Source organism: Streptomyces sp. NPDC090442 (assembly GCF_044769405.1).
Classification (GTDB): Bacteria; Actinomycetota; Actinomycetes; order Streptomycetales; family Streptomycetaceae; genus Streptomyces.
In genome coordinates, this window is the sequence record NZ_JBIVXW010000032.1 from 1 (window position 1) to 110,490 (window position 110,490).

General features: G+C 71.6%; 104 protein-coding genes, 1 tRNA gene and 4 pseudogenes. 60 read left to right on the top strand and 49 right to left on the bottom strand.

The annotated features are described in order from the left end of the window. Window positions 1-253: 253 nt before the first annotated feature. Window positions 254-763 (top strand): hypothetical protein, encoded by a 510-nt coding sequence (locus tag ACIQU6_RS22545; protein ID WP_403483452.1) that lies wholly within the window; start codon window positions 254-256, stop codon window positions 761-763. Between the two features lie 216 nt (window positions 764-979). After that, the gene (locus ACIQU6_RS22550) at window positions 980-1,606 is read left to right on the top strand and encodes a class I SAM-dependent methyltransferase (protein WP_403483453.1); all 627 of its coding nucleotides are present in this window, start codon (window positions 980-982) and stop codon (window positions 1,604-1,606) included. A gap of 302 nt (window positions 1,607-1,908) precedes the next feature. Here ACIQU6_RS22550 and ACIQU6_RS22555 read toward each other — a convergent pair. Next, window positions 1,909-1,982: transfer RNA gene (locus ACIQU6_RS22555), tRNA-Met, on the bottom strand. Window positions 1,983-2,385: 403 nt separating this feature from the next. Between ACIQU6_RS22555 and ACIQU6_RS22560 the strand changes: the two genes are divergently transcribed. Both ACIQU6_RS22560 and ACIQU6_RS22565 read left to right on the top strand, forming a co-directional pair. Next, window positions 2,386-3,834, top strand: coding sequence for a hypothetical protein (locus ACIQU6_RS22560; RefSeq protein WP_403483454.1), 1,449 nt, complete (start codon window positions 2,386-2,388; stop codon window positions 3,832-3,834). Window positions 3,835-3,959: 125 nt separating this feature from the next. Further along, complete coding sequence (locus ACIQU6_RS22565) at window positions 3,960-4,115, top strand: hypothetical protein (protein WP_403483455.1); 156 nt, start codon at window positions 3,960-3,962, stop codon at window positions 4,113-4,115. A 306-nt stretch (window positions 4,116-4,421) separates the two neighbouring features. Here ACIQU6_RS22565 and ACIQU6_RS22570 read toward each other — a convergent pair whose 3' ends face one another. Genes ACIQU6_RS22570 through ACIQU6_RS22580 form a run of 3 tightly spaced genes read right to left on the bottom strand, consistent with a single transcriptional unit; the run spans window position 4,422 to window position 5,786 of the window. Next, window positions 4,422-5,351 carry an NADP-dependent oxidoreductase gene (locus tag ACIQU6_RS22570; protein WP_403483456.1) on the bottom strand — a complete coding sequence of 310 codons (930 nt, stop codon included), beginning with the start codon at window positions 5,349-5,351 and terminating at the stop codon, window positions 4,422-4,424. 25 nt (window positions 5,352-5,376) lie between these two features. Next, window positions 5,377-5,550, bottom strand: a complete 174-nt coding sequence (locus tag ACIQU6_RS22575; RefSeq protein WP_403483457.1) for a hypothetical protein — start codon at window positions 5,548-5,550, stop codon at window positions 5,377-5,379. Next, complete coding sequence (locus ACIQU6_RS22580; protein WP_403483458.1) at window positions 5,547-5,786, bottom strand: hypothetical protein; 240 nt, start codon at window positions 5,784-5,786, stop codon at window positions 5,547-5,549. Before ACIQU6_RS22580 ends, ACIQU6_RS22575 begins: the two co-directional genes overlap by 4 nt. An 82-nt stretch (window positions 5,787-5,868) precedes the next feature. Between ACIQU6_RS22580 and ACIQU6_RS22585 the strand changes: the two genes are divergently transcribed. Together ACIQU6_RS22585 and ACIQU6_RS22590 are read left to right on the top strand one after the other, a co-directional pair. Further along, complete coding sequence (locus ACIQU6_RS22585; RefSeq protein WP_403483459.1) at window positions 5,869-6,501, top strand: TetR/AcrR family transcriptional regulator; 633 nt, start codon at window positions 5,869-5,871, stop codon at window positions 6,499-6,501. A 167-nt stretch (window positions 6,502-6,668) separates the two neighbouring features. Then, complete coding sequence (locus tag ACIQU6_RS22590) at window positions 6,669-7,064, top strand: RidA family protein (RefSeq protein ID WP_403483460.1); 396 nt, start codon at window positions 6,669-6,671, stop codon at window positions 7,062-7,064. 171 nt (window positions 7,065-7,235) lie between these two features. Here ACIQU6_RS22590 and ACIQU6_RS22595 read toward each other — a convergent pair whose 3' ends face one another. Then, window positions 7,236-7,871 carry an aminoglycoside phosphotransferase family protein gene (locus ACIQU6_RS22595; protein WP_403483461.1) on the bottom strand — a complete coding sequence of 212 codons (636 nt, stop codon included), beginning with the start codon at window positions 7,869-7,871 and terminating at the stop codon, window positions 7,236-7,238. A gap of 132 nt (window positions 7,872-8,003) precedes the next feature. On the opposite strand from ACIQU6_RS22595, the gene ACIQU6_RS22600 reads away from it, so the two are divergent. The 3 genes from ACIQU6_RS22600 to ACIQU6_RS22610 all read left to right on the top strand — a co-directional run bounded on the left by ACIQU6_RS22600 (window position 8,004) and on the right by ACIQU6_RS22610 (window position 10,960). Further along, window positions 8,004-8,924 (top strand): LysR family transcriptional regulator, encoded by a 921-nt coding sequence (locus ACIQU6_RS22600; protein ID WP_403483462.1) that lies wholly within the window; start codon window positions 8,004-8,006, stop codon window positions 8,922-8,924. Between the two features lie 160 nt (window positions 8,925-9,084). Further along, window positions 9,085-10,146: a tartrate dehydrogenase gene (locus ACIQU6_RS22605; RefSeq protein ID WP_403483463.1), complete on the top strand. Its 1,062-nt coding sequence runs from the start codon at window positions 9,085-9,087 to the stop codon at window positions 10,144-10,146. A 121-nt stretch (window positions 10,147-10,267) separates the two neighbouring features. After that, complete coding sequence (locus tag ACIQU6_RS22610; protein WP_403483464.1) at window positions 10,268-10,960, top strand: type II CAAX prenyl endopeptidase Rce1 family protein; 693 nt, start codon at window positions 10,268-10,270, stop codon at window positions 10,958-10,960. 160 nt (window positions 10,961-11,120) lie between these two features. On the opposite strand, the gene ACIQU6_RS22615 is transcribed toward ACIQU6_RS22610, so the two are convergent. From ACIQU6_RS22615 to ACIQU6_RS22630, 4 genes are all read right to left on the bottom strand, one after another. Then, window positions 11,121-11,396, bottom strand: a complete 276-nt coding sequence (locus ACIQU6_RS22615) for a hypothetical protein (RefSeq protein WP_403483465.1) — start codon at window positions 11,394-11,396, stop codon at window positions 11,121-11,123. Then, window positions 11,372-11,557: a hypothetical protein gene (locus ACIQU6_RS22620; RefSeq protein WP_403483466.1), complete on the bottom strand. Its 186-nt coding sequence runs from the start codon at window positions 11,555-11,557 to the stop codon at window positions 11,372-11,374. Before ACIQU6_RS22620 ends, ACIQU6_RS22615 begins: the two co-directional genes overlap by 25 nt. Window positions 11,558-11,592: 35 nt before the next feature. Continuing rightward, window positions 11,593-12,228: a response regulator gene (locus ACIQU6_RS22625; RefSeq protein ID WP_403483467.1), complete on the bottom strand. Its 636-nt coding sequence runs from the start codon at window positions 12,226-12,228 to the stop codon at window positions 11,593-11,595. 76 nt (window positions 12,229-12,304) lie between these two features. Then, a complete protein-coding gene (locus tag ACIQU6_RS22630; protein ID WP_403483468.1) occupies window positions 12,305-13,465 on the bottom strand; it encodes a sensor histidine kinase in 1,161 nt (386 codons plus the stop codon). A 182-nt stretch (window positions 13,466-13,647) separates the two neighbouring features. Here ACIQU6_RS22630 and ACIQU6_RS22635 point away from each other — a divergent pair, with 182 nt between their 5' ends. Then, a complete protein-coding gene (locus ACIQU6_RS22635; protein ID WP_403483469.1) occupies window positions 13,648-14,109 on the top strand; it encodes a hypothetical protein in 462 nt (153 codons plus the stop codon). A 35-nt stretch (window positions 14,110-14,144) separates the two neighbouring features. Here ACIQU6_RS22635 and ACIQU6_RS22640 read toward each other — a convergent pair whose 3' ends face one another. Next, window positions 14,145-15,629 (bottom strand): carboxylesterase/lipase family protein, encoded by a 1,485-nt coding sequence (locus ACIQU6_RS22640; RefSeq protein ID WP_403483470.1) that lies wholly within the window; start codon window positions 15,627-15,629, stop codon window positions 14,145-14,147. A gap of 154 nt (window positions 15,630-15,783) precedes the next feature. Then, window positions 15,784-16,722 (bottom strand): LysR substrate-binding domain-containing protein, encoded by a 939-nt coding sequence (locus tag ACIQU6_RS22645; RefSeq protein WP_403483471.1) that lies wholly within the window; start codon window positions 16,720-16,722, stop codon window positions 15,784-15,786. A gap of 176 nt (window positions 16,723-16,898) precedes the next feature. Here ACIQU6_RS22645 and ACIQU6_RS22650 point away from each other — a divergent pair, with 176 nt between their 5' ends. From ACIQU6_RS22650 to ACIQU6_RS22695, 10 genes are all read left to right on the top strand, one after another. Next, window positions 16,899-18,356 carry a 2-hydroxymuconic semialdehyde dehydrogenase gene (locus ACIQU6_RS22650; protein ID WP_403483472.1) on the top strand — a complete coding sequence of 486 codons (1,458 nt, stop codon included), beginning with the start codon at window positions 16,899-16,901 and terminating at the stop codon, window positions 18,354-18,356. Between the two features lie 5 nt (window positions 18,357-18,361). Further along, entirely contained in the window at window positions 18,362-19,207 is an 846-nt protein-coding gene (locus ACIQU6_RS22655) for a 2-keto-4-pentenoate hydratase (RefSeq protein WP_403483473.1), read from the top strand. After that, on the top strand, window positions 19,204-19,959 hold the full coding sequence (locus tag ACIQU6_RS22660) for a 2-keto-4-pentenoate hydratase (protein WP_403483474.1): 756 nt from the start codon (window positions 19,204-19,206) through the stop codon (window positions 19,957-19,959). Before ACIQU6_RS22655 ends, ACIQU6_RS22660 begins: the two co-directional genes overlap by 4 nt. Then, window positions 19,956-20,387, top strand: coding sequence for a RidA family protein (locus tag ACIQU6_RS22665; protein ID WP_403483475.1), 432 nt, complete (start codon window positions 19,956-19,958; stop codon window positions 20,385-20,387). The genes ACIQU6_RS22660 and ACIQU6_RS22665 overlap by 4 nt, the downstream gene beginning before the upstream one ends. A 52-nt stretch (window positions 20,388-20,439) precedes the next feature. After that, complete coding sequence (locus tag ACIQU6_RS22670) at window positions 20,440-21,018, top strand: 3-hydroxyanthranilate 3,4-dioxygenase (protein ID WP_403483476.1); 579 nt, start codon at window positions 20,440-20,442, stop codon at window positions 21,016-21,018. 107 nt (window positions 21,019-21,125) lie between these two features. Further along, complete coding sequence (locus ACIQU6_RS22675; protein ID WP_403483477.1) at window positions 21,126-22,178, top strand: amidohydrolase family protein; 1,053 nt, start codon at window positions 21,126-21,128, stop codon at window positions 22,176-22,178. Continuing rightward, entirely contained in the window at window positions 22,175-23,101 is a 927-nt protein-coding gene (locus ACIQU6_RS22680) for an acetaldehyde dehydrogenase (acetylating) (RefSeq protein WP_403483478.1), read from the top strand. The genes ACIQU6_RS22675 and ACIQU6_RS22680 overlap by 4 nt, the downstream gene beginning before the upstream one ends. Continuing rightward, complete coding sequence (gene dmpG / locus ACIQU6_RS22685; protein WP_403483479.1) at window positions 23,098-24,150, top strand: 4-hydroxy-2-oxovalerate aldolase; 1,053 nt, start codon at window positions 23,098-23,100, stop codon at window positions 24,148-24,150. The genes ACIQU6_RS22680 and dmpG overlap by 4 nt, the downstream gene beginning before the upstream one ends. Window positions 24,151-24,268: 118 nt before the next feature. Beyond that, window positions 24,269-24,640, top strand: coding sequence for an ATP-binding protein (locus ACIQU6_RS22690; protein WP_403483480.1), 372 nt, complete (start codon window positions 24,269-24,271; stop codon window positions 24,638-24,640). A 188-nt stretch (window positions 24,641-24,828) separates the two neighbouring features. Then, entirely contained in the window at window positions 24,829-25,725 is an 897-nt protein-coding gene (locus ACIQU6_RS22695) for a SigB/SigF/SigG family RNA polymerase sigma factor (RefSeq protein WP_403483481.1), read from the top strand. Between the two features lie 79 nt (window positions 25,726-25,804). Here the strand turns inward: ACIQU6_RS22695 and ACIQU6_RS22700 are convergent, their stop codons facing one another. Then, window positions 25,805-26,131 carry a nucleotide disphospho-sugar-binding domain-containing protein gene (locus ACIQU6_RS22700; RefSeq protein WP_403483550.1) on the bottom strand — a complete coding sequence of 109 codons (327 nt, stop codon included), beginning with the start codon at window positions 26,129-26,131 and terminating at the stop codon, window positions 25,805-25,807. Between the two features lie 172 nt (window positions 26,132-26,303). Beyond that, window positions 26,304-27,194, bottom strand: a pseudogene (locus tag ACIQU6_RS22705) (transposase); the annotation flags it as partial. A gap of 55 nt (window positions 27,195-27,249) precedes the next feature. On the opposite strand from ACIQU6_RS22705, the pseudogene tnpA reads away from it, so the two are divergent. Further along, window positions 27,250-27,598 (top strand): annotated as a pseudogene (gene tnpA, locus ACIQU6_RS22710) (IS200/IS605 family transposase); the annotation flags it as partial. Here the strand turns inward: tnpA and ACIQU6_RS22715 are convergent. From ACIQU6_RS22715 to ACIQU6_RS22735, 5 genes are all read right to left on the bottom strand, one after another. Then, window positions 27,568-27,795 carry a hypothetical protein gene (locus ACIQU6_RS22715; RefSeq protein WP_403483482.1) on the bottom strand — a complete coding sequence of 76 codons (228 nt, stop codon included), beginning with the start codon at window positions 27,793-27,795 and terminating at the stop codon, window positions 27,568-27,570. The pseudogene tnpA and the gene ACIQU6_RS22715 overlap by 31 nt on opposite strands. Before the next feature lie 93 nt (window positions 27,796-27,888). After that, window positions 27,889-29,310 carry a lanthionine synthetase LanC family protein gene (locus ACIQU6_RS22720; protein WP_403483483.1) on the bottom strand — a complete coding sequence of 474 codons (1,422 nt, stop codon included), beginning with the start codon at window positions 29,308-29,310 and terminating at the stop codon, window positions 27,889-27,891. A 136-nt stretch (window positions 29,311-29,446) separates the two neighbouring features. Beyond that, the gene (locus ACIQU6_RS22725; RefSeq protein ID WP_403483484.1) at window positions 29,447-29,617 is read right to left on the bottom strand and encodes a hypothetical protein; all 171 of its coding nucleotides are present in this window, start codon (window positions 29,615-29,617) and stop codon (window positions 29,447-29,449) included. Continuing rightward, the gene (locus ACIQU6_RS22730) at window positions 29,596-32,541 is read right to left on the bottom strand and encodes a lantibiotic dehydratase (protein WP_403483485.1); all 2,946 of its coding nucleotides are present in this window, start codon (window positions 32,539-32,541) and stop codon (window positions 29,596-29,598) included. The genes ACIQU6_RS22725 and ACIQU6_RS22730 overlap by 22 nt, the downstream gene beginning before the upstream one ends. After that, a complete protein-coding gene (locus ACIQU6_RS22735; RefSeq protein WP_403483486.1) occupies window positions 32,538-33,524 on the bottom strand; it encodes a thiopeptide-type bacteriocin biosynthesis protein in 987 nt (328 codons plus the stop codon). The genes ACIQU6_RS22730 and ACIQU6_RS22735 overlap by 4 nt, the downstream gene beginning before the upstream one ends. Window positions 33,525-33,947: 423 nt before the next feature. Between ACIQU6_RS22735 and ACIQU6_RS22740 the strand changes: the two genes are divergently transcribed. After that, window positions 33,948-34,331 carry an SH3 domain-containing protein gene (locus tag ACIQU6_RS22740; RefSeq protein WP_403483487.1) on the top strand — a complete coding sequence of 128 codons (384 nt, stop codon included), beginning with the start codon at window positions 33,948-33,950 and terminating at the stop codon, window positions 34,329-34,331. A gap of 150 nt (window positions 34,332-34,481) precedes the next feature. On the opposite strand, the gene ACIQU6_RS22745 is transcribed toward ACIQU6_RS22740, so the two are convergent. After that, window positions 34,482-35,315 carry a class I SAM-dependent methyltransferase gene (locus ACIQU6_RS22745; protein ID WP_403483488.1) on the bottom strand — a complete coding sequence of 278 codons (834 nt, stop codon included), beginning with the start codon at window positions 35,313-35,315 and terminating at the stop codon, window positions 34,482-34,484. Window positions 35,316-35,495: 180 nt separating this feature from the next. Between ACIQU6_RS22745 and ACIQU6_RS22750 the strand changes: the two genes are divergently transcribed. Further along, window positions 35,496-36,083 (top strand): TetR/AcrR family transcriptional regulator, encoded by a 588-nt coding sequence (locus ACIQU6_RS22750; RefSeq protein ID WP_403483489.1) that lies wholly within the window; start codon window positions 35,496-35,498, stop codon window positions 36,081-36,083. Window positions 36,084-36,151: 68 nt separating this feature from the next. Here ACIQU6_RS22750 and ACIQU6_RS22755 read toward each other — a convergent pair whose 3' ends face one another. Both ACIQU6_RS22755 and ACIQU6_RS22760 read right to left on the bottom strand, forming a co-directional pair. Next, window positions 36,152-36,868, bottom strand: coding sequence for a GNAT family N-acetyltransferase (locus tag ACIQU6_RS22755; RefSeq protein WP_403483490.1), 717 nt, complete (start codon window positions 36,866-36,868; stop codon window positions 36,152-36,154). Next, window positions 36,865-37,113: a hypothetical protein gene (locus tag ACIQU6_RS22760; protein WP_403483491.1), complete on the bottom strand. Its 249-nt coding sequence runs from the start codon at window positions 37,111-37,113 to the stop codon at window positions 36,865-36,867. The genes ACIQU6_RS22755 and ACIQU6_RS22760 overlap by 4 nt, the downstream gene beginning before the upstream one ends. A 266-nt stretch (window positions 37,114-37,379) precedes the next feature. Between ACIQU6_RS22760 and ACIQU6_RS22765 the strand changes: the two genes are divergently transcribed. Then, complete coding sequence (locus ACIQU6_RS22765) at window positions 37,380-37,736, top strand: cold-shock protein (RefSeq protein ID WP_403483492.1); 357 nt, start codon at window positions 37,380-37,382, stop codon at window positions 37,734-37,736. A 104-nt stretch (window positions 37,737-37,840) separates the two neighbouring features. Here ACIQU6_RS22765 and ACIQU6_RS22770 read toward each other — a convergent pair. From ACIQU6_RS22770 to ACIQU6_RS22780, 3 genes and pseudogenes are all read right to left on the bottom strand, one after another. Continuing rightward, a pseudogene (locus tag ACIQU6_RS22770) lies at window positions 37,841-39,439 on the bottom strand (Tn3 family transposase); the annotation flags it as partial. Between the two features lie 353 nt (window positions 39,440-39,792). Further along, window positions 39,793-40,197 (bottom strand): VOC family protein, encoded by a 405-nt coding sequence (locus tag ACIQU6_RS22775; protein WP_403483493.1) that lies wholly within the window; start codon window positions 40,195-40,197, stop codon window positions 39,793-39,795. Between the two features lie 168 nt (window positions 40,198-40,365). Further along, window positions 40,366-41,825, bottom strand: a pseudogene (locus ACIQU6_RS22780) (DUF4158 domain-containing protein); the annotation flags it as partial. A 165-nt stretch (window positions 41,826-41,990) separates the two neighbouring features. Between ACIQU6_RS22780 and ACIQU6_RS22785 the strand changes: the two are divergent. Then, complete coding sequence (locus ACIQU6_RS22785) at window positions 41,991-43,190, top strand: permease (RefSeq protein WP_403483494.1); 1,200 nt, start codon at window positions 41,991-41,993, stop codon at window positions 43,188-43,190. Between the two features lie 20 nt (window positions 43,191-43,210). Here the strand turns inward: ACIQU6_RS22785 and ACIQU6_RS22790 are convergent, their stop codons facing one another. Continuing rightward, the gene (locus ACIQU6_RS22790; protein ID WP_403483495.1) at window positions 43,211-43,615 is read right to left on the bottom strand and encodes a cupin domain-containing protein; all 405 of its coding nucleotides are present in this window, start codon (window positions 43,613-43,615) and stop codon (window positions 43,211-43,213) included. 286 nt (window positions 43,616-43,901) lie between these two features. On the opposite strand from ACIQU6_RS22790, the gene nsrR reads away from it, so the two are divergent. The 3 genes from nsrR (at window position 43,902) to aac(6') (ending at window position 46,426) form a co-directional block, all read left to right on the top strand. Next, complete coding sequence (gene nsrR / locus ACIQU6_RS22795) at window positions 43,902-44,354, top strand: nitric oxide-sensing transcriptional repressor NsrR (RefSeq protein WP_403483496.1); 453 nt, start codon at window positions 43,902-43,904, stop codon at window positions 44,352-44,354. A gap of 137 nt (window positions 44,355-44,491) precedes the next feature. Next, window positions 44,492-45,709, top strand: coding sequence for a globin domain-containing protein (locus tag ACIQU6_RS22800; protein WP_403483497.1), 1,218 nt, complete (start codon window positions 44,492-44,494; stop codon window positions 45,707-45,709). A gap of 243 nt (window positions 45,710-45,952) precedes the next feature. After that, window positions 45,953-46,426, top strand: coding sequence for an aminoglycoside 6'-N-acetyltransferase (gene aac(6'), locus ACIQU6_RS22805; RefSeq protein ID WP_403483498.1), 474 nt, complete (start codon window positions 45,953-45,955; stop codon window positions 46,424-46,426). Between the two features lie 429 nt (window positions 46,427-46,855). Here aac(6') and ACIQU6_RS22810 read toward each other — a convergent pair whose 3' ends face one another. The 3 genes from ACIQU6_RS22810 to ctaD all read right to left on the bottom strand — a co-directional run bounded on the left by ACIQU6_RS22810 (window position 46,856) and on the right by ctaD (window position 49,897). Next, window positions 46,856-47,239 carry a hypothetical protein gene (locus tag ACIQU6_RS22810; RefSeq protein WP_403483499.1) on the bottom strand — a complete coding sequence of 128 codons (384 nt, stop codon included), beginning with the start codon at window positions 47,237-47,239 and terminating at the stop codon, window positions 46,856-46,858. Window positions 47,240-47,727: 488 nt separating this feature from the next. Then, entirely contained in the window at window positions 47,728-48,171 is a 444-nt protein-coding gene (locus tag ACIQU6_RS22815; protein ID WP_403483500.1) for a hypothetical protein, read from the bottom strand. 13 nt (window positions 48,172-48,184) lie between these two features. Next, window positions 48,185-49,897 (bottom strand): cytochrome c oxidase subunit I, encoded by a 1,713-nt coding sequence (ctaD, locus tag ACIQU6_RS22820; RefSeq protein WP_403483501.1) that lies wholly within the window; start codon window positions 49,895-49,897, stop codon window positions 48,185-48,187. Between the two features lie 384 nt (window positions 49,898-50,281). Between ctaD and ACIQU6_RS22825 the strand changes: the two genes are divergently transcribed. Both ACIQU6_RS22825 and ACIQU6_RS22830 read left to right on the top strand, forming a co-directional pair. Continuing rightward, window positions 50,282-51,964: a GAF domain-containing protein gene (locus ACIQU6_RS22825; RefSeq protein WP_403483551.1), complete on the top strand. Its 1,683-nt coding sequence runs from the start codon at window positions 50,282-50,284 to the stop codon at window positions 51,962-51,964. Between the two features lie 390 nt (window positions 51,965-52,354). Continuing rightward, window positions 52,355-52,537, top strand: a complete 183-nt coding sequence (locus ACIQU6_RS22830) for a hypothetical protein (protein WP_403483502.1) — start codon at window positions 52,355-52,357, stop codon at window positions 52,535-52,537. Between the two features lie 151 nt (window positions 52,538-52,688). On the opposite strand, the gene ACIQU6_RS22835 is transcribed toward ACIQU6_RS22830, so the two are convergent. After that, window positions 52,689-53,411, bottom strand: coding sequence for a response regulator (locus ACIQU6_RS22835; RefSeq protein ID WP_403483503.1), 723 nt, complete (start codon window positions 53,409-53,411; stop codon window positions 52,689-52,691). A gap of 169 nt (window positions 53,412-53,580) precedes the next feature. Here ACIQU6_RS22835 and ACIQU6_RS22840 point away from each other — a divergent pair, with 169 nt between their 5' ends. The 5 genes from ACIQU6_RS22840 to ACIQU6_RS22860 all read left to right on the top strand — a co-directional run bounded on the left by ACIQU6_RS22840 (window position 53,581) and on the right by ACIQU6_RS22860 (window position 58,781). After that, window positions 53,581-54,984 (top strand): globin domain-containing protein, encoded by a 1,404-nt coding sequence (locus tag ACIQU6_RS22840; protein WP_403483504.1) that lies wholly within the window; start codon window positions 53,581-53,583, stop codon window positions 54,982-54,984. A 203-nt stretch (window positions 54,985-55,187) separates the two neighbouring features. Continuing rightward, window positions 55,188-55,628: a pyridoxamine 5'-phosphate oxidase family protein gene (locus tag ACIQU6_RS22845; RefSeq protein WP_403483552.1), complete on the top strand. Its 441-nt coding sequence runs from the start codon at window positions 55,188-55,190 to the stop codon at window positions 55,626-55,628. 467 nt (window positions 55,629-56,095) lie between these two features. Beyond that, window positions 56,096-56,896, top strand: coding sequence for a GNAT family N-acetyltransferase (locus ACIQU6_RS22850; RefSeq protein ID WP_403483505.1), 801 nt, complete (start codon window positions 56,096-56,098; stop codon window positions 56,894-56,896). A gap of 44 nt (window positions 56,897-56,940) precedes the next feature. After that, a complete protein-coding gene (locus tag ACIQU6_RS22855) occupies window positions 56,941-57,900 on the top strand; it encodes a threonine/serine dehydratase (RefSeq protein WP_403483506.1) in 960 nt (319 codons plus the stop codon). Between the two features lie 14 nt (window positions 57,901-57,914). After that, complete coding sequence (locus ACIQU6_RS22860) at window positions 57,915-58,781, top strand: TauD/TfdA dioxygenase family protein (protein ID WP_403483507.1); 867 nt, start codon at window positions 57,915-57,917, stop codon at window positions 58,779-58,781. Window positions 58,782-58,976: 195 nt separating this feature from the next. On the opposite strand, the gene ACIQU6_RS22865 is transcribed toward ACIQU6_RS22860, so the two are convergent. Both ACIQU6_RS22865 and ACIQU6_RS22870 read right to left on the bottom strand, forming a co-directional pair. Continuing rightward, a complete protein-coding gene (locus ACIQU6_RS22865) occupies window positions 58,977-60,158 on the bottom strand; it encodes a helix-turn-helix domain-containing protein (RefSeq protein WP_403483508.1) in 1,182 nt (393 codons plus the stop codon). A gap of 594 nt (window positions 60,159-60,752) precedes the next feature. After that, window positions 60,753-61,334, bottom strand: a complete 582-nt coding sequence (locus ACIQU6_RS22870; protein ID WP_403483509.1) for a TetR/AcrR family transcriptional regulator — start codon at window positions 61,332-61,334, stop codon at window positions 60,753-60,755. A gap of 422 nt (window positions 61,335-61,756) precedes the next feature. On the opposite strand from ACIQU6_RS22870, the gene ACIQU6_RS22875 reads away from it, so the two are divergent. The 3 genes from ACIQU6_RS22875 to ACIQU6_RS22885 are packed head-to-tail and all read left to right on the top strand — an operon-like array spanning window position 61,757 to window position 65,471. Beyond that, complete coding sequence (locus tag ACIQU6_RS22875) at window positions 61,757-62,332, top strand: (2Fe-2S)-binding protein (protein WP_403483510.1); 576 nt, start codon at window positions 61,757-61,759, stop codon at window positions 62,330-62,332. Further along, entirely contained in the window at window positions 62,329-63,339 is a 1,011-nt protein-coding gene (locus tag ACIQU6_RS22880) for an FAD binding domain-containing protein (RefSeq protein ID WP_403483511.1), read from the top strand. Before ACIQU6_RS22875 ends, ACIQU6_RS22880 begins: the two co-directional genes overlap by 4 nt. Then, window positions 63,336-65,471 carry a xanthine dehydrogenase family protein molybdopterin-binding subunit gene (locus ACIQU6_RS22885; protein ID WP_403483512.1) on the top strand — a complete coding sequence of 712 codons (2,136 nt, stop codon included), beginning with the start codon at window positions 63,336-63,338 and terminating at the stop codon, window positions 65,469-65,471. Before ACIQU6_RS22880 ends, ACIQU6_RS22885 begins: the two co-directional genes overlap by 4 nt. 118 nt (window positions 65,472-65,589) lie before the next feature. On the opposite strand, the gene ACIQU6_RS22890 is transcribed toward ACIQU6_RS22885, so the two are convergent. Further along, the gene (locus ACIQU6_RS22890) at window positions 65,590-66,027 is read right to left on the bottom strand and encodes a hypothetical protein (RefSeq protein WP_403483513.1); all 438 of its coding nucleotides are present in this window, start codon (window positions 66,025-66,027) and stop codon (window positions 65,590-65,592) included. Window positions 66,028-66,231: 204 nt separating this feature from the next. Here ACIQU6_RS22890 and ACIQU6_RS22895 point away from each other — a divergent pair, with 204 nt between their 5' ends. Together ACIQU6_RS22895 and ACIQU6_RS22900 are read left to right on the top strand one after the other, a co-directional pair. Next, entirely contained in the window at window positions 66,232-67,458 is a 1,227-nt protein-coding gene (locus ACIQU6_RS22895; RefSeq protein ID WP_403483514.1) for a serine hydrolase domain-containing protein, read from the top strand. A 77-nt stretch (window positions 67,459-67,535) separates the two neighbouring features. Next, window positions 67,536-68,768, top strand: coding sequence for an FAD-dependent oxidoreductase (locus tag ACIQU6_RS22900; protein WP_403483515.1), 1,233 nt, complete (start codon window positions 67,536-67,538; stop codon window positions 68,766-68,768). A gap of 47 nt (window positions 68,769-68,815) precedes the next feature. On the opposite strand, the gene ACIQU6_RS22905 is transcribed toward ACIQU6_RS22900, so the two are convergent. Beyond that, window positions 68,816-69,088 carry a hypothetical protein gene (locus tag ACIQU6_RS22905; protein WP_274917762.1) on the bottom strand — a complete coding sequence of 91 codons (273 nt, stop codon included), beginning with the start codon at window positions 69,086-69,088 and terminating at the stop codon, window positions 68,816-68,818. Between the two features lie 248 nt (window positions 69,089-69,336). Beyond that, a complete protein-coding gene (locus ACIQU6_RS22910; protein WP_403483516.1) occupies window positions 69,337-70,542 on the bottom strand; it encodes an acyltransferase family protein in 1,206 nt (401 codons plus the stop codon). Between the two features lie 583 nt (window positions 70,543-71,125). Here ACIQU6_RS22910 and ACIQU6_RS22915 point away from each other — a divergent pair. Genes ACIQU6_RS22915 through ACIQU6_RS22925 form a run of 3 tightly spaced genes read left to right on the top strand, consistent with a single transcriptional unit; the run spans window position 71,126 to window position 73,995 of the window. Continuing rightward, complete coding sequence (locus ACIQU6_RS22915; protein ID WP_403483517.1) at window positions 71,126-71,359, top strand: ferredoxin; 234 nt, start codon at window positions 71,126-71,128, stop codon at window positions 71,357-71,359. Next, window positions 71,349-72,716 (top strand): NAD(P)/FAD-dependent oxidoreductase, encoded by a 1,368-nt coding sequence (locus ACIQU6_RS22920; protein ID WP_403483518.1) that lies wholly within the window; start codon window positions 71,349-71,351, stop codon window positions 72,714-72,716. The genes ACIQU6_RS22915 and ACIQU6_RS22920 overlap by 11 nt, the downstream gene beginning before the upstream one ends. Before the next feature lie 46 nt (window positions 72,717-72,762). Beyond that, complete coding sequence (locus ACIQU6_RS22925; RefSeq protein WP_403483519.1) at window positions 72,763-73,995, top strand: cytochrome P450; 1,233 nt, start codon at window positions 72,763-72,765, stop codon at window positions 73,993-73,995. Window positions 73,996-74,002: 7 nt separating this feature from the next. On the opposite strand, the gene ACIQU6_RS22930 is transcribed toward ACIQU6_RS22925, so the two are convergent. Then, window positions 74,003-76,492, bottom strand: coding sequence for an ATP-dependent Clp protease ATP-binding subunit (locus ACIQU6_RS22930; protein ID WP_403483553.1), 2,490 nt, complete (start codon window positions 76,490-76,492; stop codon window positions 74,003-74,005). A gap of 354 nt (window positions 76,493-76,846) precedes the next feature. On the opposite strand from ACIQU6_RS22930, the gene ACIQU6_RS22935 reads away from it, so the two are divergent. The 5 genes from ACIQU6_RS22935 to ACIQU6_RS22955 all read left to right on the top strand — a co-directional run bounded on the left by ACIQU6_RS22935 (window position 76,847) and on the right by ACIQU6_RS22955 (window position 80,955). Continuing rightward, on the top strand, window positions 76,847-77,719 hold the full coding sequence (locus tag ACIQU6_RS22935) for a polysaccharide deacetylase family protein (protein WP_403483520.1): 873 nt from the start codon (window positions 76,847-76,849) through the stop codon (window positions 77,717-77,719). Window positions 77,720-78,086: 367 nt separating this feature from the next. Then, complete coding sequence (locus ACIQU6_RS22940) at window positions 78,087-78,545, top strand: acyl-CoA thioesterase (RefSeq protein WP_403483521.1); 459 nt, start codon at window positions 78,087-78,089, stop codon at window positions 78,543-78,545. Between the two features lie 103 nt (window positions 78,546-78,648). Next, the gene (locus ACIQU6_RS22945; protein WP_403483522.1) at window positions 78,649-79,194 is read left to right on the top strand and encodes a flavoprotein; all 546 of its coding nucleotides are present in this window, start codon (window positions 78,649-78,651) and stop codon (window positions 79,192-79,194) included. Window positions 79,195-79,348: 154 nt separating this feature from the next. Continuing rightward, entirely contained in the window at window positions 79,349-80,074 is a 726-nt protein-coding gene (locus tag ACIQU6_RS22950) for a hypothetical protein (RefSeq protein WP_403483523.1), read from the top strand. 233 nt (window positions 80,075-80,307) lie between these two features. Then, entirely contained in the window at window positions 80,308-80,955 is a 648-nt protein-coding gene (locus ACIQU6_RS22955) for a class I SAM-dependent methyltransferase (protein ID WP_403483524.1), read from the top strand. Window positions 80,956-81,416: 461 nt separating this feature from the next. Here the strand turns inward: ACIQU6_RS22955 and ACIQU6_RS22960 are convergent, their stop codons facing one another. Continuing rightward, complete coding sequence (locus ACIQU6_RS22960; RefSeq protein WP_403483525.1) at window positions 81,417-83,279, bottom strand: glycoside hydrolase family 15 protein; 1,863 nt, start codon at window positions 83,277-83,279, stop codon at window positions 81,417-81,419. A 354-nt stretch (window positions 83,280-83,633) separates the two neighbouring features. On the opposite strand from ACIQU6_RS22960, the gene kdpB reads away from it, so the two are divergent. Continuing rightward, window positions 83,634-85,880 (top strand): potassium-transporting ATPase subunit KdpB, encoded by a 2,247-nt coding sequence (gene kdpB / locus ACIQU6_RS22965; protein ID WP_403483526.1) that lies wholly within the window; start codon window positions 83,634-83,636, stop codon window positions 85,878-85,880. A gap of 13 nt (window positions 85,881-85,893) precedes the next feature. Here the strand turns inward: kdpB and ACIQU6_RS22970 are convergent, their stop codons facing one another. Beyond that, a complete protein-coding gene (locus ACIQU6_RS22970) occupies window positions 85,894-87,849 on the bottom strand; it encodes an amino acid transporter (RefSeq protein WP_403483527.1) in 1,956 nt (651 codons plus the stop codon). Between the two features lie 315 nt (window positions 87,850-88,164). Between ACIQU6_RS22970 and ACIQU6_RS22975 the strand changes: the two genes are divergently transcribed. From ACIQU6_RS22975 to ACIQU6_RS22990, 4 genes are all read left to right on the top strand, one after another. After that, a complete protein-coding gene (locus ACIQU6_RS22975; protein WP_403483528.1) occupies window positions 88,165-88,956 on the top strand; it encodes a serine protease in 792 nt (263 codons plus the stop codon). A 27-nt stretch (window positions 88,957-88,983) separates the two neighbouring features. After that, window positions 88,984-89,751 (top strand): class I SAM-dependent methyltransferase, encoded by a 768-nt coding sequence (locus ACIQU6_RS22980; protein WP_403483529.1) that lies wholly within the window; start codon window positions 88,984-88,986, stop codon window positions 89,749-89,751. Between the two features lie 200 nt (window positions 89,752-89,951). Then, window positions 89,952-90,422: a hypothetical protein gene (locus ACIQU6_RS22985; protein ID WP_403483530.1), complete on the top strand. Its 471-nt coding sequence runs from the start codon at window positions 89,952-89,954 to the stop codon at window positions 90,420-90,422. Between the two features lie 179 nt (window positions 90,423-90,601). Beyond that, a complete protein-coding gene (locus tag ACIQU6_RS22990; protein WP_403483531.1) occupies window positions 90,602-91,111 on the top strand; it encodes a DUF664 domain-containing protein in 510 nt (169 codons plus the stop codon). A 36-nt stretch (window positions 91,112-91,147) separates the two neighbouring features. Here the strand turns inward: ACIQU6_RS22990 and ACIQU6_RS22995 are convergent, their stop codons facing one another. Further along, the gene (locus ACIQU6_RS22995; RefSeq protein WP_403483554.1) at window positions 91,148-91,651 is read right to left on the bottom strand and encodes a metallophosphoesterase family protein; all 504 of its coding nucleotides are present in this window, start codon (window positions 91,649-91,651) and stop codon (window positions 91,148-91,150) included. A gap of 10 nt (window positions 91,652-91,661) precedes the next feature. Then, complete coding sequence (locus tag ACIQU6_RS23000; protein ID WP_403483532.1) at window positions 91,662-92,474, bottom strand: SDR family oxidoreductase; 813 nt, start codon at window positions 92,472-92,474, stop codon at window positions 91,662-91,664. Between the two features lie 198 nt (window positions 92,475-92,672). Between ACIQU6_RS23000 and ACIQU6_RS23005 the strand changes: the two genes are divergently transcribed. Further along, window positions 92,673-93,176, top strand: a complete 504-nt coding sequence (locus tag ACIQU6_RS23005; RefSeq protein ID WP_403483533.1) for a hypothetical protein — start codon at window positions 92,673-92,675, stop codon at window positions 93,174-93,176. A 77-nt stretch (window positions 93,177-93,253) separates the two neighbouring features. Here ACIQU6_RS23005 and ACIQU6_RS23010 read toward each other — a convergent pair whose 3' ends face one another. Continuing rightward, the gene (locus ACIQU6_RS23010; protein ID WP_403483534.1) at window positions 93,254-93,991 is read right to left on the bottom strand and encodes a L,D-transpeptidase family protein; all 738 of its coding nucleotides are present in this window, start codon (window positions 93,989-93,991) and stop codon (window positions 93,254-93,256) included. A gap of 462 nt (window positions 93,992-94,453) precedes the next feature. On the opposite strand from ACIQU6_RS23010, the gene ACIQU6_RS23015 reads away from it, so the two are divergent. Then, the gene (locus tag ACIQU6_RS23015) at window positions 94,454-95,161 is read left to right on the top strand and encodes a maleylpyruvate isomerase family mycothiol-dependent enzyme (protein ID WP_403483535.1); all 708 of its coding nucleotides are present in this window, start codon (window positions 94,454-94,456) and stop codon (window positions 95,159-95,161) included. Here the strand turns inward: ACIQU6_RS23015 and ACIQU6_RS23020 are convergent. From ACIQU6_RS23020 to ACIQU6_RS23055, 8 genes are all read right to left on the bottom strand, one after another. Continuing rightward, window positions 95,085-96,671 (bottom strand): amino acid permease, encoded by a 1,587-nt coding sequence (locus ACIQU6_RS23020; RefSeq protein ID WP_403483536.1) that lies wholly within the window; start codon window positions 96,669-96,671, stop codon window positions 95,085-95,087. The genes ACIQU6_RS23015 and ACIQU6_RS23020 overlap by 77 nt on opposite strands. A gap of 84 nt (window positions 96,672-96,755) precedes the next feature. Further along, on the bottom strand, window positions 96,756-97,790 hold the full coding sequence (locus tag ACIQU6_RS23025) for a proline racemase family protein (protein WP_403483537.1): 1,035 nt from the start codon (window positions 97,788-97,790) through the stop codon (window positions 96,756-96,758). Next, window positions 97,790-98,722 (bottom strand): dihydrodipicolinate synthase family protein, encoded by a 933-nt coding sequence (locus tag ACIQU6_RS23030; protein ID WP_403483538.1) that lies wholly within the window; start codon window positions 98,720-98,722, stop codon window positions 97,790-97,792. Before ACIQU6_RS23030 ends, ACIQU6_RS23025 begins: the two co-directional genes overlap by 1 nt. Next, complete coding sequence (locus tag ACIQU6_RS23035; RefSeq protein ID WP_403483539.1) at window positions 98,719-100,320, bottom strand: FAD-dependent oxidoreductase; 1,602 nt, start codon at window positions 100,318-100,320, stop codon at window positions 98,719-98,721. Before ACIQU6_RS23035 ends, ACIQU6_RS23030 begins: the two co-directional genes overlap by 4 nt. Beyond that, window positions 100,317-100,652, bottom strand: a complete 336-nt coding sequence (locus ACIQU6_RS23040; RefSeq protein ID WP_403483540.1) for a (2Fe-2S)-binding protein — start codon at window positions 100,650-100,652, stop codon at window positions 100,317-100,319. The genes ACIQU6_RS23035 and ACIQU6_RS23040 overlap by 4 nt, the downstream gene beginning before the upstream one ends. Next, window positions 100,649-101,929: an NAD(P)/FAD-dependent oxidoreductase gene (locus ACIQU6_RS23045; protein WP_403483541.1), complete on the bottom strand. Its 1,281-nt coding sequence runs from the start codon at window positions 101,927-101,929 to the stop codon at window positions 100,649-100,651. The genes ACIQU6_RS23040 and ACIQU6_RS23045 overlap by 4 nt, the downstream gene beginning before the upstream one ends. 67 nt (window positions 101,930-101,996) lie before the next feature. Next, window positions 101,997-102,680, bottom strand: coding sequence for a helix-turn-helix domain-containing protein (locus tag ACIQU6_RS23050; RefSeq protein ID WP_403483542.1), 684 nt, complete (start codon window positions 102,678-102,680; stop codon window positions 101,997-101,999). Between the two features lie 226 nt (window positions 102,681-102,906). Further along, the gene (locus tag ACIQU6_RS23055; protein ID WP_403483543.1) at window positions 102,907-103,515 is read right to left on the bottom strand and encodes a TetR/AcrR family transcriptional regulator; all 609 of its coding nucleotides are present in this window, start codon (window positions 103,513-103,515) and stop codon (window positions 102,907-102,909) included. 124 nt (window positions 103,516-103,639) lie between these two features. On the opposite strand from ACIQU6_RS23055, the gene ACIQU6_RS23060 reads away from it, so the two are divergent. From ACIQU6_RS23060 to ACIQU6_RS23075, 4 genes are all read left to right on the top strand, one after another. Then, window positions 103,640-104,338 (top strand): class II aldolase/adducin family protein, encoded by a 699-nt coding sequence (locus tag ACIQU6_RS23060; RefSeq protein WP_403483544.1) that lies wholly within the window; start codon window positions 103,640-103,642, stop codon window positions 104,336-104,338. 371 nt (window positions 104,339-104,709) lie between these two features. Further along, a complete protein-coding gene (locus ACIQU6_RS23065; RefSeq protein ID WP_403483545.1) occupies window positions 104,710-106,452 on the top strand; it encodes a zinc ribbon domain-containing protein in 1,743 nt (580 codons plus the stop codon). Window positions 106,453-106,566: 114 nt separating this feature from the next. Further along, window positions 106,567-106,947, top strand: a complete 381-nt coding sequence (locus ACIQU6_RS23070) for a hypothetical protein (RefSeq protein ID WP_403483546.1) — start codon at window positions 106,567-106,569, stop codon at window positions 106,945-106,947. 3 nt (window positions 106,948-106,950) lie between these two features. Continuing rightward, window positions 106,951-107,682: a hypothetical protein gene (locus tag ACIQU6_RS23075; RefSeq protein ID WP_403483547.1), complete on the top strand. Its 732-nt coding sequence runs from the start codon at window positions 106,951-106,953 to the stop codon at window positions 107,680-107,682. Between the two features lie 62 nt (window positions 107,683-107,744). Here the strand turns inward: ACIQU6_RS23075 and ACIQU6_RS23080 are convergent, their stop codons facing one another. Further along, window positions 107,745-109,433, bottom strand: a complete 1,689-nt coding sequence (locus ACIQU6_RS23080) for a hypothetical protein (RefSeq protein WP_403483548.1) — start codon at window positions 109,431-109,433, stop codon at window positions 107,745-107,747. A gap of 609 nt (window positions 109,434-110,042) precedes the next feature. Here ACIQU6_RS23080 and ACIQU6_RS23085 point away from each other — a divergent pair. Then, a complete protein-coding gene (locus ACIQU6_RS23085; protein WP_403483549.1) occupies window positions 110,043-110,405 on the top strand; it encodes a 5-carboxymethyl-2-hydroxymuconate Delta-isomerase in 363 nt (120 codons plus the stop codon). Window positions 110,406-110,490: the final 85 nt, after the last annotated feature.

Here is a 110,490-nt window from a genome sequence, read left to right on the forward strand (position 1 = left end):
GGCCGGACGAACTCCCACTCAGCATCCGACAGTTCATGGCGACGTATCACCCCACCATGATCCACCACCCAAGATCATTTGAAGACACGACCTAGATCGTGCCTGTGGGCTGGGGGGGGACGGGTGGAGGTCGTCCTCGTGGACGGAGCTCGCCGGCGAGCGCTGTGATCTCGCCGATCGGGAGGGGCGGTCGAGTAGGGGGCGCGGTGAAATCCGCTCGCCCTACTCGACCTGGTGAAGGGACCATGGACAGATGCCGTCGACCAAGTCAGCAGCCCGTGGGTTTCAGGATCGTGCCGTTCTCTGGAGCATTGGCGAGATCTGCGCAATCGATATCGTCGCTGGAGCCTGTGACGCACTCGTTGCGGGCCTCGACACTTCCGCCTTGCGGATATTGGCCGCGTGCACACGCGCGGAGGCGGATTACGACGTTCCTGACCTCCTTCCGCTAGCACTCGACGAACTGGACCTTGTCTTCTACCCAGTTGGCAGCCTTGCCGGACGGGAAGCGGCCGCGCGCATGCTTGCCGTCCAGATGCTGGCCGGTGAACTGACGCCAAGGGAACTGGCGTTGCGGATCCACCAACGCTTTGGGCACGGGCTGCCCCTGGTTGAGCGTCTCGCTAAACTGGACGATGAGTACGACATTCTCGAATACGGCGACAGGACATCGAAACAGGTCGATGCCGAGATCAAGGCCGAAGCGCTTCGGCTCGCCCAGCATCGTCGTGCGCCAGCCGAGCCCACGGATGCCTCGGCCTGAGGCGCAGCGGTGGGCGTACGCTCGCGCCGTAGGACCCTCGAACTCGCGAAACCCACCAATTCCCGAACCCACGGGTCCTGGGCTTTCGTTCCTTCCGCGTGCGCGTAGGGCGAGGTATCCGGGATAGCTTCCCGCCATACACGGGGTGCCCCGAGGCTTCTTGCGTTGCCCAGGAGAGAAGGCCCGATGCCAGACCAGCCACCCCGGGATCTGCGAGTGACTTCACCGAACACCAACAGCGGTAGGGAGCCGCTGGTCGACCCGGCTGCCGAGTCCGTCGCCGTCTACAGCGACCACGCCGACGACTACGCGGCCCATCACGCCCCCAAGATGGCCGATCGGGTCGAGCGGTTCGCCAACTCGCTGCCGACGCCCTCGCGGATCCTGGACGCCGGATGCGGCCCCGGACGCGACCTCGCGCGCTTCGCCGCCCATGGTCACAGTGCCCGGGGCATCGACCTCAACCCGGTGTTCGTCGCCATGGCCGATGCCCACGCACCCACCTCACAGTGCGACCTTCGTGAGGTCGGGTCCCGGTTCCGGGCGGGGGCGTTCGACGGGATCTGGGCCTGCGCCTCGCTGGTGCACCTGCGCGAGTCCGAAACCGTGGACGTACTCGGCCAGTTCGCCCGGCTGCTGCGCCCCGGCGGCAAGCTGTACGCGTGCCTCAAGTCCGTCGGCCGCACCGGCTGGCTCGATGAGCCCGACGGGCGCCGCTGGTACACGGTCTGGGACGCCGAGGCGTTCGCCGATGCCGTGGCCGGTGCCGGGTTCGAGGTCGACCACGTGAGCCAGGGCGCATTCGTCGAGGTCTGGGCCACCAGCCTCAGCGGCAGCTCGTAGCGGATGCCTGTCCGGGAGGGGTCTCGCCGGAACAAAGGCTTGCCCACGGTTCGTTGAAGGTGTTGGTCGTGGTTGGCTGCTGCATCGACAGTGCCACGCAGCCCGGTTGCCTGTCCTCCGCCAACGCGGTCGTGGCCCGGTCGTGGCCGTCGAGGAGCAGCCAACCGTCCCAGGAAGAGATCCACTACAGCAGGACGGCGCGAAGGCGCCCTCGCGGGCGTGCTTGCGGTACGCCGTCACGCGCGGGGCCCCGCGGCGAAAACAGGGAAGGCCCGGTGGATTACCGGGCCTTCCCTTCCAAGTAGCGGGGACAGGATTTGAACCTGCGACCTCTGGGTTATGAGCCCAGCGAGCTACCGAGCTGCTCCACCCCGCGACGGCAGGCTCAACTGTACGTCACTTGCTCGGATCGGCCGAATCGGCTGTCGATTGCCCAACCCGTTCGCCGGCGACGAGGCACCACCACCATCAGCCGAGGCGGTGCGCGGGGCGGCTGCCCCTCGACCGGCGACCCCTTCCGCTGCTTCACGGCGATTTCATCGGCCGCTCCCACCATGGGCGTCCTCGGGCACACCTTTCGGGCGGGAACTGCTCGACCAGAGCGCGGCCTCCTCACGGGCTCCGGTGCACCGGTGCGTCGTCGCAGTCCGGTGCGGCACTCGCCGGCAGACCTCGGGACAGCCGTCTGTCGTCCAAAGCCGTGGCCGTGACCGAAGTTGGCGGGGCGGTGCGCAGCCGCGGCTGTCCGGCGCGTGCTGTGAAAGGAGAAGGAGTGGGCCGTGGATGACTACGTCAAGCGTCTGCCTCTGGGAGCGTTGCCCGAGGGGGGCGTGGCGTCCTGGTCCGTCGCGGACGCCGAGTGCTGGAGGAGGGCTCGCGTCCCAGCGGTCTTCGCCCCGGTAGGGGGCAGTTGGGTCCTCGTCGTCCTGGTCGCCGTCTCGTACTTGCTGACGTCCGGGTTCTCGACCTCGCGTTGGAGCGGTGGCTGGGCCGCGCCCGGCGGCACCGACTGGCTTGGATATCCCGCGATGGTTCTGCTGGCCGCGCTGCCGTTGTGGTACCGGTACCTGCCGGTTCCGACCGTGCCGGCGGCGGTCGTGGTCGCGGTGGACGCGGCGGCGTCCGTGGCGTCGCCCGACGCCGACGACCACCTGGCCACAAGCGGATACGTCCTGGCCCTGACCGCCTCCGCCTGGGCCCTGACCGGCGCGTGCCTGCGACTTCGGGCCCGTCGCAGGCAGCGGGCGCTCGCGCTCGCCGCGGCCGGCCCGCGCCGTCTCGAACTCCCCGACCGCGTGCCCGAGACGGACGACTACCGCGGGTACCCGCAGTTCTACCTCGGACTCGTCCTCTGCCTCATCGCCGGCGCCCTCCTCACCGACGGTCTCGTCGAAAGCCTGACGGCGCCGGATCGCGCACCCGCGTACAACGCCGTCGGACAGCAGGTCGCCGCCCTGCTGTTCCTCGTCGCCGGCACCACGGTGTACGGGCGCGGCCACGTTGCCTTCCGGGCGGCACGCCGCCTGCAAGCGGAGCCCCAGCCGGCTCTGTTGGTGGGCGTACGGATCGCGCCGGACGGCTACCACTGGCTGTACCCGGACGCCCGCACCACCTCGGGGCGGCCCCTGATCGCGTACTTCCCCCGGGACCGGGACACCGACCGCGCGGCGCGCCTTCTGGGCACGAGCTCGACCTACCAAGTCAGCGACGGGCACTACGACATCGACCCGCGCAGCGAACCCTTCGAGGCGGTCCTGTACGGCACGCTCCGGGAAGGCGCCGAGGTCGCCCTGGAGTACGCCGTCCTCGAACGCACCGCGTACCGGGCGTCGGAGCACACGTATGCGGGTGTCATGGTTGCCCCGCTGCTCCCCCGACGCTGCCACGGCCTCGACCCGTGGCAGCCGGCCGACGGCGCGGCGCGGGACGCCGCCCGACGCGAGAGGATCCGCAAGGAGCAGCAGGAACGGCGCGAGCGGGACGAGCAGTGGGCTGCGCGTCTACGCCAGCAGGAACGGACCTATTCGGCGCGGCGAACAGTCCGGGGCGGCGGTAGCGGGGCGCGCGGTCATCGGTACGGCAGGTCCGAGAGCTGGGGCGGCGGGGACGGCGGCTACGGAAGCGGCCATGGCTTCGGAGGGCACGGCTATGGAAGCGGCCACGGCGGCGGAGGGCACGGCTGCGGCGGCGGCCACGGTTGCGGAGGACACGGCTGCGGCGGCCAATGAGCGCGAGGACTTGCCACGAAGACCTTGCATGGAGACCGTGCACGGAGACGTTGTTCGGGAGGGGCGGGGGACATGTCGGAGCCCGGCGAGTCGGTCTGCGTCCAGGAGTTGGGCGGTCACGTCGCGTGCGGTCCGACCGCAGGTCGGTGGTGTTGGCCATCGGCCCCGGCACGGAAGGCCGCACGACCGACACCTGGTCCATCGGCTTCGCCGGGCAGCTCCCGGCGGATCTCTTCGCCGAGGGGGTCCACCGGTTGGCGGGCGCCAAGTACCGCGATTGATGCGACCGGCTCTCGGTACCTGGGTTGGCCTGCGCCAGCCCGGCCTGGGACGTGGTCTGGGCGGAGCGACCAGCCGCCTCGGTCTGCCACCGACCCACCAAGGTGGTGGCCGGGATGCCGGGGCCCGCGACGGCGGCGGAGAGGGCGCCTCTAGCAGCGCTACCAGGACTGCATGGAGGATCAGATCGGTGCGCTCGGCCTGGTCCTCAACGCGCTGGTGTTGTCCGGGTAGTTGGAGCCTTGTCATGGTCAGCCGGTTCTGGCCGGTTCCTCGGAACCGGGCTCGCGTGCTGGCGAGGACCGGGCTCAGTTCGCGTCGACGTCCAGCACGATCTTGCCGCGGGTGTGGCCTTCCTGGACGGCTCGCCAGGCGTCGGCCGCCGCTGCCAGAGGGAAGGTGCGGTCGACGGTGACGGACAGCTTGCCGGAGTCGGCGAGGGCGCACAGTACGCCGAGGTCGGCCGAGTTGGGGCGGGCCCACACGTGGTGACCGCCCTTCTCGGTGATGGTGGCATCGACGATGGAGGCGACCCGGTTCGGGTTCTTGAGTACGTCGCGGGAGACGGCCACCGCGTCTCCGCCGACGAAGTCGAGTGCCGCGTCGACGCCGTCGGGTGCCAGCTCACGCACCCGCCCGGACAGGCCGTCGCCGTAGGTGACGGGCTCGGCGCCGAGCCCACGGAGGTAGTCGTGATTGCGCCCGCCGGCGGTGCCGATGACGCGCGCTCCACGAGCAGTGACGATCTGCACGCCGAACGTGCCGACGCCGCCGGACGCCGCGTGGATCAGCACAGTGTCGCCGCTGCCTATGTCGAGCCGCTGGATCGCCTGGTAGGCCGTCAGTCCGGCCAGCGGCAGCCCGGCGGCCTGCAACCAGTTGAGGGACTCGGGCTTGCGGGCGAGCGTACGCACCGGGGCGGACACGAGTTCGGCATAGCCGCCGTTTTGCACCCAGTCCTTCCAGATGTAGCCCACGACCTCGTCGCCGACCTCGAACTCGGTGGCGTCGAAACCTCTGGCCTCGACGACGCCGGAGACCTCCCAGCCCGGGATGAGGGGGAAGCGCGCCTCCATGGCGCTGTCGAGGTAACCGGCGGCGACCTTCCAGTCCCCCGGGTTGACCCCCGCCGCCTTGACCCGGACGAGGACCTCGCCGGGGACGGCCTTCGGAGCCGGCGGTTCCCTGAGCTCCAGGTCTTCCGGTCCCCCGTACTCCTGCAGTGCGATTGCCCTCATGATCGACAACAACGGACGGCACGGACTAGGCATTCCGGTTTCCTTCCCGCCGGCTCCGCGACCGTCCGGCCCAGCGCCAGATCGCCGCCATCCCCAACGCGACCACGCCCAGGGCCGCCGCCACGATGGCGATCTTGATGGCCCGGTCGATCAGCAGGTGGTGCAGGAGTTCGGAGGACCCCATCGCCAGCCCGCTCACCGTCGGCCGTCCCGGCGTCGCGTCCGGGAGTCCCGGGACCTCCCGCCGTCCTCGAACCGTCGGGCGGCGGCCCGGAGTCCGGCCCGCACCACGGGGTCCGCGTACCGGCGGGCGTCCTCAAGCTTCCCCTTGCGCCTGAGTACCACGGCTACCGCGAAGACCAGCAGCGCGAGCACCACCAGTCCGCCCACGATCAGGCCGAACCTGAGCAACACGAAATTGAGGTACGTCTCCACGGAAAGACCTCCACCCGTTCTGTCACACCTGTGATATTTCCCCGCCAACCCCGTTGTATCACAAGCGTGATAGAAAGGCTCCATGCCCAAGCACGTGGATCCGGAAGCCCGCCGCCGCCTCGTGGTCGACGCCCTGTTCCGCGTCGTCGTCCGCGACGGACTGCAGCGCACCTCACTGCGGGCCGTCGCCGCCGAGGCAGACCTCAACATCGGCTCCCTGCGCCACTACTTCGCCAGTCAGCACGACCTGATGCACTTCGCGATGCAGTCGATGCTCGACCGGGTCTCCGACCGCCTGCTCGCACACGTCGAGCGGATCGGCGACCTGAGCGGCCACCCCCGCCCGGAGCAACTCCGGCTCGCCGTCGGCCTGTTGACCGAGCTGCTACCGCTCGACGAGCGCCGCCGCGCCGAGGTCGGCGTGTTCATGGACTTCAACGCCGCCGCCCGCAGCAACCCGGCCATCCGCGACCTGTCACGCAAGACCGCGGAGGCCACCAGGCGCCTGGTGCGCAACGTACTCACCCGGCTCGACGCCGCGGGCACCCTGCGCCCCGACCTCGACCTCACCCTGGAAACCGAGCGCCTGACCGCACTCCTGGACGGACTGGCCTTCAGCTCAGTCCTCCATCCGGAGGTCCTCGCCCCACCCACCTGCGTGGACGTTCTGGCCAGACATCTCGACGACCTGTCGTCGCAGGGCGGAGCGCCGTAGCCCACTGCGGCCGGGACGGGCGACTCGGAGGGGCCCATCAGGCGCACGGCAACGGGCCTACATAGGCGCGGAGTTGAGGACCGGGGGCAGACGTAGTACACGTCCCACACACGGACACGGCCCCGGGCCAGCGTCCTCGCCACAACGCAATCAACGGAGGCAACACGATGGAGCACCTCATCCGGCCCGAGGGGGCGCCGCCCACCAACGGTTACAGTCACGCGGTGGCCTTCAACGGGCCGATGGTCGTGGTGTCGGGGCAGGTCCCCGTCGATTCCGACGGCCGCCTGGTGGGCGAGGGTGACGCCGAGGCCCAGATACGCCAGATCTACGCGAACCTGCAGACCTCGTTGAAGGCGGCGGGTTCCGACCTCGGCCACGTGGTGAAACTGACGGTCTATCTGACCGACCTGGCAGACCTGGACACGTTCCGCCGCGTCCGGGACGAGCACCAGGACGCGACGCACCCTCCGGCCTGTTCGCTGGTGAAGGTCTCCGGTCTGGTGAACCCCGCGTTCCTGGCCGAGGTCGAGGCGTGGGCGGTGGTGCCGGCGCGCCCCTGAGACCGCGCGAACCGCCCAGCGGCGGCCGTCGCCGCGTCAGCTCCCGTCGTCCAGTCGGTCGAGGACTCCGGCCAGTCCGTTCCGGACGATCTCCGCATCGTCGAGGTCGAGTCCGTGGGTTACCTCGTGTCAGGGTCCCAACTGGCACCAGAGGAGGGCGCGTTGACGGAGTTACGGATCGGCGGGATAGGCGGCGGTCAGCGCGGCGGCGAACGCGGGCGGGGTGTCGTTCAGCGCCCAGGCGAGGTCGATGGCGGGGTCGCCGATGTGGACGTCGCCGAAGTCGATGACGCCGGTGAGTTCGCCGTCGCGCGTCAGGACGTGTTCCGGCCCGAGGTCGCAGTGGACGAGGGTGTCGGCCGGCAGTGCCGCCACCTCCGCGAGGAGGGCGGTCGCCGGCTCTCGTCGCTCGGCGGGGAGCAGGGGCAGCACGCGCGAGTCGAACTCCGCGGTCATGGTGGCGCGTTGCTCGCGTACCTGCCGCGCGGACGGTGTGCCACGGCGCACCGCCTCCACCGGATCCGCCGTGTGCAGGGCGCGCAGGAAGCCGGCCAGACTGCGGGCCTGCGCGGCATCCGGTGTCGTGAGGGAGTCGCCTGGCACCAGGTCGTGCCAGGCGACCAGCGGTTCCGCACGGGCGACGGCCGGAACCGGCACGGGGAGCGGAAGTTGCGGGGCCGGCCACGACATCAGGCTCACCTCGGTGTGCAGTTGCCCGGCGATCTCCGGCCTGCGTGGGCGGCGCTCCACCCAACGCCCCTGGACCAGCCGCGCCTCGCTGTCCCAGCCCTCGGAGAACGACGTCATGGCTGCCACCGTAAATCACGCGCACGGCAGCTCACCTTGGCTTTGTTCGCCCCACCCGTAGCGGCGGTTGCGCACATGCCGGTACCGGTACCGATGTCCGTAGACCTCACCCGCCACGTCAGAATGCGCCCTATGGACATTCGACAGTTGGAGTACTTCCTCGCCATCGTCGACCAGGGCGGTTTCCACCGGGCGGCGTCCGCGCTGTATGTGTCCCAGCCGTCCCTGTCCCAGGCGATCCGGGGGCTGGAACGCGACCTGGGCGGCGAGCTGTTCCACCGGATCGGCCGGCGGGCGGTGCTCACCGAGGCCGGGCAGGCGCTGATCGAGCCGGCCCGGGCGGCCGTCCGTAGCCTGGCGACGGCCCGGGCGAGCGTGGCGGCCGTGCGGGAACTGCGCACCGGACGGCTGGACGTCGCGTCGATGCCGTCGCAGGCGGTGGAACCGTTGACGACGATGGTGCGCGCCTTCGGCGAACGTCATCCCGGGGTGTGCGTGGCGATCAGGGCCGCCTTCACCGCCGAGGACGTGGTGGAGCGGGTACGCACCGGCGCGGCCGAGGTGGGGCTGCTGGCCGTGTCGGGCCCGCTGCCGGACCGGGACGTGGTCGTGCACCCCCTCGGCGAGCAGCGCTTCGTGCTGGTGGCGCCGGGCGGCGATTCCGACGGGCCCTTCGCCGGTCAATCAGTCGTCGACGGAGCGGAGTTGGCAGGTCAGCGGCTGATCGTCGGCCAGCAGGGCACCGGCATGCGGGCGTACGTGGACGGTCTGCGCGAGCGCGGCATCGAGTTCGTTGTCGCCGCCGAGACCGAACACCGGGTGTCCGTGCTACCGCTGGTACTCGCCGGTGTGGGCGTGGCCGTACTGGCGGAGTCCTGGCGCGGACTGGCCGAGCGGGCCGGGGCCCGGGTGCTGGACATCGAACCGCGCGCCGTCCTGCGCACCGGCCTGGTCAGCCGCCGCGGCGTACTGTCCCCGGCCGCGCGGGCGTTCGTCCAGGCCGCGCTGGAGACCGACCCGCCGGCAGTGGAACCCCAGGCAACGGGCCTTTAGACGACGGAACCTCCGGTGGCAGCAGCGCCGGCGGGCACACCGTGGGACACCCGCGCCGGTCGTCGACGGCTGCGATCCGCTACCTGATAGCCCAGGCCGATCAGCCAGATCGGCATCATGTCTTGGACGCCCCGCGGCCCCGCTTGTTGGAATCGACCGCATGACGACGACCCACCGCATCGCGCTGATTCCCGGCGACGGCATCGGCGCCGAAGTGCTTCCCCCGGCGCGCCGCGTGCTCGACGCCGTCGCCCGTCGGCACGGCATCGACCTGGCCTACACCTCGTACGACGACTGGTCCTGCGCCCGGTATCTGCGCGAGGGCGCGATGATGCCCGAGGACGGGCTCGACCGGCTGCGCGGGGCGGACGCGATCCTGCTCGGTGCGGTCGGCCACCCGGACGTGCCGGACCACGTCTCGCTGTGGGGGCTGTTGATCCCGATCCGCCGTGCCTTCCGGCAGTACGTCAATCTGCGGCCGATCCGGGTCTTCGAGGGGATCGACAGTCCGGTGCGGGGTGCGGTCCCCGGTGCGGTCGATCTCGTCGTGGTCCGCGAGAACACCGAGGGCGAGTACAGCGAGATCGGTGGGCGTCTCAACCGCGGCTTCCCGGAGGAACTGGCCGTCCAGGAGGCGGTGTTCACCCGGGCCGGGGTGACCCGCGTCGTCGACTACGCCTTCACGCTGGCGGCCGGCCGCGGCGGCCGGCTCACCTCGGCGACCAAGTCCAACGGCATCGTGCACACGCTCCCCTTCTGGGACGAGCTGGTAGCCGAACGGGCCGCCGCCCACCCCCAAGTCCCCTGGAACCAGGAACACGTCGACGCCCTCGCGGCCAAACTCGTCCTCACTCCCGACCACTACGACGTGATCGTCGCCTCCAACCTCTTCGGGGACATCCTCAGCGACCTGGCGGCCGCCGTGGCCGGCTCGATCGGCATCGCCCCGGCCGCCAACCTCAACCCCGAGCGCGAGTTCCCCTCGATGTTCGAGCCGGTGCACGGCTCCGCGCCGGACATCGCGGGCCGGGGCATCGCCAATCCGCTGGGCGCGATCTGGTCGGCCGCGCTCATGCTGGACCACCTGGGCCACCCCCAGGCGGCCGGCGACATCACCGACGCCATCGCCGCCCTCCTGGCCACGACGGACATCCGCACACCCGACCTGGGCGGCACCTCCTCCACCGACCACTTCACCGAGGCGCTCCTGACCCACCTCTGAACACCCCGGCGGAAGTGACCTGTTGGGGCTGGCCCCACCCCACCCGCTGAAGGTACCGGGAAGGGAGGCACAGGGGACAGCCGGATTCCCCGCGCCCTCAACGCTCCGTAGCGTCCCCGCCATGACGAACGTCTCGGCCCTCTCGGTGGGGCGGGAGCCCGTCCGCCGGTGGCGCGGGCCCTTGGTATACCTCACGCTCGCCAACCTGGGCATGTGGGCAGCGATGTCACCACTGTTGATCGACGGGTTCCAGCGGAGTGACGCGCGGGAGGAGACCAGTTCGTTGGCGGAGGTGTGCATCGCGGCGGCGATGTTCGCCCCGGCCCTCGCCGCGATCCTCGTCAACCGCCTGGTGGAGCCGGGCGGCCGCCTGCGGGACGCCCTCGCCCTCCGCTGGCCACGCCCGTGGGGCCGGGGCGTGCGGGCCTGCCTGATGGGGCTCGCCGTCCCCGCCGGCCTCACCGTCGCCGCACTCGCCCTCGGCGCCGCGACGGGCGCCTACCCGCTGGGCGAACTGCGCTGGGGGCCGACAGCCGCATGGGCGGCCAGCATGCTCGTCCAGATCGTGGTGTCGCTGCCCCTCTTCTTCGGCGAGGAACTGGGCTGGCAGGGCTATCTGTTCCCGCGCCTGGCCCGCTCCCGGAACGGCATCCGTCTGCTCCCTGCCTATCTGCTCACCGGCTGCGCCTTCGCTCTCTGGCACCTTCCGACGCTCCTGATGGGCGGCCAGTATCCGGGCAGGCCGTGGTACGTCTCCGTGCCCGCCATGCTGATCAGTTGCACCCTCGTCCTCCCCGTCTTCACCTGGCTGTGACTGCGTTCCGGGTCCGTGCTGCCCGCCGTGCTCGCCCACGCCTTCGTGAGCACGGCGAGCATCGGTATGGTCAAGCAAGCCGCGGACCCCACCGCCGCGTTGGACCCCCTCCGCATGGGCCTGACCGGTTGGCCGGGCTGGCTCGTCACCGCCGCACTCGTCACCTACCTGGCCCTGACCGGCAGGCTCCGCCTACCGCCCGGCGCTGCCGACTCCCCCCCAGCGCCGCCGGCCGTAGCAGTTCCGTGGCGAAGGTCGCGGCGGAGCGTGGCGGGCGGCCGAGGATGCGTTGGATCCCGTTGCCCAGGTCCGCGGTGCCCTCGTGGCGGTAGTTGGTGTACAGGTCGTGGAGTCCGTCGATGATGCCCGGTGCGACGCGGCGGTTCGTCAGGCCGGTGCGCCAGGCGTCGTTCAGTGGCACCTCGACGTGACGCACCGGCGTATCGAGCGCGGCTCCGAAGGTGGCGGCGACACCGGCGGGCCGCTGGCGGCGCAGCAGACCACCGCGTCGGGTGCGGGCACGTCCTCGAACAGCGCGTCCACGGAGGCGGGTTGCTCCAGATCGATCCGCAGCGGTCCGGTGCGTGATGTCGCCATGACCTGGGGAGTTGGTGTGGCGAGGGGGGGGCGGGCTAGCGGCCCTGGTCGCGGACTTGGTCGACCAGGGCCGCGGCCTCCGCGCGGCTGGTGACGTGGAGCTTGCCGAAGAGGTTGTTGACGTGGGTCTTGACGGTGGCGACGGAGACGTAGAGGGTCTCGGCGATGGCGCGGTTGGTGCGGCGTTCGGTGAGCAGTTGGAGGACCCGGGTCTCCTGGACCGTCAACGCGTGCGCCGCGGCCAGGCGTTCGAGGGCCGTGCGGTGCGTCAGGCCGCGCACCATGGCCGAGGCGATCTCCGGGGCGAAGGTGCGGTGTCCGTCGGCGGTGGCGGTGATCGCGGAGACGATCTGGGCGCGTCCGGCACTCTTGGTGAGGTAGCCGGCGGCGCCGGCCTGGAGGGCGCCGACGATGGACTCGTCGTCGGCGTAGGTGGTGAGCACCAGGACCGCGGGGGCCGGGTCGAGGGAGGTGAGCGTGCGGGTGGCGGTGACGCCGTCGACGCCGGGCATCCGCAGGTCCATCAGCACCACGGCGGGGGCCAGTCGGCGGGCCAGGTCGACGGCGGTGGCGCCGTCGGCCGCGGAGCCGACGACGGCGATGTGGGGTTCGTGGTCGAGGATGGTGACCAGGCCGTCGCGCACCGCGGCCTGGTCGTCGACGACGATCACCCGGATCGGGCCGGTCCGTGAAGTCGCTGGAGCCGGTGGCGTCGGTTCGGTTGGTGGCGTTGGTTGAGGCGGTTGGTTACTCATAAGGCACTCGGCATTTCACGATCCAGTCTCCGTTCGCCGTGCCGGCGGTCAGGCTGCCGCCGACGATCTCGGCGCGTTCGCGCATGCCGGGGACGCCGTGGCCGCCCGGGATGTCGGGCTCCGGGCGTTCGGCGGGTGGGGGCAGTCGGTTGGTGACGCGTAGTTCCACGGCGTCCAGGCCGGCCGACACGAGGACGGCGACGGGTGTGCCGGGGGCGTGTTTGCGGGCGTTGGTCAGGGCCTCGACGGTGATGGAGGCGAGGACCTCGCCGACCGGTTCGGGGACCCGCGACGGCTCGCCCCGGACGTCGACGTCCACCGTCATGCCCTGGGCGCGGACGCCGGCGACGATCTCGCCGAGGGCCGCGTCGATGCCTGCGGGGAGCCGGCGCAGGGCGTCCACGGCGCGCTTGGCGGCCACCAGGCCGTCCGCCGCCATGGTGCGGGCGCCGCGGACCCGGGTCAGCACGTCCGGGTCCGCGCCGCGGGCCACGGACACCGCCTCCAGGGCGTCGAGTTGGATCACCAGGCCGCCGAGCGAGTGGGCGAGGACGTCGTGGATGTCCCGGGCGATCCTGGCGCGTTCCTCCCGTACGGCGTCCTCGGCCCGGCGCTCGGCGGCGCCGCGTTCGGCCCGGCGGTCGAGGGCGTTCAGGCGGGCGAGGAATCCGAAGCCGCCGGCGGTCACGGCGGAGATCAGCACCGAGACCGCGACCCGGGGGCTGCCGCCAGCGGCTTCATGGGCGAGGACGAAGCCCGCCACACCGAGCGCGAGGGCGACGCCGGTCCGGCGCACCGGGATCTCGGCGGACGAGATCAGCAGGAACAGGCCGGCCGCGCCCGTGAACGCCGGCGCGGAGGGGTCGGTGGGGCTGAGCCCGGCGAGCACCGCGCCCCCGACGAGCAGCACGCTCCACGCCGCGTCCGGCCAGGGACGCGCCAGTACGTGCCGGAAGGCCGCGGTACCCGCCCACAGGGCGAGCAGCGCGGCGAGCGCGGCGCTGCTCCAGGCCGGGTGGGCGGTGACGGTGTGCAAGACCACGGCGAGGGCCAGGCCCAGGGCGTGCAGGGCGAGCCTGCGGAGCCGGGTGGCGTCGAGGCCGTCCCGGAACCCGCCGGCCGGCCTCCTGGGGGTGACGTTGTCGTTCCGCACGGCTCCATCCTGCGCGATCGCGGGCGAGGGAATGCCCGGAGGGGGCGGTCGCCGTCCGTTTCTCCACCCATTTCTCCAACCCGGTGGCCGATCCGGGGGCGGCGGTCGGGCCGCAGGGTGGGGTGGTCGGGCGGTGTTCGCCGCCCGTCTCGCCCGTCGTCGTAGGGAAGGTCCCGGGGGTCATGAACAATCCCACCACCACCAATCTCGCCGTCACCGCCGTCGTGCTGGTGTGGCTGCTCTCCCGGCAGCTCGCCGAACGGCCGTTGCGGGAGCGGTCCCCGATCGGCCTGGTGCTGCTCGTCATCGGGGCGGTCGAGACCGGGGCGTACGTCACCTCGTCGCCGTTGTCATGGCGGGACGGGGCCCTGGTCGTGGCGAGCCTGGCGGTCGGGGTGGTGCTGGCGGCGGTGCGCGCGTTCACGGTGCGGCTGTCGGTGCGTGGTGGGCAGGTGATGCGGCAGGGCACGGTGCTCACCGCGGCACTGTGGATCGTCGGCCTGGGACAGCACTTCCTGATCGACACCGCGGTCACGGCCCAACTGGGCGCGGTGACCGTGCTGTTCTACTTCGGGGTGGTGGTGCTGGCGCAGCAGTTGGTGCTGGTGCGGCGGGCCGCCGTGGCGGGGCTGTCCGGTCGCTGACCGGGAGGCGCTGCCTGCGGCGGCCCGGGGCGCGGTCAGTGCCCGGCGCCCTGTACCGGGGTGGGGGCGAAGTGGCGGACGCGGTCGGGGGTGGCGGGCGCGTAGGCCGGGATGCCCTGCGGGGTGCTGGTGGTGACGAAGGTGGCGACGGCGTCGGCGAAGGCGTCGCCGAGCGCGCGGGCGGCGGCGTCCGGGTGGCCGAGCATCGGACTGTCGACGAAGGTGTCGAACGTGCCGAAGAGGAAGGGCAGTTCGACGCAGTGGCAGGCACCGAGGGGGTTGTCCGCGCCGGGGGCGGCGTAGTCGAACTGGTAGACGTGGGTGGGGTTGCCGGCGGCGGCGTGGTGGTCGGCGATCTCCAGGGCGCCGCTGCGGAAGTCGGCGTCGGTCTGGGCGGCGATGACGATCCACCCCGGCGTGGCGTCGGGGAGTTGGTCGGCGTACCGCTGGTAGAGCCGCTCGGCCTCGCCGTCGCCGGGGGCCAGGCGGGCGAGGGTGTCCAGGGCGCCGGCGCGGCTGAGGGACTGGATGGCGGGGACGAGGCCCAGGAACGCGGCCATCTCGTCGCGGGTGGTGCCGATCAGCAGGTCCTTGCCGTCCAGGGCGCCGGCGGCCAGCGCGTCACGCCAGGCATGGGGGTTGCCGGCGCCGCCGAGCACCGGGTACATCGCCGGGGCGACGCTGCCCGCCTGGGCGACCTGCATGGCCAACGTGCCGTGGGTGGCGATGAGTTGCTCGACGGGGAGGGCGCGGAGGGCCTTGCCCGGGTCGGGCTGGTCGGCCACGTCGAGGAGGCGGAGGTATTCCCGGGCGTGCTCGGCGGCCAGGGCGGGGTCCTGCGGCGGCAGGCCCCAGGGGCCGCTCTGCAGCAGGACGCGGCGGACGAGCCCGCTGGTCTCCGGGTCGGTCGCGAGCGCCAGGGCGGAGAACGCGCCGGCCGACTGGCCGCCGACCGTCACGGCGTCCGGGTCGCCGCCGAACGCCGCGATGTTGTCCCGCACCCAGCGCAGCGCCGCCGCCTGGTCCTGGGAGCCGAGGTTGTCCGCGCCGATCTGCGGGAGGTGGAGGTAACCGAGCGCGCCCAGGCGGTAGTTGGCGGTGACCACGACCAGGTCGCCGCGGGCGGCGAGCCGGGCGCCGTCGTACCAGTCCCAGCCGCCGGAGCCGCTGCTGAAGCCGCCGCCGTGGAACCACAGCAGGACCGGGCGGGGCGGGCCGTCCCGCCGGTCCGCGGGCGGGCCGAAGACGTTGAGGGTGAGGCAGCCGTCCTCGTCCCAGTCGGGGGTGCGGCGGCCCATGACCGCCTCCAAGCGGGAGGGATTCTGGGGTGTGGCGGGTCCGGCGTGCAGCGCGTCCCGTATGTCCGACCACGGCGCGCACGGCCGGGGCGGGGCGAACCGCAACTCGCCGACGGGCGAGGCGGCGTAGGGGATGCCGCGGAAGGCCGCCACCCCGCCCTCGGCCCGGCCGCGGACCCGGCCCTGCTCCGTGGCCACGATCTGGTCGCTGTCCTGCGTCATCTGCTCACCCTTCGCGCATCTGTTACGCACTCTGTCGCACTGTGCCGCGCACCTGTGGTGGATCTGCCGCACACGTGCTGTGCCCGTTCTATCCCGACTGTGCCGCTCCGAGCCAACGGCGCCCCGGCCCGCGCTCCGCGTCAGGCAAGCGCCCTCACGCCGGTGCCTCACCCTGCGGCCCGGTCAACTCGACCGCCTGTTCCTCCAAATGATCCAGCATCAGCCGGGCCGACGGCGTGAGCGGGCGCCGGTCCGGCAGGGTCACGCCGACGGTGCGGCGTACCGGCTCCAGCGGGATGGGCAGCGGGAGGACCTCGCCGTTGGTGCGGGCCACCAGTTCCGGGAGCGCCGCGATCATGTCGGTGTCGCGGACGAGGGTGCGGACGGTGAGGGCCGAGGAGCACTCCACGCGGTTGGCCGGGAGCGGCAGGCCGGCGTCGCGGAACACCTCCTCCAGTTCCTGTCGCAGGGCGGTCTGCCGGAGCGGGAGGACCCAGGGGTGTTGGAGGAGGTCGGCGAGGGTCAGGTCGGGGCGGGAGCGGGCCGGGTGGTCGGGGCGGGCGACGAGTTGCACCGGCTCGCGGTAGAGGGTGAGTTGGCGCAGCGCCGGCTGGTCGTCGATGGGGTTGAGCCGGCCCAGGATCAGGTCGATCTCGCCGTCCAGCAGCCGGGGCACCTGGGTGTCGAAGGGGGCTTCGTGGACGACGACGGTGATGCCCGGCCGGGTGGCCTTCAGCGCGGCGATGGCCCTGGGGAGCAGTACGTTGGAGCCGGCGATGAGGGTGCCGACGGTGACCGTGCCCACCTCCCCGTCGGCGAGCCCGGTGATCCGTTCGCCGGCGCGGCGCAGTTCGGCGAGGACGGAGCGGGCGTGCTCGATGAAGGCGGCGCCGAAGAGCGTCGGCGCGGCGCCTCGGGGGCCGCGGTAGAACAGCTCGACGCCCAGGATGCCTTCGAGTTCGCGCAGGCTCCGGGTCACCGCGGGCTGTGCCAGCCGCAGGTGTTCGGCGGCGCGCAGCACGCTGCCGTGTTCCTCTATCGCCACCGCCAGCACCAGGTGCCGCAGCTTGAGCCGTCCGTTCAGTAAGTCCATCTCACCCTCACCCCTACCGGGCCCGACCCCGTGGCCACACCCACATCGATATACCTGAATCGCTATACCTGGCTTGCGAATTGGTATTGGACGAGCATATCTCGGGCGACGAATGATGAGCGCACGGACCGGCGGGCGAAACCGGTCCGGGACCACCCGAGAGGAGCGGTATCAGTATGCAGCCGGCGCACTACATCGGCGGGGCGTTCCAACCCCCGGAGCCCGAGGCCACCGGCGGCGGCTTCCCGCTCGTCGACCCGGTGAACGGGGCGGTCGTCGGACGGGTCCCGGAGGCGTCCCGCGAGACGGTCGACGCGGCGGTGCGCGCGGCACGCCAGGCACTGCGGGGCCCGTGGGGCCGGGCCGGGGCGACCGAGCGGGCCGCCGCGCTGCGGATGATCGCCGACGGCATCGAGCGGCGCTTCGAGGCGTTCGTGGCGGCGGAGTCGGCCGACACCGGCAAGCCCCGCGAACTGGCCGCCACCGTCGACATCCCGCGCGCCATCGGCAACTTCCGCGCCTACGCCGACCTGCTCTACGGCCAGTCGGAGCGCGCCTACCTCACCGACGTGCCCGGTTGGAGCGACGGCACCGGACAGGCACTGAACTACACCGTCCGCCGCCCCCTCGGCGTGGTCGCCGTGATCGCGCCGTGGAACCTCCCGCTGCTGCTGCTCACCTGGAAGGTCGCCCCCGCGCTGGCGGCCGGCAACGCGGTGGTCGCCAAGCCCTCGGAGGAAACCCCCTCGACGGCGACGCTGCTGGCCGATGTGATCGACGAAGTGGGGCTGCCGGACGGCGCGTTCAACGTCGTCCACGGGCACGGGCCGGGCGCCGCCGGCGAGTTCCTCACCGCACACCCCGACGTGGACGCCATCGCCTTCACCGGCGAGTCGGCCACCGGCGCCGCCATCATGCGCGCCGCCGCCGACCACGTCACCCCGGTCTCCTTCGAACTCGGCGGCAAGAACCCGGCACTGGTCTTCGCCGACGCCGACCTCGACGAGGCGGTGGCCGGCACGCTCCGGTCGGCGTTCACCCACTCCGGCCAGATCTGCCTGTGCACCGAGCGGGTCTACGTCGAGCGCCCGCTCTTCGACCGGTTCGTCACCGCACTGGGTGCGCAGGCCCGCAAGGTCTCCGGCTACGGGCCGATGATCTCCGCGCGCCACCGCGACAAGGTGCTGTCGTACTTCAGGTCGGCGGTCGAGGAGGGCGCGACGGTCGTCGCCGGCGGCAGCGCCCCGGTCTTCGGTGACGACCGCGACAACGGCTTCTACGCCGAGCCGACCGTCCTCACCGGGCTGCCGCCGACCGCCCGCGCGGTCACCGAGGAGGTCTTCGGGCCGGTCTGCCACATCGCCCCGTTCGACACCGAGGAGGAGGCGGTCCGGCTCGCCAACGACAGCCCCTACGGCCTGGCCGCGACGGTGTGGACCCGCGACCTGTCCCGGGCGCACCGGGTGGCGCCGCGCATCGAGGCCGGCATCGTGTGGGTCAACTGCTGGAACCTGCGCGACCTGCGCACCCCCTTCGGCGGCCGGAAGGCGTCCGGCGTCGGCCGGGAGGGCGGCCAGCACTCCCTGGACTTCTTCTCCGAACCCACCAACATCTGCGTCCGGATCGGGGCGTGAGCGCCGTGACGACAGTGTCCACCGCCCTCGACATCGGCGTCGGCGCCGCCGCCCGGCGCCTGCTCGCCGCGCACGCCACCCGGACGCCCTGCGACCCGGTACGCGAACTGATCGACGGCCTGGACGAGGCCTACGCCGTCCAGGAGTGCCTGACCCGCTCCTGGTTGGCCGCCGGCCGCCGACCCGTCGGCCGCAAGATCGGCCTGACCTCGCCCGAGGTGCAGCGTCAACTCGGCGTGAGCAGCCCGGACTTCGGGACGCTCTTCAGCGACATGGCGGTCCCGGACGGCGCGGAGATCCCGGACGGCGCGGTGCTGCAACCCCGCGCGGAGGCCGAGGTCGCCCTCGTACTGGAGCGGGACCTGACCCACGAGCGGCACACCGTCGCCGACCTGCTGCGCGCCACCGCGTTCGCACTCCCCGCGATCGAGGTGGTCGGCAGCCGCATCCGCGACTGGGACATCCTGCTGACCGACACCGTCGCCGACAACGCCTCCGGCGGAATGTACGTACTCGGCAACCGCCCGACCCGACTGGCCGACCTGGACCTGCGGCTGTGCGGCATGGTCCTGGAGCGCCGGGGCGAGCAGGTGTCCACCGGGACCGGCGCGGCCTGCCTGGGCCATCCCCTCAACGCCGCACTGTGGTTGGCCGACACCCTGGTGCGGTGCGGCCGTCCGCTGCGGGCCGGGGACACCGTGCTGACCGGCGCGCTGGGCCCGATGGTCAGCACCGCCCCCGGGGACGTGCTGGAGGCCCGGATCGAGGGCCTGGGGGACGTACGGGTCGCGTTCGCCCGCGACGAACGGGCCGACGAGGCCGCCACGCGCCAGGGAGGCGGCACCGCATGACCGACATCCAGGAACTCGCCACGACACTCGACGACGCGGCGCGCCGGGTGCGGGCGATCGCCCCGCTCACCGAGGCCGGGCCGCTCGACGTGGCCGACGCCTACGCGGTCCAACGGGCCGTCCTGGCCCGCAAGACGGCCCGCGGCGAGCGGCTGATCGGCGTCAAGATGGGCTTCACCAGCCGCGCCAAGATGGTGCAGATGGGCGTCGACGACGTCATCTGGGGGCTGCTGACCGACGCCATGCTGGTCGAGTCGACCCTGGACCTGAGCGGCCTGATCCAGCCGCGGATCGAGCCCGAGATCGCGTTCCTGATCGGCCGCCGGGTCCGCTCGGCCGCCGAGGCGGACGCCGCGGTCGCCGGCGTCGCGGTCGGCTACGAGGTGCTCGACTCCCGCTACCGCGACTTCGCGTTCACCCTGCCCGACGTGATCGCCGACAACGCCTCGGCCGCGGCCTTCGGCCTCGGTCCCTGGCACGACCCCCGCGACCTCGGCGGCATCGCCAACATCGGCCTGGTGATGGAGATCGAGGGACGGCTCACCCAGACCGGCTCGTCGGCCGCGATCCTCGGCGACCCGATGCGCTCGCTGCGCGCCGCGGCCCGCCTCGCCGAACGGGCCGGCATCCCACTGGAACCGGGCTGGGTGGTGCTCGCCGGCGCCGCCACCGCCGCCGTCCCGCTCCCCCGCAACGCCCACGTCCGCATCTCCGGCGCCGGCCTGGGCAGCGTGGCGGTGACGACGGCATGAGCGACGCGATCCTGGTCGAGGGCAAGGCCGCACCCCGCGGACGCTTCCCGCACGTGCGCCGGGCCGGCGACTTCGTCTTCGTCTCCGGCACCAGCTCCCGCCGGCCCGACGGCACCATCGCCGGCGCGGAGGCCGACGACCTCGGCGTCACCCGCGTCGACATCCGCGAGCAGACCCGCGCGGTGATCGAGAACCTCCGCGACCTGCTGCGGGCGGCCGGTGGCGACCTCGGCGACGCGGTCAACCTCACCGCCTACCTCGTCAACATGCACGACTTCGGCGGCTACAACGAGGTCTACGCCGAGTTCTTCGACGCGTCCGGCCCGGCCCGTACCACGGTCGCCGTCCACCAACTCCCCCACCCCCACCTGCTCGTCGAGATCGCCTGCACCGCGTATCTTCCGCGCCGGGCCGGCCGACCGGAGTGACCGGTTCGCGTACCGCGCCATCGGCCCACGAGTCCTTTAGGAGGGCGAGAGGATGACCCTGCCCAAGCTGTCGTCGGGAGTGCCGTTCAACTTCGAGCGGTGGATCGAGGAACACCGCGAACTGCTCCGGCCGCCGGTCGGCAACGTCCAGGTCTGGCAGGACAGCGACCTGATGGTCACCGTCGTCGGCGGCCCCAACCAGCGCACCGACTTCCACGACGACCCGATCGAGGAGTTCTTCTACCAGCTCAAGGGCAACATGGTCCTGCGGGTCATGGAGGAGGAGGGCAAGCCCCCACGCGACGTGCAGATCAACGAGGGCGACGTCTTCCTGCTGCCACCGCACGTGCGGCACTCGCCGCAGCGCCCCGAGCCCGGCTCGATCGGGCTGGTGGTGGAGTTCGCCCGGCCCAGGGGTAGCAAGGACGCCTTCGAGTGGTACTGCACCGAGTGCTTCCACCTGGTCTACCGCGCCGAGCTCCAACTCCGTTCCCTCGTCGCCGATTTACCGCCCGTCTTCCGCGGCTTCTACGCCGGCGAGCGCACCTGCCCGCGCTGCGGCGCCCGCCACCCCGGCGAGCAATGGCCCGAGCACCAACGGCCGCAGACCCGGGCCCGCGCCCGCGACTGATCCCGGAGACCGCTCCCCCTTCCGCCCCGCCCACGGGGCCCCACGCCCCCGTGGGCGGGCCAGGCACCCCCGGCCGGCCCGCCCACGGGCCTTCGAAACGGAGTCCCGTGACCGCCACCGACCCCCACCCCGACCCCGCGCCCGTCATCGACGTCCACACCCACCTCTTCCCGCGCATCTCCCGCGCCGAGAGCCGCATCCTGGTCGGCGCCGGCGAGCCCTGGCTGCGGGAACTGGCCGACGGCGGCGGGATGATGATGAGCGGCCCCGACGACTACCGGCCGGTCCGCCCCGAACTGTGGGACGCCGGCGCCCGGTTGGCCGCCATGGACCACTCCGGCGTCGACGTCCAGGCGGTCTCCTCCACCCCGCTGCTCTTCGGCTACTCCGCCGACCCGGCCCGCGCCGTCGACTGGTGCGAACTGGTCAACCAGCGCATCCTGGATTTCTGCCGGCAGGCCCCGGACCGGCTGCTACCGCTGTGCCAAGTCCCCCTGCAGCACGCCGAGTCGGCCGCCGCGATGGTCACCCGGGCCAAGGCGGCCGGCCACCGCGGCGTGCACATCGGCAACCACGTCGGGACCCGCTACCTCGACGACGCCGACCTGCTGGGCTTCCTCGCCCACTGCGCCGACGTCGACATGCCCGTCCTCGTCCACCCCTGGGACATGCTCGGCGCGGACCGGATGGCCCGCGGCTACATGCTGCCCTGGCTCGTCGGCATGGCCGCCGAGACCCAACTCTCGCTGCTCTCGCTGATCCTGTCCGGCGCCTTCGAGCAACTGCCGCGCTCGCTGCGGATGTGCTTCTGCCACGGCGGCGGCAGCTTCGCCTACCTCCTCGGCCGGGCCGACAACGCCTGGCACCAGCGCGACATCGTCCGCAAGGACTCCCCCCACCCGCCCTCCGCCTACACCGACCGCTTCTTCGTCGACTCCGCGGTCTTCGACCCCAGGGCGCTGCGACTGCTGCTGGACGTGATGGGCACCGAACGGGTCATGCTCGGCACCGACTTCCCCTTCCCGCTCGGCGAACAGGAGCCCGGCGCGACCATCCGCGGCTGCACCGGCCTGACCGACGCCGACCGCGCGGCACTCCTCGGCGGCAACGCCCGCCGCTTCTTCGCCCCCGGGCCGACCACGAAGGCACAGACACGATGAGCCCCGCCCCGCACCGCACCAAGGTCGCGATCCTCGGCTCCGGCAACATCGGCACCGACCTGATGATCAAGGTGCTCCGGACCTCGGACGTGCTGACCGTCGCCGCCGTCGCCGGCATCGACCCGGCCTCCGACGGACTGGCCCGGGCCCGCCGCCTGGGCGTGCCCACCACCCACGACGGCGTCGACGGCCTGCTGGCCCGGCCCGACTTCGACGAGATCGCGATCGTGCTGGACGCCACCTCCGCGGCCGCCCACCGGCACCACGCCGCCGCCCTCGCCCCGCACGGCAAGCAACTGATCGACCTGACCCCGGCCGCCCTCGGCCCCTACGTCGTCCCACCGGTCAACCTCGACCGGCACCTCACCGCCCCCGACCTCAACATGGTCACCTGCGGCGGCCAGGCCACCGTCCCGATCGTCGCCGCGGTCTCCCGGATCGCCCCGGTCCGCTACGCCGAGATCATCGCCTCGATCGCCGCCCGCTCCGCCGGCCCCGGCACCCGCGCCAACATCGACGAGTTCACCGAGACCACCGCCCGCGCCCTCGAAGCGGTCGGCGGCGCGGCCCGCGGCAAGGCCGTCATCGTCCTCAACCCCGCCGACCCGCCACCGGTGATGCGCGACACCGTCCACTGCGTCGTCGACGACCGGGCCGACCCCGCCGCCCTCACCGAGTCCATCGACGCCATGGCCGCCGAGGTCGCCGCCTACGTCCCCGGATACCGCCTCAAACAACGCGTCCAGATCCGCCCGATCGGCCCGGAGGACCCGCTCACCACCCTCGCCGGCGGCACCGGGCAACTCGTCTCCACCTTCCTCGAAGTCGAGGGCGCCGCCCACTACTTGCCCGCCTACGCCGGCAACCTGGACATCATGACCTCCGCAGCGCTGCGGGTCGCGGAAAGGCTGGCCACCCGATGACCCACGCCCTCTACGTCCAGGACGTCACCCTCCGGGACGGGATGCACGCCATCCGGCACCGGTACGGCACCGACCAGGTCCGCGCCATCGCCGCCGCGCTGGACGCCGCCGGCGTCGACGCCATCGAGGTCGCCCACGGCGACGGCCTGGCCGGCTCCAGCATCAACTACGGCCCCGGCGCGCACCCCGACGAGGAGTGGATCGCCGCCGCCGCCGACGTCGTCCGGCGCGCCACCCTCACCACCCTCCTCCTGCCCGGCATCGGCACCCTCGCCGAACTCCGCCGCGCACACGCCCTCGGCGTCCGCTCCGTCCGCGTCGCCACCCACTGCACCGAGGCCGACATCGCCGCCCAACACATCGCCACCGCCCGCGAACTGGGCATGGACGTGGCCGGATTCCTGATGATGGCGCACCTCGCCGACCCCGCGACCCTCGCCACCCAGGCCAAGCTGATGGAGTCCTACGGCGCCCACTGCGTCTACGTCACCGACTCCGGCGGCCGACTCACCATGGACGGCGTCCGCGACCGCGTCCGCGCCTACCGCGACGTCCTGGACGCCGACACCGAGATCGGCATCCACGCCCACCACAACCTCGCCCTCGGCGTCGCCAACTCCGTGGTCGCCGTCGAGCACGGCGTCCGCCGCGTCGACGCCTCCCTCGCCGGCATGGGCGCGGGCGCCGGCAACTGCCCCCTGGAGGCGTTCATCGCCGTCGCCGACCTCATGGGCTGGCGGCACGGCTGCGACGCCTTCCGACTGATGGACGCCGCCGACGACCTCGTCCGCCCCCTCCAGGACCGGCCCGTGCGCGTCGACCGGGAAACCCTCTCCCTCGGCTACGCCGGGGTCTACTCCAGCTTCCTCCGGCACGCCGAGGACGCCGCCCGCCGGCACGGTCTGGACACCCGCAGCCTGCTGGTCGAGGCCGGCGCCCGCGGCCTGGTCGGCGGCCAGGAGGACCTGATCGAGGACATCGCCCTCGACCTGGCGCGACGCCCCGCGCGGACACCGGCCGCCGAGGCGCCTCCCATGCCCCGGGCATAGGGCGGCCAGCGGTTCGGCGCCCCTGCCCGTGTGGCAAAGTGGATCGGGGATGCACGTTTCGCGCCACCGCGGGTACACGCTCCCCAAGGTCGGATCCGCACCGCCAGGGAGGTGAACGGTGGCTTGCACAGCGGAACTCCCCGCCACGTCGGCAGAGGCACGTGACCTCGTCGACGCACTTCTGCGCGCCTGCCACCAGAGCGTCGACGAGATCGTGGTGGCCGACGCCCTGCTGATCACTTCGGAGTTGGTCACCAACGCCCTGCGGCACGCGGGCGGGGTCACCGGCTTCACCGCCCGCATCACGGGCGGACGCCTCGAAGTGACCGTCGAGGACGCCAGCCCGCTGCGCCCCAGCGCCCCGGTCGACGCCCGCGACGGCCGGGTCGGCGGCTACGGCTGGTCCCTCGTCCACCGGCTCGCCACCTCCGTCGCCATCACCACCACCGCGGCCGGCAAGGGCATCCACGTGGCGCTGCGACTGATGTGACGCCGATTACGGCCCCGACGCCGACCGTAGCGCGCCGACCGCAGCGGTCCCGGCCACAGCCGCCACTCATTGGCCGGTTCTGACCCCCCGATCCCGACGGAATTCGCCACCCTCCGTGCATGCTCGGGTCCACTTCGGGTAGACGGCGGCTCAGGTGCCCGCGGGGGTCGGGCCCGGAGGGAGGCGTGATGTCCGTCGTGATCAGCAGCAGGCCGCTTTCGGTAGACACTGCGGAGCTCGGCGGCCTACCGGAGATACGCCGCCCCACCGCCATAGCGCCCCGGGACGCCCGCGAGCTCTCCAAGCTGTTCTTCGCCCGGCTCCAGGAACTCGAAGAGGGCACCCGCGCCTACCAGTACGCGCGCAACACCCTGATCGAGATGAACATGTCGATGGTGCGCTACGTCGCCCGCCGCTACCGCCACCGCGGCGACGACATGCAGGACATCGTCCAGGTCGGCACCATCGGCCTGATCAAGGCGATCGACCGCTTCGACCTCGCCAGGGAAGTGGAGTTCTCCACCTTCGCCGTCCCGTACATCCTCGGCGAGATGAAGCGCTTCTTCCGGGACACCGGCTGGGCGGTGCACGTCCCCCGCCGGTTGCAGGAGCTGCGCACCGAACTCGCCAAGGCCAAGGAGCAGTTGCACGCCAGGCTGGACCGCGACCCGTCCGTGGACGAGCTCGCGACCCACCTCCACCTCCCGGAGGAGGAGGTGATCGAGGGCCTGGTCGCCGCCAACGGCTACGCCGCGGACTCCCTGGACACCCCGACCAACCCGGACTCGCTCGGCCCGCGCCGCACCCTCGCCGATGTCGTCGGCGACGACGACCCGGCCCTGGCGACCGTCGAGGACCTGCACACCCTCGCGCCGCTGTTGCGTCAACTGGCGCCCCGGGAGCGCCGGATCATAGAGCTCCGCTTCGGCCGGGAGATGACCCAGTCCGAGATAGGAGCGGAACTGGGCGTGTCCCAGATGCACGTCTCGCGGCTGCTCAAGAGCACCCTGAGCACGCTCCGCACCGGCATGCTCAGCGACTCCGAGCCCGAACCCGACCCGGGGTCCGCCACCCCCACGCCCTGAGCCGACCGGCCCGCCCCGGGAACGGGGCGGGCCGACTCACCGTTCGACGCCGGCGGCACCGGGCGGCGCCACCACGCCCCTACGTATCCGCTCGGCGCAGGTACTCCTCGACCACGTCCGCGCCGCGCGCCGCGCCGCCGCTCTCCCGCACGACCTTGCGCATCCGGGCGAGGTTCTCGCGGACCGCGGGGTCGGTGGCGACCCGGGCGACCGCGGCGCGCAGCGACTCGGCCGTCACCGTGCGCGCGTCGAGCCGCTCGCCGAGGCCGAGTTCCACCACCCGCCCGGCGTTGGCCGCCTGTTCCGGCATCTGCGGCACGGCGATCAGGCCGACGCCGTAATACAGCGCCTCCATCGTGGAGTTCATGCCGGTGTGCGAGACGAAGGCGGTGGCCCGCCGGAGCACCGCAGGCTGCGGGAACCGCGCACGGACGTCGAACGACGGCGGTATGGGCCCCAAAACGCGGCGGGGTCCAACTCACCGATGGACATGGCCACGTGGTATGGCCCGTCCGCGAAGGCCGCCAGGCAGGTGCGTTGACGTCGTCGCCCACCTCAAGGAGGGCGATTCCCGCCTGCCGCGCCGTTGTCGGGTGCGGCTTCGGGTGGGTTCCTGCTTCATCGCGCTGTGCCGGTACGCAGACCGTTCTTACCTGCGCTCCACGGGCTGTCACGGCCAGTCCGGCCGCCTTGGCAACGTTAATCGCCGCGTTGATGTCTCGGTCCAGGACGGTCCCGCACTCCTGGCACGTCCATTCGCGGATGTGCGAGGGCTTGGGGCCGTCCTTGACGCCGCAGGCCGAGCAGACCCGAGAGGTCGGCTCGAATCGCCCGATGCGCACGAAGGTGCGCCCGTACCGGCTGGCCTTGTATGCGAGCATGGTCACGAACTGCGGCCATCCGGCGTCGTGCACGGACTTGGCCAGGCGTGTGCGGGCGAGTCCTTTGACCGCCAGGTCTGCCACCGCGATGGCTTGGTTTTCGCGGATCAGTTCGATGGAGAGCTGGTGGTGAAACTCGCGCCGTGCATCGGCCACCCGTGCGTGAGCGCGGGCGACGCGAAGCCGGGCCTTGTTCCGGTTGGCGCTGCCTTTCTCCTTGCGAAAGAGGGCGCGCTGAGCCTTCTTGAGCTACTTCTCGGCCCGGCGTAGGAAGCGCGGGTTGTCGATCTTCCGGCCTTCGGACAGGACGGCGAAGTGCCCCGGCCCAGGGTCTATACCGACCTGCGGTGTGAGGGGCGGCAGGACTTCTTCCGGGCCGGTCTCGACCACGAACGACGCGAAGTGACGACTGGCCGAGTCCTTGATCACGGTCACCGTGGTGGGGGCGAACGGCAGCCCGGCGGCGCGGGCGTCCGCACGGACGCGAAGCGCGTCGTTGAAGACCACCCGAGCGCACCCGAACGCCCTTGCCAGCACGGCACGCTGACCGACGCTCGGGGACAGACGGAACCCGTATCTGAGCCGCACAACGATCACCATACATACGTGGTTCACGTCACCACGCTGGAAACCAAATCTCGGTATACGCACCGGGCACCACGTCGTCTACAACCTGCACGTTCACGTGCTCTTCGCCACAAAGCACCGGCGAAAGGCCATGACGGACGCCACGCTGACACGCTACGAAGAGACCATGCGGGAAGTGTGCGAGGACTCCGAGGCCGAGTGGAAACAGTTCAACGGCGAAGACCTTCACGTCCACCTGCTCGCGCAACCCGCCGAAGGTCCAACTCTCCAAGCTGGTCAACTCCCTCAAGGGCGTCTCCGCCCGGCTTCTGCGCAAGGAGTACGACACGCACGTGCGCCGGCACCTATGGGGCGGACACTTCTGGTCCGGCCCCTACTCCGCCAGCTCATGCGACGGGGCGCCCCAGACCGTCTCGGTCGGCAGCCGGCGCACCAGATTGCGCGCCAAGTGCCGTGCGGCGTGCGCTCCTTCGCCGTTTCCCGCGGCCAACAGGCGCAACAGCTCGATCGCGGCCCGGGCCTCCCGCACGGTCAGCAGCGGAAGCCGTTCCTCGTCCAGATCCACCACACCGTCGACGAGGCTCAGAAGGCGGTCATTCACATCACTCATGGTCGGGTTAACGCCCACTTACTTGTGCGGTTACGGTCGGGTGAACGGTGCGGCTCGCGGGCCGCGCGGTTCCGCAGGGCGCGGTCAGCGCAGGCCGAGGCACGGGAGCCAGCCACGGCCGTTGGTGCCGGTCGCAGTCGCGGTGAGGACCACGCTCAGGGTGCCGCAGGCGCCGCCGAGCAGGGCCGTGCGCTCCTCGCCGAGCGCCCGGGTCTGCAACCGCCGCCGGTCCAGGTGCACCAGCAGTCGCGCGCGCAGCGCGGTGGCGGAGGGGAGTTGGGCGTGGCGGTGCAGCGCGTCGGCGACCGCCAGGACCCCGGCGGCGCCATGGCACAGGCCCAGGCGGTCGCCGAGGTGGTCACCGAAGAGGTGGAACTCCTCGTCGTAGCCGGCGACGAGACTGTCGAAGGCCGCGGCGGCGAACTCCCGGTCGTCCTGGTCGCCGCAGGCGTCCGCGGCGTCCCACAGCGCCCAGGCCACGCCGGGGGTGCCGTAACACCACGCCTGTCTGCGGCGGGCCCCGCCGGGCGGGACGGCGTCCAGGCCCGCACCGTCCCAGGAACGGACGCCCCGCGCATCGACGAACGCCTGTCGCCGCAGCCAACGGCTCACCCGCCGCAGCGCCGCGACCAGTTCCGGCAGGTCTTCCGGCGCGCCTCTCGATGCGTCCTCCGGTCCCTCGGCACCTGACGGGTCTGCCCGGCCCGCCTGGCGGACGGCCGCGGTGAGGGCGGTCAGCACGCCGGCGGCGCCGTGTCCCATACCGGTGTTGATTCGGCCGTGCAGCCAACCCAGTTGGGGGTGCCCGGGGTAGTGCGTGCGCAGGCCGTCGAGTTCCGCGGTGGCGCACAGGGCGGCCAGGCACCGGCCCAGGCGGGCCAGTGCCTGGGGGTGGTGCGGGCCGGCGCCGTCGGGGTGGTCGGGCCGGCCGGGGGCCGCGGCGCTCATGGCGAGCAGCGTGCCGGCGGGGCCGAGGATGAGGTCGTAGTCGCGGAAGGTGACCGCGCCGTGGTTGGCGCGCGCCGCCTCGGTCGAGGCCCGTTCGAGGAGTCGGCCGGCCAGGCGGTCGGCGACCGGATGCAGCGCGGGGTGGAGGGTGGCTGCCTGGCGCAGTCCGACCAGGGTGCCGGCCAGTCCACCGTCGTAGAGCCCCGGATGACTCATCCCGCGCCCGGCCCCGCGGGCCCACAGCACGGTGGCGCGGGCGGCCACGGCCGTCGCGGCGGGAACCTCGGTGGTGCCGGCCAGCAGATGGGCGAGGACCGGGACTCCCGGGTCCGACGGATGGTCGCTTCCGGAGGGCGGTGCCTGGCCGGCGGCCGTCCGTTCGGACCACCGGTCGAGCAGCCACACCGCGTCCTGCAGCGCGTGCGTCCGCCAACCCGCCTCCGGCCCGAAGGGCCGGGCCGGGCGGGTCGAGCCGATCGGTCTGGTCGGGGGCGTCGGGCGGCCGGCGGACGCGTCCTGCGACGCGGTGGCGGAGCCCGCGATGGGGTGGTTGTGCATGGTGTCTGGCACCCTCCGGAGGGAGAGTCGCCCGGTGGATCCACCACCGGGCGACTCGATCAACCAGTCTGTGGCATGGCCCTGTTGACGGGAGATCGGTGCAGCGTCGCCGTCCCGTCACTGGGGGTGCGCCTCGTCAGCAGCCCCACCCGGAGCAGTAGTGCCAGGAGCAGTAGCCCGACCCACAGTCGGCGTCCGAGCACAGCAGCGTGAGGCCCTGGGCGCTGGGCAGTTCGGACTCGGTGATCCGGGCGTCCAGGTCACCGATGAGGTCGTCCAGGTCGGTCAGTTCGATGGTCGTGGGCATGGTTGTCCTCCTTGACTCGGCGTTCCGTTCCGCCCCGGTGACTGCCCGCCCGAGCGGGCGTCCGGGGACGTCTGTGGCCTCGAACGAGGCGATGGCGCGGCCAGCCAGTCGCGCAGCGGCGCGGCGGCGCGGGCCGCCAACTCCTCGGGACGGGCGTCGTACGGCACCCTGAGGTGCAGTTGCGCGGCGACCGGCGCGCCGTGGTGCACGGCGTCGCGGACCGGCGAGCGACCGGGCTCCGGCAGGGCCTCCTCGACGATCAGCGCGCCGTCCGGAGCCGCGGCCCGCAGCCGTTCCAACGTCCGCAGGGCCGGCAGCGCCGCCAGGTCCACCGGTACGGGCTTGCCGGCGGGTGTCGTGCGGGCGAAGCAGAAGCGGGGCAGCCGGCGCGCGCGGCGGAGCGCGGCCAACGCGGTCACCTTGTCCGCCTCCGGCGCGTCCGTCGGCCAGAACTCGCCGCCCCGTACCCGCCATTGGGCCGGACTGACCACCAGATCCCCGCCGACCGACAATCGGGGCACCCGCCCGGCCGCAGGGAACGCACCGATCAGGCCGCCAAGTTGGACCATGTGCCGGGCGGCCGGGTGCGTGGCCGTCATCAGCAGCCGGGTGAGCCGGTCGTAGGGCGGGGCGGGGGTCCGGGTCGCATGGTGCACGGGGAGGATCCGCACCCCGCCCGCCTCGGCGACGAACCCGCCGCCCTCGGAGCGGAGGGTGATGCGGTCGAGCGGGAGGTGCCGGACGGGAGGGACGCCGCCGGGCCCGCCGACCACCCCCGCTCCCCCACAACTCCCGTAGTACATCGCGAGGTTCGGGTCTCCGGTGCACCAGTTCGTCAGTACGGGGCGGCGTACGGCGTTGGCGGCTCGGGCGGCCAACGGAGGCACCAACACTTCGACGAAGCGGACGCCCGCGGCCCGTTCGACGGTGGTGAGGAAGGCGCGGTAGGCGGCCGGGTTGGGGTAGCCGCCGTGGGTGACGGGATCCGGGGACCCGTTCCGGGCGGCGTGCAGGCCGTGCAGTGCCTCGGCGAACCGGGCGTCGAGCACCCCGGCCGGGGAGACCGATTCCAGGACGGCGACCGGCCCGGCCGTGGTCAGCGGGCGCACCAGACAGTCCGCCGGCCAGTCCGCGAGCAGCGGCGGTTCGGCGGCCGGGGCGTCCCACGCGTCCAGCAACGCGTCGTCCAGGTCGATCCGCTCCTCGTCGAGGCGGGCGGCGAGATGGGCGAGCAGGCGGGCGTATCCGGAGTCGGCGCTCTGGGCGGGGTGCCAGCCCGTGTAACGGCGGCGGGTGGCGTGGCCGGTAGCCGGGTCTCCCGTGGGCTCGGTCGGTTCCGCGGGGTCGTCGGAGGTCGCGGTCAGCAGGTCGGCGACCGATCGCGGGGTGGGGCCGACGCCCAACGCCTCGGCGGGCGGCTGCCAGTTGGGGTCGGCCGCCTCTGCCTGGGGGCGGTCGGCGGAACGGAGCGCGGACAGGCGGGTGGCGAACCGCAGGCCGCGGGTGATGCGGGCGAGGGCTACCGGGTCGAGGGCGGTGTCCACGGCACGGTAGGAGTCGACGAACCAGGTGGCTTCTTGGCCGACTTGGGCGTCTTGTGCGCCTTGGTAGGGCGGGTGCGCGGGGTGGCGGCGGTTACCGTTCGCCGGGGTTCTGGGATCGTCGTCGGCGGTGCGGAGGAGCGCGGCCGGGGTCCAGGCCGGGTGCCGCAATCGGGGAGCGGCGCAGCGCTGGAGGACGCCCAACTGGAGGAGATGGGCGAGGAGTCCGCGGAGCGCGGCGACGGCCCGTCGGTGGGCGTCGCCCTGCGCGCCGTCCGCCGCGGGACGCAACCGCACGGTCAGCAGCGCCTCGATCTCGGCGAGCGGGCGCGGGCCGGCCGCCAGCGCCGCCAGGACCAGGTCGAGGACCGGCGTGCGGCGCAGTTCGACCCGGCGCAGGCGCGTGCAGTGCGGGCCGGTGTCGACGACCGCGCAGCGCAACAGGCCGGTGGGCATCGGGGAGTGCAGCGGCGTCAACGCGAGGTGCGTGGCGGGGCCGAGGGCGACCGGTTCGGCGGTCCGTAGCCGCTCCCACAGCAGATGGACGTTCTCCATGGCGGTGGTGGCGAACGCGCCGGCCCGCACGGACGGTTCGAGGAACGGGCCAACGAGGGTGGCGGCGCCGGAGGTTGGGGCGCCGGGCGCGCCCGGCCGGGAGTCGCCCCACCCGGCAGCCGGACCGCCCGGAGCCCCGGCCGGCACGGCGGCCAACTGCCCCAGCCAGCCCCGCGGAGTGGTCTTGGCGGCCGCCCGGGCGACCACCCGCCACACATAACCGCTGTACTTGCGCAGCCGTTTGCCGTGCCAGGGTTCGCCCGCCGCGGCGCGCCGCTCGAAGTCCGCGGCGATCCGGGGCGCGGTGGCGGCGAGGTGGTTCCGCAGCACGGGATCGACGTGCAGCAGGTCGAGCGCCAACCGGCCGACCCGTTCGCGCTCGGCGGCCACCCCCGCGACGAGCCGGTCCCGGGCGACCCCCAGCCGCTTCGCCGCCTCACCCAACTCGACGAGTTCACAGGCGAGTTGTGGAGCGACGGCGGCCACCGTCGCCAGTACGGCGTCGTCGGCGGACCCCGGGGCGAAGCCAGCATGCAGTCGGCGGCGGAGCGCGAGCACCGCCCCGCGGGCGGCGGCGGGCAGCTCCGGGGCCGGGACGACGGCCGCGCCGAGCCGTTCCCCCAACGCCCCGGCCCGGGCCGCCTGGCGCTCGCCCTCGTCCGCCAGGTCCGCGGCGTGCGCGAACAGCGGGGCGTTGCCGGCCGAGGCCCACATCTCTCCCGGCAGCCCGGCGAGCCGCAACAGCGCGGTCCCACCCAGGGTTTCGGCGGGGGGCGCGTCGCCTACCAGGGGCCGGTCTCCCACGGCGTCCGGCGGCCGGCGGATCATCGCGTCACCTCGTCCCCGGCGAGCGCCTCGGCCAGCAGGCACTGCCGGGCGTACGACATCCGCGCGCGGTTCCAGTGGAAGATCACGGCGAAGGCGGCGGCGCGCCGCGGGCCGGTGGTGGCGGCGCCCGACTCGAAATAGCCGGTCCGCCACCGCCGTGCCGCCTCGCCCGTGGCCGCCGCCCGCTCGGCAAGCAACTCCCGTTCCTCGTCCGGGAACGACGCGAGCATCTCCTCCCCGGACCGCTCCCAGAACAGCCGGATCCCCTCGGCGGCGCGCCGCCACCCCGCCCGTGCCCCGCCCCCGACTTCCTCGCCATGGGCGCCGTCGGGGAGCCGGCGCCCGGTGTCCTCGCGCACCGCCTCCCACACGCCTCGATGCTCCCAACCCACCACTCCGAGCCCCGAGAACACCTCCCGCAATAGCAGCAGCGACACCCGCCAGGCCGCGGCCTCCCCCCGCGGGCCGGGACGGCGGGCATGGTGGTCCAGCCAGGCCAACGAGTCCACGGTGAACAGGCGGTGCACATGCCCCATCGACGCATGCCCACCGAAGAGGTACTGCTCGGGCTCGTACACCACGCCCAGCGGGGGCAGTCGCCATCCGCCCCGTTCGGCAATCCGCCGTGCCAACTCCACGCGTAGCGCGGCGACTTCACCATCCGGCGCCTCGAACCGGACCCGCAGGCCGGGCTCCTTGTGCATGAAGAAGAAGTTGTGCGCCCGGCCGGCGGCGAGCAGCTCGCGGGCCACCGTGTTCAGCCAGTCGTACACCGGGGGCCGGTGATCCGCTTCCGGCGCGAGGTTGAACTGCACCCAGGAGGCCGCGGTCGACCGGTCCCGCGCTGCGGCCAGGCCGCCAGCGAGGAACGCCCTTCGGGCCCACGGGAGTTGGGCCGCGTCCACGTCGAGCGGAAGCCCGGCGAGCTGCTGGGCCGCCTCACCGTGGAGGCAGTCCGCGAGCAGGTCCGTGACCATCAGCATGTGCGTCCTCCGGCGCCGAGCACCGTCCCCGCCCGCAAGCAGCGGCACAGGGGCGCGGGGACCCATCCGCCCCGCAGATGAGGATGTCCCACCTACACCCCTGTGACGTCATTATCCGGATTATTCATATGATGAACAGTTGTGCGCCGTAGTCATTGCGGCCCATGAGGCCCGGGGTCCGACTCGGCGGCAGTGCGGCGCGAGCGCCGGTTCCCGTCGCTCGCACACGGCGCTCGTCGGCACCTCCCCGGCGGATCGGCGGCGCCCGGGCCGCCAACTGGCAAATACCGCGCAGACTTTCGACGCGTTCCCGTCATGATGAATTTCAGCCAACCGACGAGCCACTCGGGCACCGGCGCGGGCAGCCTGGCAGCGGACCGACTCGTCCGGATCGCCGGACGGACCTCGACCAGGAGGATGGCCATGACACACCTATCCACGTTCCGCAGGGGCGCCGCCGTCTTGGCGAGCGCGGGGCTTCTCTGCGGTGTCCTCGGCAGTGGCGCGGCGGTGGCCGCGAGCCCGGCCTCGACCCCCGCGGCCACCGCCCACGGCCTGTACCAGGGCCGCGTCGTCGCCAGGCACGAGCTGACGGTCCGGACCGGACCCGGCACCGAGTACCGGGCGGTGGGTTCGCTCCGCCACGGCGAGGTCGTCACCCTCGTCTGCAAGGTGAACGGCCAGAACGTGCACGGCAATTCGCGCTGGTACAAGCTCCGCGAGGGCCGTTTCGCCTGGGCCTCGGCCCGCTACATCCGCCCCATCGGCGCCGCGCCTCACTGGTGCGCCGACCGCCATCGCCGCTGAACCCCGCCTACGGACGTCCGCCTCGGCCACGCGCGTCGGCCGGGGCGGTCCCCTGCCCCGGCCAAGGAGAAGCCACGGCACGGCGTCGGGTCGTTCACCGCAGTGCGTACAGATCATTCAGGTGCCGTGCAGGCATGCGCAGGTACGTGATCAGGCGGCGGTCGAAGACCGGCCGGCCCCGGCACGCACCGCCGTGACCGCCACCGTCGCGTACCGCATGGTGAAGCCGCCGCCGGCCGCGTCGATGGCGGCACCGACCCCCGCCAACGCCTCCTCCAACGCCTCCGACGGAAGCCGGGTGAAGGGCCCCTGAGTGGGCATCTGATCCAGCCATGCGTCCCGCGTGTAACTCCACTCCCAGTCGACCCGCCACTGCTCCGGCTCGCCGAACCCGCCGGCCGCCCGGATCCCGTCGGCGATCCTGGCGAACTGCCCCTGATAGGCATCGAGCGTCCCCGTCGCCATCGCCGTGAAATCGAACGGCGCGTCGGGCAGCGCCCGTTGACAGGCCGCGGCGACGGCCGCCCCGATCTCGGGCGGAAAACGGAAGACGTTCCAGAACGGCGCCAACCGGCCGCCGGGGCGCAGCGCCCGTGCGGCCTGTGCGGCGCCCGCGACCGGATCGATCCAGTGCCAGGCGGTGCCGGCGACCACCGCGTCGAACTCCCGGCCGGCCGGGTCCCAGTCCTCGAACCGCGCCACCTCCGCCGTGCCGCCCAGTCGCCGGGCCACCTCCGCCATCCGCGCGTCCGGCTCGACCCCGAGCACCCGACAGCCGGCCGCCTCGAACTGCCGGGCGGCGATCCCCGTACCGCAGCCGACGTCGAGCACGTCGAGACCGGCCGGGCCGGCGACGATGCGCCGCACCAGGGCGTCGGGGTATCGAGGGCGGGTGCGGTCGTAGCGTTCCGCGTCCGTGCCGAACGACTGGGCCAGGTCGCTGCGTTGACGGGGATCAGGCCCCGGAGGCGGCATAGTGGGCATGCGCCCACTATGGTGGGCGCATGCCCACTCGTCAATAATCGTGACGGGCCACCACTACTCTCTCCGGTCAGGACGCCGGCGCGGGGAGACAGCCCGGAGGCTCCCTCACGGGAGGAACGCCGGCGCGGGAACAACACCGGTGCGGAAGAGGCCGGTTCGGGACGAAGGGACGGATGCGCGGTGCCGACTGGGATCGCCCTCCGCGGTGCGCGGGAGCAGTTGTTCGACGCCGCCGAGCGGGTACTGCTCCGGGACGGGCCGAACTCCCTGACCAGCCGCGCGGTCACCACCGAGGCGGGCTGCGCCAAGGGCGTACTGCACCGGCACTTCGACGATTTCGACGCCTTCCTCGCCGGCCTCGTGCGGGACCGCATCGGCCGGATCGACCGCCAGGCCGTCGCGCTCCGCGCCTCCGCGGGGAGCGGCACGGTCGCCGACAACCTCACCGAGGCGCTGACCACCGTGTTCGGCACGGTCGCGGTGGCGATCGTCGGGCTGGTGATCTCCCGGGACGGGCTGCGCGCCCGGTTGCGACAGGCGGGCTCCTCGGGCGTCCCCGTCCTCGCCGAGGCCACCGCGATGCTCGCCGGATACCTGTCCGCCGAGCGGGAGTTGGGCCGCATCGCGGCGGACGCCGATGTCGACATCCTGGCGCCCACCCTGATCGGCGCCGGCCACCTCCTGTTCGCCGACCGGGAGGCCGGCCCTCCGGAGACCACGGCCGTCCACAAGGTCGCGACAACGGTACTGGCGGGCGTGGCGGGCTAGCCGGGGACCGGTGGCCGGTTGACGCGGGCCGGGTGCGACCGAGCACGGTGGTCGGTCGCGAGCCTGCTTCACCAGAGCATGTCGATGTCTCCCGGGTGGAGGGCGATCCGGCTGTCCCGGAAGGACGCGCGGTGCCGCCGCGCCCGCGACGAGAAGAAGTCGGCCATGGTGACCTTGTCGAACCCGGGCCCGTCGCTGGGGAAGGGGGCACCCGCCGTTCCTCCGACGAGGACCGCGCCCGCGAGGTGCTGCCAGCCGGCGCTCTCGTAGAACGCCCGTAGCGGGCGGTCGCAGGTGAACAGCCCCAGGTCCAGGCCCTGATCGGCCATCGCCTCCCGCGCCGCGGACACCAGGCGCCGGCCGTGCCCGCGGCCGCGCGCCTCGGGGTGCGTCACCACGGTGCTCAGGCCACCGGCGACATAGCGGCGACCGGCGTGGACGATCTCCTTGGTCAGGACGTCCAGCGCGGCGAGGACCGTACCGCCGTCCACCAACAGCGTCGACACCGGCCGCAGCGCGGGGTCATGGACCGGTGCGCCCGGCGGCACGGCCGGGGTGCCCGTCGACGGCCAGGCCAACTCCTGGAGGTCTGCCACCTGAGCGCGGAGCCCGTCGGGCGTGGCCGCTTCGGGAAACGTGAGGATGTGCACCGGCCGATTCTCCTCCATCGGCGGACGGGCGGGCCCGGCGGCGGTGCCGGGCACCGGCCACCACTCCCGCGCGTGTCCGTCACCGGCCCGGCCTCGGGGAACATCGGTACAGCGGTTGGCGCTGAGAACGATCATGGTCCGGGTGTGAGCGTGTTGACGCGGTTCTCGTACTCGCGGCGGGCCTTGCGCTGGACAGGGATCGCCCCGACGCCGTCGAGGACCTGGCAGCGGTCGAGGAGTTGGCGGTGGACCGCGGGCATGGCGGTGACGCGGAGGGTGTGGCCCGTGCCGCGCCGTACGGCCTGGCCGTTGTCGAGCGCGGCCCGCTCGGCGTCGTCCAGCTCGGTGGTGCGGAGGAAGTCGGCGACCTTGCCGGGCATACCGAGGGTGACGAGCAGCTCCGGGGCCGGAGCGACTTCGTCGGCGACGTGCTCCGGCAGGAGGTCGGCGACGGCGGTGCGCCCCTCAACAGGGTACTTCCCAAAGGGAAGTTGGCTCCCTTGATGGTAACTACCACCCCGGGTATACGGTCAACAGTGGCCAGGGGGAGACCCTACGCCGCCTACCTCTTCGGCGATGCCGCCGCACGACCGTGGGGAGGACGTCGAGTACGCCCTTGACCGTCACACAAGTGGAGGAAGCAGTAATGAGCCGAGTACGCAGGAGCCTCGTCGCCGCGGTCACGGCCCTGGCGATCGCCGGTGGTGGCGCCGTAACAGTCGTCGCCACGCCAGGAACAGCGCAGGCAGCCCCCGCGAGTAGCAAGATCGCCAATGACCACCAAAGGCGTTTGGGCCAGGTCCGTTGGTGGAATGCGGCCAAGGGGTTCGGCTACATCACCTACAAGGTGGCAGGCGGGCTGCATAGGGACCTCTACACGCAGTGGAAGTGGGTCGAGAAGCCTTTCGGGATGGAACAAGGCGACATCGTCTCGTTCATCATCGGCAAGGGGCCCAAGGGTCAGGACGTCGCCGTCGACGTAAAGCAGATCGGCGGCGCGTGATCTTGTAGGTGAGCCGGTCGCGGGTGACAGGACGAGGCCGCCCACGGCCCGTGAGGGCACAGCGTCCGCGCTATTCAGCGGGCATGGTGTGGGTCCTTCGGTGCTCAGGCGGCCGCGCCGAAGCCGGAGGCGGCCGGTTCCTGTTCGCGGAACTGGGTGAAGTCGACGTCGAGCTTGGGGTCGTACGCCTCCGGCTGGATGCCGAGTTCGTGCGTGGAGTACTCGCCGAAGCGGCGGATGTGCTCGGTCAGGTACGGAGAGATGCGGGCCAAATCCTCCGGGTCGATCTCCCAGCCCTCCTCCAGCAGTTGGCGGATGATCTCGGCGGTGTCCAGGGCGTTGTGGAAGATCACCGCGTTCCTGAGCAGGGCGTTGCATTTCGCGGTTTTCTCCTGCTCGACGGGGTCGTTGTCGGTGATGACGCCGCCGTTGCCGAAGCCGATCCGCTGGGAGAAGCCGTTGAACGCCTCGACCTTGTTCGTCGCGGCGCTCACCCGCCGGCGCAGCGGGGCGTCCGAGAGGTAGCGCAGCAGCTGGACGGTGCGGATGACGCGGCCGACCTCGCGGAAGGCGGTGTACGTCGCGTTCTTGCGTGAGCCAGCCCGCAGGCGCCGCAGCAGCAGGGCGGAGGAGATGGCGCCCTCCCGTACGGAGACTGCCACCCGCATCAGGTGCCGGAACTGGGACTCGATCAGGTCGAAGTCGATGACGTTGCGGCCCGGCTCCCCGAACAGGGCGTCGATGTGCACGTACTCGGTCCGCTTCGTGGGCCGGTAGAAGGTGAGGTCCTTCCAGTTCCTGATCCTGGGCATGAGGTCGAAGCCCAGCAAGTGGGCGAGCGTGAAGACCGGGAACGACTGGCCCTGCGTATCCGCGTGCACCGTGGTCGGCTTCACCTCGGACGTGTTCTTCAGCAGGCCCTCGATGATGTAGACGGCCTCCCAGAGCACGATGGCGTTGAGGACCAGGCCGAGCGCGCCGAACTGGTCCTCCATCCCGTCCCGGTACGCCTGGTGGATGGTGCCGCGTTTTCCATGGCACACGTCGCGGGCGAGCTTGTGGCGGGACTCCTGCACGGTGAGCTGCCGGTTCATCTGCCGCCGGTAGGTATCGTCCACCGGGTCGACCACACGCAGCAGGTGCTCGGTCTTCGCGATCCGCCCGTACTCCGCGAACGCCGCCCCCAGCGGGGTCGGGCGGCCGTCGCGGCCGAACATGCGCAGCAGGTCGTAGGCGCGGACCTGGTTGGTGACCAGGGAACCGGCGACCTTCAGCATGTCCGGGCAGTGCGTGATCACCTTGTTCAGGTTGACCCGGTTGCGGGCCAGGTCCTCCACCGCGCCGTACGTGCCCGTCTCAACGCCGGGCATCGTGGCCCGCCAGAACCGCTGGTCGTCCAGGTCGCGGAACCGGGGGCCGAAGTTGTAGTCGAGGATCTTGAACAGGCCGAACACCATGTCGGAGTACGAGGCGTTGTCGGTCGCCACCATCTCCGGCTTGACCCCGCCGTCGAGGTTCAGCAGGGCGTCCAGGATGTGGAGGGAGTTGCGCGGGGTGCCGGGGACTACCATCTGCCCGATGCCCGCGACCTGGTCGTTGACGGCGTTGAGCCAGGTGATGCCCCGCTTGAACCCGAAGTACTTCGGTGACGGAGCGGCGTTGATGGTGCGCACCGGCACCTGGAAGCGCAGCCCGTCCACGGTTATCTATGGGGCCCGCGGACCGTCAGGCGTGTAAGGCAAGTGACGTTTCCCCGGACTTGCCTTACAAATATCCGAGGGTTCTTCGGGCAAGTTCGGCATGTAAGACACGAGTTCGGGCAAAGGACGCTGACGGCCGAGATCCCTAGGGCGCTTCTGACGGATCTCCGTGGAGGAAGGAGCGGCGTCTGGTGCGTGCGATCGCAAGGCGCCGGGATGTCTTCATAGCGGAGCTATGGGGACATTTCGGCAACGCCGCAGGGTCCCCCCCCCCCGCCCTTTAGGCGTGGGGGAGTGCGTGCCAGACGCCGCGACGCCGCGGAGATCCGTCAGAAGCGCCCTAGCGGCCAGAGCTCTCAGGCTGACGCCGTTCCGGGCCTGTAAGTGCCGAACGACCACACGTTGCCCTCGACATCACGAGCCGTGTATTGCCGCGAGCCGTAGTCCTGGTCAGTCGGCTCCATGAGAATCTCCGCGCCTGCCTGCCGGGCCCGTTCGCAGTGCGCGTCGGTGTCCTCAACAAGCACATACACGCCAGCCGGGCCCGCATCCGTCAACGCTTCGCGGAACGCGCCGCCGAGGCCCTTTGTGTAGAGCAGGAGCATGCCGTTCCCGTGGGTGAGCTCGGCATGCACCACCGTGCCGTCCTCGTCCTCGTGCACCGCGCTTCTAATGAAGCCGAAGGCTGTCGTGAGCTGGTCGATGGCCGCTTTCGCGTCCCTGTACCCCAGCGCCGGGCAGACCATGGGCGTGGCTGTCATGACCATCACCATTCCTCTCCGTAGAAGCTGCGTCGAGACCCGGATCACATCCTTGCAACTTGCCCTGACAGTCAAACCCTTCGCAGCCCTCTTCGAACTTGCCGTACATGCCTTACTGACTTACAAGCTCATCACCAGCAGCTTTGACCGACAGCACTAGATGACCCCTGAGGCGAGCAGCCCCTCACCCCAGAACTGCACGATCGAGCTATCGGCCTGGGCGGCGATCAGCCGCGCGTTCGCCGCGGCGATGGTGTCGGCCCGCAGGTAGTACTGATCGACGTGCACGAGCCGGGCCCGGGTCAGCGCCTCGTAGCCGGGGTTCACCACCGGGGTCAGGCCGATGTTGCACGCCTCGGAGACCAGCAGCGCGACCACGGAGGTCGGCAGGTCCTTCATCCGGGTGGTGCCGTCCCCGAGGTGCACGAAAGCGTTGAGGAACCCGGTCCAGGCATTCACCTCGAACAGCAGGTCCGGCAGGTCGATCTTCGGGAGCATCTTCTCGACCCGCCGGCGCAGCCAGGTCAGCGACTTGGGCTCGCCGAGCGCGCCGAGCTTGTCGACGTTCAGCTTCACCCGCCCGTCGTCCTCAACCTCGATGGACACCTTCGCCGTCGGCCCAGCGCCTTCTCCCACTGCGGCAGCGTCGACAGGCGCTCCTTCTCCGTCTTGTGCTTGGCGGTGTTCAGCAGCCGGGCGGCCATCAGGACCTGGAACAGGTCCGGGGCCTCGTCGATCGCCTTCGCCTCCAGGTGCCGCATCACCGCGGTCAGCATCGCCGTGCGCTTCGGCTCCGCCGCCCGCTCCAGCAACGGCGCCTTCGACCCCAGCGCCTAGCGTGCCAGCGCGGCCATCCGTTCGGCGGGATCTGCGACAGCCGCAGCCGCCCCAACCGGTACGCGCCGGTCTCGTCCACCCGCTCCAGCGCGCGGGCGAACGCCCGTGCCCGTCGTCCGCGTCGGCGGCCGACGCAGCCGCTCCAGCTCCGAGAACCGCGCCCCCTCCGGCGTCTTCAGCGTCGCCACGAACTCGCCCGGCAGCGCCGGGTCGGCGCGGCGGGCCGCGCCCGCGACTGTCGCGTGCAGCCGCTTCTCCGCGACCTTCCGGGCCTCCGACACCTGCCGCGCCAACACGCTCACCCCGGGCAGCAGAACCCGGTGACGGCGCAGCCAACCCACCGCCTGGTTGAACAGCGCCACCGGCCCCTCGGCGTGCGTCCAGGCCCGCCCGTGCAGGAAGGTACGGAACCGGCGCGACCACTCCGCATCCTCGTACTCGCGGTACTCGTAGGCGTCCCGGATCTCCCACGCGTGCGCGTACGCCGTCTTGGGCCGCTCGGTGTACCGCTTCACCACCGACGCGTCCTCGATGCCGAGCTGCGCGGCCAGGTGCTCGACCACCGGGCACGGCGCATCGAGTGGATCGTCCGGGAGGAACCGGCCGATGTAGCGCACCGTGCACATCTGAAGGGCGAAGCCGAGCTGGTGGTGCGCCAAGCGGCGCCGCGCGATCAGATCGCGGTCGACGTCGTCCAGGAAGAAGAAACGCTCCAGCTCGGGGCGGATCGGCTCCTCAGCGAACTTCCCGTACGCCTCGGCCTGCTCATCAGTCAGAAACTCCACCGGCACGAGCGGACCGTAGCCAGCCCCGGCGCCTGTCCGGCGATCTTTCCGCGAACCCCAGCGGAGCCTCCAGCCGGTGTGCTAACCAACCATGATCGTTCTCAGCGCCAACCGCTGTACCGATGTTCCCCGAGGCCGCGGCCGCCTCCGCCCCACGGGAAGGATGCCGACATGCACACCGCCCCGCACGCCGTCCTGCACGCCCTGTCCCTCACCGGCTCGATGACCTGGGAGATCACCTGGGCACTGATCCTGGGGTTCGCCCTGTCCGCCGTCGTCCAGGCGGTGGTCCGCAAGTCCACCGTCGTCGCGCTGCTCGGCGACGACCGACCGCGCACCCTCGCCATCGCCGCCGGACTGGGCGTGGCCTCGTCCTCCTGCTCGTACGCCGCGGTCGCGCTGGCCCGCTCGCTCTTCCGCAAGGGGGCGAACTTCACCGCGGCGATGGCCTTCGAGATCGCCTCCACCAACCTCGTCGTCGAACTCGGCGTCATTCTGGCGCTGTTGATGGGGTGGCAGTTCACGGTCGCCGAGTTCGTGGGCGGGCCGGTGATGATCGTGGTGCTGGCCGTGCTGCTGCGGCTGTTCCTGCGCGAGCCGCTGCTGCGCGAGGCCCGGGCGCAGGCCGAGCGCGGACTGGCCGGCTCGATGGAGGGGCACGCCGCGATGGACATGTCCGTCCGAGGTCCGGGCTCCTTCCTGCGCAGGCTGCGCTCCCCCGAGGGCGTCACGGCCACCGCGCACGTCTTCGTCATGGAATGGGCGGCGATCCTGCGGGACTTGGTGATCGGCCTGCTGATCGCCGGCGCGATCGCGGCATGGGTGCCCGACGCCTTCTGGCGCTCGTTCTTCTTCGAGGGCCATCCGCTCGCCGCCAAGCTCTGGGGGCCGGTCATCGGCCCGCTCGTCGCGATGGCCTCGTTCGTCTGCTCCATCGGCAACGTGCCGCTCGCCGTGGTGCTGTGGAAGGGCGGCATCAGCTTCGGCGGGGTGGTGGCGTTCGTCTTCGCCGATCTGCTGATCCTGCCGATCCTCAACATCTACCGGAAGTACTACGGCACCCGGACCGCGCTCCTGCTCCTCGGCACCTTCTTCCTCTCGATGGTGGTCGCCGGCTACGTCGTCGAACTCGCCTTCGGCGGCCTCGGGTTGGTCCCGGACCAGGCCCGAGCGAGGATCCCCGCGGAGGGCGTCTCCTGGAACTACACGACGTGGCTGAACATCGCCTTCCTCGGCCTGGCCGCCGCCCTCCTCGTCCGCTTCTTCCGCACCGGCGGCCGGCGCATGCTCAGCATGATGGGCGGCGCTCCCGCCAACGGGAGCCAGGAGCAGGAGGGCAGTCCGGGCCACGGGAACGGGCATACCCCCTGAGGCCGAGCGACCGCCCGCCGTCAGTCCCGGTGACTCCGGATCTGCATGCCGGGGCGGCGGCGGTGCACCGTGAGGTACGCCAACCCGTTCCGGCCCGCGGTCAGACTGCGGCGGGAGCCGTGCGGCAACCACAGCAGCCCGCCCTCGGCGAGCGGCTCCCGACCCTGGTCCGTGTCCACGGTCCCGTCGCCGGCCACGACGTAGAGGAGCACGTCCAGATCCGGTTCGACGTGCGTGTCGATGCGGCCCTGCGGCGGGACCCGCACCAAGTTGGCGTCGAGCTGACGACCGGCCTCCGCCAGCCGCCACAACGCCCCGGTCGGCGCCGGATCGACGGCGGCGAGTTCCCGGGCGTCGCAGAGCAGTCGCGGAACCGGGTCGCCGGCCGAGGCGGCGGGGCCGTCGGCGTGCGGGGTGTCAGCCATCAACAGTCACCATCGCCTCCACTCTCGCCCGTGAACACCCACGAGCACCCTCGTTTACTTTGTCCGCATTTGGTCGCACATGCAGTCATTCGCCGACCCTCTCCCACGCACCCCGCCGGTGAGCTACCACACAGTGGCACAGGCGACACGTACGGCACGGATGACACAGGCGGGGCAGACGACAGAGGCGGCACCCTTGAACGCGAGCCCCACCCGGATCGTCCCGGTGCAATCCCGGACGCCCCCTGAATGCGAACCTAACATGCACATTTGATAGCCTCATGGCGTGCGGTTGACGAAGTTCACTGATCTGGCGCTGCGCGCAGTGATGCGCCTGGCCGTCGCCGAGCCCGGCGACTCCTTGACCACCCGCGAGGTGGCCGAGGCGATGGACGTGCCGTACACCCACATGGCGAAGGCGATCAGCCGGCTCCAGCACCTCGGCGTGGTCGAGGCCCGGCGCGGCCGCGGCGGCGGACTGGAGTTGACCACGCTGGGACACCGGGCCTCGGTCGGCTGGTTGGTACGCGAACTGGAGGGCGAGGACGAGGTCGTCGCCTGTGAAGGCGACCCCCCGTGCCCGCTGCGCGGAGCCTGCCGACTACGCCGGGCGCTCCGCGAGGCACAGGAAGCCTTCTACGCCACGCTCGATCCGCTCACGGTCTCGGACGTGGTGGCATCACCCACCGGCCCGGTACTGCTCAGCCTCACCATCCCGAGCAGCCCACGCCCGGACTGAGCCCCGCGCACCCCGACCCCAACCACCACTCCCCCACGGCGACCCCCTAGGGCACCCAGTGCGCCCCACCCCTCGCCCTTAAATTGGCAAACGATCTACGAATTAACTGACCGCCGTCCTCACCCCTGGAGGTACCCGTGCTCTCCGAGCAGTCCACCCCCGTCATACGCGCCACCCTGCCCGCCGTCGGCGCCGCCATCGAGGACATCACCGACCTCTTCTACCGGAAGCTGTTCGACGCTCACCCGGAACTGTTGAGAGACCTCTTCAATCGCGGCAACCAGGCCAACGGCGCCCAACGGCAGGCCCTGGCCGGCTCGATCGCGGCCTTCGCCCGCACCCTGGTGGACCACCCCGGCACCCTGCCGGAGACGATCCTCGGCCGGATCGCGCACAAGCACGCCTCGCTCGGCATCACTTCGGACCAGTACAAGATCGTCCACAAACACCTGTTCGCGGCGATCGCCGAGGTCCTCGGCGAGGCCGTCACCCCGCAGGTCGCGGCCGCCTGGGACGAGGTCTACTGGCTGATGGCCAACGCGCTGATCGCCGTCGAGGCCGGTCTCTACGCGCAATGCGGCGCCGCCGAGGGCGAGGTGTGGCAGCCGATGACCATCGTCGAGCGGAGCGCCGAGACCCCCGACACGCTCGCCCTCACCCTGCGCCCTGCCGACGGCACCCCGGCGCGCCCGTTCCGGCCCGGCCAGTACGTCAGCGTGCAGGTCCAACTCCCCGACGGCGCCCGGCAGATCCGGCAGTACAGCCTCTCCTCCGCCCCCGGTCGCCCGGAGTGGCGGATCTCCGTCAAGCGCGTCGCGGCGGGCGCCGGCCCGGCCGGCGAGGTGTCCTCCTGGCTCCACGAACGGGCCCGCGTCGGCGATGTGCTCACCGTCTCCGCCGCGTTCGGGGACCTGACACTGGCCGACGGCGACGGCCCCCTCCTGCTGGCCTCCGCCGGCGTCGGCTGCACCCCGATGCTCGCCATGCTCCACCACCTGGCCGCCACCGGATCGTCCCGCCCCGTCACCGTCGTCCACGCCGACCGCACCCCGGCCGACCACGCGCACCTCGACGAACTGCGCCGCCTGGTCACCGAGTTGCCGCACGCCACACTGCACCTGTGGTACGAGGAACCGGACGCCCAGGCCCCGCTTCCCATCTCCGCTGTCCGGGTCTCCAGGGGTCGTGCGGACATCGGCACGCTCCCCCTGTCGCACGACCTCACCGCCTACCTCTGCGGCCCCCTCCCCTTCCTCCGCACCATCCGCGGCGATCTGCTGCGCCACGGAGTCGCACCCCAGGCCGTCCACTACGAGGTGTTCGGCCCCGACCTCTGGCTGGCCGCCGACCAGTAACCACCGAAGACGCGCGCCGCGCACGCACCAACGGGCGCCACAAGCCCGTCGGTACGTGCGCCCGCGCACACCCAACGACCGGAAAGGACGACACACCCCATGCACGCCCTCCACGGCACCTCGACCGCGGCCGCCGTCGCCGTCGCCGTCACCGCCGTAGTCCCGCCAGACCACCGGCCGCCAGCATGGATGCCAGCGGGCTGAGCCCTGAGGGGCTCCACGCCTCCCGGGATAATGAAGTGCATGGAGTTGCGTGGAGACAAGGTCGTGCTGCGGTCGGTGGCGAGCGATGATCACGGGGTCCTCGACGGGATCGTGCGGGAGCCGGAGGTCGCCGCCTGGTGGTCGCCCCCGGAGGACTTCGGGGGCATGCTCGCCGTGGTCTTCGAGGACGAGGTGATCGGGGCGATCCAGTTCGACGAGGAGAACGACCCCGAGTTCCGTCGTGCCGGCATCGACATCTTCCTGACCGCGCGGCAGCACGGCCAGGGGCTGGGGACCGATGCCGTACGCACGTTGGCCCGGTGGCTGGTGCACGAACGCGGCCACCACCGGCTGACCATCGATCCCGCTGCCGCCAACGCTGCGGCGATCCGCAGCTACGGCAAGGTCGGCTTCAAGCCCGTCGGCATCATGCGGGCGTACGCACGCGACCACCGGACGGGCACCTGGCAGGACGGACTCCTCATGGACCTGCTCGCCGACGAGTTGACCTGATCCGTCTGGCCGGATCCACCCGACGGGCCTGGCGGTGGGGTACATCGCTACTGAGGGGTGGCGAGTGGTCGTCCTCCCCAACGGATGTCCTTTGCACGATGGTGCCCGTGCAACTGGGCCTTGGGCTTCCTGCGCAGGCGAGTGATCCGAGGAACCGGGTCCGCTCGTGCTCCGCGCTGGTGTCGAACTCGGCCAGGGCAGCCGTGGCTTGGGGATCGGTGAACGTCACGGCTCCAAGCGCGCGTTCCAGACGGCCGTGGTCCTCGACCTGCCAGAGGTTCCACGCCTCACAGAGCGGCCCAACACGCGTCACCGTGCCCGCGACGCGCATGCCGCCCTGGGATTCGAGGAGCCCTCGGACCGTCGTCATGGCGGCCTCGTAGCGTGCGAGGATCCCAAAGCCGTACTTGAACCCGCCTGCCCCGCCTATCACTTGGCGTTGATGGCTGGTGCGACCGGCGGGGAGTCGGCCTCGGGCGGTGCGGAGACGGTGGTTCGGGCTGTGGCCTTGAGCTGGCGATAGCCAATCACGACGCGAACCAGTACCAGCGTGATGACGGCGCCGGCCGCGGCGAGCGCGCCGCGTTCCCACCACGTCACCCCGGGACCCCGCGCAGTGAACGCCCCGAGCAACAGGACCGGCCCCAGGAGGAGAAGGAGGAAGATCCGCCAGTTCGACCACCGGGCCCAGGACTCCCGCTGCCGACCATCGAGCCCCACCGGAAGGATCCAGGCGGCGAGCATCATGGACCACACGGGCTTGGCCTTGGCCGTGGGCTTGGGGTTGGGGTTGCGTTGTCGGGTTCCTGGCATGGGATCAAGTATCCCAGACAGCGCAAAACGGGAAATGGCGGCCGCGGCTCCGCATCGACGATCGCCTGACAGCGAGAGCAGCGGGAGTAGTTGAATTCGTCAGCATTGCCCGAGGTTGGCCGAAATGTGCCCAGGAGGTCGGTCCGGCAGCGGCACTGTCTCAAGGGCGGGTGGGAAGTGGTCGAGAAGTACGGGAGCGGTCCAGGAAACCACTCACGATCTGGAGTCAGGCAGCAGTGACTTACCTCCCGACGCCTACGTGGCCGGACGTTCCCAGTCCGGTGGCCGGCTGTGAACAGTGCCGTGCGCTGCGACAACAGCGCGTCCTGGCACTGCGGCGGAGCGACGGCAGTGCCGCGAGCGACTGCAATGTGCTGATCCGCCGCCACCATACGGAAGCCCATCGGTGACGGCGGAGCGGTTGGCGGGCCAGACGCCCGCCTGGCCCGCCCCCAACTCCACCCCCTCCCCCGTCCCCGTCCCAAGCCTCAGCGCCCCACCATCCCCCCGATCAGTACCGCCGCCAACGCGCCGCCCGCCACCACGTATCCCGGCAGGAACCACCGGAGGAAGCACCGGGTCTGGCTGGGCGGGCCGGCCGTGGGGGCCGGTATGCGAAGGGTGGCCCAGGCTCGGCGGGTGGCGCGTTGTTCGTGGGTGCGGCGGGCGCGGGCGAGGGCGGCGAGGAGGAGGGCGGTGGCCGCGCCGGCCACGGTGAAGGTGCCCAACACCCGCCAGGGGACGGCCGCCAGGAGGAGCGGAGCACACAGGGCGATGGTCGCCCAGGTGGTCAGGCAGGCGGCGGCCGAGAGGCGGCGGGAGGCGGGGCGGTCGGGGCCGGCGCGCAGGTCGGCCGCGGCGGGGAGGTACCAGACGCAGCCGGCGGCGCTCAGGCTGGTGGCCCCGAGGGCGAGGACGGCGGGTGACAGCACGGCCGCTCCTTCCTCAGAGGTGGGCCGCGGGACGGGCCGGTTCGAGGGCGTCCGCGGTGGGGTGGTGGAGGTCGAAGGCGGGGGATTCGCTGCGGATCCTGGGCAGGGCGGCGAAGTTGTGGCGCGGAGGCGGGCAGGAGGTGGCCCACTCCAGGGAGCGGCCGTAGCCCCAGGGGTCGTCCACGTCGACCTTCTCGCCGTACTTGGCGGTCTTCCAGACGTTGTAGAAGAACGGGAGGAAGGAGAGGCCGAGGAGGAACGAGCCGATGGTGGAGAGGGTGTTGAGGGCGGTGAAGCCGTCGGCGGCGAGGTAGTCGGCGTAGCGGCGGGGCATGCCCGCGGCACCAAGCCAGTGCTGGACGAGGAAGGTGAGGTTGAAGCCCGCCGTGAGCGTCCAGAAGGTGATCTTGCCGAGGCGTTCGTCGAGGAGCTTGCCGGTGAACTTGGGCCACCAGAAGTGGAATCCGGCGAACATCGCGTAGACCACGGTGCCGAAGAGCGTGTAGTGGAAGTGCGCGACGACGAAGTAGGTGTCGGAGACGTGGAAGTCCAGCGGCGGGGAGGCCAGGATGACGCCGGTCAGGCCGCCGAAGACGAAGGTGACCAGGAATCCGGTGGCCCAGAGCATCGGGGTCTCAAAGGAGAGCGAGCCCTTCCACATCGTGCCGATCCAGTTGAAGAACTTCACCCCGGTGGGGACGGCGATGAGGAACGTCATGAAGGAGAAGAAGGGGAGCAGCACGCCGCCGGTGACGTACATGTGGTGCGCCCAGACCGTCACCGAGAGGCCGGCGATGGAGATCGTCGCGGCGATCAGGCCGACGTAACCGAACATCGGCTTGCGGGAGAAGACCGGGATGACCTCGGAGACGATGCCGAAGAACGGCAGGGCCAGGACGTAGACCTCGGGGTGGCCGAAGAACCAGAAGAGGTGCTGCCACAACAGGGCGCCGCCGTTGGCCGCGTCGAAGACGTGGGAGCCGAACTTGCGGTCCATCTCCAGGGCGAACAGCGCGGCCGCGAGAACCGGGAAGACCATCAGGATCAGCACCGCGGTGAGCAGCACGTTCCAGGTGAAGATCGGCATCCGGAACATCGTCAGGCCGGGGGCGCGCATGCAGATGATGGTGGTGATGAAGTTGACCGCGCCCAGGATGGAGCCGAAGCCGGAGAGCGCCACGCCCATGATCCACATGTCGGCGCCGACGCCGGGCGAGTGGGCTGCGTCGGAGAGCGGGGCGTAGGCGAACCAGCCGAAGTCCGCGGCGCCTTGCGGGGTGAGGAAGCCGGCGGCGGCGATCAGCGAGCCGAAGAGGAACAGCCAGAAGGCGAGCATGTTCAGCCGCGGGAACGCCACGTCGGGGGCGCCGATCTGGAGCGGCATGATCCAGTTGGCGAAGCCGGTGAACAGCGGCATCGCGAAGAGCAGCAGCATCACCGAGCCGTGCATGGTGAACGCCTGGTTGAACTGCTCGTTGGAGAGGATCTGGGTGCCCGGCTGGGCCAGTTCGGCGCGCATCAGCAGCGCCATCAGGCCGCCGACGAGGAAGAAGACGAACGCCGAGACGAGATAGAGCGTGCCGATCTGCTTGTGGTCGGTGGAGGTGAGCCACTCCACCGCCTTGTGCCGACGCCGCGGCCGGGCCGTGCTGACCCGGCCGGGCGCGGCATCCCTGGCCGCTGTCGCCTGAAGTTCCCAACCATCCACGGTGCTGTCGTCCTCCACCTAGAGAAAGCGTGATCTGACCGGGAAGGAGCCAGGGCCGGGAAGAGCCATCGGCACGGGGGGAGACCCGGCCCTTCCCGGCATCACTCATCCTCGGCCGGCGGCGCTCGCCTTCCTTAGGGCCGAACAGTCCCTGGGCGGACCGCGACCGGCCCCTTCGCGCCGGGGCGGTCGACCCCGTCCGAGGGCGCCCGGAGTGGCCGGTCGGCACCGGTGCCGGTCGGGCCCACCGCGTTGATCACGTACGCTGCCGCACAGACGTACGGGATCTTTGGGAGCAGCACGGTCATGTCCGAAACGCAGCAGTACGCACCGGCCACGGGTGAGCCGCGGGAGCCACAGCTCCGCGCGCCGGACCGGTTGCGCAGCCTGCTGGAGGCGGTGATGGGCCTGGGGCGGGGGCTGGAACTCCCGCAGGTGCTCCGGGGCATCGTCGAGGCGGCGGTGGCGCTGACCGACGCGGAGTACGGTGCGCTGGGCGTCGTCGGCGACGGGCAGTTGTCGCAGTTCCTGCCCGTGGGGATGCCCGCCGAGCTGATCTCGCTGATCGGTCGGACGCCGTGCGGGCACGGCATCCTCGGGGAGCTGATCCGCAATCCCGAGCCGCTGCGGCTCACCGACCTGTCGAGCCATCCACACAGCTACGGCTTTCCGGCCAACCATCCGCCGATGCGGACCTTCCTCGGGGTGCCGGTCCGGGTCCGCGACGAGATCTTCGGCAATCTCTACCTCACCGAGAAGCGGGGCGGCGGCTCGTTCGACGCGGAGGACGAGGCGGTGGTGACCACCCTCTCCATCGCGGCGGGCGTGGCGATCGACAACGCCCGCATGTACCACGAGAGTCGGCGCCGCGAGCGGTGGCTGGAGGCGCTGGGCGAGATCACCCGCAGCCTGCTGTCCGGTACGGAGGCGGACGAGGTGCTGCGGCTGATCGCGGAGCGGGCGATGGAGGTGGCCGGCGCGGACTGCGCGGCGGTGCTGCTGCCGGTGGCCTCGTCGGCGGACCAGTTGGCGGTGACGGTGGCGTGCGGCACCGGCGCGAGCCGGATCACCGGGCTGCGGGTGCCGGTCGGCGGTTCGCTGCCCGGCATCGCTGTCCGCAGCGACCGGCCCGTGGTCAGCGCGGACCTGCGCTCCGATCCGCGGGCGTTCCCGTTGGGCGTCCCGGACGCCGCGGACGGCCCGGAGGCCGGAGTTGGCCCGGACGCCGGGAGCACGGCGCCCGGGGAGGCGACCCGCGATGACGCGGTGAACGGGGCGGGGGCGGAGACCGGTGCGGTGTACGGGCCGGCGGTCGCGGTCCCGCTCCAGGTGGACACCGGGCGGGGCGCGCTGCGGTTGAGCCGGCTGGCCGGCCGGCCCCCGTTCGACGACGACGAGGTCCGGCTGATATCGGGCTTCGCCGATCAGGCCGTGATCGCCCTCGAACTCGCCCGCCGGCGCGCCGAGTCGGAGGAGCTGACGGTCCTGCACGACCGCGACCGGATCGCCCGGGACCTGCACGACCTCGCCATCCAGCGGCTGTTCGCCACCGGCATCACGCTCCAGAGCGCGACCCGGTTGATCGACCGGCCGGAGGCGGTCGACCGGGTCGGCCGCGCGGTCAACGACCTGGACACCACCATCAAGATCATCCGCTCCACGATCTTCGGGCTGCGCACCACCGGTGACGGCAAGGACGCCCGGAGCCTGCGCCGGGACCTCACCGACGCCGTCCAACGCGCGGCCGGCCCCCTCGGCTTCACCCCGGCGCTACGGATCGACGGCCCCGTGGACGCCGCCGTCCCCGACGAACTGGCCCCGCACCTGGTGGCGGTGACCGCCGAGGCCCTGAGCAACGCCGCCCGGCACGCCGGCGCCCACCGCCTGGACGTGGCCCTGACGGTGACCTCCGACGAGGTGACGCTGACGGTGACCGACGACGGGGTCGGGGTCGGCACCGCACCGCACACCGGCGGCCTGGCCAACATGCGGGCCCGGGCCCAGATGCACGGCGGCCAACTCACCATCGAGACGCCGGACGGCGGCGGCACCCGCATCGTGTGGCACGCCCCACTGCCGGACTGACACTCCGGCGCGCACGTCACGCCTGCCTTGTCACGTCCACTCCGTCGTGGACCACCCGCGCCGCGAAGGTGAGCGGGCCCCAGCCGGCGAAGTGGTAGCCGGTTGATTCGACCGCCTCAAGTGCCGCCGGCCGGCGCTTGGTTGACAGCCCGACAGGAGTTCCGTCTGGTCGAATTCGCCCTCTCCGAGGTCGTGTCCGTAGAGCACTGGCGGACATTTACCAGTGGCGCGGTGTGGCTTTCGTGCGCCGCCTGGTTCCTCGTAGCGGATGTCCGCGCCTATCGCAGGAGGGTCTCGACCGACGCCGTCTGCATTCACGTCCGCCCAGGCCCTGGCGGCACGGTCGACCACACCTTGGAAAGGGTCCCCGTCGCCGGCGAGAGGAAACTGGTGACGCTCCGTACGAAGACTCCGAGCGTCCGTGTGGACAAGTCCCTGAGGATCTCCTACGACCCGAAGAAACCGCACGAGGTCTTCGTCGAGTCGCAGCATCCCCGGATCGTCGGGTGGAGCACGCATCTCACCATCGTGGTGATCGGCGTGGTGCTGGTCTCCTACGCTCTCGTCAGGTAGGGCCCTCCTGGCTTGGTTCTCCGAGTTGTGCACCGAGTCGGGACTTTTCGAGAACACGCCAAAAGGCCGACCCGCGCGGGTGCGTTGCGCGGGTCGGCCGGTCGGTGGGCCGGGGCGGCGGGGTCGGTGTCGGGGCCGCTCCGGGTGTGTCTCAGCCGCGGGGCTCCTTCAGACGTTCGGCGATCATCGCTGCCTGGACGCGGCGGCCCACTCCCAGCTTGCCGAGGATGGCGGACACCCGGTTCTTGACCGTCTTCTCGGCGAGATACAGCCGATCAGCGATCTGACGATTCGTCAAACCCTCGCCGATCAGGTCCAACACCTCCCGCTCGCGGGGCGAGAGCCGGTCGAGTTCGGACGGCTCCTCGTCGGCCGCGGTCCGGCCCGGGCCGCGCAGCCGGTCCATCACCCGGGTCGCGGTACGCGGGTCCAGCATCGACTGCCCGGCCGCGACCGTGCGCACCGCGCGCACCAGCGCCGTCCCGTCGATCTGCTTGAGCACATAGCCGGCCGCCCCGGCCATGATCGCGTCGAACAGCGCCTCGTCGTCGTCGAAGGAGGTCAGCATCAGGCAGGCGAGCTCCGGCATCCGGGCCCGCAACTCCCGGCAGACCTCGATCCCTTCGTGGTCGCCGTCGTCGCCGCCGAGCCGGACGTCGAGGATCGCCACCTGCGGCCGGATCGCCGGCACCCGGGCGAGGGCCTGCCGGGGGTCCCCGGCCTCCCCCACGACCTCGATGTCGTCCTCCGCCTCCAGGAGGTCCCGTACGCCGCGGCGCACCACCTCGTGGTCGTCCAGGATGAAGACGCGCAGCGGCGCGCCCGGTGCGCTGGCGGCGGGGTCGGTGGCAGGAGGAACGGGCTGCTGGTTCATGCACTCTCGCTCTGTGGTTCTTCGCGGTCGCCGGGGCGCAAGGGGCCCGACCACGAGCGTCGTCTACCGCGCTGACCTGCGCAAGGGCCGAATGGCCCTGGGGGAACGGGGCCGTTTGGGCACCCCTTTGCCTTGCCATACTGGCGCCCCCCGTCAGGAGGTCCAGACCATGCAGCAGCCCAGCCAGCCCGCGCGTTCCGCCGCGTACCTGCCGACCGGGCCGGCCACCCCCGGTACCGTCGGCGGCGAGTACCACGCCCTGCTCGCCAGGCACGACGCCAAGCGGCTGCGGCAGCGGATCCTCGGCCAGGGCCCTGCACCCGGGCCGGCCTTAACTCCCGCCTCGTACAACGGTGCTGCCGATCAGCGGCTGATCACCCAGTACCTCGACCTGGTCACCCCGTTCGGCGACCTGATCGCCTACCTCTACGACGAGATGTTCGCCCGGTGGCCCTATCTGCGGTCCCTCTTCCCGGAGTCGATGGAGTTCCAACGCGCCCATCTGGCGCGCGCGTTCTGGTACCTGATCGAGAACCTGCACCGGCCGGGCGAGGTGGCCCTCTACTTCCGGCAGCTCGGTCACGACCACCGGAAGCTGGGGGTGCGGCCGGTGCACTACGAGGCGTTCGAGGCGTCCCTGTGTGCCGCGCTGCGGCGCGCCGCCGGGCCCCGCTGGGCCGAGGCGGTGGAGCAGGCGTGGGTGCGGATGCTGCGGTTCGCGGTCGCGTCGATGGTCGAGGGCGCGGACGCGGCGCTGGCCGAACCGCCGTGCTGGCAGGGCACGGTGACCTCCCACGCGCTGCGCCGCCCGGACCTGGCGGTGCTCCGGGTCCGGATGCACGAGCCGTACCGGTACCGGGCCGGTCAGTACGCGGCGGTGGCGTCCCCGTTGATGCCCCAGGCGTGGCGGCACTACTCCCTGGCGTCGGCGCCGGGGCCCGACGGTGAGGTGGAGTTCCACGTCCGGCAGACCGGCCCGGGCGGGGTCAGCGAGGCGCTGGTCAGCCGCACCGGAGTGGGCGACGTGCTGCGGATCGGGCCCGCGCACGGCACGATGACCCTCCCCTCGGAGGAGCGGGTGCACGACCTGTTGATGGTGGCCGGCGGCACCGGCTGGGCCCCGATCAAGGCACTGCTGGAGGAGTGGGCGGGCCGCCGCGGCGGGGCGGGCGGCCTGTCGGTGCGGCCGGCCGGCAGCGTCCAGCTCTTCGTCGGCGCCCGCAGCCGGGCCGAGCTGTACGACGCCGGCGCGCTGGCCCAGTTGGCGGCGCGCCACGGCCAACTGCGGGTGGTCCGCGTCCTGGACGAGGACGCCGCCCCGGACGCCGGCGGGTCGCTGGCCGAGTACGGCCCGCTGGCGGAGGCGGTGGCCCGGGAGGCGCAGTGGTCCGGCCGGCTGGCGTTCGTCAGCGGCCCGGCGGCCATGGTCGGGGCGACGGTCTCCCGGCTCACCGCGGCCGGCATGCCCGCCGACCAGATCCGCCACGACCCGCTCCCGGACGTGCTGCCTCGGACCACCGGTGACGTCCCGACACCCGCGGACGACCCGGCCGTCGCCGAGGCGACCCGCTGACCCGTCCGGCGCGTGCGGTGCACCGGCCCGGAGACGGGCACGGAGGGCACCGCGGGACGGGCCGAACGGCCCCTGGCAACCATCCGCCGAGTGCCGTCTACTGGCCGGGGAGCGCCGCCCATCACCCGCGTCAAGAGCACGAGGAGCAGCACGTCGTGAACGACCTCCCGACCCGGCAGGCCGCCGGCCCCGCCTTCGACCCCGTGTTGGGCGAGTGGGCCGACCGCGAAGCCTCCCGCCACAGCACCGAACTCGAACGGGCCGAGGCGTTGCGGCTGTTGGGCAGTGTCTCCCTGGGCCGGATCGTCTTCACCCAGGACGCGCTGCCGGCGATCCGCCCGGTGAACCACCTGTTGCACCACGGCGAGGTCATCATCCGCACCCACGAGGGCGCCGCGCTGGCCACGCTGACCGGGCACGAGGAGGGCGACGAGGGAGTGGTCGTCGCCTACGAGGCGGACGCCATCGACCCGGCCACGCACTGCGGTTGGAGCGTGGTGGTGACCGGCTACTGCCGCCTGGTGACGGATCCCGCGGACCTCGCGCACTACCAGGCACTGCTACACCCGTGGACCGACCACAAGATGACGCACGCGTTGCGGATTCGGCCGGATCTGGTGACTGGCGTGCGCCTGTCCCGGTAGCGGCGTTGGCTCTCCCCCTTGGTTGTTTCCGCAGTTGACGGGGGGTTTGGGGCCCAAGGCACCTGGTGGTCGGTAGTGGTGGGATCCGGCCTCCGGAGGAGGATTTCCGGACTGCTTGGCTTTACGTTCGAAAATCCGCGCCCTCCGGCCCTTACTCTCGTGCCTGTGGAGGCGCCCCTGATTGTTGGGAGTTGAGGACCAGGACCGGACGGGACCGTTGCCCGTACCGGCCCAGTCAAGCGGAAGGCAAACCACCGGCCACACGACCGCTCACGGAGCCGTACCCGCCGCGGAGTTGGCCGACTGTTTGACCCCCCTTAGGGTCCTACACCCCCCTATGTGCCCCCTTACCCCCCTAAGTTGAGCCACCGGACACTCGGTAGGGTCTTGCAGGCCCTACAGTCGAACCTCTGTGCGTACGGCCCACCCTGTTTCCGAACTCCGTGGAGAGCCCCGATGGAGAACCAATGAGCACTGCCCCGCCGGTCCCCGGCATGGACCGGGCACAGTTGGTCGAGGTGGCCGCAGCCGACCTGCCGTGTCTGGTCTCGCTGTTCGCCCCCGACCATCCCAACCTGGCCTTCGCCCGTGCGGTCATCGACGGAGCCATCCCCGGCCGAGCCTGGGCGCAGTTCCACAACGGTGCGCCGGTGGCCTGTCTGGTCGCCACCACCGCACCGTTCTGTCTTGCCGCCGGGGCCCTGACCCCCGCCTTCTTCGCTGAAGCCAAGAGGCTGCTCGCCGGGCACGGCGAGGTACAGCTCGTCTACCCGTCGGGACCCGACAACGGTGCCTGGGCGGAGCGGGCCGGCTTCACCACGGGACAGCGGCTGCACTTCACCCACCCCCGTGACGGCTACGTCGCCCCGCCCCCGGCCGTCCCCGACGGCTACGAGCTGGTGCGGATCGACGCGGACACCTTCTCCGGCCTCGAATCCCCGATGGCCCGGAGCATTTTCGGCACCAACGCCGCCCAGTACATCCGGCATGCGGTCGGCTTCGCCCTGATCCAGGACGGCCGGGTGGCGGCGGACGCGCACGGCGTCCTCGGCGGCGGACTGAACGAACTCGGTACCCACATCCACCCCGACCACCGCCGCAAGGGCCTGGCGTTCGTCGTCCTCGGCGCGGTCAACCACTGGGGCTGCGAGCAGGGGCTGCGCTCCGTCATCACCTGCCACGCGGACAAGACGCCGAGCATCTCGCTGGCCCGGAAGCTGGGCATGACCGAGGAATTTTCCTACTCGATAGCGAAAGCCACATGCTGAAACCCCTGTTATCCGAGGACATTTCGCATGCCTCGGTACGCCGCATGCGCGAACTCATCGACCCGCACATCCGGCGTACCCCGCTGCTGCGGGCGACGGCGCAGAACCCGGTAGACATCCACCTGAAGTGCGAGAACCTTCAGGTCACCAACTCGTTCAAGGCCCGGGGTGCGCTCAGCGCACTGCACGCGTACCGGCGGTACCGCCCGGAGGTGTGGGCCCGGATCGTCCGCGACGGCGTCGTGACCGGCAGCTCGGGCAACTTCGCGCAGGGCCTGGCGCACGTGACGTCGGAGCTGGATCTGGCGTACACGGTGGTGGTGCCGGATTCGATCCCGGAGGCCAAGCGGTCGCAGATCCTGGCGTACAACCCCAGGGCCCGGATCGTTGCGGTCCCGTACCCGGTCTGGCGCCGCACCATGGTCTCCTCCTCCTTCCCCGACCTGCCCGGCTTCTTCCTCTCCTCCGAGAGCGACCCGTACGTCTCGCTGGGCATCGCCACGATCGGCATGGAGATCCAGGAAGACCTCCCGGACGTGGACGCGGTGTTGGTGCCGTACGGCGGTGGGAACCTCGCCTACAGCCTGGCGACCTACCTGGAAGTCCCCGTCTACGCCGTGGAGATCAGCACCGGAGCCCCGCTGTCCGCTTCGCTGCGCGCCGGCCGCCCCACGGAGGTGGAGTACGAGCGCTCCTTCGTGGACGGCATCGGCGCCAGTTTCGTCATCCCCGCTCAATTCGAGCGGTTGAAGGACAAGTTGGCCGGGGTGTTCACGGTGACGCCGCAGGAGGTCGCGGAGGCGCTGGCCTCGCTGGCGTTCACCGACAAGATCGTCTGCGAGGGGGCGGGAGCCGCGGCGTACGCGGCCGCGCTGAAGCACTCCGCCTCGCTCGGCTGGCGCAACCCCGTGGCCGTCGTCAGCGGCGGCGTGATCGACCCCGACGTCCTGCTGCACACCCTGACCACCACCGGTCAGTCGCTCATCGCACCCGTTTCACCTTGAGGAGCAGTACCACCATGGGAAACAACCTCCCCGTCATCGAGCCGGTAAGCCCCGCCATCGGAGCCCGGGTCGAGGGTCTCGACATCTCCCAGGAGATCTCCGCCGAGGCGTGGAAGACGGTCCTGGACGCCTTCCACCAGTACAACGTGCTGGTCTTCCCGGGCCAGGACTTCACGGTCGAGCAGCAGAAGGCGTTCACCGCGCGCTTCGGGCCGTTACTGACCCACAGCCACCTGCTGCCGATGACCGTTGAGGGGCACCCCGAGGTGATGGTGCTCCACAACAACGAGCAGAAGCCGCCGGGCCTGAACGACTGGCACACCGACAACAGCGGCTGGGCCGAGCCCCCGCTCGGCACCGCCCTCTACGCCAAGATCACGCCCAAGGTCGGTGGCGACACCCTCTACGGCAACATGTACCTGGCGTACGAGACGCTGTCGACGCCCATGCAGGAGCTGCTGCTCCAGCTCACCGCGACGCACGACGTGCGCAAGGCGTTCGGCCCGGACTACGGCAACCTCCAGAAGTCGATGCGCAAGAAGGGCATCGACCCGGACCAGCAGTTCGCGGACCAGGACCCCGTCGAGCACCCGCTGATCCGCACCCACCCCGAGACCGGCCGCCGGGCGCTGTACATCTCCAACCCGTACGTGACGCGGATCAACGGCGTCACCGAGTCCGAGAGCCGGGCCCTGCTGGCCTTCCTCTGCCGCCACATCGAGACCAACGAGCTGATCTACCGCCACCGTTGGACCAAGGGCGACCTCGTCGTCTGGGACAACCGCTGCACCCAGCACCTCGCGGTCGCGGACTACTTCCCCCACGAGCGCCTGATGCACCGCATCAACATCGCCGGCGAAAAGCCCTTCCTGAAGCTCTGACCACATCACCCCCCACCCGCCGCGTCGCGCCCCCGCACTCTCGGGGGCGCGACGCGGCCTGGTTTTTGGGGAGTTCCGGCCGGAGGTTCTCGCTGGACTTCGCACTCGGCAACTCCCACTTCTACTTCCACTTCCACTTCCGCGGCAGAACCAGCCGACAACGGCCGGCGCCCACTGGAAAATTTCACGCGTCGATCAGATCTCGATGCCTGAGAGCTGCGACAGCTTCAACAACTTCGCGTTACTCCTCCTGTGCAGCGACGACACCACCCTGAAGACCTCACGCCCCATCGGATGAATGCGCGCCATCTGGGGAGCAACTCCCCAGGCAATTCCCAGGTTCTCCAGCGCCCCGTCCCGATCACCCACGTCGAGCTGCGCGCGAGCCACGTTGATCCGTGTCGGAGCGACACGGGTGGGCGGCAGACCTTCCAGCGCCACGTCGAGATCGTCCACCAGTCTCAACGCATCCCGCGGCTTCCCCAAGTCAACGCGAGTGGCCAGTTCATGGGTGAACGTGTTTTGCGGCCCGATAGTCAGGCCGTGCACGTCGACTTCTGCGCCGAACGCCGTAGTCGCGTTCCATGCCGACCGGATGTGCCGGTCAGCCTCCCGTGCCGCCTCCCTCTTGTCCTCAAGCCTGCCGGCAAGCGTCATTCCGCGAAGATTCAGAATGCCCACAGCGATATCCCGATCCGTTCCGGACAGTGAAGTCTGTGCAGCCGACACCGCACGATCCACGATCACGAGTCCGGTTTCGATCTCCCCGAAGTTCAGGTAGGCCCCCGCCCTGTCGCGCGCGGCGAGCGCTTCCCCGAGCGGGTTGGGTTTCTGCTCCACCGCCCACCGCTGACGCGTCACCGCCAGCTCCGCCATGTCCATCCAGCGGTGTCGCGCGGCAAGCCAGTACACCGTGCTGTACGTCTCCGAGAGCGCCATCCACGCATCGAGGGTGTTGACGGTGTGTGCGTACGTTGTCGCGGCCCTGAGAAGCCCCGGGAGCATCCCCAGCAACTGAGTCACGTCCACCGCGTCACGGTGCTGCCCGGCCACCTCCAGCGCGGCACTGATCCGCTGTTCGTTGACCTCCCGCCTACCAGGAAGGTCGTAGTCCCTCAAGGCCGAGCGCAGCGCCGAGAGCCGCACTTCGTCCCTTTGCGCTACCGAAGACTCCCCCAGCACCTCAGCCATGGACACACCGAGCGCCTTGCCGACCGCGGCAGCCACGGCGGGCGTCAGTGCCCGGTCCCCTACTTCGATCTTGCTCAGCAGGGACAGCGAGACATTGGCGTCCTTGGCCAGCCTTCTCTGGGACTTTCCGTGAGCCTTCCGCAGCACTGCCAGGTTGGCGCCGGGTGCAAGGTCCGTAGTGCTCATGGGCTTGATCTTCCTCGCGAACGCAGGTCCTGTCAGCCATCGTCACAAGCCCGGCGGGTACCCGCACGACTTCTGTGCAAACGATGTGCAAGTTCCCTGCCCTCTAAAGGGCGTTGATGAGGTGACACGCCTCAGAGCAGCGGAGGACCGCAATGACCGACCCTGTCAGGTATTCACAGAATCCAGTCGAGCTGCCGTTAGACGGCTGGCTGTTGGAGGGCACTCCAACGTCAGGTTGCAAAGTATGCGCTGCACTTGACGTTCAGCGGGCCCAAGCACGAAAGCGGAATGACTGGGCTGCCGCCTGCTCCGCGGCTCGGGAGATCCGGAACCACCCTCACGGTGATCAGTGACCGGTGATCGCCTCGGCAACTGAAACGAGAACGTCAGCCCCATCCCGCCCGGCGGAGCCGAAGAGGTCGCCTTTCGGAAAACCGATGGAAAATACCCTGAACAACGCACCAGGGAAGGCGCATAACGCTCTCCCTTGATCTCCACCTCGCCGTTCGATCTTCGGCGCCCATACACACGGCACCGCTTGCGCATGCGTCCGTTGATCGCAACGTCCGGGAGTCCCGGGCGCGCCCCACCCCCTCACCCCCCGCCCGAAGCCCCCGTTCGCAAGCCGTCCATCACCAGGTCGAGGAGGCGGCCCGCGCGGGTGGGCCAGTCGCTGTGGGGGTCCAGTTGCCAGAGGCCCGCGATGGCCAGGAGGAAGTCTTCGGGGGTGATGTCGGGGCGGATCGTGCCGGCGGCTTCGTTGGCGGTCAGGAGGAGGGTGAGGGCGGCGATGAGAGGGCCGCGGGCGACGGCCGCGAAGGTGCCGTGCGGGGTGGTGGCCTTGCGCAGGGCGGCGGCCAGGCCGGCCTTGGCCATCGCGTACTGGGCGAGGCGGTCCATCCAGGCGCGCAGCGCCCGGTCCGGCGGCTGGGTGGCCAGGAGGTGGGCGGCGGCGTCGCAGACCTGTTGGACCTCGTGGCGGTAGACCTCCAGGACGAGGGCCTCGCGGTTGGGGAAGTTGCGGTAGAACGTGCCCTGTCCGACCCCGGCCTTCTTGGCTATCGCGCTCAGCGGGACGTCGGCGCAGCGGGTCAGTTCGGTCAGGGCGACTTCCAGGATGCGGTCGCGGTTGCGTTGCGCGTCCGTGCGCAGGGGCGCGTCCTTGGGCCGGGGCACGCGTCCTCCTCGCGGTAAGGCACCGATGGGTGGGGCTTGTTGGGCGGCCAGCCGCTGACGGACAATCCACCTTGCTAAGCGGACACCTGTCCGTTAGGTTTCCACGTCAGTGGACGGTTGTCCGCTTGTGGATCACACCCTAACGGCAGAGGAGCGGTGGGGACGAGCCGTCGGGGAGCCCGGAGGCCACCGCAGCCATCGATGTGCCGCCCCTCCAGCGCGCCCCCGAACCCACCCCGTAGCCCCTTCGACGCCGCGACCCACCGCACCACACCACTCCCCCAACCCCCAACTTCCCGGCTCCGTCGAGCGTTTCCGCCCGGCGGAGCCGATCCGATCCGTTGACCGAACGCGGCGGGCCGCCGGCCCCGGCCGGACGCGCCGCGCCCGTTCGCCGCGCGAGACGCGAAAGAAGGCAGACCATGGCCCCATCGACGGCCGGTGCCATCACCTTGACCATCAACGGCGAGAAGCACACGCTGCCCGTCGACAACCGCACCACCCTGCTCGACGCGCTGCGCGAGCGGCTCGACCTGACCGGCACCAAGAAGGGCTGCGACCAGGGGCAGTGCGGCGCCTGCACGGTGCTGCTCGACGGCCGCCGGGTGGTCTCCTGCCTCCAGCTCGCGGTGGCCGCCGAGGGGCGGGAGATCACCACCGTCGAGGGTCTGGCGGACGGGGACCAACTGCACCCGGTACAGCAGGCGTTCCTCGATCTCGACGGCTTCCAGTGCGGCTACTGCACGCCGGGGCAGATCTGTTCCGCGGTGGCCGCGATCGAGGAGCACGCCGCGGGCTGGCCCAGCGCGGTCACCGCCGACGTCCGCCCGGAGGCCGGCCCGGTGCCGCTGACGGCCGAGGAGATCCGGGAGCGGATGAGCGGCAACCTGTGCCGCTGCGGTGCGTATGTGTCGATCGTCCGGGCGGTCGCCCGGGCGGCGCAGGACCCGGCCCGCAAGACGGGCGCGGTGGCGACGGACGTGGAGGGCGCGGCATGAGGGAGTTCGACTACCGGCGGGCGTTCGACGTCGCGGGCGCGCTGGCGCTGCTCGGCGGCGAACCGGAGGCCCGGTACCTCGGCGGGGGCACCAACCTCGTCGACCTGATGAAGAGCGGGGTGGAGCGGCCCGCGCTCCTGGTCGACGTGCGGGAGTTGCCGCTCGACGGGATCACGGTCACCGACGACGGCGGGCTGCGGATCGGCGCGACCGTCACCAACAGCGACCTGGCCGCCCACCCCGAAGTGCGGCGCCGCTACCCGGCGTTGGCCCAGGCGGTCCTGGCCGGCGCCTCGGGGCAGTTGCGCAACATGGCCACGGTGGGCGGCAACCTCCTCCAGCGCACCCGCTGCGGCTACTTCGCCGACGTGACCAAGCCCTGCAACAAGCGGGCGCCCGGCAGCGGTTGCCCGGCGGTCGCCGGCGAGCACCGCAACCACGCCATCCTGGGGGCCACGTCCCACTGCGTGGCCGTCCATCCCTCGGACATGGGCGTGGCGCTGGCCGCCTTCGACGCCGTCGTGCACTACGAAACGGCCGACGGGGCGGGCGAGTTGGCGCTGACGGACCTGTACCTGCCGGTGGCGGACGCCCCGCATCGGGAGACCGCGCTGCCGCCCGGTGCGCTGATCACCGCCGTCACCCTGCCGCCGGCGCCGCTGGCCGCCGCCTCGCGGTACCGCAAGGTGCGCGAGCGGGCGTCGTTCGCCTTCGCCATCGGCTCGGTCGCCGCCGCCCTCGACGTCCACGACGGCACCGTCCGCGGCGTCCGGCTGGCGTTCGGGGCGGTCGCGTCGCGGCCGTGGCGGGCCCGCGCGGCGGAGCGGGCGCTGCTCGGCGGGCCGGCGACCGCCGAGGCGTTCGCCGCCGCGGCCGACGCCGAACTGGCCGCCGCCGAACCGCTGTCCGACAACGAATACAAGGTGACGCTGATCCGGAATCTCGTCGTCGCCGTGCTGACCGAGCTGGCCGAGGAGAGCCGGCCGACCGAGGAGGCCACCCGATGACCGTCACGACCACCACGAGCACCGCGGCGAGCGCGGCCGTCGGCACCTCGCACACCCGCGTGGAGGGCCGCGACAAGGTCACCGGCGCGGCCCGCTACGCCGGCGAGGTGCCCCTCGCCGGGCTCGCGCACGGCTGGCTGGTGGTGTCCACCATCGCCCGCGGCCGGATCCGCGCCGTCGACACCGCCGCCGCCCTGGCGATGCCCGGCGTGCTGACCGTCCTGCACCACGGCAACGCCCAGCCCCTGGAGTCGGGTTACGACGGTCCGATGGGGACGCCCGACCCTGCGCTCCAGGTCTTCCAGCACGACCGGGTGCCCTACGCCGGCTGGCCGGTCGCGCTGGTCGTCGCCGAGACCTCCGAACAGGCCCGGGAGGCCGCCGAGTCGCTGGTCGTCGAGTACGACGAGGAGCCGCACGACGTGGCGTTCGGCGTCGGGCACCCGGGGACGTACCTGCCGGAGAGCAACCCGCGGTTCGCCACCGAGGCGACGAAGGGGGACCTGGCGAACGAGTTCGCCGCGTCCGCCGTCGTGTTGGACGCGGAGTACAGCACTCCGGAGGAGCACCACCACCCGATGGAGCCGCACGCCGCGACCGCCCACTGGGCCAACGGGCGACTGGAGGTCATCGACTCCAACCAGGGCAGCATGTTCGTGGCCAGGGAGTTGGCGCTGCTGTTCTCGCTCGACCCGGCCGCGGTGCGGGTGCGTTCCGAGCACGTCGGCGGCGCCTTCGGCGCGAAGGGGTGCCGTCCACACCAGGTGGCGGCGGCGCTGGCCGCGACGGTCCTGCACCGCCCGGTCCGGGTCGTGCTGACGCGGCGTCAGATGTTTTCGCTGGTCGGCTACCGCAGCCCCACCGCGCAGCGGGTCCGGCTCGGCGCCGACCCCGACGGGCGGCTGCGCGCCCTGCACCACGAGGGGTTGAACCAGACCTCCACGGTGCACGAGTTCGTCGAGCGGAGCGCGGACGTGGCCCGCGCGATGTACGACGCCGACGCGCACCACACCGTCAGCCGGGTGGTCCGGCTCGATGTGCCGACCCCGACCTGGATGCGGGCGCCCGGCGAGGCGCCCGGCTCGTTCGCGCTGGAGTGCGCGCTGGACGAGCTCGCCGAGAAGTGCGGCGTCGACCCGATCGCGCTGCGCGCCCGCAACGAGCCGGAGGTGGGCCCGATCTCCGGGCTGCCCTTCAGCAGCCGCCGGCTCCTGGCCTGCTTCGACGAGGGTGCCCGCCGGTTCGGTTGGGCCGACCGCGATCCGCGTCCGGGAGTGCGCCGGGACGGCCGCTGGCTGCTCGGGACGGGCACCGCGGCCGCCTCGTTCCCCACCCTGGCCGGCCCGTCCACGGCGGCGGTGACGGCGGAGGCGGACGGCACCTTCACCGTGCGGATCACCGCCGCGGACGTCGGCACCGGGGCGCGCACCGCGCTGACCCTGGTCGCCGCGGACGCGTTGGGGGTGGCGCCGGAGCGGGTGGTGGTCCGGATCGGAGACAGCGACTTCGGCCCGGCGATGATCGCCGGTGGCTCGGCCGGCACCCGTTCCTGGTCCTGGGCGGTCGAGCTCGCCGCCCGCGACCTGCGCGCCCAACTGGCCCTGGGCGGCAGCATTCCGCCCCAGGGGATCACCGTGCGCTCGGACACCACCGAGGCCCTGGGCGCGCTGCCGCCCCGTGAACGGCACGCGTTCGGCGCGCAGTTCGCCGAGGTCGCGGTGGACGTCGCCACCGGCGAGGTGCGGGTCCGGCGGATGCTGGGGATCTTCGCGGCCGGCCGGATCGTCAATCCGCTGACCGCGCGCAGCCAGTTGGTCGGCGGCATGATCTGGGGGCTGTCCATGGCCCTGCACGAGGAGGCGGCCCGGGACGCGGCCTTCGGCAGCCATGTCGGCGCCGACCTCGCCGGCTACCACGTGGCCGCCAACGCCGATATCCCGCTCGTCGAGGCGGACTGGGTGGACGACCCGGACGAGCAGGACCCGGTCGGCGTCAAGGGCATCGGCGAGGTCGGCATCGTGGGCGCCGCGGCGGCACTCGCCAACGCGGTCTGGCACGCGACCGGCGTCCGCCACCGGCAGCTTCCGATCCGCCCGGACCGGGTGCTGACCGCCGGCACCGCGCTCGGCTGATCCGACAATGGGCGCCACCCCTGCATCAGGGGTGGCGCCCGTTGGTCGGTTCCCGCGGCCGACCGCCCCCGGGATGGCGGTCAGGTCAGCGTGGAACCCCGCGAGTTATCGCGTCCGTTCAGCGCACGTGGACGGTCTTGACGTCGGTGTGCATGTCGGCGTACGGGTGGCCGCCGCGCGGCCCGTCGACGCCGTAGAGCACGCCGCGGAACTGGAGGTCACCGCGCTTCTGGGCCTTGACCGTCACCGCGACCTTGGCCTCGGAGCCGTCGATCGCCACGATCTTCCCGCACTTGACGGTCTTCCAGGCGCCGTGCGCACCCGCGCGCTGCTCCGCGCAGAACTGGCCGTACCGGAGCGCATCGCTGTCGCCCTGGCCCGTGACGTGCACGGCGCCGCCCACCTTGACGGTGCCGGGCGAGACGTTGAGCGTGGCGCTGCCCTTGGCGAACGCCGGGGTGACGGCCAGTACGACCGCGGCCGCACCCATGGCGCCCACGGCGGCGATGCGGCCGCCCCGGCGTCCGAGGGTCCCCCGCGCGACTCGTTGCTTCATCGTTTTCCTCCCGTATGACGGAGGGGGCCTCCTGCCTCCTCCACCCCACAAGAGGGAGATTCGACGCAATGCGTTCCCTCCGAACACACCACGCACAAAGGGAAGTTCCGGAAGGCCACCCTCCACTCCGTGGGGAGAACCCCACCCTGATTACGGAGGCCAGCGGCCTGGCCCGTAGGGCGCGGCGCTTCCTACGGTGAACCCATGTCCACGCCCACGACGAGCACCCCCAAGGGCCGCCCGCCCCGCCTCCCGCACCGTGCCGCGGCCGCACTCCTGGCCGCCGCCGTCCTGACGGGGCTGGTCCCCACCCAGGCCACGGCCAGCGCGCCCACCCGGCTCCAGCGGGACGCCGACGCCCTGCGCGCCACCGGCGTCACCGGCGTCTCCGTCCGTCTGGAGACGCCCGGGGGAACCCGCACCGTCCGCAGCGGCACCGGAGACCTCCACAGCGGACGCCCCGTGCCCCGGAACGGATACGTCCGGATCGGCAGCAACACCAAGACGTTCGTGGCCACCGTGGTGCTCCAACTGGTCGGCGAGGGACGGCTGTCGCTCGACGACACGGTGGACCGCTGGCTGCCGGGCCTGGTGCGCGGCCACGGCAACGACGGGCGCCGGATCACCGTGCGCCAACTGCTCCAGCACACCAGCGGACTGCCGGACTACATCGGCGACGTCGCCCCGCACCCCAGCGCCGCCGAGTACCACCGCAACCGCCGGACCCCCTACACCTCCGCGCAGCGCGTCGCCCTCGCCCTGCGCCACCCGCCGTCCTTCAAGCCGGGCACCCGCTGGCAGTACTCCAACACCAACTACATCCTCGCCGGCATGCTGATCCACGCCGTCACCGACCACTCCTGGGAACACGAGGTGCGCACCCGCATCCTTGGCCCGCTGCGCCTGACCCACACCTTCGCCCCGGGCGACGACCCCGCCCTCCCCCGCCCGCACGCCACCGACTACCAGCAGTTCACGCCCGACGGCCCGCTGATCGACACCACCCTCGCCTACCTCCCCTTCGACGGGGACGCCGACGGCTCGTTGATCAGCACGCCGGCCGACACCACCGCGTTCTACCGCGCGCTGCTCAGCGGCCGTCTGCTCGCCCCCGCCCAACTCGCCGAGATGCGCCGGACGGTGGCGGTCCCCGCCGACCCGGGCACCCCACAGGGCGGCCGCTACGGACTCGGCCTGTCCTGGACCCCGTTGACCTGCGGCGGCGGCTACTGGGGCCACAGCGGCGACGGCTACGGGTACCTGGTCTGGCCCGCCACCACCGCCGACGGCCGGAGCACCGTCACCGTCTCCCTGCACAGCCGCCCCGGCGACCCGGACACCGCCGCCCGCCAGATCCGGGCCACCACCGACCTGATCGACCATGCGCTGTGCGGAGTGCCGCGGCCTGCGGACGGCGGACGGCACGGCTGACTTCCGCCACGATCCGGGTATCTGTGCCGGTGCCCCCGCGCGCGAAGCCCGGGGCGTCGTGGAAGGGAGCGGTTGTGGTGGAGCGGACGACCTGTTGCGTGGTGGGCGGCGGACCCGCCGGGATGGTGCTGGCACTGCTACTGGCCCGGGCGGGGGTGACGGTGACGGTCCTGGAGAAGCACGGCGACTTCCTGCGCGACTTCCGCGGGGACACCGTGCACCCCTCCACCCTGGCGCTCCTGGACGAGCTGGGGCTGAGCGAACGGTTCGCCCAGCTGCCGCAACGCCGGGTGACCACCGTCCAACTTCCGCTCGGCCCGGACGGCACGCTGACGACGGTCGGCAACATCGCCGCGCTGCGCGGCCGTTTCAACTACGTCGCCATGGTGCCGCAGTGGGACCTGCTCGACCTGCTGGTGGACGAGGCCCGGCGCGAGCCGTCGTTCTCCCTCCGGATGAGCACCGAGGCGACGTCGTTCCTGACGGAGCGCGGCCGGGTGGTGGGGGTGCGCTACCGCACGGCCGACGGCGACACCGGCGACCTGCGGGCGACGCTGACGGTGGCCTGCGACGGCCGCGGCTCGCTCGCCCACACACTGCCCGAACTCGGCCTGCGGACCTTCAACTGCCCCATGGACGCCTGGTGGTTCCGGCTACCGCGGCGCAACGGCGACCCGCACGGCCTGGTGGGCGGCGCCGGCGACCGGCTGCTGGCCGCCCTGATCGACCGCGGGGACTACTGGCAGTGCGCGGCCCTGATCCCCAAGGGGACGGACGCCACCCGCCGCGCCGCCGGCCTGGAGTCGTTCACCGTGAACTACGCCTCCGCCGCCCCCTGGCTCGGCGACCGGGTGCACACCCTGGGCTCCTGGGACGAGGTGAAGCTGCTGGACGTGCGCCTGGACCGGCTGCGGCGCTGGCACCGCCCGGGGCTGCTGTGCATCGGCGACGCGGCGCACGCGATGTCGCCGGTCTTCGGGATCGGCATCAACCTCGCGGTGGAGGACGCGGTCGCCGCCGCCCGGCACCTCGTCGCCCCGCTGCGCGCGGGCACGGTGGGCCTGCGGGACGTCCGGGCCGTCCAGCGCCGCCGGTGGCCGACCGCGGCGCTGACGCAGGCGCTGCAGCGGTTCGCGCACTCCCGGATCATCGCTCCGGTCCTCGCGGGCCGGCCCCCGTTCAACGACCCCCGGCGGGCGCAGCGGGTGGCCGAGCGGCTCACCACCTCGCGCTGGTTGAACCGGGTGCCGGCGTACTTCCTCGCCTACGGCGCGGTGCGCGAGCGCCCACCGGTCGAGTCGGTGCGGTGAACCATGGCCCGGCGCACCCCCGGGCCATGGCCCTCCTCAGCTCGCCCTCACTCCGTCACCTCCGCCAACCGGAACGGACCGGCGTCACCCGGGGAGTACATCACCGGCAGGCTGCGGCCCAACGGAACGACGACTATCGGCTCCTCGCGGTATTCGCGCAGGAAGTGTTCCAGCGGCTCCCACATCATGCTCCGGTAACCGGCCTCGGTCCGCTGGCGCTCGAAGGACAGGGTCAGCGCGGATTCCTCCACGGTGACGCTGATCGCGTCCACCTCCAGCCATTCCCCACCGATCCACGCTTCGAGTCGTACGTAAGACATGACGCCCAGGGTGCCCGGTCACGCACCGTATTGGCAATCAGCGGGCTGTCGAACCAGCCGGAAAAGGCGCGCTAAAAGGCGGGCCCCGGAGGGGATCACACCCTCCGGGGCCTTCTTGGAGCTTTGCGGTTCCGGCGGTGCGCCCCCTCCGACCACCTGCGCGCGGGGGTCGCCGCTCGGCGCACGATCGGGGCGTCGAGCGCCGTGTCTGCGCCCCGTTACCCGGCCGTCAAATGCGGTCCTACGCCTTACCCGTGCGGCCGTTGACTTCCCACCCGGCAGTCCTCGGCGACCGCCCGGGGCTCGGCCTTCGCGCCCGGCGGGGCGGCAGCGGATTCCGAGGCGGCCTGACTCTTGGAATTCCGCCGCATTTCCTGAAGGCCCTTTTGAATTCCGTCCCGCAGCCATTTACCGAGGGGGCGTTCCACGAGCCGGTGCACGGCGTAGGAAAGCAGCAGCATGAACACGATGATGCTGGGGAGCAGGACGAGCGCCGGAACTCGGTGGCGCAACTGGTCGATGAGGGTGAATCCGATGTACATGTGCAGCAGATACAGCGGATAGGTCAGTGAACCGGCGGTCACCAGCCAGCGCCAACGCACCTTGTTGAATACCCCGAGGGCGATGGCCGCCATGATGGCGAAGGCCAGGATCACCCCCACCCGCGCCGGCCAGCCGTGCGCCATGCTCGCCTTGGCGCCGACGTTCATGATGAGCCGGCCGCGGACGTAGTGCTGGGCCAGCAGGAATTCGACCGCGACAATCGCCCAGAGCAGTAGGGTCGGCTTGAAGCGGTGCATCAGATAGAAGGCGATGCCGGCGATGAAGTACGGCGAGTACGGCGCGATCGCCCAGACCGACAGGAGGTTGCTGTCGGCCTTGAGCGCCACGACCCCGGCCACCGTCCACAGCCCGCAGAAGAGCACGCACCGCCGGTAGGTGACGCCGCGGTACACGACGAGGGCGAAGAGCAGGTAGAACTTCAACTCCACGAAGAGCGACCAGTAGACGTCGTCCAGGTCCGAAACCCCCACGCCCTGCTGGAGCATGGTGAGGTTGGTCAGCACCGTTTCGAGGTTGTCCGCGCTCCGCACGTGCGGCCAGACCATCAGCACCGCCGCGGTGAGCAACACACCGACCCAGTACGCTGGGTAGAGCCGGGAGACCCGGGATTTCACGAAGTCGCCGAGCGACCGCCCCCAGGTGCTCATGCAGATGACGAATCCGCTGATGAGGAAGAAGACTTCGACGCCGAGCCAGCCGAATTGGGAGAGGTGGTAGATGGTCGGCGAGAAGGTGTGCGGGTCCCTGCCCCAACCATCACGGAGGGTGATGTAGTGGTAGGCGAGCACCATCAGCGCCGCCACCAGGCGCAGCCCGTCGAGGACATAGAGTCTGGATTGCCCCTGCCCCTTCCCTGGTACGGCCAGAGTTCCAGGTGCAGCGAAGGCCATCCCGCGGTTCCTCACAGTTCGTAGGGCAACGTTCCCCCTATCCCATCTCATAGGTGGGACACAGGAGGCAACTTCGTTTGAAATAATCGCAAAAATTTGATCCGCATCGCGCCAACACCGTTGCGTTAATCACGTTTCGGTGGATGCCCGCATGTCGTCGAACATTACGGGTCAATACGGATACCGGCACCGTCGATCGGAGCTTCCCGCGCCGCCGGAACTCCGGTCGGAACGTCAAGTGGAACTTCCACTTCCGGCACTGCCCGCCACCCCCGACGACGCCGTCCCACTGCTCTTCAGCCTGCGGCTACCTTCCCGTTGCCCCGTATTCCTATGCTGCGCCATAAGGCGTCGGGGCATATTCCCCGAAGGCCGCGGAAATCGGCCGTGAGCGACGCCACACATTTTCGAACCGGACCCGGAACCGCCCTCCCCCCGCTTCCGCTTCGCCCCCGAAGTGCCCTCGAACGCCGCCGCGCGCCCTCACTCCTCGTGCACACCCCTCCGGCCCAGCACCGCCCGCGTCGCCCGCCGCGGGCGAGTAGGACGGAGTCGACGGCTCGCGCGGAGGAATGGTGCGGAAATGCAGATCGTGGTCGACCTCAACAGGTGCCAGGGGTACGCGCAGTGCGTGTTCCTGGCGCCGCGGGTGTTCGAGTTGCACGGCGAGGAGGCGCTGCTCTACCACCCGGCGCCCGACGCCGAGCAGCGGGAGCGGGTGCGCCGCGCGGCGGCCGCCTGCCCGGTCCAGGCCATCCTCGTCGGCGAACAGGCCGGCGCCGGGACCGACAAGGGGGCCGGGGCCGATGTCCGGTGAGCTGAAAGAGGGCCGGATCGTCATCGTCGGCGCGTCCCTGGCCGGACTGCGGGCGGCCGAGACGCTGCGGGCGGAGGGCTTCGCGGGCGAGTTGACCGTCATCGGGGACGAGCCGCACCCGCCCTACGACCGTCCGCCGCTGTCGAAACAGGTGCTGCTGGGAAAGGTGCCAGCGGGCTCGGTCGGGCTGCCGGCCCGCCACCCGGTGAACGCCCGCTGGAAGCTGGGGGTCCGCGCCAGCGGACTGGACCCGGACACCAAGGACGTGTTGCTGGCCGACGGCGAACGGGTCCCCTACGACCGACTGCTGATCACCACCGGCACCCGGGCCCGCCCCTGGCCGCACCCCGAAGAGGCCCGCCTGGACGGGGTGTTGACGGTACGGACGATCGACGACGCCGGCCGCCTCGCCGAACGCCTGGACGCTGGGCCTCGCCGCGTGCTGGTCATCGGCGCCGGGTTCACCGGCTCGGAGATCGCCTCCGCCTGCCGGGAGCGCGGCCTGGAGGTGACGGTCGCCGAGCGCGGTCCGGCACCGCTGGTCGGCGCGCTCGGCGGGACGCTGGGCGCGTTCGCCGCCCGGTTGCAGCGGGCGCACGGCGTCGATCTGCGCTGCGGGGTGACCGTCACCTCCCTCACCGGCAGCAACGGGAGGCTGACCGGCGCCGAACTCTCCGACGGCAGCCGGATCGAGGCCGACATCGCGGTGGTCGCCCTGGGCGCCGTCCGCAACACCGAGTGGCTGGCGGACACCGGACTGGCCGCCGGCCCGCGCGGCGTGGCCTGCGACGCCGGGTGCCGGGCCTTCACCATGTACGGCATCGTCACCGACGACGTCTTCGTGGCCGGGGACGTGGCCCGTTTCCCGCATCCGCTCTTCGACTACCAGATGTTGGCACTGGAGCACTGGGGCAACGCGGTGGCACAGGCGGAGGTGGCCGCCCACAACATGGTCGCCCCGGGACCGCAGCGGCGCCCCCACCTGACCGTGCCGGCCTTCTGGTCCAGCCAGTTCGGCCTGAACATCAAGTCCGTCGGCGTCCCCACCTTCTCCGACCAGGTGACCGTCGCCCAGGGCTCGGTCGAGGACGGCCGGCTGGTCGTGGCGTACGGCTACCGCGGCCGGATCACCGCCGCGGTGAGCGTCAACCGGTCCAAGTGGCTGGAGTACTACCAGCACCTGATCGAGACCGCGGCGCCGTTCCCCCCGGAGCCCGGCGCGGCCGACCGCCCCAAATCCCCGATGGTCGTGCCCTCCGACGTCCCGGACCCCAAGGTGCTCTCGCACGGCCCGACCGTCGCCCTCACCGGCCATCTGCCGGACCGCCGCCTGGCCGTGGTGAGCCCGGCCGGCTGACCGCCCCGCCACTCCCGCCTGCCCCGTCACGAGGAGAGCCCCGCGCATGTCCACGGAGACCCTGCTGGAGCGGATCAACGCCTACGCGAGCCGCCCCGACCCCTATCCGCTCTACGCCGAACTCCGCGAGCACGGTGTGGCGCGGCAGAACGACGGCAGCTACCTCGTCGGCACCTACCACGAGATCGCCGCGCTGCTGCACGATCCGCGCGTCAGCTCCGACGTGCGGCACCGTGCCGACCCGGAGGAGGCGTTGGCCAGGTCGGGCAACCTGCCGCCGTCCTTCATCGGCGTCGACGACCCCGAGCACGACCGGCTGCGCCGGTTGACGATGCGCCCCTTCGGCCCGCCGCACGCGCCGGGCCGGGTGGACGCGCTGCACGCCGACATCGTGACGATCGCCCGGAATTTGGTTGAGGGCCTGCGCGACCGGGACCGGATCGACATCGTGGACGACGTCGCCTACCCCCTGCCGGTCACCGTCGTCTGCCGGCTGCTGGGCGTCCCCCAGGAGGACATGCCCGAGATCCGCGGCTGGACCAACACCGTCATCGCCTCCCTGGACCGCTCCCCCGACGAGGACACCGCGGAGAAGCGGGCCGCCGGCGTGGAGGCGCGGATGGCGATGGCACAGTACCTGGGCGCGCTGGCCGAGCGGCGACGGGCCGACCCGACCGACGACATGATCTCCGCCCTGGTGCACGACGACGGCCCCCAAGGACGGCTCACCCAGGCCGAGTTGATGACGACCCTGCCGCTGCTGACCATCGCCGGGCACGAGACGACGGTCAATCTCATCACCAACGGGATGCTCACGCTGCTGCGCCAGCCGGAGCAGTTGGACCGGCTGCGCCGGGAGCCGGAACTGATGCCGTCGGCGGTGGAGGAGTTGCTCCGCTACGAGCCGCCGGTCCAGATGCTGCCGCAGCGCACGCCGTTGACCGACCTCGACGTGATGGGGGTGACCATCCCCAAGGGCGCGCCGCTGTATCTGATGCTGGCCTCCGGCAACCGGGACCCGCTGCGCTTCGAGGATCCGGACCGCTTCGATCCGGACCGCCGGGACAACCAGCACTTCGGCTTCGGCAGCGGGGTCCACAACTGCTTCGGCGCGCCGCTGGCCCGGGTGGAGACACAGGTCGCGCTGGTCGCGCTGCTACGTCACCTGGTCGAGCCGGGCCTGGTCGAGGACCCGCCGCCGTACCGACACAGCCCGATCCTGCGCGGCCCCCGGCACCTGCTGGTCACGCAGGATGCCGGGGCGACCGCGGGGGCCTGAGCGCCGGTCAGGATCCGGCGGCGGGCTCCTCGGCGGGCTTGCCGCCGGCCGGCTTCTCTTCGAGGGTGAGCGTCAACTGGCCGTCGCCGACGTCGGCGAGGACGGTGTCACCGGGGTTGAGGGTGCCGTCCAGGAGCATGGTGGAGAGCCGGTTGTCGAGTTCGTTCTGGAGCGTGCGGCGCAGCGGGCGGGCCCCGTATTCGGGCTGGTAGCCGCGGTTGGCCAGCCATTCCTTGGCGGCTTCGGTGACGTCCAGGCCGACCTGTTGGGCGTGCAGCCGGCGCCGGCTGCGCTCCAGCAGCAGGTCGACGATCTTGATGAGGTCGTCGCGGGTCAGCGCGTGGAAGACGATGACCTCGTCGATGCGGTTGAGGAACTCCGGCCGGAAGTGCGTCTGGAGGTCCTTCATCAGGTCGTCGCGGATCTCGTCGACGGATCCGTGGTGGGCCAGGATCCGTTGCGAGGCGATGTTGCTGGTCATGATGATGACGGTGTTGCGGAAGTCGATGGTGCGGCCCTGGGCGTCGGTGAGCCGCCCGTCGTCGAGGACCTGGAGCAGCAGGTTGAAGACGTCCGGGTGGGCCTTCTCGACCTCGTCGAAGAGGACGACGCTGTAGGGCCTGCGGCGGACGGCCTCCGTGAGTTGCCCGGCCTCCTCGTAGCCGACGTATCCGGGCGGGGAGCCGACGAGCCGGGAGACGGTGTGCTTCTCCTGGAACTCGCTCATGTCGAAGCGGACCATCCGGTCCGGGTCGCCGAAGAGCAACTCCGCGAGGGCCTTGGCCAGTTCGGTCTTGCCGACGCCGGTGGGCCCGAGGAAGAGGAAGCTGCCGCTGGGCCGGTCCGGGTCGCTCATGCCGGCGCGGCTGCGGCGGACGGCCTGGGAGACCGCGGTGACCGCCTCGTCCTGGCCGATCACCCGCTCGTGCAGGGCGTCTTCGAGCTTCATCAGCCGGTCGCGTTCGGTCTCGGTGAGCTGGGCGACGGGGATACCGGTGCGGGCGGAGAGCACCTCGGCGATGTCCTCGGCGGTGACGCTGGCGGCCTGCTCGCGCTCCTCACCGAGGTCGGCGAGCTCGCCCTCGGCCTGCCGGATGCGTTCCTTGAGTGCCGCGGCGCGTGCGTAGTCCTCGGTGCTGACCGCCTCGTCCTTCTCCCGACGGAGCTTGGTCAGGCGGTCCTCGATCTCGGCGGCCGGGCCGGGGCCGTCGAGGCTGCGCAGCCCGACCCGGGCGCCGGCCTGGTCCATGAGGTCGATGGCCTTGTCGGGCAGGAAACGGTCGGTGAGGTACCGGTCGGAGAGGGTGGCCGCGGCGTCCAACGCCTCGTCGGTGAAACGTACTTGGTGGTGCGCCTCGTAGGCGTCCCGCAGGCCACGTAGGATCTCGACGGTCTCGTCGACGGTCGGCTCGGGCACCATGACCGGCTGGAAGCGGCGTTCGAGCGCGGCGTCCTTCTCGACGTGCTTGCGGTACTCGTCGATGGTGGTCGCCCCGACGACACTCAGGTCCCCGCGGGCCAGGGCGGGTTTGAGGATGTTGCCGGCGTCCATGGCGCCCTCGCCGCCGCCTCCCGCCCCGACGACGGTGTGGAGTTCGTCGATGAAGAGGACGACGCCCTTGTCGGCGCCGGTGACCTCGTCGATGACCTTCTTCAGCCGCTCCTCGAACTCGCCCCGGTACTTGGAGCCGGCGACCATACCGGCCAGGTCCAGGGAGACCACCCGTCGGTTCCGCAGCGCCTTGGGCACTTCCCCGGCGACGACGCGTTGGGCGAGGCCCTCGACGATCGCGGTCTTGCCGACTCCGGGGTCGCCGATGAGGACGGGGTTGTTCTTCGTCCGGCGGGAGAGCACCTCGACGGTCTGCTCGATCTCCTCGGCCCGACCGACCACCGGGTCCAGCTTTCCGCTGCGCGCCTCGTCGGTGAGGTCCCGGCCGTATTCGTCCAGGGTCGGGGTGTCGCCGTGGCCGCCCTGCGCGGGCTGCCGGTCGCCGCGGGCGGCGCCGTGTTCCCGCACCCCCTCGGGGCCGAGGGCCTGGGTGAGGCCGGAGCGGGGGTCCTCCAGGAGCGCGGCGAGGATGTGCTCGGGGCCGATGTAGGAGGCGCCGGCGGCCTGCGAGCGGGCGTGCGCGGCGAGCAGGGCGCGCTTGGCGGCCGGGGTGAGCGCGGGCTCCCCGTTGCCGGTGCCGGAGGGCAGTTGTCGGGCGAGGTCCTCGGCGAGTTGGTCGGGGTCGGCGTCGGCCTGCTCCAGGATGTGCCGGGCGGCCGGCACTTGGGTCGCGGCCCACAGCAGATGGCCGGTGTCGAGGTCGGAACCGTCCTCGGCGGCGCGTCTGCCCGCCGTGGCCAGGAGTTCGTGCGCGGAGTCGCTGAGCAGGCGCCCGATGGGGACGCGTTGGACGGCCGGCGGGGAGGCCGCCGGGCTCATGCCGAAGAAGCGGTTGAAGAGGTCGGAGAACGGGTCGCTGGACCCGAAAGGCGAAGTCGTCACCATGACCACCCGTCCGGCGGGCAGCGCCACGGTGGTGTGCTGCCGGCCGTAGTCGATTGCCCGTACCCGGACAATTCTTCGCCGGGCGGTCCGGGGCGGCGACTGGAGACGGCGTCCGCCGCGGCAAACAGGCGTGCCGCCCGCCCCGCCAGGAACGTCACGCGCCCAGCCACGGATCAGCACTTACGCCGGGCGGCGGCGCGCAAGCCGCGCGGCCGGCGACCACCACCCGGAGGCGGGCGCCAAGTCGGCCGTCCACCGTCGCCTTTCGGACCCCACTTGACCCTCACATCAGTGTGAAGGTTCGACGATGCGGAACGAGGAAACCGCACCGCAACGGACCCGAGGTGAGCCCCCATGGACAACCAGCTCTACGACTACAGCCCGATCACCGAACGCGCCCCGATCTCCTGGCCCGGCGGCGCCCGGATCGCCTTCTACGTCGGGGTGAACATCGAGCACTACCAGGTCGACCGCCCCTCGACGAGCATCTTCCCCGGCACCACCGGGCTCGCCCCGGACCCGCTCAACTACGGCTGGCGCGACTACGGCCCACGGGTGGGCATCTGGCGGCTGGCGGAGAGCCTGGACCGGCACGGCATCCGCGCCAGCGTGCTGCTCAACTCCGATGTCGGCGAACGCTATCCGCAGATCATCGAGGCCGGCCGGGCCCGCAACTGGGCCTGGCTCGCGCACGGCAAGAACAACTCCGTCTTCCAGGCGGACATGACACCCGACGAGGAGCGGGCCTATCTGGCCGAGGTGGTCGACACCATCGAGCGGACCACCGGCCACCGCCCGCGCGGCTGGCTCGGCCCGGCCCTCACCGAGACCTTCCGCACCCCCGAGCTTCTCGCCGAACTGGGCCTGTCCTACGTACTGGACTGGACCAACGACGACCAGCCCTACCGCCTCAACGTCCCCGGCATGCTCAGCGTCCCGTACCCCATCGAGCTCAACGACATCAGCCTGTTCGTTGGCAAGAGTCTCAGCGGTCCCGACTTCGTACAGATCGTCAAGGACCAGTTGGACCAGCTCCACGCCGACGCGGCCGGCAGCGGCCGGGTGATGTCGCTGGCGCTGCACCCGTTCGTCATCGGCCAGCCGTTCCGTCACAAGTACCTGGACCAGGCGCTGGAGCACATCGCCCAGCATCCCGGGGTGTGGCTGACCACCAGCGACGAGATCGCCGAGCACTACGCCCGGACCACCGCAGGGCGGCCGGCCTGACGGCGGCGCCCGGTACGCGGCCCGCCAACCGCCGTACGGGGCACCACCCAACGCCACGCACCACCGCGCTCCGGGGAACTGCAGAGGTCGTAGCGCCGGTTCCGTCGGGCGCCGCGTCCCGCCGACCGTTACCGCGTGCGGCGCCCCGGGCCGGATTCGGTGGCCGATCCGGGCGCCGTCAGCCCGGGGATCGGGGGCGAGCCGCCGCCCCAACTGGTCGGCGCCCGCCGCCAGTAGGGCGCCGGGGACGGCGGTTGCGCCGGACGCAGCAGCGCCGTTTGACGGGGCAGACGGGACCACCGACGTTGGGGGCGGGGTCGAACCCGTCGGACGGCCGACGGGCAATCGGGAGAGGTGGATCACGATCGTGCAGAGCACGCCGCCCGCCGGTGCACCACGGCACTTCACCCGCGAGAAGAAGGTCTACTTCCACCACTGCGACCCCGCCGGAGTCGTCTTCTTCGCGCAGTACCTGGTCTTCCTGAACGAGATCGTCCAGGAATGGTTCGAGGCCGGCCTGACCGTCGACTACCCCGCACTCCTCCTGGAGCGACGCATCGGCATGCCGACCGCCCACGTCGAATGCGACTTCCTGGCGCCGAGCACCCTGGGCGACACCCTGCGCTTCACCCTGTCCGTGGAGCGGACCGGCAAGAGCTCCTTTCACCTCCTACTGGTGGGCACAGGTCCGGACCCCACGGACGTACGGGCACGCATCAAGGCCGTCCTGGTGTGCACCTCCCTCGACTCCCACCGGGCGGTCCCGCTCCCCGACGACGTCCGCACCGCGCTCCAGGATTGGCCGGCAACGAAGCTGAGCATCTGACGGGGGCGTCGCTTCCGCGAGGTCGTACCGTCACGCGACGGCCGTGCCGCCCCGTCGCCGACGCACCCTTGCGGGCATCCACCGGGCGCTGTGGACTGCTCTGGTGACGACGACTCGCACCCTGTACGTGATCGCCTGCGCCGCCGCGCCGGCCCGCCGCATCGACGTTCCCGTCCACACCGCCCAGGGTGCCGGCTGGGACGTCTGCGTGGTGCTGACGCCCGCCGCGTACCGGTGGGCGACCGAGGACGCCGACGGCGCGATCGAGGCCCTGGCCGACCTCACCGGGCACCCGGTCCGCCACCAGTACAAGCTGCCGAGCCAGCCGGACGTACTGCCGCCGCCGGACGCCCTGTTGGTCGCCCCGCTCACCTGCAACAGCCTCAACAAGTGGGCCGCCGGGATCTCCGACACGTTGGCGCTCGGCCTGTTGACGGAGGCGATCGGGCTGCGCATCCCGACGGTGGCGCTGCCCTGTTGGAACGCCGCCCAGCACGCGCACCCGGCCACCGCCCGCAGCATCGCCACCCTGAGGGACGCCGGCATCACGGTGCTGCTCGGGGACGACGGCTTCACACCGCACCCGCCGAAGGCGGGGAATCTCGACGCCTATCCCTGGCAAGCCGCCGTGGACGCGCTGCCCTCCTAGCGCACCACCTCACCCGACGTGTCCCGCTTCGCCCGCCCTGCCGCCGCCCGTCTGCACCTTGACGCCACCAACCGGGCGGACATCCTCAGGGAAGCGTGCTCTACTGCCGCAGCACGACCCCCCACCCTTCCGCTGCACGAAGGAGACTGCGCACATGCCGCATCGCCGGACAACAGCCGACACTTCCCCCACTCCCCCAACTGCCGCCCCGAACCGCCCGGCACCGAGCCGCAGGTGGGTACTGGCCGGACTGGCCGCAGCGGCCCCGGCGATCCTCACGGCCTGTGGCGGCCACAAGGAGGCCGCGGCCGCCATCAACCCGCACGGCCCCGGGAAGACCGCACCCGGGGACTCCACCGTCATCATGATCATCCGGCACGGCGAGAAGCCCGACAAGCACCACCCCGGCATCGACGAGCACGGCCACGAGGACCACAAGTCCCTCACCCAGCGCGGCTGGGACCGGGCCAACGGGCTGCCCAAGCTCTTCGACCCGCCGGCGGGCAAGCCCCTCCCGGCCGGCCTCCAGCGCCCGCGGACCATCTACGCGGCCACCGACAAGGGCCCGAACGCCGGCGCCCACCGGATGCGACAGACCGTCACCCCGCTCGCCCAGCACATGGGACTCAAGGTCGACCTGGATTACGCGGAGTCCGAGGAGAGCAACCTCGCGAAGGCCGCCCTCGCCGCCACCGGCCCGGTGCTGATCTGCTGGGAGCACAGTCGCATCCCCGACATCGTCGACGCACTCGGCGCCTCGGACACCGACGTCCCGCACAAGTGGCCCGACCGCTTCGACCTGGTGTGGGTCTTCACCCACACCAAGGGCTCCTGGGCCTTCCGCCAGGTCAACCAGCACCTGCTGCCCGGCGACGCCTGACGGCACACCGCGGAGCGCCACGCGCATCCGCCCCATACCCAGGGTTGGCACCCCTCCACCGATCAACCCACGGTGTGAGTCCACCTTCCCACCCACGCTCCGATGCCCGACCGCTCCACCGACTGATGCAATGTCCTCAGAACGCCAGCCAGCAGGGATCGTTGAGGAGGCGACAACGGCAAGGCAGCGAGGCCGTCCTCGCACACAGGGCACACGATCACGGGGAGCGCAGCATGTCGGACAAGGTGTCACACCCACTCTTCGCACGGCTCTATCCACGCATCAGCGCCTATGCGGACGCCCACGGTTCGCTCGAACACCGACGGGAGTTGCTCGCGGGCGCCCGGGGCCGAGTGGTCGAGATCGGTGCGGGGATCGGATCCAACTTCCGGCACTATCCGGCGGAGGTGGAGCGGGTCTTCGCGGTGGAGCCCGAGCCCAGACTGCGGGGCCTCGCCACGCGGGCCGCGGCCACGGCGCGGATACCGGTCGAGGTGCTGCCGGGTCGGGCGGAGCGACTGCCACTCGACGACGCGAGCGTCGACATGGCGGTGGCCTCACTGGTCCTGTGCACCATCGCGGACGTCCCCGCCGCACTCGGCGAGGTCCTGCGGGTCCTGAAACCGACCGGTGAACTGCGCTTCTACGAGCACGTCCGAGCGCAAGAGCCTCGCGTCTACCGACGACAGCGGATACTCAATCCGCTGTGGCGGCTCATCGGAGGGGGATGCAACGTCACACGGGACACGGAAACCGCCATCCGGAGGGCGGGTTTCACGATCGAGACCGTACGACGGTTCGAGTTCCGCCCCGACAGCAAGGCGTATCCGGCATCCCCCTCGATCATCGGGACTGCACGCCCTGCTGGTGCCTCCGACTGACGACCGGTAGTCACAACGGGCAGGGCCGGAGACGTAGTTGAACTCCTCCGGCGTGCCCGGCCGGCCGGGGGCGCGAGTCGAGCCCCGGCCGGCCTCACCGCCCTGGAACAGCGGCGGGGGCGGGCCGCCGGGCAGTGGGGCGCGATGGGGCGCGGCGCACTCCACGCAGGGTTTCGATGCAGGCCCTCGGAACGGAGCCTCGACGCGGGGCTCGACGCGGGGGCAGGACGCGGGACTTGGCCCGGGGGCCCGACGCATGTGTCGACATACGGGCGGCCTGAGGCGGAGGGGTGGGGCGGGAGGGGGAGGGGAGGAGGAGGGGAGGGGGAGGGGGAGGGGGAGGGGGGAAGCTCCAGAGGCAGGCCCAGCGACCAGCCGCCACCCGCCACCCGCCACCCGCCACCCGCCACCCGCCACCCGAAGGATCCCCCCCTCGCCCGCCTCACCGCCAACCCCCGTCCTCACCCCAGTGCTCGGTCCAAGTTGAAGGCTGCGCTGATCAGGGCCAAGTGGGTAAAAGCTTGGGGGAAGTTGCCGATCTGTTCGCCGGTTTGGCCGATTTCTTCGGCGTAGAGGCCGAGGTGGTTGGCGTAGGTGAGCATCTTCTCGAAGGCGAGGCGGGCCTCGTCGATTCGGCCGGCGCGGGAGAGCGCCTCGACGTACCAGAACGAGCAGATGGAGAAGGTGCCTTCCTCGCCGCGGAGTCCGTCGGGGCTGTTCTTGGGGTCGTAGCGGTAGACCAGGGAGTCGGAGACGAGTTCGTCGCCGAGGGCGTCCAGGGTGGAGAGCCACTTCGGGTCGGTCGGCGAGATGAACTTGGCGAGCGGCATCATCAGGACGGCGGCGTCCAGGACGTCGGCGCCCTCGTGTTGGACGAACGCCCGGCGCTCGGTGGACCAGCCGCGCTGCATGATGCGCCGGTAGATGGCGTCGCGTTCCCGCCCCCAGCGGATCATGTCGGCGGGCAGGCCGCGGTGGCGAGCGATGCGCATGGCCCGTTCGATGGCCACCCAGCACATCAACTGCGAGTAGAGGAAGTTCTGGATCTTGCCGCGGGTCTCCCAGATCCCCTCGTCCGGCTGGTCCCAGTTGTCACACACCCAGTTGACCAGGTTGCAGACGGTGTCCCAGTGGTCACTGGAGAGCGGCTGGCCCCACTTGTCGTAGAGGTAGAGGGAGTCGATCAGGGCGCCGTAGATGTCGAGTTGGAGCTGGTTGACGGCGTTGTTGCCGATGCGGACCGGGGCGGACCCCAAGTGGCCCTCAAGGTGCGGGAGTTCGAGCTCGGGGAGGTCGCTGCGGCCGTCGATGCCGTACATGATCTGAAGCGGGCCGTGGGCGCAGTCCTTCAGGCAGATCTTCGAGGAGAGGAAGTGCACGAACGACTCCGCTTCGTCGGTGAAGCCGAGGCGGAGCAGGGCGTAGATGCAGAAGGCGGCGTCCCGGACCCAGGCGTAGCGGTAGTCCCAGTTGCGCTCGCCGCCGATCTGTTCGGGCAGGCTGGTGGTGGGCGCGGCGACGATGGCGCCGGTCGGCGCGTAGGTGAGGAGCTTGAGGGTGAGGGCGGAGCGGTGCACCATCTCCCGCCAGCGTCCGCGGTAGCGGGAGTGGGCGAGCCAGCCGCGCCAGTAGCGCACGGTGGCGCCGAAGAGTTGCTCGGCTTCCCGGACGGCGCAGAACCGGGGTTCGACGCCCTCGCCGATCCGGTCGAGCGCGAAGACGGCGGCCTCCCCCTCGGCGAGGGTGAACGTGGCGCGGGCGTCCGGTCCGTCGATGTCGACGGGGACGCTGGAGGTGAGCGCGAGGGAGAGGTCCGGTGAGTCGAAGACGGTCAGGCCCTGGTGGTGGCTGCTGACGGTGTGCGTCTGCCGCCCGTAGTCGAAGCGGGGCGCCACGCGGACGTGGAACGGGAGGGAGCCGCGGACGCAGAGCACGCGTCGGATCAGCCGGTGCCGGTCGGCCTCGCGGGAGTCGCCGACGATGGGCATGAAGTCCTGTACCTCGGCGACGCCGTTGTCCGCGAAGAAGCGGGTGATGAGGATGTTGGTGTCGGGGAAGTAGAACTGCTTGGTGCGGGCCGGTACGTCGGGGGCGAGGGCGAAGGCCCCGCCGCGGTCGGCGTCGAGGAGCGCGGCGAAGACGCTGGGGGCGTCGAAGCGGGCACAGCAGTACCAGTCGATGGTGCCGTTGGTGCCGACGAGGGCAGCGGTGCGCATGTCGCCGATCAGGCCGTGTTCGGCGATGGGGACGTAGCGCGGGGCATCGGCCCTGCTGGGGCGGAGGCTCGTGGCGGGTGTCGTCAGGAGCCCCGTGGGCGTGGTCATCTGACCTCCCCTGCGCTGGGGGAACGAGCAGGAGCAGTGGATTCAGGCTACCTCCGGGCGGGTCGGCGTGGCCCGTTCACGGCCGCCGCCGGTCCGTGGGCGGTGCGGAGCCATGGCCAGGACGTAAGAGAGCCGCAAATTCCGTTGCTGGCCGGGACTGTACGCGTGGGCGAGGGCCTAGATTCGGTGCCGGCCGGGAGACGGCCGTGGACGGCGGACGCGCAGGTCGGCGGCGGTCCGTGGACCCCATGCCGATGCTGTCGAACCTGCGCGCCCTGGCTGTGCGCCTGGGTACCGGTACGGGCGTCTCCTGGCTCCTTCTTTCGTATCCGCCGCTCCAGAAAGCCTGCGCGCATGCCTGCTGCCCCGTCCCGCGTCCCCGCCCCCTCACCGAAGGCTCCGGAGCACGCTGCGGGGGGCGTCCCCCCACGTGGCGCTGGAGGGGCCGGAGGCGGGTCGGGTGGTCATCATCGAGGTCGGCGGCGACGGGCGTCGGCCGGGTTGTTCGATCCGCGGGTGTTGCTGACGGCGTTGCCGGAGGCGATGCGGAAGCTGCATCCGCGGGCGCTGGCCAGGAACCCGGTGTTGTTCGTGGTGGCCTGTGGTTCGCTGCTGACGACGTTGTCCGCGGTGTTGTATCCGTCAGTGTTCAGCTGGGTGATCAGTGGGTGGCTGTGGCTGACGGTGGTGTTCGCGCAGCTCGCGGAGGCGGTCGCCGAGGGGCGGGGCCGGGCGCAGGCGGCGTCGTTGCGCCGGGCCCGGACGGACCTCATGGCGCGGCGGTTGCGGGACAACTGGCGGGTGGGGGTGCATCTGGAGAGTGCGGTCACCGAGACGGTGCCGGCGTCGGACCTGCGGCCGTTCGACTTCGTGGTGATCGAGGCGGGCGAGGCGGTGCCGGCGGACGGTGAGGTGGTCGACGGGGTGGCCAGCGTCGACGAGTCGGCGGTGACCGGGGAGTCGGCGCCGGTGTTGCGGGAGGCGGGTGGTGACCGGTCCGGGGTGACGGGCGGTACGACGGTGTTGTCGGACCGGATCGTGGTGCGGGTGACCTCGCGGTCCGGGCACTCGTTCCTGGACCGGATGATCGCGCTGGTGGAGGGGGCGGCGCGGCAGCGGACGCCGAACGAGATCGCGCTGCACATCCTGTTGGCCGCGCTGACCATCGTGTTCCTCCTGGTGGTGGTGACGCTGCAGCCGATGGCGTCGTACGCGGGGGCGGCGCAGCAGACGGCGGTGTTGGTGGCGCTGCTGGTCACGTTGATCCCGACGACGATCGGGGCGTTGTTGTCGGCGATCGGCATCGCGGGGATGGACCGGTTGGTGCAGCGGAACGTGGTGGCGATGTCGGGTCGTGCGGTGGAGGCGGCGGGGGATATCAACACCCTGTTGCTCGACAAGACCGGGACGATCACACTGGGTCACCGGGAGGCGGTGGCGTTCGTGCCGATGCCGGGCGGTGACGAGCTGGCGCTCGCGGATGCCGCGCAGTTGTCGTCGTTGGCGGACGAGACGCCGGAGGGGCGCTCGGTGGTGGCGCTGGCGCGGGAGAAGTACGGGTTGGAGGCGCCGACGGAGGGGGAGCTGGCGTTCGTTCGGTATGTGCCGTTCAGTGCGCGGACGCGGATGAGCGGGGTGGATCTGCGCTGGGCGGACGGTTCGGAGGCGGCGGGCGGGGCCGGGGCGAGTGGCCGGTATCCGGGCGAGGTGGTGATCCGCAAGGGGGCGTCCGCGCAGATCATCGAGTGGATGGGGCAGTTGGGGGGTGAAGTGCCCGCGGAGGCGCGGTTGTTCAGTGATGCGATCAGTGCGGCCGGGGGGACTCCGTTGCTGGTGGCGATGGAGGATCGGCGGGGGCCGCGGGTGTTGGGGGTGGTGCATTTGAAGGACGTGGTCAAGGAGGGGATTCGGGAGCGGTTCTCCGAGTTGCGGCGGATGGGCATCCGGACGGTGATGGTCACCGGTGACAATCCGTTGACGGCGCGGGCGATCGCGCAGGAGGCGGGGGTGGACGACTATCTGGCGGAGGCCACTCCGGAGGAGAAGCTGGGGTTGATCGTCCGGGAGCAGGCGGGCGGCCGGCTGGTGGCGATGACCGGTGACGGGACGAACGACGCGCCGGCGTTGGCGCAGGCGGACGTCGGGGTGGCGATGAACACCGGCACGTCCGCCGCGAAGGAGGCCGGGAACATGGTGGATCTCGACTCCAACCCGACGAAGCTGATAGAGATCGTGGAGGTGGGCAAGCAACTGCTCATCACGCGTGGGGCGTTGACGACGTTCTCGATCACCAATGACGTGGCGAAGTACTTCGCGATCATTCCGGCGATGTTCGCCGGGGTGTATCCGGGGTTGTCGACGTTGAACGTGATGGAGCTGCACAGCCCGACGTCGGCGATCACGTCGGCGATCATCTTCAACGCGCTGGTGATCGTGGCGCTGATTCCGCTGGCGCTGCGCGGGGTGCGGTACCGGCCGGCGTCCGCGCACGACCTGCTGCGGCGGAACCTGGCGTTCTTCGGTCTGGGCGGTCTGGTGGCGCCGTTCCTCGGGATCAAGCTGATCGATCTGGTGATCTCGGGGATTCCGGGGCTGGGTTGAGGCGCGGGCCGGGTCAGCCGACGTGGACGCGGGGGCGTCGGCTGCGGTCCGGTTCGGCCTCGCGGAGCACTTCCCGGGTGACGGGGGCGACCTCGCCCTGGCCGAAGAGGAAGTAGCGCAGGAATTGGGCGAGGGGGTTGCCCTCGGTCCATTCGAAGTAGATGTGCGGGCGTTGTCCGGTGGTGTCGCGGATGTGCAGGAGGAGGGCGGCGAGGGCGTTGGAGACGGCGGCGCTCTCCAGGCGGAGGACGCGGTAGCGGTCGTGCACGACATCGCCGTTGACGTGGAGTTCGCTCTCGAATTCGGAGGGGTCGCGGATGGTGACCTCAACGAAGACCAGGTCGTCTTCGGCGGGGATGTCGTTGTCGGCGCGGATCTGTTGGGCCTTGTTGCGGTATTCGGTGAGGTCGCCGCGGTGGGGTTCGTTGGCGATGAGGCGGATGCGGCGTTGGGCGATGTCGCGGACGAAGCGTTGGGCGGTGTCGTCCAGGAGGACGGCGGTGACGCGGAGTTCGAAGGCGCGGGCGAGGCGTGAGGTGAAGGAGAGCAGGATGATGCCGGCGATGAAGCAGGCGCCGATCTTCACGCCGTCGGGCCGCTCGATGACGTTGGTGATGGTGGTGTAGAGGAACACCACGGAGATCACGGCGAATCCGATGGCCCAGCGCTTCTGTTGGGCGCGGCGGGCGGCGATGGTGACGGCGATCGCGGCGGAGCTGATGAGGACCAGGACGCCGGTGGCGTAGGCGCCGCCCTGGGCGTCGACGTCGGCGTCGAAGAGCCAGGTGACCAGGAAGGCGACGGCGGTGAAGACCAGCACCATGGGGCGGACGGCGCGGGCCCAGTGGGGTGCCATGCCGTAGCGCGGGAGGTACTGCGGCATCAGGTTGAGCAGTCCGGCCATGGCGGAGGCGCCGGCGAACCAGAGGATGGCGATGGTGGAGACGTCGTAGACGGTGCCGAAGGCGGGGCCGAGGTACTCGTGCGCCAGGTAGGCCAGGGCGCGGCCGTTGGCGGGTCCGCCGGGGCGGAAGGCGGGGGCGGGGATGAGGAGGGTGGTGACGAAGCTGGTGATGATGAGGAAGATGCTCATGATGACGGCGGCGGTGGTCAGCAGCTTCTTGGCGCCCCGGATCCGTCCGGTGGGGCGGGCCTCGGTGTCGTCGGGGTCGCCCTCGATGTGCGGCATGACCGCGACGCCGGTCTCGAACCCGGAGAGGCCGAGGGCGAGTTTGGGGAAGACCAGGAGGGCCACCGCGATCATGGCCGGAATGCTGCCGTGTTGGACGGTCAGCAGGTGGGTCCAGTCGGTGATGACGTGCTCGGCGGTGACCACGTGCCAGACGCCGGCGACCGCGACGACGGCGTTGAGCACGAGGTAGATGCCGACGAGGACGACGGCCACGCCGATCGCCTCCAGGAACCCCTTGAGGAAGACCGCGCCGAGCAGGGCGATGAGGATCAGCGTGACGATCATCTGGCGGCCTTGCAGGGCGCTGTGGACGTGGGGGTTCTCGACGAGGTGGGTGGCGGCGTCGGCGGCGGACAGGGTGATGGTGATGAGGAAGTCGGTGGCGGCGAAGCCCAGCAGGGTGAGGACGAACAGCTTGCCCTTCCAGAAGGACAGCAGGCGTTCGAGCATGGCGATCGAGCCCTGGCCGTGGGGGCTTTCGGTGGCGACCCGGCGGTATACGGGGAGCGCGCCGGCGAGGGTGACGGCGACCAGGACGAGGGTGGCGATGGGCGAGAGGAGGCCGGCGGCGAGGGCGGCGATGCCCGGCTGGTAGCCGAGGGTGGAGAAGTAGTCGACGCCGGTCAGGCACATCACGCGCCACCAGCGCTGGCCCCGGTGGGCGGGTTCGGCGGGGGCGCGGTGCGCGGCGCCGATGTCGGCGAGGCCCTGCAGCATCCAGGCGCGCAGGCGTTGCCGCGCAGTGGTCCTGGCATCGGCAGGGACGGAGGCGGCCATCGTGTGCTCCTGTCGTACACCGAAAGGATCCGGCCATCGTTACGGCGGCGGGTTCAGCGTACGCATTCCCGGGGGCCGGGCCGTGGCGTTCGGAGACTGGCGGGGGTCGTGTCTCGGCGGTGACGGATGAGTCGGCCGGGGCTCAACGGCGTTGGGCCGGCGTCCCGTTGGAGGGGTGAGGGGTGTTCAAACGCCGCCGGACCCAAGACCACCAATTCGGTGGAAAGCGCGGACTCTTCGCCCCGGTCCGGCGGAGGTTGCCTGAGGATCGCTGGAGGAGGAGGAGTCCTGGCCGATCCGGATTCGGGAGGCGGAATGGCACGGTCATGGCTGCGGGGCGGGGCGGCGGCGCTCGCGTTGTTGGGGGCGGTGCTGGTCGGAGTGCCGCCGGCGACGGCGGTGGCGGGGCGGGCGGCACTGGAGACCCGCATCGTCGGCGGGAGGAACGCCGATGTGCGGGACGCGCCCTGGCAGGTGTCGGTGCGCACCCACGGGGGCCACGTCTGCGGCGGTTCAATCATCCGCGCCGATGCGGTGGTCACGGCGGCGCACTGCGCGTCGGGGATGCCGGCGGACTCGCTGAGCGTCCGGGCGGGCAGCAGCGTGCGGGATAACGGTGGGCAGGTGGTGCGGGTGGCGCGGATGCTCCGGCATCCGAAGTTCGACGCCGCGACGATCGACTACGACGTGGCGGTGCTGGAGTTGGCGTCGCCGCTGACGCTCGGGCCCGAGGTCCGGGCCATCCCGCTGGCGGCGGAGGGCAAGGAGCCCGCCGAGGGCACCCCGGCGACCGTCACCGGCTGGGGCGCGACGCGGGACGGCGGCGCACTCCCCGAGCATCTGCGGCGGGTCGATGTGCCCAAGCTGTCCGACGCGTACTGCAAGGGCGCCTACGGTCCGTCCGCGATCACGCCGCGGATGGCCTGCTACGGCTATGTCGCGGGCCGCAAGGACGCCTGCCAGGGGGACAGCGGGGGGCCGTTGGTGGTCGACGGGCGGTTGGCGGGCATCGCGTCCTGGGGGACGGGGTGTGCCGCGGCGGGGCATCCGGGGGTCTACACGAAGGTCAGCGATCCGGCGATCCACGCCTATATCGCGGGCTCGTAGCGCGGGCGGGGCGCCTATGCTGACGCGATGTTCGCTCCCGAGGGTCCCACGTTGCGTGAGCTCGCCGTGCAGGCGCTGTCGTCGGTGGAGCGGGGCTACGACCTGCTCGCGCCGAAGTTCGACCGCACACCGTTCCGGACGCCGGATGCGGTGTTGCGGCCGGTGCTACGGGACTTGCAGGGGCTGGGGCCGTTCGCCAACGGGCTGGACCTGTGCTGCGGTACCGGCGCGGGCATGGCGGTGCTGGCGCAGGTGTGCCGGGAGCGGGTGACCGGCGTCGACGTCAGCGCGGGGATGTTGGCGGTGGGGCGGGCCCGTGGGCCGGAGGGCGAGCGGGCGGCGGACGCGGTCGGTGGGGGCGGGCCGCGGTGGGAGTGGGTGCGGGCGGATGCGCGGGCGCTGCCGTTCGGGCCGGTCTTCGACGTCGTGGTGAGCTTCGGGGCGTTCGGGCACTTCCTGCCGCGGGAGCGGCCGGGGCTGTTCGCGCAGGTGGCCGGGGTGCTGCGGCCCGGTGGGCGGTTCGTGTTCCCGGTGATGGCACCAACCCGGCCGGGGTCGCCGGCGTACTGGGCGCTGTTGGGTTTCGACGCGGCGATGCGGGTGCGCAATGTCCTGTGGCGGCCGCAGTTCGTGATGTACTACCGCGGCTTCCGGCTCTCGCAGGTGCGCGCGGAGCTGGCGCGGGCCGGGTTCGCCGTGGAGTGGCGCGCGTTGCCCGAGCTGGGGCGGCGCGTGGACGGCAGCCCCCGCGGGCGGCTGATGGTCGCGACGCGACCGGACACGCCGTCGGACTGAACGGTTCGGGACGAACCCGACGTGCACAAGTCCATGTGTGACCGTTGCGCGCCGCAACGTTCGCCAACTCCCGCGCTGGGTAGGCTTGTTCCCATGCCGCACCACAACGCCTCGCCGTTGCCGGCGTTCGCCACCCATGAGCCACGCCACCCGGTCACGTCTGTGTCGTTGAGTCCTTCGTGATTTCCTATCCGGACCCCGTGACCACCGGTGCGGTCACCTGTGACCTGTGCCATTACCGACGTCCCGCCGCCGGCGCGCCCCCCGTTGCGGCGCGGCCACCGGACGGCCCGCAGCGGGAGATGCGGCTGTGCGCGCCGTGCCGCGAGGACCGTCCGGGCCGCCGGCGTCGCGAGCTGATCGAGGAGGACTTCAGCTGGCAGGTGATGTCCCGCCAGGCGCACGATCTCGCGGACGCCTACGCCGCCGGCCGGTGGCTGCCCTACGAGGACGAGCACCGCTGGGCGTTGGGCCTGGCCCGGACGTACTGGACCCGGCCCGCGTTGGAGGCCGCGCTCCGCGACCCCAACCCGTACCTCCGGGCCGGGCGCCTGGTCCGCGTGGTGGAGCCGCTCCCCCGCATCCTCGGCATCGTCGGGCCCGGTGACCGCTCCCTGCGGCCGGTCCAGGCGCTGCTGGACACCCTCGCGGTGTGGTCCACGCGGTCCTGACGCGCTGCCCGGCCGCGCGGCCCGGACCGCGGTCCAGGCGCCCGCACCGGCCGGGCGGAGACGCTTCCGCCATGCGGCGGACCGGCCCCCTGACCTGGGTGCGCCGCGCGCCGGCCCCCGCGCCGGCTTGCGACGATGGGCCGCCTCGTTCAGGCCGTCACCCACCGTACGGAGCCGCCATGTCCGCCAGCACCGCTCTGCTCGTCGACGCCTTCGGTCGGATCCGCGAGGTCGTCGAGGAGGTGGTCGACGGGTTGGGGCCCGAGGAGCTCGGCAGCCGTCCCGAGGGGCGGGGCAACTCCGTCGCCTGGCTGGTCTGGCACCTCACACGGGTGCAGGACGACCATGTCGCGGGAGCCGCCGGCACCGAGCAGCTCTGGACCGCCGACGAGTGGTGCGCGGCGTTCGGGCTGCCGTTCGCCGCGGACGACACCGGCTACGGGCACTCCAGCCGGGACGTGGCGAAGGTGCGGGGCCTGACCGCCGAGCTGCTGACGGGTTATCACGCGGCGGTGCACGAGAGCACGGTGCGCTTCCTGCGCCCGCTCGCGGTGAAGGACCTCGACCGGATCGTCGACCGGGGTTGGACCCCGCCGGTCACCCTGGGCGTCCGCCTGGTGAGCGTGCTCGCGGACGATCTCCAACACGCCGGCCAGGCCGCCTATGTGCGGGGGCTGTTGGGGAAGTGAGCCCGGACCGCGGGCGGCCCCGCGGTCCGGGTCCGGTCACTGCCGGGTCGGCAGCCGGTGCAGCACCACGTCGGTCAGCCGGCCGTCGGTGACCAGCGCGGTCAGGTAGGTGCAGTGCGGCTGGCGTCGACGGTCCGTCGGCGAACCGGGGTTGAGCAGCCGCAGGCCGGAGTCCGCCGTGGTGTCCCAGGGGATGTGACTGTGCCCGAAGACCAACACGTCGAGGTCCGGGAAGCGGTCGGCGCAGCGGCGCTCCCGACCCCGGGCGGGGCCGGTCTCGTGCACCACGCCCAGCCGCAGCCCGTCCAGTTCGGCGCGGGCCACCTCCGGCAGGCGGGCCCGCACGGCCGGGCCGTCGTTGTTGCCGTACACCCCGATCAGCCGGCGGGCGCGGGCCTGGAGCAGGTCCACGGTGGCGGCGTCGGTCCAGTCACCGGCGTGCACCACGGCGTCGGCGCGCGCCACCGCATCGAGCAGTTGCGGCGGAACGGACTTGGCGCGCCGGGGCACATGGGTGTCCGAGGTGAGCAGCAGGTGCAGCGGCACCGGGTCAGCGCTCCTGGGAGGTGGGGCGGACCATGATCTCGTTGATGGCGACCCGGGCCGGCTGGGTGACCATGAAGGCGATGGCGCGGGCGATGTCCTCGGCGTCCAGCCAGGTGTCGCGCGGCAGGCCGTGGGCGGCCGCCGCCTGGCTGCCGAGGGTCATCTCGGTGGTGGTCATGCCCGGTTCGACCAGTCCGACGCGCACGCCGCGGCCGGTCACCTCCTGGCGCAGGGCCTCGCTGAAGCTGCACACCGCGTGCTTGGTGGCGGAGTAGACGCTGTTGTCCTTGCGCGGCACCCGCCCGGCGACCGAGCTGACGGTCACCAGATCGGCGGCGCCGCGGGGCGCCGACGCAACGGCCCGGAGCAGGTGCGGGAGCGCGGCGTGCGACATCCGCAGCACGGCCTTGAGGTTGAGGTCGACCATCCGGTCCCAGTCCTCGGGGTCGCTGTCGGTCACCGCGCCGCGGGCGCCGTAGCCGGCGTTGTTCACCAGGACGTCCAGGCGGCCGAAGTGCTCCACGGTGCGGTGGACCGCCTGGGCGGCCTGTGCGCCGTCGGTGAGGTCGGCGGCCAGGGTGAGGGCCGGGGCGGTGCCCGGTGCGTCGATGTCCGCGGCCAGTTCGGCCAGGCGGTCGGCGCGGCGGGCGACGAGGGCGAGGGCGCAGCCCTCCCGCGCCAGGGCGCGTGCGGTGGCGGCGCCGATGCCGCTGGAGGCGCCGGTCACCAGCGCGACGGTACCGGCCAGGGGGCGGCCGTCGGTGGGGGCGGTGGCGCGGTCCGCGGGTGTCGGGGTGTCGGTGCTGCCGGTGGGCATGATGGCGTGGTGCTCCTCGTCGTCGGTGGGTCTCCCCCGTTCCGGTCCCGGGAGACCTACCCCGTCGACCAACTGATGCAGCATCACGGCAACGGCGTGGCAGGCACCTTGGCAGGCGATGACGGCCGGGCGGTGCGGGTGCCCACACAGCGGGTATCACCCTGGTGCATCCGCTTCTCACGCTCCTTGGAGCCGCTCATGAAGCACACCCATCCCCTGCCCGGGGACATCGGGCTCACCCAGATATCCGGCGCCACCGGCCAGTTGATCCGCTTCGGCCAGTGGATCAACGGAGACGGCTTCGCCGACTACGAACACGCCTTCCTGGTCCTGCCCGAGGACCGGCTGTTGGAGGCCGAGCCGGGCGGCGCCCGCATCCGGCCGCTCAGCGAATACCAGGGCACCGACGTCCGCTACGTGTGCCCGAAGCGCCTCACCGAGCAGCAGCGCGAACGGATCTGCGCGGCGGCCGACCACTACGTGGGCGTGCCCTACAGCTTCCTCGACTACCTGGCGATCGCAACCCACCGCATCCATCTGACCGTTCCGGGGCTGCGCCGCTACGTGGCCAGCACCCACCACATGATCTGCTCCCAACTCGTGGACAGGTGCTACCAGGACGGCGGCGTCCAGCTCTTCTCGGACGGCCGCTGGCCGGGCTATGTGACGCCGATGGCGCTCTACAAGCTGCTGGCCGGCTGAAGCCGGCGGGCGGTCGGGGCGCTCTTCGGGGCCCGGCGTGCGGGCGTGCCGGCCGAGCCGGCACGCCCACGGGTCGCTCAGGTGCCGGCCTTGCGGCCGTAGACGTACACGGCTGTGCCGTAGTGCAGCAACGACCAGTATTTCTTGGCGTCGTTGGGGCGCATGTTGATGCAGCCGTGCGAGCCCGGGGCGGACCAGACGCTGCCGCCGATGGCGTGGAACGCCTCGCCGCCGTCGAAGAACTGGCTGTACGGCATGGCCGAGTGGTAGATCGTCGACACGTGGTGCAGGTGCCGCCAGTAGATGTGCTTGAGGCCGGTGCGGGTCGCCCCGCCCTCGCGTCCGGTGCGGACCGGCACCGGTCCGTAGACCAGGCGACCGCCGTCCTGGATCCAACTGAGCTGACGGGTCAGGTCGACGCAGGCGATCCGGCCCTTGTTGGTGGGGCACTTGTGGGCACTGTTGGGGTGGCTGCCGGCCGCCCGCTGCTTGACCACGAGCTGCATCACGTTCCAGGTGACGGGGCCGGCGTAGCCGTAGTTGGGGGTGATGCCGTGGCTGTTCTGGAAGGCACGGATGGCGCGGCAGTCGGAGGGGGACTGCCGGCCGTCGACCCGGAGTCCGAGGAACCGCTCGGCCTGCTTCTGGTACGGGCCGCGCAGTCCGTAACAGCCCGACCGGTCGGCGGCCTGGGCGGGGGAGCTCAGCGCCACCGTCAGCGGGAGGGCGAGGGAGGTGAGGGCGAGCGCAGCGCCCGTTCGCCGGCCGAGGGCGCCGACCGCGGGTCTGCTCAGTCGTAAGGGTATGCGTCTCATGTCCGGTAGGACTCCCGACCCCGCGGGCCGGTTGCGGAGGGCGGCGGGAGGTAGCGCCTTATGCGCCAGAAAACCGGGTGGGGCGGCGCCGGTTGATTGCGGTTGATGGTGATTGGTGGCGCGTGCTCGCGGGCGCGGAGTGGCTTCGGCGGTCGCACCGCGGTGATGTGGCGCCGTCGAAACCACCCGCGAGGTGCGAGAGCGCCGCGGATCGGTGGGCATGACGCGATCGGCGCGCATACCCGGCAAGAATGTCTTGAACGACCGCTGGGGGACGGGCCGTTGGGGCGCTGGAACGGGGCCGTGAGCGTTGCTTGGCGGGCGTTGACGAGACCGGCGGGGCGTCCTACAGTCCCGACCATTACCACCATGCGGATGTTTTACATCACGATACGGATGGCAGGGCGGAGGTGGGGCGTCGGGCGTCCCGTCCGACCGGCCGGGAGGGCTGAGGTGTCCGAGATGTCGAGGGCCGACGCGCTGGGCTCCGTTGCCGCGGCAACGGAGCGTTTCCTGGCGACCGTTGAGGGGCTGACCGACGCGGACGTCGCCGGCGCGACGCTGGTGCCACCGTGGACCCGCGGGCATGTGATCACCCATGTCGCGCGCGCCACCGACAGCCTCTGCCGGCTGCTCACGTGGGCCCGTACCGGCGTGGAGACCCCGCAGTACGCCAACATGGCGGCCCGGGCCGCGGAGATCGAGGCCGGCGCCCGGCGGCCGGTCCGCGAACTGCTGGCCGATGTGACGGCGAGCGCCGACCGCTTCGACCACGCCGTGCGCACCCTGCCGTCGGCGGCCTGGAGCTACGAGGTGCGAATGCGCACCGGCGAACTGCGCACCCCGGCCGCCCTGGTACCCACCCGGCTGCGCGAACTGGAGGTCCACCACGTCGATCTGGACGCCGGCTACGCCTTCGCCGATGTGCCGACCGCGGCCGCCCGTTGGATCATCGACGACCTCATCGCGGCGCAGCGCCGACGCGCGGACGTCCCGCCCCTGCGCATCGAGGCGACGGACACCGACCTCGTCCACGTGGTGGGCAGCGGCGGGCCGACCGTCACGGGCCCCCAGGCCGCTCTCCTCGGCTGGCTCACCGGCCGCACGACCGGGGCCGACCTCGCCACCACCGCGCCCGGGCCGGTCCCCCCAGCGCCGTACTGGATCTGACGGGAGCCGGCTCGGCATCCGACGCGATCCGACCGGAGCCCCTGCACTGCGCCCCCTCCCGCCCGGTGCCGTGCTCCGTCGAGTTCCGGAAGCCGAACAGGCCGTAGACGACGAGGCCGAGGGCGAGCCAGACCGCGAAGCGGAGCCACGTCAGCCGGTCCAGGTGGGCGATCAGCCAGAGCGAGAAGGCGACTCCGACGGCCGGGACCAGTGGGACCCACGGGGTGCGGAAGGCGCGCGGCAGGTCGGGGCGGGTCCGGCGGAGCACCACCACGGCGATCGCCACGACGATGAAGGCGGTGAGGATGCCGATGTTGGTCAGGTCGGCGGCCTCCCGGATGGGCAGCAGGCCGGCGATCAGGGCCGCACCGATGCCGACCGGCCAGATCACCCTGGTGGGGACGTGCCGGCGCGGATGGTTGCGGGCGAAGTAGCGCGGCAGCAGCCCGTCCCGACTCATCGCGAACCAGACCCGGGTCACCGCCAGCATGTTGGCGAACGCGGAGGTGGTGATGCCGACGACGGCGCCGACGGCGACCACCGTGCCCAGCCCGGCCAGGCCCACCGACGCCAGCGCACCGGAGAACGGGCTCCGGACGTCGATGTCCCGGTAGTTCTGCATGCCGAGCAGCACGACGCAGACCGCCAGGTAGATCACGGCGGCGATGCCGAGCGAGAGGACGATCGCCTTCGGCAGCACCCGTTTCGCCTCGGCACTCTCCTCCGCCGCCGCGCTCATCGCGTCGTAGCCGTAGACCGCGAAGAAGGCGGTGGCCGCGCCGGTGACCGCGCCGCCGATCCCGTACGGCAGGAACGGGTGGTAGTTGCCCGCGGAGAGGTGCAGGGCACCGGCTACGACCACCACGGCGACGATGCCCAACTTCACGGCCACCAGGGCGGTTTCGAAGCGGGCCGACTGCTGGGTGCCGCGGGAGAGGACGAAGGCCAGCAGCAGGCAGAGCAGGGCGGCGAAGAGGTCGAACCGGTGGCCCGGGCCGGTGCCGGGCGCGCCCGACATCCAGGCGGGGACGTCGAGGCCGAACCGGGTCAGGAGGTAGGAGAAGTAGCCGGACACCGCGATGGCCACGACGGCGACGATGGCGGTGTACTCCAGCAGCAGGTCCCAACCGATGATCCAGCCGACGATCTCGCCGAGGGCGGCGTAGGAGTAGGTGTAGGCCGATCCGGCCTTGGGGATGGCGCCGGCGAACTCGGCGTAGCAGAGCGCGGCCGCGCCGCTGGCGACGATCGCGATGAGGAAGGAGAGCAACACGCCCGGCCCGGCGTCCTGGTGGGCCACGACGCCGGCGAGCGAGAAGACGCCGGCGCCGACCAGGCCGCCCAGGCTGAGGGCGACCAACTGCCACAGCCCCATGGTGCGGCGCAGGCCGCCCGCGGTCTCCACCTCGGAGGCGTCGACCGGCTTGCGGCGGAAGACGCCGGCGCGGGAGAAGAGCGCCCTGGTGGGGGCCGTGGTCACGGTCGGCGGCACGGGGGTTGAGCGGGGCATGGCGACCCTCCGGTGGGTGCGTGCGACGGTCGGGGCCGGGCGCGCGGGTGCGGTGGGCGGCCCGGCGCCCGGGGCGCGACGGCGTCAGAGCACGAACCCGTGCGGAAACGGGTCGCGGGGGTCGAGCACATAGGTGGCGGTGCCGGTGATCCACGCCCGGCCGGTGATCTCGGGAACGACGGCGGGGAGTCCACCCACCTCGCCGGTGCCGACCAGCCGTCCGGTGAACCTGGTACCGATGAAGGACTCGTTGACGAAGTCGGTGTGCAGCGGGAGTTCGCCGCGGGCGTGCAACTGCGCCATCCGCGCCGAGGTGCCGGTGCCGCACGGCGAACGGTCGAACCAACCGGGATGGATCGCCATCGCGTTGCGGGAGTGCCGGGCGGTGGAGTCGGGCGCGAGGAACTGCACGTGCTTGCAACCGGCGACGAGCGGATCGACCGGGTGCACGGGCCGGTTCTGCTCGTTCACCGCGCGCATCAGGGCCAGGCCGGCGGCCAGGATCTCCTCCTTGCGGGAGCGGTCGAACGGCAGCCCGGTCCGGGCCAGTTCGACGATGGCGTAGAAGTTCCCGCCGTACGCCATGTCGTAGCGGATCTCGCCGAGGCCCGGAACGGTCACCGCGGCGTCCTGCTCGACCGCGAACGCGTCCACGTTGCGCACCGTGACGTGTTCCGCGACGCCGTCGCGCACCGCCACCCGGGCCTGCACCAGCCCGACCGGGGTGTCGAGGCGAACCGTGGTCTCCGGCTCGGTGACCGGCACCAGGCCCTGCTCCACCAGCACGGTGGCGACCCCGATCGTGCCGTGGCCGCACATCGGCAGGAACCCGCTGACCTCGATGTAGAGCACGCCCCAGTCGGCGTCCGGACGGGTCGGGGGTTGCAGGATGGCCCCGCTCATCGCGGGGTGGCCCCGGGGTTCGTCGACCAGGAAGCGGCGCAGCGGGTCCAGGTGCGCCATCGCGTAGCGACGGCGTTCGGCCATGGTGGCGCCCGGGATCGGAGCGACGCCGTCGGTGACGACGCGGGTGGGCATGCCCTCGGTGTGCGAGTCGACCGCGGAGATCGAACGGACCGCGCGGGAGCCCCGGCCGCCCTCAGGAGGACGGGTGCCCATCAGCCGTCCTGCTTCGCGAGCGCGGCGATGGCGCGCGCCATGTCGGCCTCGACCTGGGCGCGTTGGTCCGGGGTGAGCGGACCGCGCGGGGGTCGGCAGGGCCCGCCGATCCGGCCGACGCGCTCCATGCCCAGCTTGATCGCCTGGACGAACTCGGTGCGCGAGTCCCAACGGAACGCGGCCACCAGCGGCTCGTAGAGCGCCCGGGCCTCCGCCAGCCGCCCGCTGACGGCCAGTTCGTACAGGCGGGCCGACTCGGCCGGGAAGACGTTGGGGAATCCGGCGAACCAACCGGTGGCGCCCATCAACAGGCTCTCCACCACCACGTCGTCGGCGCCGGCGATCACCGCCAGGCCGGGCACCCGTTCCCTGATCTCCAACACCCGCCGGACATCGCCGGAGAACTCCTTCACCGCCACGATGTTGTCGATCCCGGCGAGCTCGGCGAGCAGGTCCGGGGTCAGATCCACCTTGGTGTCATGGGGGTTGTTGTAGACCATGACCGGCAGGCCGACCGAGGCCACCGCCTCGAAGTGGGCCAGGACCTCACCGCGGTTGGCCCGGTACATCGTCGGCGGCAGGCAGAGCAGCCCGTCGGCGCCGTCCTCGGCGGCCGCCTCCGCCCAGTGCCTGGCCTGGTGGGCGCCGGCGCCGTGCACCCCCACCACCACCGTGCCGGAGTCGCCCACCGCCTCGATCGCGGTACGGGCCACGACCCGCCGCTCCTCGTCGGTCAGCGCCGTGTACTCCCCCAACGAGCCGTTGGGACAGACCCCGTGACAGCCGCTCTCGACCAGCCAGCGGCAGTGTTCGGCGTAGCGGTCGTAGTCCACCGCCAGACCGGCCGGCGCGGCGGGGTCCTCGGAATACGGCAACGCGGTGGCGACGATCACTCCGCCGAGACCACGGGGTTGCCGGGTGTCTGTGCTCATCGCTCGCTCTCCTTGGTGGGAGTCGGGGGAACGCGGGAAGGGGGGTCGGGTTGTGACTGTGGATGTGGTTGCGGTGGGGCGGCCAGTTCGCCGAGGCGGATGGGGTGGGCGAGGGGGCGGTGGTGCGGAGTTGCCGGGGACAGGCCCGCTACCGCCCGTTCGCCGGCGGGACCGTTGCAGAGGCGGGCGGTCAACTCCGCCACGGTGGGGCCGCAGATCCGGCCCTGGCAGGGGCCGAGGCCGGCTCGGGTGGTCAACTTGGCGACCCGGGCGGCCGCCCCCGCTGGACTGGTGGCGGCCCGTCGGAGCGTGCCGTAATCCGTCTCCTCGCATCGACAGATGACGGTCCGCGGGCTCAGCCATCCGGGCCAGGCCGGGCCGATCGGGTGCGCCCGGGCCAGCCGCTCGGCGAACGCCCGCCCTCGATCACGGGCGCGACGCACGGCGCGCAGGGCGGGCACCGTCGGATCACCGCCGGCCGCGCACCAGCCGGCAAGGGCCCCCTCGGCCCGCGCGGCCGGCGCACCCGCGATCCCGGTGATCTCACCCGCCGCGAACACCCCTGGAGCGGTGGTGCGTTGGTCGTCGTCGACGGCCACGAACTGGCCCACCGCCCCCGCCCCCTCCGCATCCGCCGGAGATCCCGGTGCCCCGTCCCGCAGGGCGCATCCCGCGGCCAACGGCAGTTCCAACTGCGGTGCGAAGCCATGGCTGACGCACAGCGCGTCCACCGCCGTACTGCGCTCGCTGCCCGGAACCACCGACCAGTCCGCCCGCAACCGCGCCGAGACCACCTCCTCCACCCGCCCCTCACCGCGCGCCTCGACCACCGCCCGACCACACCGATACGGCACCCGATGACGGGCCAAGTCGGCGACATACGAGCGGAGTTCGGCCGCCTTGCCGGTCTGCGCGGCCAATTCCCAAGCACGCCGTGACCAGCCACGGGCCAACGTGGCCGGAGTGTTGGCCTCCAGCACCTCCAGGACCCCCGCCCCGGCCTCCAGCAGGCTCGCGGCCACCGGAAGGAGGAACGGCCCGCTACCGGCGACCACCACCCGGTCCCCCACCACCACCCGCTCCCCCTTGGCGAGCGCCTGCGCCGCGCCCGCCGTGAACACCCCCGGCAACTCCCAACCAGGGATCGGCAGTACGCGATCGTGGGCGCCGACGGCCAGCACCAACGCGTCCGGGTCGAGCACGTGCCGGGCCCGCCCGCTGCCGTCGGCCGGGCCGGAGAGCAGATGCACGCGCGGCGTCTGCGACGACCGCGGCGGTCCGGGGTCTTCCTGGTCGTTCAACTCCCCTGGCGGGTCCCGACGTTCCAGCGCCCACACCACGGTTTCCGGGCACCAGGCACACCGCGGGTGCTCCAGCACCCGTCGCCGTCGATGGTCGAACGCTCGCCAGCCGTGTTGGAGTTGCTCGGGGCGGGCGGCGGCATAGGCGTCGGGAAGCATCCGGTGGTACTGCCCGCCGGGGTTCTCCGCGGAGTCGACCAACGTCACCCGGGCCCCGGCCCGCAACGCCGCATCCGCCGCCGACAGCCCGGCTGGCCCCGCCCCCACGACGACAACATGAACCCGATGCAACGTCACTCCCCCTCCGCTGAACGAGAGTTGGATCCGTCATCCACTCTGCACTGAGTGGTGATCACGTCCCCGTCCCGGGCGCGGCGGCGGCAGGCCCGCACATCACGCTCGTCGCCCACGCTCACCAGGCAGTCGAAGCAGACGCCGATGCCGCAGAACACCCCGCGCGGGGCACCCGAGGGCCCCCGGCGCCAGGCCAGGCGGCCGGCGGCGAGCAGCACCCCCGCGATGGTCTGACCGGCGACGCCGTCCAGGGGCTCACCGTCCACGGTGATCCGCAACGGGACCTCCCGCCGGCCGACGGCGTCCGCGTCCACCGGGACACGTCTCGGACTCATCCCGCCCCCTCCTCCTCATTCCGACACACCGTGGCCTCCGCCGGGTGACCCTCCGCGCCCAGTACGGCGGGCCGGTCCACCCGGAACGGCGCGGCATCGATCTCCGTCGGCTGACCCAACACCAGGTTTCGCAGCAGTCGCGCCGTGCCGACCGACAGGCCGATCCCGGCGCCCTCGTGACCACCGGCGTGCCACAGCCCGGCCAGCCGCGGGTCCGCGCCGATGATCGGCAGGTGGTCGGGGACGTACGGGCGGAAGCCGCCGTACGCACGCATCACCGCGACGTCGGCCAGGCACGGGAACAACCGCAGCGCCTTGGCGGCGATGGCCGACAGCGCCTCGGGGCGCAGCCGGTCGTCGAAGCCGACGCGGCGGCGCGAGGAGCCCAACAGGACGCTGCCGGCACGAGTGGCCTCCACCACCGCCGAGGTCTGCAACGCCTCGGCGCTGCTGCCGACCGCGCCCACGTAGTCGGCGTCGTAGACCTTGTGGAAGACCATGGGCGGCAGCGGCGTGGTGACCAACACGTCGCCGCGCCGGGGGCGGACGTCCACCGGCGCGCCCAGGCGGGCGGACAGTTCGCCGGACCACGGGCCGGCCGCATTGACGAACAGGTCCGCCTCGATCGGACCGGTGGAGGTGCGTACGCCCGTGAGCACACCCGTGAACGCATCGCCGCGGGTGACTGCTCCCAGCACCTCACACCCCGTCCGCAGCCGCGCGCCCGCGTCGAGCGCGTCGGTGAGCAACGCGGCGGCTGCGGCGGCCGGTTGGACCTGGGCGTCGTCGGGGTAGTGCAGCGCCGCGGTGTGGTCGCGGGTGGCGAACGGTTCGGCCTCGGCGAGCGCTTGGGCGTCGAGGGGGGCGACGCGCACGCCGGCGGCGCGTTGGGCGGCCGCGAAGCGGGTCAGCTCCCGGGCTCCGACGTCGGTCGTGGCGATGACGATGCCGCCCTTGGGCTGCCACTCCACCGAACGGGCCGTGTGGGGGCTGCGGTTGGCGATTTCGGCGAGCGCCTCGGGCCAGAGTCGCCGGGAGAGTCGGGCCAACTCCAGCTCGGGGCCCGGTTCTTTGTCGGAGACGAGGACGTTCCCCTCGCCGTGTGCGGTGGTGGCCGCGGCCGCGCCGCCGCGGTCGACGACGAGGACGTCGAGTCCGGCCAGGGCCAACTCCCGTGCGCACGCGGCACCGATGATGCCGGCCCCGAGCACCACCACCCGCGCGCCGCGCGCTCCGTACGTAGCCTGCGTTCCGTGCGTTCCGTGCGTCCTGTTCATCGAACCCACTCCGTTCGGTAGAACGAACGGTGAACGGTGGCGAGGCTATGGCGCTACGGAGGGTGTGTCAACGGTCACGGCAGCCGAGCGCCGCATCCGAGAGGTGCAGCCGCTGGTCAGCGCGGTACTGCAACAGCAACACGGAGTGCACAGGGCCCGCGAGCGCCGTGTAGCTGTGCGGGAGCGTCGCGTCGAAGCCCACATAGTCCCCCGGGCCGAGTTCCACCTCGCGTCCGTCCACCCGCACCCCGAGCCGGCCCGCCTGGACGACGGTGTGCTCGGAACCCACATGACCGAGCGAGTCCTGCCGGCGGCCGGCCCTGACGCGCTGGTCGTAGACCTCGAAGACCGCGTCGCCCGACTCGATCCGCCGCAGCGGCCGGAGGTCGACGCCCTCGCCACTCAGCACCTCGACCTCCGCGGCCCGCACCACCGTCAACCCACCGGCGGGACGGGCGTCCAGCAGGTCCGAGATCGGCACCTCCAGCACCCGCGAGAGGCTGAACACCGTCTCGATGGTGGGATTTCCCGTGCCGGACTCCAACTGCGAGAGCGTCGCCTTGCCGATCTTCGACCGCCGAGAGAGCTCGGAGAGCGACAGCCCCTGACGAGTCCTCAGCCGACGCAGGTTCGCCGCCAACATCTCCCTGATCGACCCCTCGGGCCGCTCGGCGCTCCCGCCCCCTTCGACGCTGCTGGAGCGCGCCGCGCAACTCCCCGCGGAATTCCCTGACGTGCCGGAAGCATTCACGCCCGTCCCCCTTCTCTTCCCCGCCCGACATCCCGTCCGCCCGTCCCCCCGCGCGCCCGTTCGTTCGTTATAACGTACGCGCCCACCCATGCACCCTTGGCGCGTTCACTATTCCGGTCCAGCGGACAGCAGCGGACCTTGAGCGCTCGGAGGTCTGTCGGACGCTTCGCTCAGGACTTGTTGATCAGGAACTGTTGATCAGAAGTCGTCGGCCAGGGGTCGTCGATCAGGAGTTGTCGATGAGGACGGCGGCCATTGCCTGAGCGCGCTCGGCCGCAGCTTCGACCGACTGCATGGAGTTCGCGATGCAGGCACCCTCGTGCAGGATGAGGAGCTGGCCGGCAAGGGCCTCTGGGTCGTCGGCACCTGCCTCGGTGGCGAGGTCGGTCAAGTACCCGCTCTGCCAGGCTTTTTGCTCGCGCGCGACCTTCTGTCCGGGGTGGTCGGCCGGCAGCTCGACATGGGCGTTGACGAAGGCGCAGCCACGGGGGTTGCGCTCGCGCATCCAGTCACGCAGGGCGGCGAAGGTGGCCAGCAGTCTGCCCTTCGGAGATCCGCCCCGCTCCTCGACGTACCGCACGAGCGTGGTGCGCCACAGCTCGTCCCGGGCGCGGAGATAGGCCAGGATCAGATCGTCCTTCGAGCCGAAGCGGTCGTAGAGCGTCTTCTTGGTGACCCCCGCCTCCTCGGCGATCGCCTCCACGCCGACGGCCCGGATTCCCTGCTCGTAGAAAAGCCTTGAGGCGGTGTCGAGAATCCGCAGGCCGGCTGGGGTCAGGTGCGGTATCCCGTGCCGTTTCCCACCCCGACCAGTCGTCCCACTGTCGCCAGTCATGCGTTGACGGTACACCGAGCGGTATGGTTGCGTCAGTAGCTATACCGGTAAGTATACTCGTGGGGTTTGAGCGGAGTCCGACCGCGGCTCCCTTGATGTCGTTTTCCGTAGAAGGAGGTCCTCCGTGGAGCCTGTAATCATCGGCGCGGGCAGCGAGTTGCTGCGGGAGAACCTCGCCGCGGCCGGTCGCGATCTCCATCGGCGCGGCTGGCTTGCAGACACCTCGGGGCACCTCTCGGTGCGGAGCGGCGAGGCCGTTCTGCTCACCGTCGACGGGGTGGACCGGGGCGCGCTGACCCGTGACGACATCGTCCTGGTCGAGCCCGGCGAGGGGCTTCCCCTGCTCGGCGAGGTCGAGTGGCCGCCGGCCGACGCCTGCCTGCACCTGGTCCTCTACCGCGGGCTGCCGGAATGCGGGGCGATCATCCAGGCCGCGCCGCCGCACACCACCGAGCTGTCGACGGCGGCGCACACGACCGGAGTGATCGACCAAGTGGCCTTCGGCGGAACGGAGTTGAAGACGACGGCCGACGAACTGGGCACTGGCGACGGCTCCGACTCCGCCACCCCGGTCACCCTCCCCATCGTCGCCACCTGGCCCGACGTCCCACGCACCACCGAGGTCATTGCGGACCACCTCGCCAGGCACGCGGAGGACGCCCCGCCCGCCCTGCTCATCGCCGGGTACGGGGTGCTCGTCTGGGGCCGTGACCTGGAGACCGCCCGCGCGCGACTGACACACATCGAGGAGCTCAGCCGACTCACGCGCCTGACTGGGCCCCGGGAGACCGACTCCGCGGACGCGCCGCAAGGGGTGTGCTGACGGCCGACCGGGAACCACCGGGGGCGCCAACGGGACCGTTTGCGATTCGGGTAGTGGCGCGTCCCCTCTACCGCTCCCCCGCGAGACCGACCTGACTCCCTTTCGTCAACTCCCTTGTCCTCTCGCCAAGTTGAGAGCAGAACCTGCCCGTGGACGGCGTTGGTGCCGGATCGCGCACCACGTCACCGTGCCCGACATGCGGCTTCGTCGTCACGGCCGGAGGGTTGTCGCCCGACGGGCGCATGGGCGGCCGGCTCAACGGCGCACTGGCGTGTAACGGTCCCGCGTCAAAGCGCGCCGGGGGCGCTCCCCGTGGCGCCCCGCTGTGGTGCACTTGAGATACGTGGGTTCTTCTCATGTACGGGGGAGCGATGACGAGTTCGACTGCGTGCTCCGGATGCGGACGGGACAATCCACCCGGTGCGGCGTACTGCGCCGACTGCGGCACGGCCGTGGGTTCGTCGCCGCCCGGCGCCCCTTCCTCGGCCTCTCCCCCACCGTCGCCCCCGTCGCTGGCCAAGTCCACCTGGCAGCAGGCCGCCAGTCCGAACCCCGGCGCCGGACGCCCCGATCCCCACCGCCGCCCCGCCGCCCGGGCGGCCGCGTCCGGCGCCTCCGCCAAGTCCACCTGGCAGCAGGCCGGCGGCACCGGAGGCGGCGGACTCAAGCCGCTGTGGCAGAAGTCCGCCGCCACCACCAGCCCCGCCGACCGCCGTGCCACCGGCCCGCGTTGGGGTGACAGCAAGGACCTGACCCGGTATCTGTGCGCCGCCAGTTATCTGGACCGCGCGTTCGCCAGGGCGCTCATCAAGGAGATCGCCGCGGAACCCCATCTGGGCGTGGCGGCCGCCCCCGCCTGTGATCTCAACGTCGTGCTGCGGCACGCCTATCTCGCCGACGCGCGCCGGCACAGCCGGGATCTCGTGCTGGCCGGCCTGCTCCTGTTCGCCCTGGTGGCGGCCAGGCCCGTCGTGATCCTGCTGGTGCTGTTCCTCGCCTGGATGACGGCGCTCGTCTTCGAACTGTCCACCCGCTACGGCCGGTTCCTCCAGAACCTCCGCCCGGACCGGTTCGATCCCCAGACGGCCCCGCAGCCCGTCAACCCCAGCGTCGCGGCCCGTCTCGGCCAGATCGACGGCTATGCCACCGGGAACGTCACCACGTACAGCGGCTACGCGCCCTTCCTCGGCTACGGGTCCGAACTCGACTCCTGGTCCCTGTCGTTCGACGTGACGACGTCCAGCCGACCGGGCGCCAACCCGCAGAACTTCGACGTGAAGGACCTCTACGACCACATCGCCAACCGGGTCGGCACGCTGGCCGTGTCGTGCCTGGAGATCGAGGAGCGGGTGTTCGTCGACGGCCTGGCGGTCCTTGAGAACAAGCGGTTCCTGCCGAACCCGCTCGGCCGCCCCGTCGCCCGCGTTTCCCCGCGGCTCATGGACGACCTGAAGCGCAACCCGGAGGAGGGCGCCCGTCCCTATCTGATCGTCCATTCCACCGGCTGGCGCGGCGAGTTGGTGACCTCGCTCTTCCTCCGCTTCTTCCGTTCGGAGACCAACCTCTCCGTCGAGGCCGTCCAGACCGTGCTGGGCCCACTGCACGACCGCTACCGCCTGATCGACACCCTGATGCCCCGCCCGACCGCGGCCGAACTGGTCAACCTGATCAGCCAGACGATGGTCCGCGCCCCCTTCCTCCTGGTCCCCTCGCTCTTCCGCGCGGTCGTGGGGTTCTTCCCCGACTACGGGATGCGGTGGCGCGTCAGGCATCAGGACAAGCTGATCACGCGGCTGCGCAGGTTCGACTACGGGGCACGGCAGAGCGTGCGCCAGAAGGCGTCGGCCGGCCAGTACCGCCGCTACTTCCAGAAGGCCGACAACGGCATGGTGCTGAAGACGGTGGAGAAGCGGGTCCTGGACGCACTGGTGGAGTTCGCCGAGGCGCGGGACATCGACGTCAGCGAGTTGATTCAGCGTCAGGAAGTCATCATCAACAACGGCATCATCGCGACCGAGGGCGCAAAGGTGGAGTCCAACGCCGTCGCCTCCGGCGAGAAGTCCCGGATCTCGATCGACATGCTCAAGAAGACCTTCTCGATGGTGACGGACTGATCGGGTCACCCCGACCGGTCGGAGCGATCCGGTCGAGCGGCCCGATCCGGTCGGTCCACGCCAGGCATTTTTCCAGTTGGGGCATCCTCACGAGGACAGGGAGACAGAGCGGACATGCAGCGGAAGAACAACGGTGGAATCGTTGCCGGTGGCGGCGCGAACGTCGTCGGGAACGCCGTCGCCAGCGGGGAGAACTCCAAGGCCGAGGTCCATCACGTCGCTGTGGGGGCGGACGGCGGCGACGGCCGGTCGCGGTCGCCCCAGGAGATCGGCGAGCTTCTCGCCCAACTCATCGGGCAGCTAAGGGAATCCGACCATCCCGATCGCGACGATCTGGTCGAGGCGGCGCAGGACGCCCGCGAGGAACTCGCCTCGGAGTCGCCGCGCCGGGGCAAGCTGAAGTTCTTCGCCAGGTCACTGGTGGATGCCGTACCGCGGTTCACCGCCCTGGCCTCGTTGGCGGTGACGATCGAGCAAGCGATCCACGGGCTGTAGCGCATGCCGTCCTGCATCCACTGCGGTGCGCCCTGTCCCACCGGCGCGGCGTCCTCCTGCCCCCGCTGCGGCACGCCGCGGACACCGGGCACGAGCGGCACCTGGGGTGCCAACGCGACCGGAGGCACCGCCCACCAACCCAACCGGTCCCCGGCGCCCGGCTACATCCGGGTCGGGTCCACGATGCTCCCCCGGTGGTTGCCGTGGCTGCTGTTGGCCCTGTTCCTCGTCGGTGGCGGAGCCGAGTTCCTCATCCTCCGGTCCGACTCCGACCCTTCCTCCCCCGCCTCCGACTACCCCTCACCGAGCACCACACCGCCCGCCGTCCCCGGCCTCGATCCAACCCCCACCTCCACCCCGTACACCGCCCCGGGCGACCCTTCCGACTCGCCCTCGTCCTCGACCCCGCCCTCGCCGTCACCCTCCGCAGACACCCCCAGCGGGACCGTCGAGAGGTTCTACCAGGAGATCAACGCCCATGATTTCGCCGCCGCTTGGGAGCTCGGTGGCAAGAACATCGGCGGGGCCAACTACAGCGACTGGGTCGCGGGCTACGGCAGCACCAGTCACATCACCGTCAGCGCCGTTGACCGTACGAGCGACAGTACGGGCGCCGGAGAGGTCAGTGCGGTGGTGCGTGCGCTCCAGAACGACGGCTCGGTGAAGGTCTACTCGGGGACGTACACCGTCTCCGACGGTGCCATCGTGGACGCGCATCTGACCGGGAGTCAGTGACGCTTCTCGGTCAACTCTCCTTCCCTGCTTCCCCGTTCGGTTCGGTCCGCGCGGGCGTGCGCTCAGCCCCGCTCGTCGCGTCCGGCCGGTGACTGGTGAAGATACTGGAGGCGGGTCTGCGCCGTGTAGACGTGACGGGGGTCGAGCGCGGGCAGTTGACGGAGCAGGTTGATCAACTCGGGGCCGGTCTCGATCGCCTGGTCGGTGTCGGTGATCTGGTTCCAGCAATAGTGCGCGCCGCGGGCCGCGTTGAGGACCTCGGCGGAGTCCGACGACTGATGGGCCAGCCGGGTGCGGGCGGCCGCCACCCACAGCTGGGTGGCGAGTGGCCAACGCCCCGCGATGCGGGCGAGGTCGGCCCGGATTTCGGCCCATTGCGTGGCCTGCGGCGAGTTGTACCCGTAGCGCTGGAGGGCCTGTTGCTCCCAGGACGCGGCCATCTCGGCGGCCTGGTCGTGGCGGCCGGCCTGGGCGGCCTGCCAGATGAGCGGCTTGGGGTCGGGGGCGCTCGCGGTCGCGGGCGTGGCGGTGGGGGCGGGCGTGGGTAATGTTGGTGGAGCGGCCGTTGCCGGGGACGGTGACGGTTCCGCTTCCGGGGGTGCGGGCGGGGTCGCCACGGACTGGTGCGGAAGTTCCGGTCGGAGCACGGGGGTTGGCTGGTGCGGTGCCGGGGTCTGGTACGGGTTCGGAACGGAATCTTTCTGCTGCGGGGCCGCCTGGGGTGGGCTCGCCTCCAGGGGGGTGGGGGTGTAGACCGGACCGGCGGCGGGGGTGGCATGGGGAATCGGCGCGCTGGGGGCGGGCAAGGGCGTCGACGTCGGGGGGAGCGGCGTCGGCGACGGCGTCTGGGCGGGGAACGGGCTCGGCGCGGCCGGCTGCCGTGGCGGCAACTGCTGCGGGTCGTAGGCGGGTTGGCCCGACCCGTAGCCCGGGGTCGCGGGAAGTGGCGGGAAGTGATCGAGGGCCGGCGGCGCGGGCGCGGGTTCGGCCTCCCGGCGGCGGAGGACGGCGCGGTCGCCGGACAGCAGCCGCTTGATCGGTGCCCTCGGCCGGGTCTCCGCGGTGTCGTCGAACGGGCGCGGGGGCGCGAGCTGCGGGGTGTTGGGCAGGACGAGGGTGCCGGGCGGTATCGCGGCGGCGGCCACGGTCAGCGCGTGCAGCCGGGCGTTCTGGGGGCGTTCGGGCTCGTTGCGCAGCACGTCGATCAGATGCTGGGTGTAGACGCTGATGCCGTCGGCCGTTCCGGCGAGGCCGGGCGGGGTGACGACGCCGTACACCTCGGCGTTGATCTCGGGCAGTCCGCCGCGTTCCTTGAGCACCGCCCAAGAGCCCTTGTCGGCAGCCGTGTCGAGCAGCACGGTGGTGGGGCCGCGGCGTTGGCGCAGTTCGTTGCGCAGCCATTCCCAGGGAAGGGCGGTGTAGCGCGTGGTGGCGGCCGTGGTGCCGGCGGAGGCGAGGTGGAGCCGGTGGTGCTTGCGGTCGACGGTCAACTGGCCGGCGAGATAGACGAGGAGGGGCCCGGACGCCGCGGCGGCGGTCCGCAACCTGATGAGCAGGGTGTTCTGATCGCGCGCGCCGTCGAGGTGGACGAGGTCGGCCGGCAGGGTGCTGCCGAGCAGCACGGGCACGGGAACGGCGGTCAACGCCGCCAGGTTGGCGCTGGGTATCACCTGCACGGTGCGCCGGTGCGTGGCCCTGGCCCCCGCGATCAGCAGCACATGGCCGCGCTGTTCCTCCCCGCTGGTCTGCATGGATGCACCCTACTCATGCGGGGGCCCGGGCGGCGGATCGGCTGTCGGTTCTTTGCCGGGTCGGGGCGCATCGGACATTTCCGTACCGTGTCGCCCGAAAGTCCCGTCTTGCGTCTCTTCTTGCCGTCCACGACCGGCAGTTCACAGGATGCGGGTCCGCCCGATCGCGGGAAGCGTGCCATCCCTATCGACGCGGGCGCCGTGGAACCGAAGCCGAACTTCTCGTAGCGGAACCGTGCTTCGCCGTCCGCGATCAGCGAGACACACGCACCCCGCGGCGCCCGTTGCTCCAGTGCGGCCGTCACCATCGGCCGTGATCCGCTTGCCCGGTCCGCGGCCCTGGCGGCCGGGGCGACGGCGATGTCGACGATCTGGAAATGGCAGCCGCCGTCGCCGATGATCCGTCCCCTTCCCACCGGTTCATCGCCCCGCATCACGGTCACCGCGTGGAGGGGGCCACGGAGTGCGGGGCGCGGTCGAGGGCGATCATCCGGTGGCCGCGTAGCACCCCGCCGCGCGGAGCCGGCGGCCGGGCTCCCTGACCCGCGCCCGGCCCCGTGGAGGAAGATAGCTGCATACAGCACACGTACGCGAGAGGTCCGTTCCGCCATGCCCCACATCACCGTCGACTACTCCGCACAGCTTGCCGGCGTCTTCGACCGGCGGGCCTTCGTGCGGGAACTGCATCCCCTGGTGCTGGCGGAAACCGGCTCGGCGGGCGTGTGCAAGACGTTCTTCCGCGCGGCCGCGGACACCTACGTCGGCGACGGGGAGGCGGGAGAGCCGGCCTTCGTGCACGTGGCCGTGGGGCTGCTGCCGGGACGCCCGGACGAGCTGAAGGGCCGGCTGTCGGAGGACGTGCTCGCCCTGCTCGGCAAGCACCTGCCCGGGCACGGCGCGCACGACGTGGTGACGTCGGCGGAGGTCCGCGACCTGGCCGACTCGTACCGCTTGGCACCGTCGCGCGGCTAGGGCGCTTCTGACGGATCTCCGTGGAGGAAGGAGCGGCGTCTGGTGCGTGCGATCGCAAGGCGCCGGGATGTCTTCATAGCGGAGC

Excerpts from the sequence above, each read along its gene's own strand:
- ACIQU6_RS22545 (WP_403483452.1), top strand. The coding sequence starts at position 254 with ATGCCGTCGACCAAGTCAGCAGCCCGTGGGTTTCAGGATCGTGCCGTT.
- ACIQU6_RS22570 (WP_403483456.1), bottom strand. The coding sequence starts at position 5,351 with ATGAGGGCAATCGCACTGCAGGAGTACGGGGGACCGGAAGACCTGGAG.
- ACIQU6_RS22585 (WP_403483459.1), top strand. The coding sequence starts at position 5,869 with ATGCCCAAGCACGTGGATCCGGAAGCCCGCCGCCGCCTCGTGGTCGAC.
- ACIQU6_RS22590 (WP_403483460.1), top strand. The coding sequence starts at position 6,669 with ATGGAGCACCTCATCCGGCCCGAGGGGGCGCCGCCCACCAACGGTTAC.
- ACIQU6_RS22595 (WP_403483461.1), bottom strand. The coding sequence starts at position 7,871 with ATGACGTCGTTCTCCGAGGGCTGGGACAGCGAGGCGCGGCTGGTCCAG.
- ACIQU6_RS22600 (WP_403483462.1), top strand. The coding sequence starts at position 8,004 with ATGGACATTCGACAGTTGGAGTACTTCCTCGCCATCGTCGACCAGGGC.
- ACIQU6_RS22605 (WP_403483463.1), top strand. The coding sequence starts at position 9,085 with ATGACGACGACCCACCGCATCGCGCTGATTCCCGGCGACGGCATCGGC.
- ACIQU6_RS22610 (WP_403483464.1), top strand. The coding sequence starts at position 10,268 with ATGACGAACGTCTCGGCCCTCTCGGTGGGGCGGGAGCCCGTCCGCCGG.
- ACIQU6_RS22620 (WP_403483466.1), bottom strand. The coding sequence starts at position 11,557 with ATGGCGACATCACGCACCGGACCGCTGCGGATCGATCTGGAGCAACCC.
- ACIQU6_RS22635 (WP_403483469.1), top strand. The coding sequence starts at position 13,648 with ATGAACAATCCCACCACCACCAATCTCGCCGTCACCGCCGTCGTGCTG.
- ACIQU6_RS22640 (WP_403483470.1), bottom strand. The coding sequence starts at position 15,629 with ATGACGCAGGACAGCGACCAGATCGTGGCCACGGAGCAGGGCCGGGTC.
- ACIQU6_RS22645 (WP_403483471.1), bottom strand. The coding sequence starts at position 16,722 with ATGGACTTACTGAACGGACGGCTCAAGCTGCGGCACCTGGTGCTGGCG.
- ACIQU6_RS22650 (WP_403483472.1), top strand. The coding sequence starts at position 16,899 with ATGCAGCCGGCGCACTACATCGGCGGGGCGTTCCAACCCCCGGAGCCC.
- ACIQU6_RS22660 (WP_403483474.1), top strand. The coding sequence starts at position 19,204 with ATGACCGACATCCAGGAACTCGCCACGACACTCGACGACGCGGCGCGC.
- ACIQU6_RS22665 (WP_403483475.1), top strand. The coding sequence starts at position 19,956 with ATGAGCGACGCGATCCTGGTCGAGGGCAAGGCCGCACCCCGCGGACGC.
- ACIQU6_RS22670 (WP_403483476.1), top strand. The coding sequence starts at position 20,440 with ATGACCCTGCCCAAGCTGTCGTCGGGAGTGCCGTTCAACTTCGAGCGG.
- ACIQU6_RS22680 (WP_403483478.1), top strand. The coding sequence starts at position 22,175 with ATGAGCCCCGCCCCGCACCGCACCAAGGTCGCGATCCTCGGCTCCGGC.
- dmpG (WP_403483479.1), top strand. The coding sequence starts at position 23,098 with ATGACCCACGCCCTCTACGTCCAGGACGTCACCCTCCGGGACGGGATG.
- ACIQU6_RS22695 (WP_403483481.1), top strand. The coding sequence starts at position 24,829 with ATGTCCGTCGTGATCAGCAGCAGGCCGCTTTCGGTAGACACTGCGGAG.
- ACIQU6_RS22720 (WP_403483483.1), bottom strand. The coding sequence starts at position 29,310 with ATGCACAACCACCCCATCGCGGGCTCCGCCACCGCGTCGCAGGACGCG.
- ACIQU6_RS22725 (WP_403483484.1), bottom strand. The coding sequence starts at position 29,617 with ATGCCCACGACCATCGAACTGACCGACCTGGACGACCTCATCGGTGAC.
- ACIQU6_RS22730 (WP_403483485.1), bottom strand. The coding sequence starts at position 32,541 with ATGATCCGCCGGCCGCCGGACGCCGTGGGAGACCGGCCCCTGGTAGGC.
- ACIQU6_RS22735 (WP_403483486.1), bottom strand. The coding sequence starts at position 33,524 with ATGCTGATGGTCACGGACCTGCTCGCGGACTGCCTCCACGGTGAGGCG.
- ACIQU6_RS22740 (WP_403483487.1), top strand. The coding sequence starts at position 33,948 with ATGACACACCTATCCACGTTCCGCAGGGGCGCCGCCGTCTTGGCGAGC.
- ACIQU6_RS22745 (WP_403483488.1), bottom strand. The coding sequence starts at position 35,315 with ATGCCCACTATGCCGCCTCCGGGGCCTGATCCCCGTCAACGCAGCGAC.
- ACIQU6_RS22755 (WP_403483490.1), bottom strand. The coding sequence starts at position 36,868 with ATGATCGTTCTCAGCGCCAACCGCTGTACCGATGTTCCCCGAGGCCGG.
- ACIQU6_RS22760 (WP_403483491.1), bottom strand. The coding sequence starts at position 37,113 with ATGCCCGGCAAGGTCGCCGACTTCCTCCGCACCACCGAGCTGGACGAC.
- ACIQU6_RS22765 (WP_403483492.1), top strand. The coding sequence starts at position 37,380 with ATGAGCCGAGTACGCAGGAGCCTCGTCGCCGCGGTCACGGCCCTGGCG.
- ACIQU6_RS22775 (WP_403483493.1), bottom strand. The coding sequence starts at position 40,197 with ATGACAGCCACGCCCATGGTCTGCCCGGCGCTGGGGTACAGGGACGCG.
- ACIQU6_RS22785 (WP_403483494.1), top strand. The coding sequence starts at position 41,991 with ATGCACACCGCCCCGCACGCCGTCCTGCACGCCCTGTCCCTCACCGGC.
- ACIQU6_RS22790 (WP_403483495.1), bottom strand. The coding sequence starts at position 43,615 with ATGGCTGACACCCCGCACGCCGACGGCCCCGCCGCCTCGGCCGGCGAC.
- ACIQU6_RS22810 (WP_403483499.1), bottom strand. The coding sequence starts at position 47,239 with ATGCCAGGAACCCGACAACGCAACCCCAACCCCAAGCCCACGGCCAAG.
- ACIQU6_RS22825 (WP_403483551.1), top strand. The coding sequence starts at position 50,282 with ATGGGCCTGGGGCGGGGGCTGGAACTCCCGCAGGTGCTCCGGGGCATC.
- ACIQU6_RS22835 (WP_403483503.1), bottom strand. The coding sequence starts at position 53,411 with ATGAACCAGCAGCCCGTTCCTCCTGCCACCGACCCCGCCGCCAGCGCA.
- ACIQU6_RS22840 (WP_403483504.1), top strand. The coding sequence starts at position 53,581 with ATGCAGCAGCCCAGCCAGCCCGCGCGTTCCGCCGCGTACCTGCCGACC.
- ACIQU6_RS22850 (WP_403483505.1), top strand. The coding sequence starts at position 56,096 with ATGAGCACTGCCCCGCCGGTCCCCGGCATGGACCGGGCACAGTTGGTC.
- ACIQU6_RS22855 (WP_403483506.1), top strand. The coding sequence starts at position 56,941 with ATGCGCGAACTCATCGACCCGCACATCCGGCGTACCCCGCTGCTGCGG.
- ACIQU6_RS22860 (WP_403483507.1), top strand. The coding sequence starts at position 57,915 with ATGGGAAACAACCTCCCCGTCATCGAGCCGGTAAGCCCCGCCATCGGA.
- ACIQU6_RS22865 (WP_403483508.1), bottom strand. The coding sequence starts at position 60,158 with ATGAGCACTACGGACCTTGCACCCGGCGCCAACCTGGCAGTGCTGCGG.
- ACIQU6_RS22875 (WP_403483510.1), top strand. The coding sequence starts at position 61,757 with ATGGCCCCATCGACGGCCGGTGCCATCACCTTGACCATCAACGGCGAG.
- ACIQU6_RS22880 (WP_403483511.1), top strand. The coding sequence starts at position 62,329 with ATGAGGGAGTTCGACTACCGGCGGGCGTTCGACGTCGCGGGCGCGCTG.
- ACIQU6_RS22885 (WP_403483512.1), top strand. The coding sequence starts at position 63,336 with ATGACCGTCACGACCACCACGAGCACCGCGGCGAGCGCGGCCGTCGGC.
- ACIQU6_RS22890 (WP_403483513.1), bottom strand. The coding sequence starts at position 66,027 with ATGAAGCAACGAGTCGCGCGGGGGACCCTCGGACGCCGGGGCGGCCGC.
- ACIQU6_RS22895 (WP_403483514.1), top strand. The coding sequence starts at position 66,232 with ATGTCCACGCCCACGACGAGCACCCCCAAGGGCCGCCCGCCCCGCCTC.
- ACIQU6_RS22905 (WP_274917762.1), bottom strand. The coding sequence starts at position 69,088 with ATGTCTTACGTACGACTCGAAGCGTGGATCGGTGGGGAATGGCTGGAG.
- ACIQU6_RS22910 (WP_403483516.1), bottom strand. The coding sequence starts at position 70,542 with ATGGCCTTCGCTGCACCTGGAACTCTGGCCGTACCAGGGAAGGGGCAG.
- ACIQU6_RS22915 (WP_403483517.1), top strand. The coding sequence starts at position 71,126 with ATGCAGATCGTGGTCGACCTCAACAGGTGCCAGGGGTACGCGCAGTGC.
- ACIQU6_RS22920 (WP_403483518.1), top strand. The coding sequence starts at position 71,349 with ATGTCCGGTGAGCTGAAAGAGGGCCGGATCGTCATCGTCGGCGCGTCC.
- ACIQU6_RS22925 (WP_403483519.1), top strand. The coding sequence starts at position 72,763 with ATGTCCACGGAGACCCTGCTGGAGCGGATCAACGCCTACGCGAGCCGC.
- ACIQU6_RS22930 (WP_403483553.1), bottom strand. The coding sequence starts at position 76,492 with ATGGTGACGACTTCGCCTTTCGGGTCCAGCGACCCGTTCTCCGACCTC.
- ACIQU6_RS22935 (WP_403483520.1), top strand. The coding sequence starts at position 76,847 with ATGGACAACCAGCTCTACGACTACAGCCCGATCACCGAACGCGCCCCG.
- ACIQU6_RS22950 (WP_403483523.1), top strand. The coding sequence starts at position 79,349 with ATGCCGCATCGCCGGACAACAGCCGACACTTCCCCCACTCCCCCAACT.
- ACIQU6_RS22955 (WP_403483524.1), top strand. The coding sequence starts at position 80,308 with ATGTCGGACAAGGTGTCACACCCACTCTTCGCACGGCTCTATCCACGC.
- ACIQU6_RS22960 (WP_403483525.1), bottom strand. The coding sequence starts at position 83,279 with ATGACCACGCCCACGGGGCTCCTGACGACACCCGCCACGAGCCTCCGC.
- kdpB (WP_403483526.1), top strand. The coding sequence starts at position 83,634 with ATGCCTGCTGCCCCGTCCCGCGTCCCCGCCCCCTCACCGAAGGCTCCG.
- ACIQU6_RS22970 (WP_403483527.1), bottom strand. The coding sequence starts at position 87,849 with ATGGCCGCCTCCGTCCCTGCCGATGCCAGGACCACTGCGCGGCAACGC.
- ACIQU6_RS22975 (WP_403483528.1), top strand. The coding sequence starts at position 88,165 with ATGGCACGGTCATGGCTGCGGGGCGGGGCGGCGGCGCTCGCGTTGTTG.
- ACIQU6_RS22980 (WP_403483529.1), top strand. The coding sequence starts at position 88,984 with ATGTTCGCTCCCGAGGGTCCCACGTTGCGTGAGCTCGCCGTGCAGGCG.
- ACIQU6_RS22990 (WP_403483531.1), top strand. The coding sequence starts at position 90,602 with ATGTCCGCCAGCACCGCTCTGCTCGTCGACGCCTTCGGTCGGATCCGC.
- ACIQU6_RS23000 (WP_403483532.1), bottom strand. The coding sequence starts at position 92,474 with ATGCCCACCGGCAGCACCGACACCCCGACACCCGCGGACCGCGCCACC.
- ACIQU6_RS23005 (WP_403483533.1), top strand. The coding sequence starts at position 92,673 with ATGAAGCACACCCATCCCCTGCCCGGGGACATCGGGCTCACCCAGATA.
- ACIQU6_RS23010 (WP_403483534.1), bottom strand. The coding sequence starts at position 93,991 with ATGAGACGCATACCCTTACGACTGAGCAGACCCGCGGTCGGCGCCCTC.
- ACIQU6_RS23015 (WP_403483535.1), top strand. The coding sequence starts at position 94,454 with ATGTCGAGGGCCGACGCGCTGGGCTCCGTTGCCGCGGCAACGGAGCGT.
- ACIQU6_RS23020 (WP_403483536.1), bottom strand. The coding sequence starts at position 96,671 with ATGCCCCGCTCAACCCCCGTGCCGCCGACCGTGACCACGGCCCCCACC.
- ACIQU6_RS23025 (WP_403483537.1), bottom strand. The coding sequence starts at position 97,790 with ATGGGCACCCGTCCTCCTGAGGGCGGCCGGGGCTCCCGCGCGGTCCGT.
- ACIQU6_RS23030 (WP_403483538.1), bottom strand. The coding sequence starts at position 98,722 with ATGAGCACAGACACCCGGCAACCCCGTGGTCTCGGCGGAGTGATCGTC.
- ACIQU6_RS23040 (WP_403483540.1), bottom strand. The coding sequence starts at position 100,652 with ATGAGTCCGAGACGTGTCCCGGTGGACGCGGACGCCGTCGGCCGGCGG.
- ACIQU6_RS23045 (WP_403483541.1), bottom strand. The coding sequence starts at position 101,929 with ATGAACAGGACGCACGGAACGCACGGAACGCAGGCTACGTACGGAGCG.
- ACIQU6_RS23055 (WP_403483543.1), bottom strand. The coding sequence starts at position 103,515 with ATGACTGGCGACAGTGGGACGACTGGTCGGGGTGGGAAACGGCACGGG.
- ACIQU6_RS23065 (WP_403483545.1), top strand. The coding sequence starts at position 104,710 with ATGACGAGTTCGACTGCGTGCTCCGGATGCGGACGGGACAATCCACCC.
- ACIQU6_RS23070 (WP_403483546.1), top strand. The coding sequence starts at position 106,567 with ATGCAGCGGAAGAACAACGGTGGAATCGTTGCCGGTGGCGGCGCGAAC.
- ACIQU6_RS23075 (WP_403483547.1), top strand. The coding sequence starts at position 106,951 with ATGCCGTCCTGCATCCACTGCGGTGCGCCCTGTCCCACCGGCGCGGCG.
- ACIQU6_RS23080 (WP_403483548.1), bottom strand. The coding sequence starts at position 109,433 with ATGCAGACCAGCGGGGAGGAACAGCGCGGCCATGTGCTGCTGATCGCG.
- ACIQU6_RS23085 (WP_403483549.1), top strand. The coding sequence starts at position 110,043 with ATGCCCCACATCACCGTCGACTACTCCGCACAGCTTGCCGGCGTCTTC.